Here is a 115,343-nt window from a genome sequence, read left to right on the forward strand (position 1 = left end):
GCAGAGGTAATAGCCTTAATGTGCCTTGCTCGAAGTGCATTAGATGGACAACTAGAAGACCTCCCCCAATTTAGTTAAACAAGTGGTAAAGCTTATACCTCAAAATTATGCAACAAGTTATATTATCGAAAAATCCCTTTTAGCAAGATATCTGCGATCCGGGCTTCAAAAACTAAATATTTCGACTTGTGCTTCATCCTGAAAAACCGTCAGGACATCAGGCTGACATTCCTTAACTAATGCAATGATGTCTCTGGCTCCTTCCTGATATAAGTCTTCGACGTAGCCAGTTCTAGAAAGTTGTGCCTCTTTTTCACTATCAAAAGGGCCAAAGTAATAAGTACAGCGTGGAACAGCAGTGTTAATTTCTACCCACCAGGCAAACTGTGGCTGATCAGATTGAAATAAATTCATGACGGACACCAATGAGTAATTAAACTTAATTAAAGATAGTCTTTGTTTCTAGATTACTCTAGTTTTTTTGTTGGGTGATACATGTGAGTAAGACAATGATGCGATCGCCTCCGGCAGGCGGTTACGCCATCGGCAGCAATATTATCTAATATAACTGCATTAGCTAAGTAGGTTGGCGCTATTAAAGGCAACTATGTAAATTTTTACAAACATTATGAAAGATGAAAGGCCATTGAATTAAGCTTATTTCAGCCTTTACATACCTTTACATAATTGGATTTTTCCCCGCCAACCTATTTAGCATCATTGGATAAATTTATATGGCATCTCCTGATAGCAGTGGCTACAACGCCAGTAAACTACTCCCGAACTGATGTGACGGAGTAAAGCATTTGAACAGCAAAGACAAGTATATTTTCCCTTCATAGATTGACTGATTTCTGTAGATATATAATCTTGGCTGCGACCAGAAATCAAATTAGTTTGACTCGTTGATAAATGTTTCATATCATGTCCGCATAATCAGTTACGATTCCCACAGTCATTGCACCCCTTAATCCCCTCCCCGCAAGCTCTTAGGGGAGACAAAGCATAGCTTTGGCTCTTTGGGGTTCTTCGGGTTTAATAAGCAATCAAGCGGACATGATATCATTTTCAAACCCTAAATTGTTAAATTAAATTACATGATGTTGTTTTTGTTGAGTAGGCAACTTTGAAGATAAATGATGCAGCCCTATAAAGTATTTACTAAGTGAAACAACCTTAAAAAACCTAAAACAGACCTAACCTCCTACTTGCCGCAACAGGAAGAGGAGAGAGGTTTGATATTTAATTTGGTTGAGCTACTTAGGGGATATTTTAAAAGTACCTTCAGGTATAATTTTGCTATGTATTGAGATGCTTTGCTGTGCTAACTAACTATGAGAGCAAAAGACCCTTTTAAAACATCCTCTACTTAAAATATGTCTAGACAGTTGTCAGGTAGTGACCAGAAATAGTTTCTAACCCATAGATGTTATTCGCTATCTTTTACCGAGGAATCAATAATGATGTGGATGACACCGTTATCATCAGCATCGGGTGTTGAGGCAGTGGACTGTCATAATCTGCATTGCCACTATTGAAAGGGTCAATTTTCAAACTTGAACCTTCAATCGGCTTTATGGGCATCACCTTGCCGGAAACGATATGATACGTCAGGAGTTCTTGCAGCTTATTAACATTCTTAAGCAATGTCTCTACAGTCCCTGCTGGAAGCTTTGCAAAAGCTTGATCTGTGGTTGCAGAGGCGATAAACGAGTCAACACCTCTGAGAGTATCTATCAGGTTGGCAGCCTTGATTGCATCAACTAAGGTGCTAAAAGAACTAGCAGTAACGGCAGTATCAATCATATGAGCTATTTATTCTACTTGGTTGTGTGTAATTTGCTAATTGTTTTTAACATAACATCCTAATGTTAGAAATCATGTTTCAGCAAACGGTTGAGTAGCGTATAAGTTGTATAATCTAAGCTAAAAAAATCAAATAATTAAAATACAGCATAATTTAGGAGTTAGAAGTTAGAAGTAAATATTAACTGAGAGTGGGTTAGGCGCTCATATCATGTTTCTCATTACAAATCATATCGAAACATGCATCTAATACACCCTACACTATCTTCAATTATCGGAAATTAAAGGGTTTAATACAATACGCTTGGGTTAAAGCCAAAAACCAAAACCTGCGTAGGTTGGGTTGAGGAACGAAACCCAACATTTTTCGTGGTTTGTTGGGTAACACGAATGTTCAACCTAACCTACAACTATCCTTAACCCAAGGTATTGGGGTTTAATACCTCCACGTCTAAAGGTAGCTCGGAGGCAGAGTGGCTCAGACTCCGCTCAGTTACCCTGCGGGATCTTGCTACAATTGGGGTTTAAATACCCGTCTGTAAATGTCTTTAATACGTGAATGCGTGAATGCGTGAATTGTTAATTGTGCCTACCTAAATTATTAGCTCTGCAATTGATTACAAGGTTAATATAGTAGAGGTTTTATATCATATCCGCTTGATTGCTTATTAAACCCGAAGAACCCCACCCCGCCAAAGCTATGCTTTGTCTCCCCTCCCCGCTTGCGGGGAGGGGATTAAAGGATGGGGTGCAATGACTGTGGGAATCGTAACTAATTATGCGGACATGATATTAGTTACAGCGCTTCCGGCTGTTATGCAATACAGTTTTCCTTTTGCCCCTGTTTTATCATAGCTTTCAGCTTTGAGGATGTACCTCATAGCCGCCGGAAGTGCTGTATTTTACTTTTTCAAAACGACATGGAAGGAATTTAAATACCCAGTAATGGTTTTAGCTAATGTTTTCTGCTGTTTTTTTGTAGTTATTGCCATTACTTGATATAATCTTCCTTCTGCAACATACATTCTACTTTTAGTGATTTTCCCTCCAGAATTGATGTACTCAATTTCTTTGCCAGGATGATTATTGGAACTACGAATATTTCGTTGACTAATTAAATTACTTTTCGTAGTCTTTAAAGCCATATCGCGGGCATTATTAAGTACAGTTTGGGGATCAGCCATTTCACCGTAACTATAAGGAAAATCATTATAAGCAACTACATATGCTACTTGCTGTTTTGGTGGTTGAGCGACAAATATTTCTAAGGTAATTTCCCCCATGTAAGTTTTTTGGGATTGGGTATTTCTGTTGGGGCTTCCCGGCATCAAAATAGTAAAGCGCCCATCTGGAGCGGTGAATACCTTCCATTGTGGCTGCGCGGGTTGAGAAACAGTTGGTTTGGTAACAGCTGCCAGAGGTTTGGGTTGACGCGCTTCCACAAGAACAGATCCACCACAGACAAAGGTGGCGGCGATTAATGGCAACAGACTTTTAACTGTCATATTTTTTGCATTTCGAGATGCTAATATCACTGATGATGCTAGCTGTTATAACCCAGCAGCACATAAAGTAGCACCAATTAGCCCCACTTGCGGGTTGAGAATAATATACACGGGGATCTCTTCGAGTAGGGGGCGCATCCTACCTTTTTGGGTGAAATTTAATAAGAAAGCGCTGTTTTCGATTAAGGGCAGGATTTTGGGTGCAATTCCACCAGCGATGTATAAGCCACCATAAGGTAAGAGTTTAAGGGCAAGATTCCCGGCTTCTGCACCGTAAGCGTCTATAAATAATTGTAAAGTTTGTTCACAGAGGCGATCGCGTTTTTGTAGTGCAGCTGTACCAATGACAGCACCAGGATCAACGCTTTTCTCTTCCTGTCCCGCTTCTTGTTCCCAAGTTCTGATGATTTGGGCGATGTCTGGTGATTCGGTGGCAAATTTGCGATCGCGCAAAAATTGGTAAATTGCCACAATTCCCATTCCAGAAACCACTCGTTCCACAGAAACGCGCTGGATATCATGTTTATTCAGCAGGTATTTCAACAATTGAAATTCGATCTCGTTTCGGGGAGCAAAATCAGTGTGTCCACCTTCTGAGGGAAAGACTTGATAATAGTTTCCCTGCTTAATTAAAAATCCTTGCCCTAAGCCAGTACCAGCACCAATAATTCCAATGGGAGCCTCGGGTTGAGATTTGCCAACCTGCAACGTCAGCAAGTCTTGTTTTTGTAAACCTAAAATGCCATAGCCAACGGCGGTGAAGTCGTTAATTAAAGAAATTTGCGGGATACCCAATTCTTGTTGTAGACGTTCGGTATCCAAAAACCAGGCTAAATTGGTCAGCTTGGCAGTATTTTTCACAATGGGGCCTGCGATCGCAAAACAAGCCTTATGTGGTATTGGGGTGTTAGCTCTGACCAAAAACTCCTGCACTATCGGTACTAAATCGGGAAAATCGCCACTGTGGAAACTTTCCTGATGAATAGTATGTGAACTTGGTGAAGCTGATGTTTCAACCAATCGCAGAATAGTTTTCGTACCGCCGATGTCCCCTGCTAGTAAAAAAGTCATAGAACTTATTCGTGAATTAATTACTTTTTTTGTAGGATATACCCAAAATACCGAAATCCATGATTGAAAATCCCTATTAGAGATTTAAGCAAATCGAATAACTTCTTCTATGTGGGTTAAATGGGAAGTATCTCCCTTTAGTTCTAATAACCATTCTGGGTCTTGGCGTACCACTTTTACCAGCGAACATAAAGAAGCTTTAACTTCTGTTTTGGCAATATCCCCCACTAGCCCCATTGCTCCCCCCAACACCGATGCGCCATGTGCTACTAGCAGGATATCCTCTGGGAAGAACTCAGTAGCTAAACATCTCGCAGTTTGCCCAGAACGTTCTCGCACTTTTTCGTGAGTTTCAGGATATTTGGCGGCAATGCGCGAAGTGTAGCTGGTGTCAATCCTGGGGAATAACTCTGCTAATGCTGGAGTTGAGAGTCTTTCGGGTTCTTCTGTCATCCAAGCTGGATTTAGCCATTCACTCAAGCCTGTTTCCAATTTGATCGGCAAGTTAAGCACTTGTGCAACTGCGTTTGCCGTTTGTACGGTTCGCAGGAAAGGAGAAGCGAAAATATGGCCAATATTTTCTTTTTTCAATCGTTTAGCTAACTGCTGTGCCTGCACCATACCATCATTAGACAACGGTGGATCGTAGCGTCGTTCAGCGGTGAGAAACCAATCAGGGTTTACGAAGTCGATGCGGTTAGCGTGTCTTGCTATCCAGACTATTTGACTCATGAGTTTAATTATTCCGGTGAATAGAATTCGCCGCTAAACAAATATAGATATCTGCAAGGAGGGCTACAAATATTAATATATTATGACAAAAATCGTAATAGTATTTAATAATACTAATGATCAGGAAAAGTTATAAGTGCTGTCAATGTAGCTTTTACTAAAGCTTTTTTAGTCAACTATCTAAAGCAATATCGACTATAGTAATCTACTGGAATGTTTAAGATTGTAATAGTGAGACTTTGGCTACAGCCTTTTTCGCCATTTTTCTAAAGCTACCTCAACTAATCCATTTAAAGAATCATAGTGATCAAATTTATATGTATTAAGTTTTTCACCCCCCTGAACAATACAAAATTTATTTGCATCAATCTCTAGTAATTTTCTTTCTTCATATGTTAAAGGTTCAGAGTTATTAAATTTCCTAGATATTCTGTTTCTATCTTTAAAATATTGGTTCATATGTTTATATTTTTCTTGAAAAGTGGAAGTTTTATTTTCTGCTACTTCATTCATTATTTTTAATCTATTTGAAAGTGTTTTTTTGTATGAATTCATTTTTGCACCAATTCCACTTGGTACATATCCTTCTAACAAAGCATTACCTTGCCAATCAGTCCAAATCCTTGCTCTACTTATGCGATCGCTACTATTATTTTTTAAACCTAACCATAAAAATATAATTGGTACACCTTTACTATCAAAGTAAAATTCAGCGCATAATTTACTTGTTTTACTATTACCATTTCCATATCTAAAACTAATAGCAGAAGACATTTCTTCCATCCGTTTATCAAAGCTAAGAACCTTTTTACGAATTTTCAATATTCCTTCTTGTTGTTCAGAAGAGCATTTAGCTAGACGGTTCATCAGCCCTCTAGAAGGTAGGGGTATATCTTCATTACTCTCTCTGTACTGATGAGGAATTTCTATTTTTGAAAATTTACCATTATCTAAATTGTTTATCTGTAAATAATAGTTAAATCCATCTGCTAAAACGACAAATTCAAAGAATTCAATAGATAAATGATTATATTTTTTATCTGTAAAGTTATCTCTGTGAAAATTAGGCTTAATTGCTATTAAACTAATAGGTTGCTGATAGTCTATTTCGTCTTGTAAAGGTTTTACTTCCTGTAAAGCGTTATAATATCGAGTTAGCTGCTGAACAATATATCTATCTTCAGCATTTTTAAATTCCAACACCACTAGCTGTTTATTTTCCTTCAATGCTAAAATATCACAAATTTGACCTTTAACATAATATTGTCGCTTTAGCGGAATTAATCCAAAAAGTTCCTTTAAATTCGCCCATACGAAATCTTCTAAATCAGCTTCAGTCGCAAATTCCCAACTATCACCCGTTTTTCTTAAATTCACGAAATCCATTATCTAGCTCTGATTTTAGTAAATTACTACCTTTAATATTCCCAAAGCTAGAGATGAATCTATACAATTGCTTATAACTTCAACCATCCAAATAGTTGCCCTACAGTTAATTGAAAGCCGCTAACTAAATCGGGAACTGGTAATATTTCTTGTTCTTCTTGTAAAAGTTCTGGTTGCTGCTTTGGTGGATAAACTAAAACAGAACGATCGCCTGGATCAATTAACCAACCGAAACGACTACCATGTTTTAAACAATGCAAAATATTTCCGGTTACTTTAGTCTGGCTTTGATCTGGCGAAAGAATCTCAATTATCCAGTCTGGATGTGTCTTGAAGACATTCGCCACATCCCCACGTTCATCTATGGGAATCCGTTCCCAAGCAAATACCGCTACATCTGGCACAATTGAACGTCCGCCAAAAGTACACCGCAATTCTGGGAAAGCAAGGGCAATTTTTCGACTTTCAACTACTTCATTGATAGCTATAAGTAGCTCACCTCGTAATATGCTATGCTTTCCTTGAGGCATTGGCTTTTGAATAATTTTACCGTTGATGTATTCTGAGCTAGGCTTTGTTTCTGATAGTTTCAAAAACTCTTCTAAAGTTAGGGGTTTAGTTGGTAATTTTACCATGTGTTTGTACCTCCAAAATTTTCATTTAATTAATTATCCTAAATAAGCCTTTTTAACTCGCTCATCACTAATTAATTCTGATGCTGCGCCTGTTAAAGTTATAGAACCAGCTTCTAAAACATAACCGCGATCGGCAATTTGCAGCGCCAGATTAGCGTTTTGTTCAACTAACAGAATAGTCACTCCTGTAGCCCGGAGATTTTCAATAATTGAGAAGATTTCCCGAACGATCGCAGGTGCTAAACCTAAGCTAGGCTCATCTAAAAGTAACAGTTGTGGTTTACTCATTACAGCCCGCGCGATCGCTAACATTTGTTGTTCACCACCGCTGAGGGTTCCTGCTAGCTGATTGCGTCTTTGTGACAAGCGGGGAAATAGCTCAAATTGGCGCTGAATATCTGCTTTTATCTCTGCTTGATTGGAGCGAATATAAGCACCCAAAAGTAAGTTATCAAACACTGTTTGCCGCGCTAATACTCTGCGTCCTTCAGGACAATGGGCGATACCAAGTTTTACAACCTCATGAGTTTGGCGACGGGTAATATTATGTCCATTATAGATAATTACGCCACTCTTAGGATTAACTATTTTAGATATGGCGCGGAGTGTAGTAGTTTTTCCAGCACCATTGGCACCAATTAGAGTAACTACCTCACCTTTTTGAATAATTAAATTAATCTTTTTCAGAGCTTGAATACCGCCATAATTAACATCAAGTTCCTGAAGTTCTAAAATTGTATAATTTGGTCTACTATCGGCTTTCATGCGCGGTTTACATCCATAAATCTTGAATGTTGATTCAAAATCTAACATACATCAATCATCCGTTTCCTAAAACAGTGCGACGCCAGATAGCCCGTCGTAGATATTGCTTCAACTTAAAAACCAACGCCAGAATACTGTAATCTTTGTGGTAGACCATTAATTACTGATAAAGATATCAAGCATCCTGTGGCAAAACCTGCTGATGTCAGCACCAAAAAATTAATCAGTCTCGCACCCGACAACTGGGTAAGATGGGTAACACAGATTCCTAATCTCGTTGCTGGGGAAATTCTCACCAGTGAATTTCAGTGGATTAGCCGAGAAAGTGATGTATTAATCAGTGTCACAAGTCCCCAACACGGAGAATTTCTGCTTCTCAACGAGTTGCAATTACGCTATCAATCCAAAATGCCACGTCGGATGCGTGCATACGCTGCACTTGCGGAAGAAAAATATAACTTACCAACATACCCCGTTCTCATCAACATTCTTAAAACTGGTAACAACGAAATACCCACAAGCTTTACATCAAATATTGCTGGATTACGGGCAATACAAGATTATCGGGTAATTAACCTGTGGGAAGTTGATGTGAATATTGCTTTTCAACAACCCTTACCATCCTTACTGCCGTTTGTACCCATTCTCAAAGGTGGTGAAAATGAATCTACTATTAGAGAAGCATTGCAAATTCTCCGTGCTAATGAACAACTGAACCAACTGGAAACGGTCTTAGCTTTTTTTGCTACGTTTGTTTTAGAGAGTGCGCTAATTCAAGAAATCATGAGGTGGGATATGACTGTATTACGTGAGTCGCCTTGGTATCAAGAAATTTTACGCGAAGGAGAAGCACGCAAAGAAGCACGCAAAGAAGCACGCGGGGAAGTACGCGGAGAAGCACGTGGAGAAGCACGCGGGGAACTGCGAGGAATACTTTCTAGTATTGAAATTAATTTAGAGTTAAAATTTGGCAACACTGGGTTACAGTTAATGCCACAAATCAACCAAATTAATGATATAGAGCGTTTGAAGATAATTTTACGGAACGTTGTAACAGCAAATAATATTGAGGAACTACAACAGGTTTTGTAATTTAAGCAGATAGTTAGATATCATTCATTTCCCAAATATGCTTCAATTACAGCCGGGTCATTTCTGACAACTGCTGGTTCACCCAATGCGATTAATTGTCCAAAATCTAACACCGCAATGCGATCGCACAAACCCATAACTAAGGGTACATGGTGTTCAATGAGGATGATCGTCAAATTGAAGCGATCGCGCAGGCTGCGAATAAATGCACTGAGTAGCTGCTTTTCGTTGGGGTTCATCCCCGCCGCCGGTTCGTCGAGAAGTAAGATTTGCGGTTCTAATGCTAAAGCGCGGGCAATTTCTAGCCGACGCTGATCACCGTAAGCAAAGTTTTTGGCTTTTTCGTCAGCGCGATCGCTCAATCCCACCAAATCTAATAAATCTAAAGCTTTTTGCTTAGTTTTCAATTCTTCACTAGGCGCTGGTGGTAATCCTAAAACTCCTGTAATCATATTACTTTTAGTGTGCAAATGTCGAGCAATGATCACATTTTCTAACGCCGATAATTCCCCAAACAAGCGGATATTTTGGAAGGTACGGGCGATACCTAAAGCAGCAATTTGATGAGGACGCAGCTGGAAAATTTCTGCACCTTGATAAATTAATTGGCCGCTAGAAGGTGGAATGAAGGCGGTAATCAAATTAAACAGTGTTGTTTTGCCAGCACCATTTGGGCCAATCAGTCCAAAAATCTCATGTTTATTTACACTAAAAGATACATTATTTACCGCCACTAGACCACCAAAACGGCGAGTTAATGCTCTTGCTTCTAAAACAATACTGCTGTTAGCTGCTGGAATACTGTATGACATCATGTCCGCCAAATTACCCATAATAAAAGAACCCCACCCCCAACCCCTCCCCGCTCTTCGGGAGGGGAGCTAAAGCGTAGCTTTGGCGGGGTGGGCTTGGGGGCATTATGCTTAATTGCTCGGATATCATCTGACATTTTTACATATTATTATGAATAGTTCACTTTGGGGTTTTGCGTCTTGGAAAAATATCTGGAGTAATTAGCCCTTGGGGGAAAAAGATTGTACCTATTACTATTAGTAAGCCAAAAATAATTAATCTCCCATCGCGCAAAAATTGTGCTAACCAATTAGGTAAACCACCAGTATCAGCTAGGCTTCGCAGAATCTCTGGTAAGGCTGTAAATACCATACCTCCGACTACCGGCCCTAAAAAAGTTCTTGAACCACCAATCAAAACAAAAGTTAAATATATAATACTGGCATCAAAAGTACCTTGACGAGCATTCCAAGTATTAAGGAAGTGGGCGCTAATTGCACCTACAACTCCTGCAAGTATAGCTCCTAGTGTAAACGCCAAAACTTTGTAATAAGTGGGATTAATTCCCATTGCACCCGCAGCTAATTCATCTTCGCGGATAGCGATAAAAGCCCTTCCGACGCGGATGCGTTCTAAACGATAAAGCAGCACCATACTAATTAATAGTAAGGGGAGAGCAATCCATAAATATTCAATTTGTGTTTGGAAAGGTTGAGGAATGCCAAAAATTCCGACAGCACCGCCTGTAATATCTAGATTGAGGGAGATGACGCGCAGAACTTCCACAAAAGCGATAGTAGCGATCGCTAAATAAATTCCTCGTAACCGTAACGCTGGAATTCCCACTATTACACCCAATAAACCAGAAATTGCACCAGCAATTAACATCTCCAATAACAACAAAGGAATCGGATATAAACTACTACTAGATGTCAAAATTTTTGTGGATAAAATTGCTGCAATATACCCACCTAAAGCATAAAATCCTGGACTAGCTAAAGACAGTTGTCCTGTCATTAGCGGTAAGTAAAGCGATAACCCTAGTAGCGCCCCTAATACCATAGAGACAATTAGAGAACCGTAAGTAGCAAAAAAATCAGCCATTTTAAAACATTTTATTTAAGCTTAATCAAACTATTGCTTTTATCAACTATTAAGCTGTTAATATTTGCTCTGCTGTCAGCGCCAGTTCCGGAAAAGTTTGTGACACAATCCGTTCTGAACCTCTAAACTGTGTGCGTTGATATTTTCCCTCAGCATCTAATAGAAAAACAAACACAGCCGGAACTTTTGGATTTCCTAAATACTCTCTTAGCCCGATTGCTAAATAATCTACAATCCAATATTCTGTAATAGCTAAACGTTGATATTCATCTAATTTATCAATGTAGTCATCTTCCCAATTAGTTGATGTTACCTCTATAGCTAACTGGATGGGTTCTTCAAGTGCAGAATAAGCAGAACGGTTTGAGCGCCATACATCTTTATCTATGACACTTACATCAGGCTTACGCCCTTGCTCTATGCCATCAGCAGTTATAGTTCTAAGGACTGCTGTGTTTTTTACTACGTAATTCAGATTTAGACGTTTAATTTCATCTTTGAAACTAAACAATATAAAGTCAGCGACATCATCATGATTTCTGGTTGCACGTACTTCTACAATTTCTCCATCGACAAGTTCATATAAACCTTCCTCTGGACACTGTTCCAAAAATTGCTCAAAAGTTAGTTTTTGTTTGGTGTATGTTTTCATAGCGCTACGTCTCTTTAAACTTTCTGAATAAACCGCCGCCCTAGCAAACCTTGAGGTCTAACTAATAGCATGATAAACAAAATTCCAAAGGCTACCGCGTCTTTATATCCAGAGTATTCGGCGGGTACAAATGCCTCTACTAATCCAATTACCAAGCCTCCCAGCACTGCACCGGGAATACTACCTAAACCACCTAAGACAATCACCGCTAAACCCCGCAATCCAAAAGCAATGCCAAAATATGGCCCTGCAATACTAACACTAGAGGCGACTAAAGTTCCTGCTAATCCTGCTAAAAAACTGCTGATGAAGAATGTTAAAATGATAAAGCGATCGCTATTAATTCCTAACAAACTCGCTGTAGTTGGATCTTCTGCGATCGCCTGCATTGCCTTACCATATTTAGTTCGATTGATAAAATAGGTAAGAATTGTCACAATCACAACAGATACAGTAAAAATTACCACCTGAACGCTACGAATCGGAATTGGGTTTTCTAGACTACCAAAGTTAATCGCAGGTGGCAAATTACCGTAAGTATTTGCGGGATATGTGTAACTTTCTGCGCCTACTAGATACTGAATTAAATTCACAATTACTACTGCTACCCCCAAGCTAGAAACAACAGTTAGTAAAGGATCAGATCCTTGACGCCGCAAAGGTTGAAAAGCAACCCGTTCCATTACTACCCCTACTAATCCCGCCAAGGTACTTCCTAAAATTAAGGCTATAGCAAAAGGTAATTTTATCGGCAAGGCTGCATTAGCTAGCAAGCCGTTAAATCCAAAGCTACCACCCATGAGTGCATAAGTGAAATATGCACCCAAGGTAAAAATCGCGCCATGAGCTAAATTAATGATGCCCAAAATAGAATAAACCAAGGTATATCCTAAGGCAAAAATTGCATAGACGCTGCCGATGGATAACCCATTTAATAACTGCTGCAAAAACAGATTGATATTCATGTAGCAACTATTTTAGAAATGTGAATTTACCCTGGCTTCCGTCTTTTGCCATCTTGATTTGGGCTACATAGAAATCTTTTTGAACAACTTCACCTATAGGAGTAAAACCAATTTCTCCCAGTGGTGTATTGTATGTTCCAATAAGTATCTGTTTATTTAATTCTGTCCGCAATTCTGGTAGCTGTAATTTGTTGACTTTGCTCTTTTTATCTAAAATTTGGAGTGCTTCGACATAAACCTGCACTGCTGCAAAAGCTTGGGCGCTAAACTGGGGTGGTTCTTTCTTGTATTCGTCAGTATACGCTTTCCGAAATGCCGCGTTAATTTCACCTGGATGTTCTGGACTATAAGCTTGAGCAATTAACACGCCATCGCAAAGTGCTTTACAAACTGGCAATATATTCGATGTATTTAGACCATTTCCACCGACAATTAAGCCTTTATAACCTAGTTCTCGCAATTGTCGGATTAAATTACCACCATCAGCAGCCAAACCAGAAATAATTACCAAATCTGGTTTGAGATTAATCGCATTGGTAGCTTGGCTTTGAAAATCTGTATCACTGGTTTGAAACTTTTGTAGTGTTACCAATTCCAGCCCTTGATCCTTAACTGTTTGCTGAAAAATTTCCGTTTCTGATTTGCTATATGAATCATTTTGAGCATAGAAAACGGCAACTTTTTTAAGTTGGGGGTTCAGCTTAAGTGCAGCTTTTACCGAATTAGGCGCAACGATGGAAACTGGTGCAGAAACACGAGCAACGTAATCACCTATTTCGGGAATGTTTTTAGCAGTATTTGATGGGCCAATAATTGATACTTTTGCACGATCGGCAATGGGGTCAGCACTAAAAGCTTGCTGTGACAAAGTTGGGCCCACAATTCCGATAACTTTATCTTTGTTAATTAAAGTTTGAAAAGCGTTAATTGCCCCGGCTTCATCACCGCTAGTATCTTGAAACACCAATTTAATTGGAGTCCCGTTGACACCACCTTTACTATTGAAATACTTCTCGGCAAGTTTGACTCCAGCGACTTGCTCTTGACCTAATAATGCCACGTTGCTAGTTTGAGCAACGGCAATGCCGATGGGAATAGCACCCGACGATGTACCCGTTGTCGCTGGGGTATCAGTTGCAGTGTTATTTGTGGTACTATTTGGACTATTATTTGCAGAAGTCACAGTCTTAGTGCCACCACCACAGCCTGTTAGTAGCAAAGCGCAAGTTGATAATAATACTGTTGTCTGAGCGATCGCGTTGTTCATCGTTGAATAATCATGTAGTTATTAGATATTCGGCAAAAGCTAATACTAAAGTTTATAATCTGCAAACAAAATGACGCAGATTTCCACTTTTGCACGAATTCTATTAAATCATTATTATTTCACCATGCAAAGACAAATATTCAAAGTGTTTGTAAATACAAATTATTATAATTAGTAATGATTTTATCATTCCCTGATTCTATTTGGGAATGTGCTGTGAAGCCGTTTTGTCAGTTCAGTTGAGTACTAAGTAAGGACTCTTAAACCCTTTTTTCACTACCAGCTAATCCTTTAGGTTCGTAGTGACGGCAACCGTTACATGGGCCGTCGGGATTCACAGCACAACGGATGTAGCCAGATCGGGCATTAAATTTGCAGCTGATATCGCCAATCAGATAACCCACCCCTTCTAAATAATAGCGATCGCTCTCAACAGGTCTAGCGTTTTGCCGTCCCTGCACTGCTGGAAAATTCATGGCTCCTTGCCTCATCCGTAAACGCGATCGCAAATGGGTTTTGCGAATTACCCACAAGGAAATCAGGGAGGGTAAAAAACCAACGGCAATCACTAAAAGTGTCTTTAACACCTTCTTTTTACCTCTTCTGTGCGCTGATTGATTGTCCCTGATGTTGCACTCTGGTTTTACGGAAGTGCAAATATTAGGGCAGCTTTGCCTAATTGCCACCAACCGTGGTGGCAATTAGCAATGGCAGTGTGCTACTTAGCAATTTTGAGTAAGAAGTTCCTTCTGCCGCTTCAATCAGCATAACTGTTACAACCTCAGGGGTGAGCTGCCGTTGAATGTTGATAATTTTAAGATTTGTTGACTAATACCTTTTTGAACAAGCATTTTGTGTGAGCCTCAGCCCCACTCTTGTTTTTTCTGTGTCGCTGCGATGCTAATCTTTTTTTGGTTTGCTGACGAAGTTGCTGTGCTAGCAGTGCTGCTTCCCTTTCGGCTCGGAATAAATCAACTCTTCGCGTTGTCAGAATAAATGATTCGTCAGGCTTTCGTTTCACCCAAGGGACGCTAACTGCCAAATACTGACAAATATTTTTGCATTTTAGAACTGAGTAACGTTTTTGAGTATTGAGTGTGTTAGCGATCGCTTTCAACTCTAGTATCGCTGCTTCTAACTCTCCTGCCATCTGATTGATGCGTTCGACTTGCGCTATCAAACGCTCCCGTTCACTGATGATTTTTTCCTCTTGGGGTTGTAGTGGCACTATAGCAGTATTTACAGATGTAGGCTGCAACAGCAAAATGGGCTTTTTGTCTATGTATTGGATTTTTTTCATACTACCTCAAGCAAGGCTAGCTGACTTTTAAGGCATTTTAGCAGTAATTAGTATATTTGTACTATAAAAATTATGTATATTAGGTTTAATTTGAGGAGGTCACTACTTCTGAACATGCTAAACGCAACGATAACTAATCTAGCCGATGCGGTAGAAGAGTCTGTATAGCGAGTGACAGGTGCAGCCGCAGACATCTATCGAAGCAGTTTTCGACTACCTGGATAAAGTTGCTCCCAAAGCCGCCCAGCGTGCCCGTTATCGCTACTCATGCTTTGAGCATTTGGGTAACAGATGCTCAGACTTATGGCTATGCTACCAGCTTTGGACTGACCAAATCCTGTGAACAAGGGATGCACTCGGAAGTTGAAGTAGTCCCGCCAGCGCTGATAATATTTCTAGTAGAGTTGAGTTATCTCATGTTCGCTTGATTGCTTATTAAACCCGAAGAACCCCACCCCGCCAAAGCTATGCTTTATTTCCCCTCCCGAAGAGCGGGGCTACGGTGTACACACAAGTCGAAAAAAGCTCGATTTCTCATTTCTCCTTGTTCTCTCGTTCCCATGCAAAGCTAGGAATGGTTGATTAGAGGCTGCTGCCTCCAGTCAGATATTGAGTCAGAGACTCAATGAATGCATTCCTCATGCAGAGCATGGGAACGAGTCATTGGTAGTATCAAATTTTTATCAATAACTGATTAATTTTAATTTGCAGTTTTTCTCGTAATTGTTGTGCCTGCCGATAAGCTACTGTCCGCCCTTTGTTTGAGTAGTTGTGCAATTCTGCTGGTTGTAAAGGCTGAATAAAGTAACGTAGGCGAGTTCTCATTGCCCAAATTCCCATTGAGGGAAACAGAATTAAGACAAGCATTAAAGGCGAGAAAGGCAAGAATGGTAATTTGACTAGTCGTTGCAATTTCTGGAAATTAACAGCCCAAGGATGTAAAGATTCACTACCGATGCAAACTACTGGAAGAATGGGAATTTGATAGCGATCGCTCAACTTAATAAAACTTACATCAAACTTTTCTAGTTGATAGCGCTTTTGCCAACCTTTTAGAGGGCCGCGGATACCTTCAGGTGCATATAAGAGAATTTTACCTTGGGCGAGCGCTGCTTCAAAATTGTCTAATTCGGCTCGCACACCACCTAAAACCTGCGACCAATTAGATGGTAGCCACCAAATCACCCAAGGATGCTCAAATAGTGCTGGACTTGCTACGGGTTGGATCACCCATCCTCTGGCTTCAGCTAATAAATAACCCAAGGTTAAAAAATCCCAAGGAAAACACATCCCTGCGTGATTCATTGCCACAATTAATGGCCCTGTTAGCGGCAAGTTTTCGACTTGTTGTAATTCTCCCCGAAAATAGTATTTAACGATGGGGCCGAGAACTTCTTCGCGAAAAGCTTGTTGATATTTGGGATCAAATTCACCAACTTCTTTTCGGGGTGAACGAAAACCAAGACGCAACCAACGACTCAGCAACGCCAGATAAAATCCGCCAGGAATTAAAAATAATCCATATTCCAGCCAATTCCAACCATCAGGATCGGTGTGATAGTGCTGCCAATGGCGGTTAAATAAAATTAGCCAACCTGGAGGATACCAAAGACAAAACCAATCAAACCAGCTAAATATATAGCCTTCACCTGGGGCATTTTCCAGTTGAGTGTTTAAGAGGTTTTCGGAGTGTTGATTAATCAAAACAGTGATCTGGATTAGGCAAAAATTTGATTCAAATCTTATCATAGCTTTACAGCTTTGCCATTGGCCTCTTACCTGAGAAGTAAAATTAACTACATATTTTGAGCAAAATTTCAGGTAGTGTTACCAAAATTAGCGATGATTTGGAAAAATTTATAAATGCAAAGTATCACATAAAACTTATGTATCCAGGGTATATATATAAAATATTAAGTAGGATAGGAAGCATAACAATGTAATGCACGTGCGTGATGCTTTAAAACTATCAAAGCGCTTAAAATTATACTATTTTGACATCACACACCCGATAAAATTTAATGTTTATTTTATAGATACCTTCTCCAGTTCTTTTGTCTCAACAAGTTTTTGTGGCATCACCTTAAAACAGTAAACAGTTATCTGAAGTATGGTGAGGGACTTAAATCAGTAAACAGTAACCAATGAAGACTGATAACTGATATCGGTATTGCGCCAAAAGATGAAATTGATAACAACTGATGACTGTTTAAATTCTTCCTCAAGCTGGAGACAAATGGCGAGACACCTGTCCTACTCTTCCTATTATGGAACTAGAAAAGCCACTAAAAATTTCTGATTTAATCCGTGAACTAAGGCAGCAACTCGATCTCTCTCAGGAAAAGTTTGCAGCCAAGTTGGGAGTTTCCCTACGAACAGTCAATCGCTGGGAGAACGGATCTACAGTGCCTTCACAGATGGCACTAAAGCTAATTGAAGAAATGTTACAAAAAATGGGCAAACCAGGCAAAAGATTACTGAACGAGTATCTCCCAAAAGCGGAGCAACGGGAGGACTTTTAAGATGATGGTGAAAGTACCCAATAAAATTTTGATGATGCGCTCTTGGTTACTAACCTATGGTGTGATGATTTTGGCAGTCATAGCGGCACTGCTGCTGACGAGACTGTTGTTGCCAGTCTTCGATCCGAGCGTATTTACATTATTTTATGCTGCCGTGGCAGTCAGCGCTTGGTATGGCGGCATGGGACTTGGAGTACTAGCGATCGCCCTGTCTGTTACAACTGCTTTCTATTTTTTGATCGAGCCAGTCTACTCGTTCGATTTCCTCAGCCCAAATGTCTGGGTAAGATTAACCACATTCTCACTAGTATCCTTTTTAATTACTGCACTCTCTTCAGAGTTGCGAACTGCTAGAAGCAAGGCAGAGACAAGCCTAAAATTGTTGCAAAATAGCGAAATGCGCTTTAGCCGACTGGCAGAATCTAACATCATTGGAGTGATCGTAACTGATATGAACAACGGCTCCATCATGGAAGCCAATGATGCTTTTCTGAAGATGGTCGGCTATACGCGAGAAGATTTGTCCGCTAACCAAATGAAATGGCGCGAGATCACCCCACCTGAGTATCTTCTATTGAGTGAGCGTTCAGTGGAAGAACTTAGAACGACCGGAGTATGTAAGCCCTTTGAAAAGGAATATATCCGCAAAGATGGCGATCGCATTCCCGTTCTGCTCGGTTCTGCCATTGTGGGAGATACGCAAGAAACAGTCATTGGCTTTGTTGTTGATTTGAGCGAACGCAAACAAGCAAAAGCGGCATTACAGCAAGCCAATGAGCGAAATACACGCACTCTGGAAAATATGAGTGATGCATTTATTACTTTAGATCGGGACTGGCGAATCATTTACCAAAATGCCGAAGCAGAGCGAATTAACGGCAAACTCAGGATAGAGGTGATCGGTAAGTCGCACTGGGAAGAGTGGTCTGCATCAGTAGGCACTAATGTAGAACGCCAGTACCGACGGGCGATGGCAGAACAGATTCCCGTCCACTTCGAGCATCACTACTACTTCCCGTCCAAGTATGACCTGTGGTTGGAGATTCACGTTTACCCTTGTGAGGATGGTCTTGACATTTTCTTCCGTGACATCAGCGAACGCAAACAAGTAGAACAAACTTTGCGGGAAAAAGAGGAACGCCTGAGGTTAGCTAACGAGCGTTTTGAGTTAGCATCTGCTGCGGTCAACTGTCTCATTTATGACTGGAATTTAGAGCAGGATAGCGTTGAAAGAACCGAGGGGTTAACCCGAATTTTGGGCTATTCCCTCGACATTGCCCAACCAACAGGTAATTGGTGGCGTGAGCTTGTCCATCCAGACGATTTACAGCGTGTACAAGAGGAGACGACGATCGCTTTGGCAAATGGCGATCGCTATTCTGCCGAGTATCGCATTTGCAACCACGTTCATCAGTATATCTACGTACTGGATCAGGGGATAGTCGTGCAGCGGGATGCAGATGGAAGACCAGTGCGCTTAGTTGGCAGCATTACAGATATCAGCGAACGCAAGCAGGCACAGAAGGCAGTTCAAGCAAGTGAGGAACGCCTCAGGAGTTTTGTGAAAGCGAATATAGTTGGCATTCTCTTTGGTGATGTGAATGGTGGTATCACTGAAGCCAATGACGAGTTCTTGCGAATTGTGGGCTATACCCAGGAAGATATCCAAGCAGGCAGACTCCGCTGGACTGATATCACGCCCCCTGAGTACCAATATTTAGATGAACTGGCTATTGCCGAGGCAACAGCGAAGGGAACCTGTACACCTTATGAGAAAGAATGTATTCGCAAGGATGGTTCCAGTGTCCCAGTTGTAGTTGGCTACTCCCTTTTAGGAGAATCTCGGCAGAAATCAGTCGCATTCATTCTGGATATTAGTGATCTCCAGCAAGCTAAAAAAGCGCTGAGTCAGAGTCAAGAGCAATTTCAAGCTTTTATGGACAATATTCCAGCCGCAGCATGGATTACGAATGCAAACGGGCGTGTACTTTACCTCAGTCCAACTTATCTGAGTACATTCGATTTAGCAATAGATAAGGCGATTAATAAAAACATTTTTGACCTATACCCAGCCCAAATCGCTCAACCCCTCCTCGATAACATTAGAATGGTTGCCGAGACGAATCGGGTTGTTGAAACGATCGAGTCTGCTCCACGTACAGATGGCACCTTGGGCGAATTTTTGGTATATAAGTTTCCCATCGCCGATGCATCTGGGCAACGCCTAGTAGGAGGGGTTGCAGTTGATATTACCGAACGCGAACGCGCCCTTCGTGAACGCCAGCTTGCTGAACTTGCCTTACAAGAGCGCAGTGAACGACTCAAGTTGCTCTCTGAAACAACCAGCGATTTGCTTTCAACCGAGCGCCCCTTGGATTTAATGAACAGCCTGTTCAGCAAACTCTCGGCGCAGATGGATTTGCATTTTTACTTCCACTATCTAATTGAGACGCACGAAAATAAGCAAAAACTTCGATTAGTAGGTTGGAACGGCATCACTGATGAAGTATTTCAAGCAATTGAATATCTAGAATTTAATCAAGGGATGTGCGGGCTCATAGCGCAAGAACGCCATCAAATTGTCGTCAATGATGTGCTGCACTCCACCCATCCAAATGCCCACATCCTCCGTGCTTTGGGAATCACAGCCTATGCCGGTCAACCGTTAATTGCTCAGGGAAAGCTGCTTGGTGTTCTCTCCTTTGCCAGTCGCACTCGTATCCACTTTACTTCTGGGGAAATTGCTCTATTACAAGCAACCTCCGATCAGGTGGCGGTTGCTCTGGAACGCGCTCAGTTGATGGCTTCTTTACAGCAGCAAAAAGAGCAATTAGTCCAAGCTAACCGGATCAAAGATGAATTTTTGGCGGTTCTTTCCCACGAACTTCGCACGCCGCTAAACCCGATCTTGGGATGGTCGAAGTTACTGCAAACTAAAAAGTATGATCAAGCAACCACCACTCGCGCCCTCGAAACCATTGAGCGTAATGCCAAGCTTCAGACGCAACTAATTGAAGATTTGCTGGATGTCTCTCGCATTTTGCAAGGTAAGCTCAGTCTGAATATTGCTCCTATAAATCTGGAAATTGCGATCGCCGCAGCAATAGAAACTGTACATCTAGCGGCTGAAGCCAAATCGATTCAGATTAACACTGTCCTTGAACCAAACATCGGCCAAGTAACCGGTGATTCCGGTCGCTTGCAGCAAGTCATCTGGAATCTACTTTCCAATGCTCTTAAGTTTACACCCCAAGGTGGACAGGTAGAAATAAGTTTAGAATCTGTTGGTTCTCAGGCTCAACTTCGAGTCAGTGATACAGGTAAGGGAATTAGCCCAGATTTTTTACCCTATGTCTTTGACTACTTCCGCCAAGCTGATGGTGCAATTACCAGAAAATTCGGCGGACTGGGATTAGGATTAGCTATTGTTCGTCACATTGTAGAGCTACATGGCGGCACAGTTAAGGCAGAAAGTTTGGGGGAAGAACAGGGAGCAACCTTTACAGTCATGCTACCACTGATAAAGATTAATCTAAATAGCCACCAGATTGTCTATCAACCTGATGATTTGCCTGATCTAAATGGGGTAAGGGTTCTGCTGGTGGATGATGAGCGTGATACGCGAGAGTTGATTGCTTTCATTCTGGAGCAGTCTGGCGCAGTAGTAATCCAGGCTGCATCTGCTCTGGAAGCACTACGAGTTATGCCTCAGTTCCAGCCAAATCTGCTATTAAGCGATATTGGAATGCCGGAAGTAGACGGCTATATGCTGATGCGTCAAATCAGAGCTATGTTACCAGAACTTGGAGGGACAATTCCAGCGATCGCTCTCACAGCTTATGCAGCTGAAGTTGATTACCAACAGGCAATTGCCGCCGGATTTGGGCAGCATATCACCAAGCCTGTGGAGCCAGCTAAATTAGTTCGAGCGATCGCTAACCTGATTTGTAGTTGTAGCAATCTGCAAACTAACTTACAACCATTTTAGGTTTAGTGCAGCGTAGTTTTAGACTTCATCAGATTCCTGATTTTCACCTAATGTTTGTTGCGCGGCGTGCCGAATGTGCAGAATGCGAACTGTGGACACTTCACTATTCTCAACAATAGTGAAAAGAATGCGGTATGAATTACGACTTTGACCATACAGAAGTTGGCGCATCTCTTTGCTGAAATACTCATTTTCCCTTGCTAGAGGACAACGTTTAGGCATTTCTGACAAAGACTCGATTGCTAAAAGCAATCCTTCATACCATTATTTTGCTCTCTCTGGAGATATCAATTGCGACAGTCGAAGGAATGCACTATCTGCTTCTGCCTCCGCCACACTGGAAATTTCAACGCGATAAGTCATGAATCGACTGATAAATCGTACTTGCGGCGTTGGTCTTTAGCAAACTCCTCAAGCGAACGAGAACGTCCTGCCTCAAAATCATCCAAACCACGCTGGATACCTGCGACAGCTTCTTCCAAGTCTTGCAACTCCCAGTCTAGAATGCGAGTTAGCAGTTCAGCCGCAACAATACTCACATCTTGCCCTTGTTGTGCAGCTTTTTTGCAAAGTTGTGCTTCTAGTTCTGGACTAAGAGAAATGACGATAGACATAGACTCGGTTTTCCTGTTAGCAAGCCTCTGCGCGTCATTCTAGCAAACCCTAAGAAATTAAGCATAAGCTTGGTTGAAGTAAGCGGCAGTAGTGGTCTGTCCCATTAATTTTGCAAGGTTTGTTCTGAAACTGTTATCGTAAATAAAAGGGTTTAAGACCCCAACCATAAAGGTAGCTTGGAGTCGGAGATACTCCGCCTCCGCTCAGTTTCAGTCGGGGTTTAAATCCCCCGGAGTTGCTCCTCTTCTCCCAAAGGGAGACGCTAAAAGCGATGGGGATACCCCAAGACCGCACTCCTCTTCTCTGCGATCCGCTACGCGAACGTCTGAAATTGTCTAAAATGTTTGAATGCGTGAATTTTGAATTTTGAATTGTTAACCTGTCTTGGTGAAAACCTAATTTCTGGAGATGTCTATTGGTTATTCCAAACCAGAGGATGTGAGGCTTGCTATCTCTGCACGTTTGACTTGAACTTGGGAAACATATTTTTCGTGAAAATTTGGTTTGGGTTTGTTGAGCCAAGGACGGCATATCCATAACAAGACAACGAGTAGAATATAGAAAATTAGTCCTGTCGAGCCGATGATGAATACTCCTGGTAGCCTATCTTTTATCGTTTCAGACTTTAAGTTCTTCCACCAATCTTCATCCATTCCCTTATCCCAGTATCTAACAGTAAGCTAGTCCTAAAAATGTTGCTCCATTAAGTTTAGCCTCATTTAACGGATGTAACTTGGAGTAGGCGAGTCACCCGTTCCCTGATTTCATCGCGCACACGAGCAAAAATTTCCGGTTGCTCTGCCGGATCATCTAATTGCCAGTCTTCAAACACTTCCCGCACAACCCACTCAGGTGGCAAATTCACGCCACAGCCACACAGAGAAATCACTACATCAAAGTCTTCTGGTTTAAAATCACTGAGGGGTTTGGAGTGTTGATCGGTAATATCGATGCCAACTTATTTCATGGCAGCGTAGGCGTAGCCCGCCGCAGGCATCGCTTCTGATCTGACAAGACTTGCTTCTAACCCAGAACTAATCACTTCAATCTTTCCTTTACCAAGAGTTTTGGCAAAACCTTCCGCCATTTGGGAACGAGCAGAATTCTTTTTGCAGACAAACATCACACGTTTCATGGTTCAACTTCTCCGAATAATTTGACTAAATTTATCAGCTTCTCGATTCAGATGGCAAAAAATAACGTTTTTCAAACCAGAAAGCAACATTAACAAGACCAATCAACACAGGCACTTCCACCAGGGGCCCGACAACGGCAGCAAAAGCAACACCCGAATTAATGCCAAACACGGCAATTGCCACTGCGATCGCTAGTTCAAAATTATTTCCGGCTGATGTAAACGCTACACTTGCAGCTCTAGAATAGTCTGTCTTAATCCGCCAAGCCATGTAAAAGCTGACCAGAAACATGATCACGAAGTAGAGGATCATTGGAATTGCAATTTTCACCACATCTAAGGGAATTTGAACAATTAAATTGCCTTTTAAGCTGAACATAACCACGATTGTAAATAACAGAGCAATCAGCGTGATCGGGCTGATTTTAGGCACAAATTCCTCGTGATACCACTGCTTACTTTTCACCTTTACTAAGAAGAAACGAGTCAAAAATCCAGCTAAAAAGGGAATACCAAGATAGATAAACACACTTTCAGAAATATCGGCAATGCTGACATTAACAACACTGCCTTGTAACCCAAACAGTGGCGGCAGTACAGTGATGAAAAACCACGCATAAGGACTATAAAAGATGACTTGAAATATACTATTGAAGGCAACCAATCCAGCCGTATACTCTGTATTGCCTCGTGCCAAGTCACTCCACACAACTACCATTGCAATACACCGGGCTAATCCAATCAGAATCAATCCCGTCATGTATTCTGGATAACCGTGTAAGAAGATAGTCGCCAGAGCAAACATCAAAATTGGCCCAATGATCCAATTCTGAAGTAGTGACACACCAAGAATTTTTCCGTTGCGAAATACATCCCCTAATTCTTCGTATCGCACCTTAGCTAAGGGTGGGTACATCATCAGAATTAAGCCGATTGCGATCGGTATATTGGTTGTTCCTACTTGGAACTGGTTGATAAACGCTTCTACTCTAGGAAAGAAATAGCCCAGTCCAACACCGATAGCCATTGCTAAAAAAATCCACAGAGTCAAAAAGCGGTCAATAAAGGAGAGGCGTTTTGAAGTCTTTTTGTTCATTACAGAGTTCATACATCTCACATTATTTAAAGTTTCATAATGAACAAGTTGGTTGGTTTGGATGATTGTCCATGCCTAAAACGGGCATCAAAAGCAATGGGAAACTCCATATACGCCACACCATTTGTCTTGCAAGCTTCCATTTCCGCATTCAAAATCGGCCGGGAAGCATTGCTAATATCTGTTTCTCCAGTACAGAAGTTTTCAAACCCGCCAGTAGTACCAGATATGTTAACTGCAACCTGTGCCTTATTCTTGAGGTCGCCTTGAAACTCTTTAGCGATCGCCTGCGTAATCGGATAGACTGTGCTTGAACCATCAATCTTAATGGTTGTCGCCTTGGCCAAATCATTGACTTGTGTCACCTTTGGCGACTGCTGAGTTTGAATAGATGAATTCGATGTGGCCGTGCAACTAGTCGCAAAAGCCAACATTCCAAGTGCGATCGTATTGCGTTCATTGACCTCACCCTTATTGGTAATTTTGAATGTATATGTATGTCATTTCAAAAAAACTTGATGTGTCAATAGAAAGCATAGCACCATATATAAAAATTCATCAAAAAAACTTGATGGATGGCGATTTTGCTTTGTGGGCAATAGTTTTTAGGGGCGCACAGATGTCATAGGTGTCAACTTAAGCGCAAACCCCTTTAAAACCTCGTTTCCAGCCTCTGGCTGGAAATGCTCTTCAATTGCGGCTCTGCCGCAAGTCTTGAGGCGGCAGCCCCCCATAGGCATTCCCAGTCTCCGACTGGGAACGAGACACGAGACATCTCTAAAAGCTTGTTCTAAGAAGGCTTTTACCTTAAGTTCACACCAATGCACAGATGTGCGCTCTACTGTATTCCACTAAGTTAAAAACATCTATATTTATCCGTCAACCAGTTAGACGGTTGCCTAAAGATTGATAAATAAACTTATCCCTAATCGCAGCAGGAACGGGCAGATAAAATGACGCGATTGTGGCTAAAATCTGCCAGATATGCCTCTAAAACGCTAAATTGGGGCAAATTCAAACTATAATAAATCCAGCGTCCTTCCTGACGGGAGTGAACTAAGCCAGCTTCCTTGAGGGTTTTCAGGTGAAAAGATAGTTTCGACTGACTTACCCCCAAGGCTTCGCACAAATCACATACACATAATTCTCGCTGTCGTAACAATTCCAGCACACTAATCCTGAGTGGATCAGAAAGGGCGTGAAAGCCAGCAGCAATTAAATGAGGAATAGTAGGTGAGGAGGTGAGCATCAATTACAGTTTGATAAGGGTATGCTAACTCTATTGTGAACTAGAAACTATAGCTTAGGTGCGATGCGCTTGAACAGGACTATTTTTTACTAAGATGCCCATTATATCAATCTCTAATTTACCCATTCATCAAATACAGTATCTGACAGCAGCTTCTGGTGGTATTGGTGTTGTTGAGAAATGTTTACCAGTTTTATTAGCAGAAGTTGATTATTTACCTAATAATTTAGAGGCAATTACTATTACAAGTGATTTACAAGGAATTGACCCTAAAAATCAACAACTTCTCGGTCATCTTGTCATAGAAGAATTAGAAAAATTGGCAGAGATCGGAAAAATTCCCTCCCTAAAAAATACAGGCATTATATTAGCAGGTGATTTCTATGCAGAAGTCAATAGGCGTAGTGGAGTAGTGGGCGATATCCGAGAAATTTGGCAAGCTTTTAATCAACGATTTTGTTGGGTAGCTGGTGTTGCTGGAAATCACGATAGTTTGGGAAATACACAAGAAGAAATTCAGATTTTTAAACAAAATCGGAGTATTTACTATCTTGATGGTGAGATCAGAAGAAATGGTGAGCTTAATCTTGCCGGAATTTCTGGTATTATTGGTAAAAAGAGCAAACCTTTCAGACGCTCTGAGAAAGAATTTATTAAAGCAATTAGGGAACTTATAAAGCAGTCACCAGATATTTTAATTCTACATGAAGGGCCGGATTACCCACAATTTAATTTGGTTGGTAAAGAATCTATCCGCAAGGAGTTAGAAAAAATCAATCTAACTAATAATTTATTAGTTATCTGTGGTCATTCTTATTGGAAAATTCCGATGATCACTTTAAAAAATGATATCCAAGTCATTAAAACAGATAGTCGTGTTATCGTACTTCAAGCGAAGACATAATATCAAGACCCTATAAGATTGGGCGATCGCACTGAATTTTCAGGAGGCATACGGGTTCATTAATATGGCAAAAATATGACTTATTTAGGATTACAGAAAAATTCTGAATGACTGGAAATAAAATAGATTTTTATTTCCAGTCATTCACTACTGAGATTGGCTTTCAGCTTTCATTCACTGGGGATATTGCCTCACCGAATTTTAGATTTTAAATTTTGGATAATGGAAAAGAAGATTCAAAATCCAAAATTTAAAAAGGTTTGAGAGCAAGCGAATTTAAACGCGAGAATAAATCTAAAATCCAAAATTAAATGATTTGCCCGTGACCCTTCCCTTACGGGTTCGGTAGTTTCTAATGGGGGAAACCCCCAAGACCGAACTACCTCACTTAATTGCTGGGGTCAATCTAAAATCTAAAATCCAAAATCCAAAATTGCTTGACGCTGGGGAGGGGTCAACCTTGAATCATTGTGATTCCACCAAACCCAAATATGAGTATCAAGAATGATCACAAATCATTCACTTCCAAATTCTGATTTATTTCCCAATCATCAGGAGAAATAACGGGTTCATTAGGATCTGCCAAATAAGTATAGGGTTGCATTTTTACAAGAGGATTAATGGCAAATTTGCCTTTATTCTCGGAAGAATAGCTAATTTGCCTAAACTTTTCTTGAATACTTTGCTTCAAAATAGAAGAAGCTAGTTCTTCAACAGACATTTATTTTAAAGCAGCAGCTTTAATTAGAGATTATTGAGTTTCTTGACTGATGTAAATATTAGTACCAATCATTTTTAACTCTATCTACTTTTTTACATGATATCAAACATCATCAGCAAAAATTTGAGTCATGTAATGTTGGGTTTCCTGACTCTATTCAACTAACGAGATCGGCGATCGCTTCTCATGTAGAAAGTGCGGTTTCAGGTTGATAGCGGATGCCAGCTTGCTTGAAGCGATGTAAAGCTTCACCTAAGCGATCGCAGTCTGCAATCAAACTAATCCGTACATACCCTTCACCGGCTACCCCAAAGGCATTACCTGGGGTAAGAACAACACCAGTTTGTTGCAACACGTTCAGGGCAAAATCTGTGGAACCAACGCCAACGGGACACTTCATCCAAAGATACATCGTCGCCTTGGTTTTGGGGATATCCCAACCCAACTCTCCTAATCCTTGAATGAGGAAATCGCGGCGGGTACGGTAGCGTTGTTGTACCTCGTGCAAATACACATCTGGCAGTTGCAAAGCTGTTTCGGCTGCTGTTTGCAAGGCGGCAAAAATACCGTAATCTAAGTTAGTTTTCAGCGTCCGTAAACCTTGAATTACATGGCGATTCCCCACGACAAACCCAACGCGCCAACCAGCCATATTATAGGTTTTAGATAAGGTGTGAAATTCCACACCAATATCTTTCGCACCAGGAATTTCTAGCAAGCTAGTCGGTTGATAACCATCAAAAGCTAACTCGGCATAACACAAATCATGCACCAGCAAAATTTCATATTTGCGGGCGAAGGCGACGATTTCTTCAAAAAATTCGCGGGGGGCGGTGGCAGCGGTGGGATTGCTGGGATAGTTGAAATAGAGAATTTTAGCTTGTTTTGCAACCTCGTCTGGAATCGCAGCTAAATCGATTAACCAGTCATTTTCTGGTTTAAGAATCAAACTGTGGATTTTGCCGCCAGCGATCGCTGGGCCCCGAAAATGGGCGGGATAAGCTGGGGAAGGAACCAGAACTAAATCGCCAGGGTTAACGTAGGCGAGCGCTAGATGGGTTAATCCTTCTTTCGAACCCAGTAGCGGTAAGGTTTCGCTATCGGGATCGAGAACCACACCATAACGGCGATGATACCAGTTGGTGATGGCACGGCGGAAACTAGCAGTTCCCTCAAAAGGAGGATAACCGTGATTAGCGGGATCTTTTAAAGCGGCGATCGCAGCTTCTACCACTGGTGCTGGCGTTGCCCCATCGGGGTTTCCCATACCCAAATCAATCAAATCTAACCCTTGTTCCCGTGCTTTTGCTTTCAGTTCATCTAAACGGGCAAATACATAAGGTGGCAGTTTTTGTATGCGTTCTGCTGGGACAATCCAATTTAAACTCATAAAACCTCGTCACTGATTCCCTTGGGCGAAACTCGATTTATAGTATCTCTACTATCTATAGGTGCAGTGGTAGAAACCATTGCCGCCATCAACTGTTCTGGCGCGACTTTGAACGGTAGTCGATGGATGTCAGAATTAGGAACTAGGGCAATTTCAACAGCTGTTTGCAACTCGCCTAATGTGATATTGCCCAATCCCAAATCGCTCAATTTTTGGGGTAGTTCAATTTCTGCGTAGAACTTTAACAACTGTTGTCGTGCCGATGCTGCTAGTTGATTACCTTGTAGCATTTCTTCTAAACGCAGTTGTACCAAAATTCCAAAAGCAACCTTTTCGCCATGAATACTGCCATGTCCCGAAATATGAGTTAAACCATTATGCACGGCATGGGCAGCAACTGTGCGACACTGCGCCCCTCCTAGTCCCCCAACTACCCCGGCGAGTAACACAGTAGCGTCTACCACTTCTCGCCAAACTTCACTACCTGGTTCTTTCAGGGCGGCGGCTGACTTTTGCAACAAGATATCTCGCAAAACTCGTGCTTGTTGCACTGCGGCAATGATTAAAGTATCTTGCAAATGTCCACTGCTAACTGAGGCTTCATACCACTTAGCGATCGCATCACCAATTCCAGCTACTAAAGTCCGTTGTGGTGCAGTTTTAATCAACTCATAATCAAGTATCAGTAAATCGGGACAACGAGACAGCCCCACATCGTAGAGAAACGCCCCGTCTTCCGAATAAACATTCGACAAGGCACTCCAAGCTGCACACGTAGCCCCTGAAGTAGGAATTGTTACCACTGGCAACTGTAACTGCTGCGCGACTAATTTAGCTGTATCTAGGGCTTTGCCGCCACCGACACCGATAATCACATCAGCTTTATGTTCTTTTGCCGTTTTCTGTAAAGATTTCAGGCTAGCTTCGCAGCAATCTACACCATAGGTAGCTTGGGCAGTATGTAACTGTTGCGTTTCTAAAACTGGTTGCAAATTTTTTCGGCTGATGGCGAGAGTAGACTTACCTGCCACAATTAAGGGACGACTTCCCAAACAGGCGATCTCTGTTGCAGCTGTTTCCAACACCCCAGAACCACGGATTACTTTTGCTGGGGCAACTGTGAGCGTAAATAACGAACTAGAGGTTTGAGTAGACAAAGAAGGTTGAGTAGAAAAATTATTGGGCATATAGTCTAGTTTGCCAAAATCTTTGATATTTCTTAATCTAATAGACTTGCAGTCAGGAATACTTGTTGCCACGCTGGTTTCAGGATGGCTACAAACAAAGCATCTGGCTCAACTAGGTTTTAACCGATCTAATGAAAAAGACAAAGCTCATCGCCGACTGGTTAAGCAATTTAACGACGTTGCTTGAATCTGTGATGTCCATTAGCCTGAAATTCCGAACTATCAAAGTTTTGAATAACCGTATAATAAATTAACATTACCACTCTCAGATTCTCAGGAAAAGTAATTGAGAACTGAATAATGTGTCGATGGTCATTCCAGCTATGGATAGGTGCATAGGAGCAGCGTACATCTATCTGTACGCCCCCACAGCCGATTGATTTGGTGCAAAGACTTGTGAAAATGGCAACAGTGGTAATTAGGATAACAACTGACAAATCACAACTCTCAGTACCCATTACCTGCACGCTGATTGACCTTTTCTGACAGTGGAAGCACTAAAGTGTGAATATCTTAATCTAAAAATAACTATTAATGTATCAGTAAATACAAAATAAATTTTGTCATCCTGATAACAGGTAAATTATTTTTGTTCTCTAGGAGGATGAGGGGAAAGAGGATCAGGGCTGAAGAAAAAATTGTCCAATAATTTCCCCCTGCTCCCCTGCCCTTCTGCTCCTCTTAAGCAGTAGGTTTTGACAATTGGGCGAATTTGTCTGTGTAAATTTTGACTGTGACAGGGGAATTTTGATGAGAAACGAGCGATCGCTTGACCTCACCCAAGTAAACTGGTACAGAAATCCCTGGTTCCGGGTGGACAATGGTACGGGCGCGAACTGTTAATTTGTCGTCTTCCCGTGTACCTGAGCGACCATAAGAAAACAGATTACTAGCTGCTTGACGTAAAGTTGCTTCTAATTGTGTGGGTGTAATTTGGGGTGATGTGGCAATCACCGCTTGTGTTGACCCATTGTCATAAACTAGAGTGTACCGGGCTGCTCCTGGAATCACAGTCCGACTCAAGGGGACTATCGAGAGTGCAAATAAACCACCCGTCAGCACCAGCATAAAGCCAGTTGTACCCACCAGCCGAAAGCGGATGCCCCATTTGAAAATAAAAGCCAAAACTGTTAAGGCAGCAAATACCAAGGTAGCTATGCCTGACCATTGGGTGTACTGAAGAAAGTTAGCTGTTGTGAGCATAAAGTTGGTTATGGAGGCGTCTTTTTTTCGTTACCGACACACCCATTTTACAGAGAGCTTACACCATAAGGGTTATCGTAGTCATCGCTTGATGCAAGTGGATTGAAAAAAGTTAGGACTTACGCAGAAGAGATCCCCCAACCCCCTTAAAAAGTTGGCTCTTTCAGATCCCCCCCTTTTTAAGGCTACGGTGTACACACAAGTCCTAAAAACCTAGCTTGATGAGGCTTAACTCGTTCCCAGGCTCCGCCTCGGAACCCATTCATTGAGGCTCCGACTCAATTTTGACTGGAGGCAGCAGCCCCTAATCAGCCATTTTTAGCTTTGCATGGGAACGAGAAATGGTTAATCGAGCTTTTTTCGACTTGTGTGTACACCGTAGCCTTTTTAAAGGGAGTCAGCGCGGTCTTCTTCCTACAGCCCTTCGGGCATCCTACGGCGGGCGCTAGCCTCTCCCTTTGGAAGAAGGGGAGACGCTAAAAGCGATAGCGCAGCGTTAGCGAGTCCGCGTTCGCGCAGCGTCTCGTAGAGAGCGTCTGGGGTCTCCCCAAGTGGAGCGACTGGCGTGGGTTAGGGGGGATCGAGGTTTGAGGTTGTCAGTGCGTAAGTCCTAAAAGTGAGAAATATTTTTGAATAAGAATTCAGAATTCAGCAATCTTTTAGTGGGGGATTCAGACTTGCCACTCTCTTACAAAGTTAAGATACTACCGCTTCTCTACGAGACGCTTTGCGAACATTATCGAGCGTCATTATTAATTACGAATTATTTTGATAGTGTTAGTATTGGCGACAAGTAAGAGATTGATTTGCCTCATCTGAAGTTGAAACATATATCCTATATTCTGCCGGACATGTTTCAACTGAATTACCTGTTCTAATTTGGGTGTCATTCGCAAGCTGACAACTTTGGAACTGTCCTTTTTCGCCGAAAGATATATATTTTCTTCTTTGGCAGGGAAAATTAGATGTCCCTGAACGATAACTGGAAACTTGCACGGTAATATTTTGAGCAAGTATACAAGTTAATAGCGAACCATTGGGATAATAAATCATATCGCCTGCTTCACACTCAATTGCAGCTTGAGCAGGTAGAGGAAAAGCAAAATTTATTGTAAATAACCCTAATGAATAAGTTAAAAATGCAAAGCTTTGCAAAGATAATTTCATGAATAAATTCCAGTTTTTTATTAATCTAAATATGTTTTTAATTGTGTTTAACTGAGGAAAATAATAAATATACAAAAGGGCATCTACAAGAGATGCCCGTCATGCAGGAAAACCCTTTAGGGTTGTTCCTACACCTTCCCAACAATCAGCAACAGTAACTAATTAGGTATTAGTCACACTCACAGACGTGAATATAGTCATCTTATAAACTTAAAACTCTAAATGTCCCCAGTGCATACACTGAAAACCAACTAATGGCTATTCTCGACAGCCTAACTGACTAATTTGACGTGAATTAGACGGCTAATATAGTGTCCGCCTCAATACGGTTCGGTTAACGTTTGAATATTTTGAAGATCCCTCCAGCGCCTCTTAAAAAGGCTTGCTTATAACCCTCATTTGCCCCCTTTTTAAGGGGGTCGCCGTAGGCGGGGGATCTTAACCGAACCGTATTGGTGTCCGCCTAATTAGCTGAATCAAAAGACCTCTAAGAGGTTTTACTACCCAAAACGTCCCTTTTCCTGGCTTGAACTAAAGTTCAAGCCAGGGAGAGCTTCGTCAAACTCACTTTAATTTGGATGAAATATCAAGCCTATTTTGTTGGTTATAACGATGCACTACTCCACAAATGGCAGCCAGAATCAACCATGAAAGCGCATTCAAACGAATATCGAAGAGGGTTACATCTACTGTATTTAATAAAATCCACCCAACAAAGGCCAGAAGATAACTGAAAAATATCAATCTGTCTTCTGTATTTATATATATTGACTTTCGCAGTAATTGCACGCCTGTAATCAAAATCCAAGCGAGTAAGCCACAAAATAAAAAAGTACTGGGAAAACCAGTTTCAGCAGATAACATCAAAAAAAAGTTATGGGGATGACCCAAGGGAATCTGCATCTGCGCTTTGTAGAGTCTACTAAAACTGCGTAACCCCCAGCCAGTCCAAGGATGTTCCTGAGCTAAAGACCAGGCAAACTCCCACTGAGTTTTTCGCATTAAAGCGACTGGTCTATCTGGATACATATCGTCATTTAACCTTGCCCAAAAGAAGGCAGGAACGTACTGACGAAAAAATTGAGCGACTGGCGAGGGAGCAAAAGCTGCCAAAAGCACACTAGAGACGATCGCAGCGACGCTACCTACAAGAATGCGCCAACCTTGGTAGAGTGCATAAGCTAAACAGGCAAAAATAGCGATCGCCCACCCATTGCGCGAACTGGTGAAAATCAAAGCAATGAAATTTGTAATTATCGCCACGGTTAGGAAGAGAAAGGGGACTGAATTCTTGCCAATACTCAATCCTCGATACCTAATCCCCAATCGCCATTGTTCGAGCCACAACCCTAAGCCCAAGATGAAAACTATCACTAGATAAGCAGCGAAGGTGTTAGCGTGCAAGAAGAGTGAGGCTATGCGACCTGGTGGATTTCCTCCTGGTCTGATCGTCCAAGCTAAGACAATCCACAAAATCTCGAACTTCAAACTCCAGCCTAAAAATAACTGTCCCAAGCCGATAGTTACCACTGGCATGGAACCGATCACCAAAATCCAAGCCATTTGCCGCAATTGGGCAAATGTTTGAATCAGAGTGCTATGAGCAGCTAAAACTAAAAAGAATGGTAATAAATTAAATAAGCCGACGAAAGCTGTTGTCTTGTCTTGGGCAAACCCAGCACTTATGATCAGCAACACACTCAAAAGGGCAAATCCCCAGTTGAGGGGGCGACGACTAATTTTGCGGTATTGTTTAACCCAAGTTATTAATGATACAACACCTATAGTCACAGCCCCCAATAAAGGACTCAATGGGAAGATTAACATTGCCCATAGAGAGTAGTTCCAAGAAGATTGCCAATGAGACTTGAAATAGTAAAAAAGCTTGTTCAAGCTGGCTCCCAACATTCCTCACGAGTAAGGCGAATTTGAGCTAGGGCAAAGATGGTAGGGATGATCCGACCATAGTTAGTGGCGATCGCTCTCCACCCTAAGTCCGCAAAAAACCAAGTCCACATTATCGGCCCAATCACTGCAAACATACTGCGGGTTGCCCCATAACGGGCTGCACTCACAGTCATACCCCGTCGAGCCATTTGCATAGCTACATAGCTTTGGAATTGCGTTGTAGCTGCTTCTGAACCTGTAATCGCCGCTTGTTTGGCTACTTCATAGGTGGCAAAGTGGATGGCAAATTGACGGGCAATTTGCTTAAGTACAAATGGCTGGAGAAGAGAAGTAACAGCGATCGCACTACCGCCTTTGAAAAGTAACCCCAAAGGGTCACGTTGCAATAATAGTGGTAGCGGTTGTTTTAGTTCTGATTTGATCAGGTGACGCTGCACTCGGAGAGTCAATTTTTGTTTTTCCTGTTCAGGCAATTTTTTCCACACCTGTCCTAGCAGATGCAAAAATACTTCTGCTTCTAAATCAATGGTTGTCAGCTGATTAGAATAGGGAATTTTTAGATACTTACATACTTGAACTAAGGCTTGTCGGTAAGTTACCTGCCCTGTGCGTCCCCGCAATACCGTCATCCCATCTGCCGCTAAAAAACGAAAGCGACCTTCTAGTGAGTCTAACCAAGCTTTGCGGTCTTGGCTTTGTACTTCGATGGGTTCGGGTGTGCGTACATAGTCTAGGGGATTGAACTTACGACTAAATAGAATTGCCGTTAAATCTTGCAATTCTTCTTCGGTCGCTAACTCTAGCGCCGCCCTCATCTCATCCAATTTCCCTTCCTCCCTTCCGTGCAGCTTTGTGTACCTTATTCTACTATTAGCTTTCAGCAGTTATTAGTAGTAATTTTGTCCTTTGATAATAACCAATAACTAATGACCAAGGACTATTGACTCATGACTGATATTGCTGTGATTGGTGCCGGAATAGCCGGTTTAGTCTGCGCCCAGCAGTTAATTCAAGCTGGATATTCGGTGCTAGTGCTAGAAAAGTCGCGTGGTTTGGGAGGAAGACTGGCTACACGTCGCTTGCATGGAACTTGGGCGGATCATGGGGCTTGTTACCTGAAACCAAAGGGTGAATTGTTCGGACGTTTTGTGGAGATATTGCGATGTCTAACGACAAGCCGCTCCGCGTCTACGCGCCATATCCTCGAAGTTTGGACAGAGGAAGTTTACGAACTCACAGCAGGCGCTCCTTTATCTGAACCCACAAACCGCAGTCCGCGTTATGTTGCACCTGGGGGAATGAGTGCGATCGCTAAATCCCTCGCCCCTGGTTTAGAAATATTACTGAATCAGCGTGTCGTTGCTATTACCCCAACTCATGAAAATAGTTGGTGTCTGACTCTCGAATCTAGTAACGAAGAATTATTTGTAAAAGCTATAGTCGTCGCTATTCCTGCACCCCAAGCTGTGATGTTGTTGGCACCTTTGGGCGAAACTGTATTGGATGCAGTTTTTCTAGACAACTTGCGTTCTGTAGAATTTTATCCTTCGATTAGTGCGTAGACGCAGAGCGGCTTGTCGTCAGACATCGCTGGATATTCTCCCACATCCCAACCCTTCCCTCAGTGGAAAGCTCTAAGTTTTGTGGATGATGACGATTTAGCATGGATTGGTTTGGATAGTAGCAAGCGTCCTAACTCTCAACAACCACATTTTGTGGTGCAAAGTAGCGCTGATTTTGCTCAACGTCATCTAGAATCACAGGATTTACAACCTGCCGGACAGTATATGTTGCAACGAGCAGCTGAATGTCTGTCCCTTCCTTGGCTGAATACTCCCGAATGGATGCAAGTACATCGTTGGCGTTATGCCTTTCCTAGCCGTCCTTGGCACGAAGCATTTTTGTCTGCCGGAACTCCTCTACCTTTAATTTGTTGTGGTGATTGGTGTGGCGGCAATCTTGTGGAAGGTGCGATGCTTTCTGGATTAGCTGCGGCTGATAAAATTAATAATCAATTGCATCATCTACCTTTAGATAATCTGAAATTTTTAAATGTTTTTATCTGATTCTTTCATCTGTCGTTAGACTGATTTTGCACTATAGAGAGTCGCTATTTTTATGACTTACTAAACAAACGTGCAACAAATAAGTTTTTTAGAGACAATAGCAAATTTTGCAGCTAACCTAAAAGTGATGTAAATTGCCAAAAAAGCTTAACCTCATTAAAAACTTGTTCCTAATTCAAGTTATTTTATTGCCGTTAATCTTGATCCCCTAGCCTTGATGCTGCGTTTTATGTAGATTTCTGCCAAAAAAGCAGAAATATTAAATAATTAGGATTATAAATATAAAATGTCGGTAAATTACCAGCTTATTGGAGGCTATTTTAATAAGTCATGCTGTGAAGCAGTATAAACCTTAACTAAAATAAGCAAAGCCAAATGTCTGATATTCTACCAAGATAAAAGGCTAGTTTCAGGGTCTATTGCATATATCAGTTGAATCACTTCTAACTGATTGACATGACAACGTTGGCATCTAAAAAAGTTGTTTTCTTTACCAACCATTGACTGGATTAAAAAAGGAGTTTAAAAATCATGAAACCGGTAGTCAATTTAACACAGCAATCAGTAGTAGGAGAGATTGAAAGCGTTTTGGATACATATCCATCCCATCCATATCAACAAGCCTTTGCGATTCCTGACTTACGCCAAGAGCTAATTGCTTTCGTCCTCAACCGTATTCCCTCCTTTTACAGCGTGATGTCTGACGGACAAATTCCGCTAGCACAGGCTGAAGAAGGAAGCTTGGCTTATTACGAGTTGCCTCGTAAACCTTTTGAGCAGCAACTACATTTACAAAATTTGATTCACCAAGGCATTTGTTTAATAGTTCAAGAAAAGTCAGATTGGATTAGCAATCATCTTTGTGAAACAGTTGAACCAGCTTGTGAACCTTCTCACTGGTTTGGTTAATAGTTATAACAAGATTTGCTTTTGTGCTGATCTGACTTTTCACGTTGTATGCAAAGGCCCACGAAAAACCTAACCCTCTAAGGGGGAAAATTCAAAGTCTCTCTCCTTCTAGGAAAGAGATTTAGAGAGAGGTTTTCCAGATACCGTGAAAAGTCAGATCAGAGATCCCCCTTTTTTTAGTGGGGTTAGGGGGGATTGCGCTACGCAAACGAGATTTCAGGTTTTGAGTGCGTAAGCCCTGAATTATTTGGATGAAGGATTCAGTATATTGCTCTTGAGGTGTAAACTTTGACAATTACTAAGTTCAAAGGACATTCCCAGGACATGAGAAAAATAACTGCTTTAATGCTAAGTATTTCCGTGACTGTCGGCGTGGGAGCGTTAACACCCAAAGTCGCTAATGCCCAGTTATTTTACCCACCAGCAAGCGATCGCCATTCATTAATGGTAATCGGTCAAGGGGTAGTGAGAGTGCCAGCAGATACAGCGGATATTGAGTTGGTATTCAGTAGCGGAGGTAGCAATGATGAGTTAGAAACGCAACCATCATCTTTACGGTCAGTCCATCGCATATCCTTACCAACTCTACTTTTAAATTACAAAACAGCAGCAGAATCTTTACCAAGCAAAAAATCCCTAACTAAAGCAACTCTCCAGCCTGTAGTTAATAGCCTAGTTGCCAAAGGGATTAATGCTGATAAAATTCAAGTGCAAATTAACACTAATTCCAGTGAAAATAACGCCAAGATATTGGTGAGATTAGAAAAACCAACGCGCGATCGCGTCCAGGAAATTGTTGGTACAGCGAACAAGTCCACGAGCCAACTTGAAAATCTTTCCGTCAAGAGTGTGGGCGTTGAGTACGCAGTCAATGACTGTCAAGCTTTGCAGAGTTCAGTTTATCAATCAGCTATGAAAGACGCTCAAAGCCGCGCTCAGGCTTTAGCAACTGCTATGGGTGTTAAACTTGGTACTCCTTCTGTAGCCGAGCCATTTTATACATTATTTTATCCCTCATGTAGTTCTAAAACTGGAGTTACTTTACCGTCTTTTGCAGGTTTTTTATTATCACCGACTTATAATCCAGACGCTGCGGCTGAAGTAGAGATGAAAAAGGATATTTTTGTGACATACACAACAAAATAAGTATTTATATTAAATACGTAGACGCGCAGCGCCTTGTCGTCAGACATCGCACTTTGATTTAGTCAAGATTAGGAGTGCGATCGCTTTTTATATTTATCCTAGCGTCAATACTCCTGCTGCAAAATTTACAGCCAGTGGCAACATTTTTAACCATTGTAAACCCAGCAGAGGTTCGCGAATTCCTAAACATGCCACAACAGGAATTATGTACTCTTGTTGATCCAGTACAAGTATTCCCTGATAGATGTCAAATAATTCCTCACCTCGTGTCATCTGCATCGTGCGATTACGTTCAATCAAAGCCCATCCTAAACTTTCAGCATCTTGGGTATCAAGTACCAACAAGCCTGTAGTAAACCCTGTATCTAATAAAACATCTAAAGAAAATTTTCCTCCATCAGTTGCAATAAGCTCTATTTCAAAAATTAGCTCACCAATTTCACCGAACCTACCTGAAATCATATCCTGTCGCAGACTCCTGTCTCGTTGAGACGAAAAGTTACAAGCCAGCCGCTAGGATACTTTTGATGTGCTTTGTCTTCAGCAACTTCTATATCTCGGTCAATAAAATAATCACCACTATTTGGCTCAATAGTAATGAACCAATTGTAGTGTTTATCTATCAATTGGGGACAAATTTGCTCAAAATAACTACGAGCTTTTTTACCACGAGCATCTTTTTCAGCTTTTCGTCTGGCCAGCTCTTCTGGTGGTATTGTGTATTCTGGGAATAGCCTACCTCCACCACGCGATCGCACTGGTTTTGTTTCAGTCATACTTTGCTTTACTTATTCTGTTTTTTCATTCTATCAATCTATAGAAAAGTAAAATATTCACTGGAGTCTAGACTAGATGGGTAATTGGTAATTTTAAATTCTAGTAATTAAAAAACTCCAGAAATGTTTGTGGCAAATCTGGAGTCAGGAAAGATACGCATTTACCTATATCAAATTTTCACCCTGAGATAATCCTACGTCATCAGGGTATACACTCAAATGCAGATAAAGGTGTCTGAGGAGCAACTGCTGTGTTTCTCGTTTACACACCTTCTCTGTTGCAAGTACACAAAACAGCCCCAGTTCATCTGAGGCTGTTTTGCGAGAGTTGTTTGGTAGGAGGGGTACATCAACAGTGATGCCCCGTGTTAGATATAGATAATTCAGTATGCATCCGTATTCAGCCGTGTTCTGGCATATCCGGATGATTTGAAAAATTTCCATCGCTTTTTCCAAAAAGAAACTCCAGATGCGCTTAAGGCATCTGGAGTATTAACAGGTTTCTAACATCAATCAATTTTTACCTATGCGATCGCTAGATGTCGTTGGGGTATATACTCAAATGTATTTATTTTATGTCTGATCATCCGCCAATTGAACAGCAGATAACTTTCTTTTATACTCATGATCTCGATGCGTCCACAGAATTCTACCAACAAAAGCTGGGCTTGGAGTTGTGGCTTGACCAAGGAACCTGTCGAATTTATACTGTTAGTGGCTCTGGATACTTGGGATTGTGTCAAGCAACCAAAACATCAGCTCCTCCAGCCAACAAGCAATCAAGTGTCATTTTTACCTTGGTAACACAGCAGGTGGATGAGTGGTTTGAATATCTTAAAGAACGTGGCGTCAAATTTGAAAAGCCACCTACACTAAATGAAAAGTACAACATTTACCACTGTTTTTTACGTGATCCCAGTGGTTATTTGATTGAAATTCAACGTTTTGAGACTAACCAGAAAAAAGACATAACTAAATAAGTTATGTCTAAACATTCAATTTACAGGGCAGGATTTGTACAGATTAGAACTTTTTGATTTACTGGGATACATGATAGCGACTAATGTTGTATAACCATCTATCGATAGCCATGTACCTTTTGTTCTATCGATTTATCGGGGTGAGCCACGGGATTTATGCAGCCACCGAAAAGTCTTTACATTTCTTTACAATTTCTGCGTAGGCGTAGGCATCGCTTTTGACTTTTATCTAATAAGCCTTCTCTCTTTCCCCGCCTCCCCTGCTCCCCCTTCCTACCTCAGCGGATTGTCACAGAAGGTAGGATACAGTCATTACCGCGAGTATATCCTGTGATCTTCCCAACACTACTTATTACAGTATCCTCTTTCCCAATTGTGCTATTTCTATAGTTATTATTTTTAAAGTATCGATATTTAATCTATCGATTCACTAAATATTCTCTTAGGGTGACTGTATGACAGCCGAAAAAATCACATGGCTACGCACAACATTACAATTTAAAGGTTCGGTGATGAAAGCAATTTACAAACATATTTTATTGTGCGGAGCTTTCGGATTTTTAATTTCTATACTTTACCATTTTGAGATGCCTGTATCTCAACCTATTTTAGGAAGTGTTATTCCTAGTATTGTTTTAGGTTTGTTACTTGTCTTTCGCACCAACACTGCTTATGAGCGATTTTGGGAAGGGAGAAAATGCTGGGGTTCTCTAGTAAATAACATCCGAAATCTGGCCCGGCAAATTTGGGTATCAATTGATGAAATCTCTCCAGAAGATAAAGACAATAAAATTACAGCATTAAATTTATTGGTAGCTTTTGCTGTGACAACTAAATTACATTTACGAGATGAAGCAGTCAATAGCGAGTTAGAAGATTTAATGCCATCTAGTAAGTATATAAAACTGAAGATTATGAATAATCCCCCCATAGAGGTTGCTTTTTGGATAGGAGATTATTTACAGCAGCAGTATCATCGCAATTGCCTTAATAGCTACCAGTTAACATCTATGCAAGAATTATTGAATAATCTTGTGGATAATTTAGGCGCTTGCGAACGGATTTTAAAAACACCTATGCCATTAGCTTATGCCATTCATCTTAAGCAATTATTGTTACTATATTGTTTTCTGCTACCCTTTCAAATAGTGGAGACTCTGGGTTGGTGGACAGGTTTAATTGCTGGTTTAGTTGGTTTTACAGTATTTGGCATTGAAGCCATTGGTTTGGAGATAGAAAACCCCTTTGGTTATGACCCTAACGACTTACCTCTAGATGCGATTTGCGCCACAATGAAACGCAATATTGACGATTTAATTACTCTGACTCCAAATGCGCGATCGCATCCAAGTAATTTGACCTATGAGAAAAGTTGAGATTGGGAAGAATTTACCAGGCTTGGTTGTAGCTGTCAAGTCCCATCTTCCCCTGCTCTCAATCTTCTTTCGCAGTACTATATAAACGCGAAACTATCTCTTCACTGGTGGATGTGCAATGATGCCTGTACGTCAAACTTTATCAAAGCCTGATATCCAACTTTCTTACTTAGAGTGGAACCAAGGTCAAGAACCTTTACTGCTGTTACACGGTTTAGGCGATCATGCTCTAGTGTGGTCTAGTTTAGGAGATTACTTAGCGGCAGACTACCACATAGTTGCACCAGATATGCGCGGACATGGGCAAAGTAGTAAGCCTGAGAGAGATTATAGCTTTGAAAGTGCGATCGCAGACCTCGAAGCACTTATGGATCATCTCGGATGGACATCTGTCGATATTGTAAGTCATTCGTGGACAGGCAAATTAGCCGCCATCTGGGCAAGGCAAAACCCAAAGCGTTTGCGGAGTATAATTCTAGTCGATCCGATTTTCATCTGGAAAATGCCCAGCCTTTTCAGGGTAACTTTTCCGATGTTGTATCGCTTCTTGCCTTTTCTCAAAAGCATGGGTCCCTTTGCCAGTCATGAACAAGCCGAACAACAAGCACGGCAGTTAAAGCAATATCAAGGATGGAGTTCCTTACAGCAGAAGGTTTTCCAAGCCGGAATAGAACAAAAACTCGATGGTAGTTGGGGCAGCAAATTTACTATAGCCGCCCGCGACGGGATTTTTGAGGAAGTCATGCAAGTACCTGGTTTTACAATCCCCCTTGATACCCATGCCCTCTTTGTCCAACCAGAACAAGGTCTAAATCGCCAAGATTGGCAAATCCAACCCTATAAAACCTATCTCAAAAACTTACGCATCTGCCAAGTTCCTGGCAATCATTGGCCGTTTTTGACACAACCAGAGGCATTTAACCAAACTGTAGCAGCTTTCTTGGCAGAACAGAGATAGAAAATCTCATTATTATTGGACGGGATTATCATCCGGCAACAGAAGAATTAATAGGAGCGATGTCTAGCGATATAGCGTTTCCTAATCAGATGAGGTACATCATAGTCTCCTCCTCGCTTGCTCTTAGGGGGTTGGGGGTGGGGTTCTTGCACCTCACTCAACCGAGAACCGCTATAAGTGGCTACGCATCTGCGCTCCCCTTAAATCAGTTATTAGTTATCAGTCATCAGCGTTCACTGGTTACTGATAACTAATTAGGACTTACGAAAAACTACACGCTGTAGTGGCAGTTCATGAATTGCCCCTACCTGAAAATCAGGGTTTTGGCTATTGTTTGCGTAAGTCCTACTAATAACTGATAACTGTTAAAGTACGGATAAGCCAGTCATGAGCCTTTGTATCAATCCCGTTTGCCCTAAACCAAATCACCCGAATAATCATCAAAACCGCTTTTGTCAAAGTTGTGGTTCTCATCTGGAAGTGCTAGGGCGTTATCGGGTGACGTGCCTGTTGAGTGACAAAACAGGGTTTAGTAGAGTTTATGAGGCATACGAACAAGATACCCCCAAAATCCTCAAGATACTCAAAGAGGATCTATCAGGTGACGCTAAAGCTGTAGAACTATTTCAGCAAGAAGTAACCATATTGAGACAACTCAAGCATCCCGGCATTCCCAACGAAGATAGTTACTTTCAGTATCAAACCCGAAATGCTTTAGTGTTGCATTGCATAGCAATGGAAAAAATCGATGGGTACAACTTAGAACAGTGGCTAAAGCAGCAGCAGAATTACCCTATTTCGCAGGAACAAGCTGTAGCCTGGTTAAAACAATTGGTAGAAATTTTGGATTTATTGCATGGTAAACAGTACCTGCATCGAGATATTAAGCCATCTAATATCATGATTAGATCCCCCATTGGGAAGGGTTGGGGGGATTTGGTACTGATTGATTTTGGCACCGCCACTGAAATTGACAGAACCTACCCTGATAAACTCAGCAACGGCGACGGGATGACAGCACTTATGTCATCTGGCTACAGCGCCCCAGAACAAATGAATGCTCAAGCAGTACCGCAATCAGATTTTTTTGCCTTGGGACGCACATTTGTATTTTTACTCACGGGATATCATCCCTTAGATATGTATGATATGCAGCACAATTTTTTGCACTGGCAAAATCATGCCATCCATATCTCACCCTTACTATTGAATTTAATTGATTGGCTAACACTACTGGATATAGAAAAGCGTCCTGCCAATACTCAGGAAATTTTGCAGCGCCTAGAAGAAATTGAAACCCAACTAACAGAAACTACTTCTACAAATATTAATTTAGTAAGCAATCTTAACATTGAGCAGTTGTCCCCGCCAATTACTAAAACTTTGTCGCCTCCACATAAACAGCCAGAAGAAGTACGACTACTGGCATTTTTTGCAGTCATGCTAGTAATATTAGGATTACTTAGTATAGTGGCTTTAGCAACGCGGACATCAAAATTTACTTTGATGCCAAATTCCGAACAATCTCCAGATAAAAAAGGTAAGATTGATTATTTTCCTTATAAAGAAGGTAGGGATAGTCATGGAAAGGTAGCCGAATTTAATATAGCTGTTTTATCACTAGAATATAAATGGCTTTTAGGTAGTAATTTTCAAATTAAATATAATAATGAAATTATTAGTCTCAACCTTTTAAAGTTGAACCTAGAACAAGAAGGTATACAGAATATAATGGAAGACCCCAGTGAGATTATCTCTGTAGGTACAGTTTCTTGCAAGGGTGATACAGCAGTTCAAGAACGTATGGCTCTAGAACGTTCCAAACAAATACAATTTTTAGTTAAAAATTTATTTATTAATACACCAAGCGTCAAAGGTTATCGGATATTAAATTTGGGACAATTTGAACGGAGTGATTGTCAGGTAAATCAGGATTTAACTAAATATCAGAGAAGTATTATAATCATTGGGGTAAAAAAACAATCAGCAGGTTTAATTCTGGATGAGGCATTACGGGATAGGTTGGAAAAGAAACCTTTTGCTGATTTTAAGTTAGAAGATTATTCTTTGGGGACGGCAGAAAAGTTTAAGACGATACCGAGTAATTTATAAAATCTCTAGCAAAGTACATCAGTGCATAAGCGTAGCCCATCGAAGCGATCGCCACTTTAGCCATAAACTACAACTATGGTCATCTACATCCCCTATGGCTAAAGCAGCAGATATTAGCACCAAGCGATTAATCAGCCTCGCACCCGAAAATTGGGTAAAATGGGTAACGAAAATTCCCGATATTGTCTGCGGAGAAATTCTCAACTCCGAATTCCAGTGGATTAGCCGTGAAAGTGATGTATTAGTCCGCGCCACCAGTCCCCAATATGGCGAATTTCTCGTACTCAACGAGTTACAATTACGCTACAAACCTGAAATGCCCAAACGGATGCGGGCATACGCAGCATTGGCAGAAGAAAAGTACAATTTGCCTACCTATCCGGTACTAGTTAATATCCTCAAAGAGAGTGATGTTGAAATTCCCACTAGCTATGAATCGCAATTTGCAGGTTTAGAGGCGCGTCAAGACTACCGTGTTATCAACCTTTGGGAAGTCGATGTAGAAATAGCTTTGACTCAACCTGTTCCATCTTTGCTTCCCTTTGTACCAATTCTCAAGGGCGGTGCAGAAGAATCAATAATGCAACGGGCATTGCAAATTCTCCGCGCCGATGAGCAATTGAGCCAGTTAGAAACTGTTATGGCTTTTTTTGCTACCTTCGTATTAGACAGCGCTTTAGTCCAGCAAATTATGAGGTGGGATATGGCAATATTACGCGAATCTCCCTGGTATCAGCAAATTTTGAGAGAAGGGGAAGAACGAGGACGGCGAGAAGGACGGCAAGAAGGATGGCAAGAAGGACGGCAAGAAGGACGGTTAGAAGGGATACTGTCAGGTATTGAGCTCGCTTTAGAGATAAAATTTGGCAACGAGGGATTGCAACTGATGTCAGAAATCTCTCAAATTGCTGATTTAGATAGATTAAAGGCAATTCAGCAGGGAATTAAGAGTGTGAATACTCTAGATGAATTGCGGCAAATCATTTGAAGTAATGGAACTTCCTTGAGTTTGGCAAATCGTGAGGTGGGATATGTCAGTGTTCGAGAAATCTTTTTTTTATCAGGAAATTGTTCAACAGGCACGGGAAAAAGCGATACGAGAGGAGGGGCTATTGAGCATTATACGAGAGGAGAGGCTATTGAGCATTGAACTGCTTTTGGAGATAAAATTTGGTATTCAGGGATTAGAATTAATGCCAGAAATCTCTCAAATTTTTGATTTAGAGTAATTAGAGGCAATTAAGCGAAGATTTTTGACGCTAAATACTCTAGACGAATTGCGTGGATTCATTAGCAGTATTCAAATTTCTTCAACTTAGTAGATGATTTTATAAATTCGCAGGGAAAAAAATTGCCCCGGTTTAAACTTTTCCGACCTTTTGCGTTTCAATTTCAACCTTCAATTCTGCATTGGGTTTTGGTTCGCTCCACCCAACCTCCGAGAAATTGCGATTTCACTGTTTAGAGCTTAACCGAACTCTATTGGGAGATCGGAGATCGTGCTAAATATCAAAACTTTTTGTAAGATGAGCTTTTAACTGCTCTCGATAATCATCTAAGCTTTTGGATTGACATGACATAGGATGAACCTGTATCATCCCTCTCCAATACTTTATTTCTTGGTCGTCCAGTAACATCTGAGGTTTGGGCAAAAATGCCTCAAAAATGTCTAAGATTCCAAGTTCTCTTGCAGTATTCTTCGCATACTCTAATCCACCCGAACTCCAGCAATAGAGTTTAGCCCCCTGTTTCTTAAGTTCTTTGACATGTTCTATCGTTGCAGTAATTGGTATTCTTTTAGCACCATAACTTCGGACTAATGTGTCATCTATATCAACATAGATATAAAATTCTTGTGGTGAGTTGGTACTTTGCATGGCTTTTTTTCCTACCTTCGTATTAGACAGCGCTTTAGTTGAGCAAATCGTGAGGTAGGATATGTCAGTGTAGATAAATCTTTATTTGCTCAAGAAAGTTTTAAATTACCTCAATTTAGCCAAATTCTGGGGTGGTAAACATCCTAATTATAAATTATGAGTTATTTAAGCTCCCATCCCAGAATACCGCTTCAAACCCGCACGCCACAGCAAGCGATTCGCACCCAAAAACACTAATATCCAACCGAACATTGACCCAAATCCTCGCCCTATATCCACGGGTAGCCCTACCAAAAGACTCGCAGGAAAATCAATCAAATAGGGAAAAGGCGTAAACATCACTATTTGCCGTACAGGTTCTGGAAAAACCTCTAAAGGTGCTATCAAACCAGATAAAAATAGATAAAACAACAACCAAAAATTCTCTAAAGCAGTAGCCCGTTCTGTCCAAAAGGCGAACATGGCAAAAGTGTACTGAATCGTAAACCGCAAAGCAAAAGCTAGCACCACAGCCAATGTAAACAGCAAAAATCTACTCAAACTTGGTACCCAAAAAGCTTGGGGATAAAGAATAAAAAATAATGCCACTAATAAAAAAGCAACCATTAGCCGAGCAAATCTTTCAGAAATATGTCCGGTAACATGATGCCATACTGGGTCGAGTGGTTGTAGCAACTTGGGCGAAAGCTTGCCTTCCACTACCTCTCTTTCAAAGTCCCAAATTACCCAAACAACTGTTAATTGCCTAACAACGAAAACTGTGATAAAGTAACGAGCAAAATCCACAGGTGATAGCCCAAACTGTCCGCCTTGTGCTGCCTGTATCCAAATACCCATAAGGATAATCGGCAAAGACCCAGCCAAAACCCATAAGATTAGTTCTGCTCGATACTCAACCTTATAGGCGTAGTATACTAACAGCAAAGTTAGAGCTTTTCTAATAAATTTTTTCATCTATGGTGCATTTTCCTCTCGGCAACTCTATTCCTCGCGGCACTCACTACAGAACACCTGCCTGAAAAACTCGTCCAATCACTTCTTCTACAGGCGGTTCGGTGACAGTTAAATCAATTACCTCCAAATCCGTCAAAATCTTAGATACCGTGCGCGTGAGCGCCTCTCTAGATACCATAAAATGCACCGATCGCCCTTCTAAGAGTTGCACATCCCCATAGATCATAAGTTTTTCTATCGGTAGAGGTTGGGCTAACTCTATATAGACTTCCCGGTATGGGGCAAAACGTTCTAGCAGTCCATCTAAGTTACCGTCATACATCAGCCTTCCCTCGTGAATCAACAGCACTCGTTGACACAAAGCTGTGATGTCAGCCATGTAATGACTCGTCAACAGCACTGTAGCCTGATAACGCTGATTGTAGTCGCGCAAAAAATCGCGTACCGCCACCTGAGCATTTACATCTAGTCCCAGAGTCGGTTCATCTAGGAACAATACGTGGGGACGGTGCAAAAGTGCTGCTAGCAATTCCGCCTTCATTCGCTCACCCAAAGATAGCTTTCGTACTGGTTGGGTAAGTTTGCCTTCTAGGGAAAGCATCTCTGTTAATTCTCCCACCCGCCGTTGGAACTCTTTATCAGAGATGTCGTATATAGCAGCGTTAATTTTCAAAGAATCCAGCGCTGGCAAGTCCCAAATTAGCTGCTGCTTTTGCCCCATTACCAAGGTAATTTTTTGCAAAAATGCTTCTTTACGATGAAACGGAACTTGTCCAGCTACTTTGACTGTACCGCTAGAGGGATGAATTAGCCCTGTGAGCATTTTGAGTGTGGTGGTTTTACCAGCACCATTTGGCCCTAAAAATCCCACTATTTCACCAGGGGCAATTTCAAAGGAAACATCCTGAACTGCTTTAATTGTGCGGTAGGTGCGGCGGAAAAGATGGGTGATTGTACCCTTAATACCCGGACTTTTAACTGCCACTGGATAAGATTTACTCAGATTTTCAACAACGATGATTGACATATTTTTTATATTAGAACCACAGATGTAAGTAATATCATGTCCGCTTGATTACTCATAAAAAAAGAACCCCAACCCCTCCCCGCCTGCGGCGAGGGGAGCTAAAACGCAGCTTTGGCGGGGTGGGCTTGGGGGTATTATGCTTAATTGCGCGGACATCATATAAGTAGACAATAATCAAACTATGTTACGTAATACAAGTTTAATTAAATTGGCTATTAGTAAGGGCTGAAACCCTTACTAAAAACCTTTAATTATTTATGCCCATTTACATAGGTAAACACACATAAATCATTGATGTTTAGCGCTGTTTACAGCAAGAGTCATTGAATTTTAGATTTTAGATTTTAGATTTTTCCTTCAATCTAAAATTCAAAATCGAAAATTGGCAGAGTCACAAGTAAAACTCCTGTATGTATCTGTGGTTCCAAATACGAAAGCAGGAATTTTCGCCAGTGACATATGATGATTTCCTGTGGTGGGCATTATGCACAACACATAGACTTTACCGTAAACGTCCCGATCGCAATGTACTAATAATTAACCACAAACCCAATAAACTAGCGACTGCAAAGAGGATGGTGCTTAAAAAAGATAGCTGAGTTGTCTGCGCTCTGGTGGAAATAATTGCTGCACCCATAATCAGCGAACCCACTAAAATACTAAAAGATAGTCGGTTAGCCGCATCGTCCATAGTGCGGCGCACGCCATCTAAACCCCGCAGCGATAGATTCCACTGTAAGGTTTCCGAGGTAACTCGGTCTAATAACAGTTCGATTTGGCGGGGAGATTGGAGAGACAGACTTTTAATATCTAAGGCTGTCCGTAATAGCGATCGCACTGGATTATCGCCTATTAACTGACGGCGAAACAAGTCTGTGATTAATGGCTTGACTTCATCAAAAAAATTAAGCTCTGGGTTAAATGTCCGCGCCACACCCTCTAAATTCGCTAGGGTTTTGGCATACAAACCCATATTGCTAGGCAACCTAATTTTATTGTTGCGGGCAACTTGTAAAACTTCATAAATTATCTGACTGAAGTTTATTTGGGTGAGGCTGACGTTATGATATTTTCGCAACATGCGATCGTAATCATTTTCTAACCGCGACAAAATTACTGGTTGAGCAGAGTCTGATAGCTGCAAAGTTAACTGAGCGCATCTTTGAGCATCTAAATCAACGATCGCTAACAACATTTCTGTTAATATCTGCTGTGTACGGGGGTCAAGTCTTCCCACCATGCCACAGTCTAAGAGGGCAACACGACCATCTTTGAGATAAAACAAGTTTCCTGGATGGGGATCAGCATGAAAAAAGCCATCAATATATAGTTGCTGAAAAAATACCCGAAACAACAAAGTAGTTATTTCTTTACGCTCTACAGCAGGGTCTTTCCCATTATTGTTACTGTCCAAATCCGCCGCCAGGAACGGCACCCCATCCAGCCATTCCATCACCAGTAATTTTTCTGTGGTCAATTCCCAGTTAATTTCCGCAACCACGATTTGTGTAGGATCAAACCAGCGACTTTTAGATAAATTGCGCCGCAGTTGGTCTGTAAAACCAGCTTCCCGTGTAAAATCCAACTCGGCTTCTAAGGCTTTGGTAAATTCTTCGGCGATGGATTTGATTTCGTAGGTTTGCCCAAACTCAGTCCGCGCTACTAAATCGGCAATCCCTTGAATTAAAGCAATATCTTGGGCAATAGTCAGATCAATTCCCGGACGTTGCACTTTCAGAGCGACTTCTCGACCGTCTGCTAATGTGGCGCGATGTGTCTGGGCAATTGATCCTGCCGCTACGGGGATCGGGTTAACTGTGCTGAAGGTTTCTGCTAGTGGACGTTTTAATTCTTTACGAAGGATTATTTCTATCTCTGACCAAGGAACTGCCGGTACCTCGTCTTGTAAAGTTGATAGTTCCTCAATGTAGGCAGCGTTCAGTAAATCTGGACGCGTAGACATTAGCTGTCCAAGTTTAACGTAAACTGGCCCCAAGTCTACCAGGATATTTTTTAAAACCGCAGGTGTAGGTAACTGGGGTTCATCAGCTTTGCCACCAGTGAGTAACCTTCGCATATAGTCCCAGCCATTGCGAAGGAATACTTCAAGAATTTCTCGTTGACGGGGAACAGTTTGGGTGAGGAACATTTTTATAAAGAACTGCAAAGACGCAGAGGAGTTAAAGAGGTAAGCAGCAGGGGATAACAATACAACGAAAGTCGGCTCTAGCTTTGGTATTGGTTAAAGTTTTGCTAGCTGCGCCACAGTCTTGAAATCTTTTTATGGATGATTGTACGGCTTGGTGGAGCTTCTGTTCACTCAGCATTTGTTTGACGTAATTAGAGCAGGAATCCCCGCCGTGTAATAGGCGATGGGAGAAACTAAATCCTTTGGACGGAGAAATATATTTTTGATAGACCGTAATAGACTCAATTGCCATTGTCTTGGCGAGAGGCTCAAAGCTAATAATGTCCATAACTGTCAGATAAAATAACAGACAGTCAAGTTATAATGGCAAAATAGACTTTTTCGCCTCTGCCAAGGGTTTTAACTTTTATAGCAGGTCGGTAAATCGGGAATCGCTTTGAAGAATTTTAAGGATCTGCTTGATTTCCTGGGTACGTTCTTTTTTAACAATGAGGGTGACATTGCGATCGCGCACAATCACCACATCCTCTAAACCAATAGTAACAACTACATCTTCTGGATTTGAGGCATAAATGATCGCCCCCTGCGTATCCAACCCTATGTGAGTAGCGAGTTCCACGTTGGGAGTCTTTTCTGTCTTCAGTAAGCGTTCGATCGCATTCCAATCTCCTAAATCATCCCAACCAAAATCAACTGGCAAAACGTATGCTAGAGTTGTCTTTTCCATTAGCGCATAGTCTATACTCTTCTTAGGCAACTGGGGATAGATATCAGGACCATGTTGTTCTAAAGGTTCGATAATTTCTGGAGCATGGGTATGTAGTTCCTTGAGAACAACCCCTGCCCGAAAAACGAACATGCCACTATTCCAGCTAAAGCGTCCCGTAGATAAAAAGGTTTCTGCTGTTTCACGGTTGGGCTTTTCAGTAAAACGGTTGACGTGATAAGCTGGCAACTCATTAAAGCTACCTATTTTTTCGCCTTGTTCAATGTAGCCGTAACCGGTTGATGGAAAAGTAGGCTTGATCCCCAGTGTAACGATCGCTGCTGTGCTTGCTGCCAGTTGCGTAGCCGCACTTAATGTGTGTGCAAACGCCTTTTGGTCAGCAATCCAGTGGTCAGCAGGGAAAAAACCAATAATAGCGTCTTCTCCATAGCGCTGTTTGATTTCTAAACTTGTCCAAGCAACCGCTGCGGCAGTGTCTCTACCTTCCGACTCAATCAGTAAGTTTTCAACTGGTAGATCAGGTAATTGTTGTCGTACCCCTTCAGCTATCTGACTAGAAGTTATGACCCACAAGGAATCCCACCCCGTTCGGGTTCGCCAGTCGCTCATGGGGGAAACCCCCAAGACCGCGCTGGACTCACCGCCACCGAGTTCTATTAATCGATCGGCGGTTGCTTGTAATAAGCTTCTAGAGCTACCATCAAGACTTAAAAATTGTTTGGGTCGGTCTTTGCGACTCAGAGGCCAAAAACGTTCACCTTTACCACCAGCAAGGATTACAGGGAACAATAAAGTATTCATGTTGTCATACACGCTTACCGAAGAACATTACAAGTTTACAGTGAGCTTTTCCACTGGCAATATTTGTAGCTTCGATTAACATAACTTTTAGGGAGTGGTTGAGTGGGGAAATAATTGTGATAAAACAAATCGAATGGTCGGAAAATCCGATGACATCTCAGCAAGTAGTAGAATTTGAAACTGAGGTGCGATCGCAGCAACTTCAACGGACGGAAAATCAAGTAACGCCTGCACCAGTGGCAGACTCAGAGGAGGAGGAGGTAGAACTAAACCCGCCAACGAATCCCAATCGTAGCGTTGTCGAATCTGTGGGTGCAATTCCCAATCAGCTTTACGAGAGATTGGGCTTGACCATGCCTCGATGGCTGTTGTGGATCATGACGGTTGTCATCGGCATCATCTTATCTGGGTTGCTGGTATCAACGTTAGCGCTGTGGACTCCTTTGTGGAGCAATCTAGATCGAACAGATGAAGATTTAGGAACTGCAAGTAAAGACGAGATAAAAATACCACTACCAGGGGAGTTATGGAGCAAACTCTCCCAGTACCAGCTTTCACGACCGATGAATATTTTAATTATGGGGATTGAACCAGTCAGGGGTACTGTTGACGGTTCACCAGAAAGCTTCGCTGGCAAAAGCGACACCATGTTGCTGGTACGGCTCAACCCTAGTGAAAAATCTGTACGGGTGCTTTCCATTCCCAGAGATACGATGATTGCCATCCCCGAAAAGGGAGAAAAGGGATTAACTAAGGTATCTGATGCCAATGCCCAAGGCGGCCCAGTCTTGGCAGCACGGGTAGTTAGCCGTACCTTAAACAACGCCCCAATCGATCGCTACATCCGTATTTCTACCAGCGGCTTACGGCAGTTAGTCGATCAGTTAGGCGGAGTAGAGGTCTTTGTTCCCAAATCAATGGAATATAAAGACTCCAGCAGTCGGCTGTCGATTAATTTAGTCAGTGGCTGGCAAACTCTCAACGGCGAACAAGCAGAACAGTTTGCCCGGTTCTCAGAACCAGGTTTGGGAGATTTGCCGAGAGTGCAGCGTCAGCAAGCACTAACAGCAGCATTGCTGCAACGCCTTAATAGTCCCACCGTCTTACCGAGGTTGCCTCAATTAACTCGCTTGATGCGAAAATATTTTGATACCAACCTGAAGATGGAAGAAATGATGGCGTTGGTGAACTTCGGCCTCAACCTAGATCGGGATAATTTCCAAATGACGGTGTTGCCTGGTACCTTTAGCCGTTTTAGCAAAGACCCTGATAGCTATTGGCTAAATATGACTGGACAACAAAGCCTGTTGAATGATTATGTTGGGGTAAATGTACCTGGTCTTAAGCCAGATATGCGCCGGGTTCCTAACCTCAAAATTGCTATTCAAAATGCCTCCAATCAACCTCAGCTAACTGAAAAAGTTATTGCTTATCTCAAACAGAAAGGCTTTACTAATATTTACAAAGTGCCTGATTGGCCAGATACCCAACGTCAAACTCAGATTATTGTCGAAAAAGGCAACCGACGAGTTGGAGTTGATTTGCAAAAAGTCTTAGGCTTGGGTCAAATCGAGGTGTCGGCGATTGGTGATTTAGAATCTGACCTCACAATTCGGATTGGTAAAGATTGGAAATAGTCATTGGTCATTAGTCATTAGTCATTAGTCATTGCTCAAATGACAAAGCGCAAAGTCTGAGCGGAGGTTTCCTCCGATCAGAACTTTGTAAGAGAGGACTAATGACAAAGGACTACTGAAAAATAATAAAGTTATGAAAAAGATTTTACTGCGCTTTTTTGGTTTGATTGTGATTTTGATACTAGCATTTTTGTGGATAATACTTAATCCAAAACCGGCTTTTGCTCAACTCAACACAATCAACTACAACAATATAAATTTAGAAAATCGTGACTTTTCTAATGCTGATTTGGCAGGTGTGACTTTTGTAGCAGCAGAAATGCGAGGCGCGAATTTCCAAGGAGCGAATTTAAGCAATGCAATTCTGACTAAGGGAGTTTTATTAAAGGCAAATTTGGAAGGGGCGAACCTGAGCGGCGCTTTAGTCGATCGCGTGACTATGGATAGTGCTAACCTAAAAAATGCCATTTTTACAGAAGCAACTTTGACGAGCAGTCGTTTTTATGATGCCGAAATTACAGGCGCTGATTTTACAGACGCTTTGATTGACCGCTATCAAGTATCGCTATTGTGTGAAAGAGCCGATGGGGTAAATCCGGTTACTAGTGTGTCAACGCGAGATAGTTTGGGTTGTAAGTGAAGAATCTCGGCGTTTAGCCTAAAAACAGAGACATTTTTGCGAAAAATTGAAAATCAAACTTCTTTATTAAATTATGTATTATTAGTTACCAATTTACTTTTATTTTGGTATTTGTCCCGAGGTAAAAATCTAAAAATTCATGAGCAAACACAAAATAAACTTAATTTCACTATTCAGCCCAAGTTACTTCGGTTTATTGGGTTTTTTACTGGACAAGTAGGGATAATTTTCTTATATGGTGTTTTTCTGATTATACCTGTCACCCAACTTGATTGTGATCGTGTTCCGCAAAATTTAAAAGCTTCAAGTATTGAGCAAAAGTCATCAACAATATAGAAAAAGAACTCGCCAGTCAAAGAGGTGGGCTACAGACTACAGACTAAAGAATAATGAAAATAACTTATAAAGCATAATGCAATGGCAGTTGTGATGTTTTCAGGGAACAGAGAAAAACTCTGTTTATCTTCGCTCCCCTACTTAATACTAAGTGAGAATTATCAAAGACCAGTTGCATCTAATTACTGCTAGGAATTTCAATTAAAAACTCTGTTCCTTCTCCTGGTTTAGAGGAACATTTAATTTGTCCATGATGTTTTTCAACTACTATTTGATGGCTGATAGACAATCCTAAGCCCGTACCTTTACCTGGTGCTTTGGTGGTGAAGAAGGGGTCAAACATGTGCGATCGCACTTCTTCTGGAATCCCAAGACCATTATCAGCTATTCTAATTACAATCTGGTTATTAACGGCTTGGGTACTAATCCAGATAGTCATAGGTATCACAGGACATATTTTGGATAACTTCAAATACCTTTGCTGTATAATTTTAAACTTTTCCTCTAATGCATCAATACTGTTACTCAAAAGATTCATAAACACTTGATTTAATTGGGCGGGATAGCATTCGAGTAAAGCTAAAGTAGCATATTCTTTAATAATTTCAATAGCTGGGCGTTCATTATTGTTTTTTAGCCGATGCCCTAAAATCAGCAAAGTACTATCCAATCCTTCATGAATGTCTACTGCCTTCAATTCAGCCTGATCTGTACGAGAAAAGTTACGCAGTGATAGCACAATCTCACAAATCCGCTCTGTTCCTACTTTCATCGATTCAAGGGTTTTGGGTAAATCTTCGATGAGAAAGTCCAAATCAGCCTTGTCAATTTGCTCTTGGACAGTTGGCAATAGGGAGGAGTTTTGCCGGTAAAGTTTCACTACATTTAGCAGTTCTTGAGCATATTCATTTAAATGGATGAGATTGCCAAAAATAAAACTGACAGGATTGTTGATTTCATGAGCGACTCCAGCAAGTAGTTGTCCTAAACCTGCCATTTTTTCACCCTGAATTAACCGAGTCTGAGTTTGTTTTAATTCTTGCAGGGCTTGAGTCAGTTCTGAGGTTTGACGTTTAGTTTGTTCGAGTAATTCCGCTTGCTGAATCGCAATTCCCAATTGCACCCCGACTTGAGCCAGTAAATTGATTTCTTCCTCTTTCCAACAACGCGGTTGCGAATTTTGATAAGCAACTAATAATCCCCATAATTTTTCACCTTCCTGAATCGGAACAAAGGTTTCGTTACGCGGAAGTTCGTTATCGTCGTCTGTGTCCTCAAAAGTTTCTATAATCATTGGTTGGGTATGTGCAACAGCTTTCCATCCATCTTTAAAGGAATCTGCCACAAATTTACCGCTCCAATCTGGGTTGAAGCGGTAGATTGCAACTCGCTCGACTTCGAGCAACTCTCGCACAGCTTGAGTAGTGGTTCTAAAAATAGTTTTAATATCGAGTGACTGGCGGATTTTATCAATGGTTGCAGCCAGCAGTTCTTGCCGTTCCATTGATTTCTCGCGTTCGGTGGCTTGTGCTAACTGGACAACCTGCATTTGAACTTGCTTTAAATAAGAATCCTGTTTTAATGCGACTCCCAATTGCTGGGCTATTTGACTAGCAAATTCAATTTCAGAGGGTTGCCAGTAACGAGGAGCGGTGCATTGGTGAATACACAGCAATCCCCAAAGTTCACCTTTTTTCAATAGAGGTGCGACCATATTTGCCCGCACTTGAAATTTTTCTAGGATTTGGACGTAGCAACCTGGAAACTTTTCTTGATAAATATCAGCGATCGCAGTTACTCGACCTTGGGCGTAAAGGGGTGCAAAGTTTTCACCAAAACAATAGTCATAAACTTTTTCTGCTATTACCGAGTTACATTCAGGTACAACATCCTCAGAAATAAATTCTCCTTCCCAATCTTTTTGAGGGTCAAAACGAAAGACTGCCACTCGGTCTGCTTGCAGCATTTGCCGGGCCTCGGTGACAGTAGTTTGGAAGATTGTATCTAAATCTAAAGACTCCCGAATTCGAGTAATCACGCTAGTTAATGTCTTTTGTTGCTCTGCTTGGTACTGAGCGTGTGCCAGCAACTTATGGTGTCGTAAGGCCACACCAATTTGTGTGCCGATTTTGGTCAGTGATTCGACTTCATAAGATTGCCACTGTCTGGGTGAGGCATTTTGGTAAGCAGCAATGACTCCCCAAAGTTGATCTCCTTGGAGAATGGGGGCAGTTGCAAAGGCTTTTGCCTGGAATTGCTCCAACAGGGTTACATGGCAGTCTGTTAATCCGGCTTGATAAATGTCATTGACTGTAAATGTCTGGTTGTCAAGGTAACGTCCGCCTTGCGTCTGTTGTAAATAAGTATCAGCGATTGTAGGCTGAACACCAACTAAGGGAGTCCAGCCTTGAGTAAATGATTCAGCAACAAAGTTACCACTCCAATCGGCATTGAAGCTAAAGATGGCAACTCGGTCAGCTTGCAGCAGCTTACGTATTTCTTGAGTTGTGGTTTTAAAGATAGTTTCAATATCAAGGGGTGAGCGAATTTCATCAACAATTTTAGCTATTACTTGGTCGCGCTGAACTGCTTGAGCTAATTTTACAGCTTGCAATTGGACTTCATGGAGATGCTTTACTTGTTGAATCGCAACAACAAGATGGTCAGCAATTTGACGAATAAACTCAATTTCCGATTCTTTCCAGTCACGAGCCTGACTGCACTGATGAATGCAAAGCAATCCCCACAGTTCTTTCTTCCGCGCTAGAGGGACAACAAGATTAGCCTGTACCTGAAATTTACTCAAAATTTCCAGATGACAATCACTCAGTCCCGCCTTGTAAATATCTGCTACTGCTTGCACTTGACCTTGTTGATAACTAGCAAATTGTTCTCCAAAGCAGTGGTCGTCAACTTTTACTGCCATTGCTGAGTCCCAGCCAAGTGCAACATCTTCAGAAACAAATTCTCCCTCCCAGTTTTGTTCACGATCGAACTGGAAGACTGCTACTCGGTCGGCATTTAGCAACTGACGCACTTGTGTAACAGTCGTTTGAAAAATTGTTTCTAAGTCAAGAGACTCCCGAATTCGGACAATTACACTCGCCAAAGCCTTTTGTTGCTCTAGTTGCTCTTGAAGTTGAGCGCTTGACAAGAGAAGTTGATTTTCCGTGAAATTTGAATTGGGTTCCATTGCTCTGGATTATGTCGTTTTTATATAATGATTCCTCATCCCAAACTTCATGGAGTCAAAGGGCGTCAAAAATATGACAAACTGCAACTTTTTGCAGTGTTCAACTATTTCCCAGAAGATGGTTATTGTTATAGTTCCCCTTTCTTGAACTATCCTCGTAATGGGTTAAAAAATAATCTTGGCTTGTACAGAACAGAAGACATGACTAAGGTAGTGTTGCCGAGACTAATCAGAAAAGCGATCTGACCCCTTTTGATATCATGTCCGCTAAATTACCCATAATAAAAGAACCCCACCCCCAACCCCTCCCCGCCTGCGGGGAACTCGGGGCCCCCTCTGGGGATTAGGGGCAGGGAGCTAAAGCGCAGCTTTGGCGGGGTGGGGTTCCAGGTATTATGCTTAATTGCCCGGACATCATATGAGTCGTTGTGACTGCCTGGGAATCAATAAACCCGTGATTTAGGGTAATGTTTATCGTGTTCTCTTTGTGCAAGAGTTCCTCTCTTTACCTGAAAATGAGAGCTAAAATGCGTACTATTAGAGCAATCTCAGGAATTTCATTTTGAGCGTAGGCGTAGCCCAACCTAGGCATCGCACTTAAAATGATTGCCATGAGACTATAAACTAATAACTAATTTGTCAAAATTTGCCTGACAGACTGCGGGATTTCAGGTTAAATGTTTTAAAATATGCACTCTGCAAGAGTTGTCGGGTATTATTCGTGACACAACAAGACCAAAAACCCTCTCGTTCTTTCGCTGGAATTGCTGGCATTGTTGCCGCAGCCACATTAATTAGTAAAATCTTCGGTTTAGTGCGGCAGCAAGCGATCGCTGCCGCTTTTGGTGTTGGTGCTGCTGCCACTGCCTATAGTTATGCCTATATTATCCCTGGCTTTTTATTAATATTACTCGGTGGTGTAAATGGGCCATTACACAGTGCGATCGTCAGTGTTTTAGCCAAGCGGCGGCGAGAAGAAGCGGCTCCCCTAGTGGAAACCGTGACAACTCTGGTGGCTGGAGTGCTGTTATTGGTGACAGTTGCTCAGATTTTGTTTGCGGATGCGATCGTTGATTTAGTCGGTCATGGTTTGGAAGACACAACCAGAGCGATCGCCATTCAACAACTCCGCATTATGGCTCCTATGGCTTTATTTTCGGGACTAATTGGCATCGGCTTTGGTACTCTCAATACAGCCAATCAATATTGGTTACTCTCCATTAGTCCTTTATTATCTAGTATTACCGTTGTTGCCGGTCTTGGTATCTTGGCGATGCAATTGGGTAAGGATATTATTAAGCCGGAGTACGCTTTAATCGGGGGAATGGTTTTAGCTTGGGGAACTTTGGCAGGGGCAATTCTCCAGTGGTTAGTGCAGCTAATTGTCCAGTGGCGATTAGGACTAGGCACATTACGCCTGCGGTTTGAGTTTAAATCCCCAGGCGTCCAAGAAGTCATTAAAATCATGACTCCGGCAACAGTTTCCTCTGGAATGATGCCAATTAATGTTGCCACTGACCTTTATTTTGCTAGTCCTATCCCTGGTGCTGCCGCAGGATTTAACTATGCGAATCTATTAGTTCAAACTCCCTTAGGGATTATTTCTAATATCATTTTACTGCCCCTGTTACCGATATTTGCCAAACTAGCCGGCCCCGAAAATTGGCCAGAGCTAAAATTACGCATTCGCCAAGGAATGCTACTCACTGCCTTCACTATGCTACCGCTAGGGGCGCTGATGGTGTCGTTATCTGTACCTATTGTGCAGGTGGTATATGAACGCGGTGCTTTCAAGCCAGAAGCCACACAGCTCGTTTCATCATTGTTAGTCGCTTATGGAATTGGGATGTTTGTCTATTTGGGGCGTGATGTTTTAGTGCGGGTGTTCTATGCTTTAGGCGATGGACAGACACCTTTTCGCATCAGTATTTTTAACATCTTGCTCAACATCTTATTAGATTGGTTTTTCGTTAAACCTTTTGGCGCTCCCGGTTTGGTGTTGGCAACAGTGGGTGTAAATTGTAGCTCAATGTTAATGCTGTTGTGGTTGCTCGATCGCAAACTCAATGGTTTACCTTGGCGTGAGTGGAGTTTGCCGATTTTGGGTTTGATTGCTGGTAGCATTGTCGCTGGGGTAGCAAGCTATGGGACTTTGGTTGGTTCTCAGCATTTCTTAGGTAAAACTGGTTTACTGATTCTGGTGTTGCAGTTGTGTGTATCTGGCTTCGTGGGGATTGCGGTGTTTGCTGCGATCGCTTCCTCGATGAAAATAGCAGAGGTGAATATTTTTATATTTCGTCTCCGTCAGCGCTTTTTGAAGAAATAACTGTTATTTAAATATTTCAGTTGGTACACCCAAGTGGGTGAGAAATAATTCAGCCACTTGGGTGAGCCAGGTGTGCGAGGTTACATTTTGTAAAAAAAGAGATTCTAGTACTAGAGAACATTGATTTTACCTAACTCTGGTGAGAAGAATTCTATGAAACTTACAAAATTAGCTACCTCTTTCCTTGCTGTTGCTTCCATAGTCCTCTCGGCGGGAATTGCTTCTGCTCAAACTGCGGGTACAAACGGCAATTACATCGGTGCTGGTGTTGCAGTTGGTGCGACCAGTGGCGGACAAGGAAACGATGAAGCACAAGTTGGTGGTAATATTCAAGGACGGTACGCCGTTCCCAAAACACCTGTTTCACTGCGGGGTTCTGTACTGTATGGTGGTGATGCTGCCGCAATTATGCCTATAGTGACTTACGATGCGCCCATCGCCCAAAATACTAACGTTTACTTCGGTGGTGGTTATTCTTTTGTCACTGACGAAGGTCAAAAAACCCCATTGGGCAATCAGAATGCACCTGTAGTCACCCTTGGTATTGAATCAGAAGTTAGCAAAAATGTCATTGCCTATGGCGATACTAAATGGGGCATTGACGCCTACAGAAATAGTGATGCTGATGCCGTCAGCTTCCAAGCCGGATTAGGCTATCGCTTCTAGTGATTACGAGCTAGAAAACAGCTTATTCGCAAGCTAAAGCAATGATGTTTGCCAGCCGTAATAGTAATTCCTTCTGTCATATCTGAGTATAGATACTCAGATATGACCAATTTTTTTAATCAATTTCATTTATGATTTTGATAAACAATTATATTGGCTATTATCAATAGTTTCTTTTAAAGTTAAATAACCAATTTGGAATATGCGTAAAAAATATTACTCATGGAAAAGATTAATCCCATTCCAGAAATACTTGGTGAAACAACTGACGTGGAATCTTGGCTGATTCGAGCGGGGCTAAGATTTTCAGACTTAGGTAACGATGCTGCAAGTATTGCAATCCGCAAGCAATGGCGAGAGTACCAAGCCGCAGTTCAGAGATGCTGTGCAACTCTACACCAACCACCGTCACGTGTTCAACTAAGCGGCGACTATGCCAACCTGAGAATACCTGGTGGTGCATCAACCAATTCTGCGATCGGCTCTCCAGTCGTGCCCAGTCTAAAAACTGGGCAAAAGATAGAAAATCTGTAAATAGAAAGTATCCATTGCGATTAGAGAATCAAGTGTCGGGTAGGCAAACTGATAACTGTTTGACCGTGCCGATTCTAGATTTCAGATTTTAGATTGAAGAATTAAAAATTATTTCGGTTCATGCCCCGCCCCGTTCATTTTGAATTTTGGATTTTAAATTGAAGAATTGTCCAAATAAAAACACGGCGGACTCTAAGTATTTTCTTCCAATCTAAAATCTAAAATCTAAAATCTAAAATTGATTGCCCCAAACCAAAAAGTGGTCGGGGTCAATCCAAAATCCAAAATTTAAAATCCAAAATCGATTGACTAATAATCCTGTTGCACACCGCCTACTACTGGCTTAACTTCCGAAAATGGATCAGTGCCGCCACCCCAGTTAAAATCACTAATTCGGATGCTAAAGCCGCCTAACTCCAGCACCGGATTGTAACGCAAGGTGATGCCATAGGTGCGACGGCTATATTCCAAAATGTAGTCGGTGCTAGTTTCTTTACCAGTATCCAAGTTAACAGATGTTTGAAAGCCTAAGCGAAAAGGGCCGTATATTTGCTGTGATATCCCAGCACTCAACACTTTGTTATCAACGGAGCGATCAAACAAAAAGGGTGATAATCCGTTGTTTAAGCCTTGAGAGTAACTAATATTAAAGGCGGTATAGTCGAAAAAAGGTCGAGAAAAATGACCAATTTGCCCTAATAAGCCAATTGTACCAGTTAGGGTGCTTTGGTTATCGCCATTGGTGTAATAACTGGTAGTGCCCGTAAGTCCAGCGATCGCTTGCAAGTAAGGAACTACAGGGTTAGCCGTGTATCGTAATCCCTCAGTGGCAGTTGGTGGTAATGGTTTTCCCTGCCACAACAACAGCCCTTTACTGAGGGAAGCACTGGCTTGTAAACGACCTAGTGAGATGCGATCGTTTTCCCGTTGCGGTTGTAGTAAGTCTTGGCGATCAGTGTTGGCATTGATATATCGAGCGCTTGCCTGATAGGTGAGGTTAATGCCACTCTTGCCTAAAGGAATTACAGGAGAGGTAACAATGCCGCCAAGACTGCTCTGGACGGTTTGAAAGCCGAGGGTACCGTTGTAAAGACGCTCGCGGTAGATATACTCCAGATTCAATATGTGGGGAAGGGAAGTCCCTAATGTCTGGCGCAATCCCAACCTCACCCGCAAATTGTCTTCCACCTTGTTTAAGTCAAAACTGGTTAACTCCCCAGTCCCCTCAACTACTGCCCGTGGACTCAAAACAGAATTTATCTTTGTCTTTATACCAAACAGTGCGCCTAAGTCACCTGTGCCTTCTTGCACAGCTCTCTGTACTAATAACTGGGGCGTGATCGTCCAGCTAGTCTGATCTGTAGTGATCACTGGAAAGCCACGCTCAATATACAAACCACCGCGATCATCTCCATCAAAGCCGGGGGAGACTATTGCAGGTGTAACGTCCCGCTCCCGGCGGTCAATAGTCCGCTCATTTATCGGAATTGGTAAGGAGAGTGTTTGATCCAATACCAAACGCTGCTTCTGTGTCCTGATGCGGTCTACCAAGGGTGATTCTCGCGTCAGAGTTACTTTATCTGCGCGTAATTCTAGTTCTGGGGGCGAAAAAGGATCATTGGTGATGCGGACATCCCTTGCTTGCCAGCCTTGCGGATAAAAGTCAATGTGTTCAGCTTCAAACCTGAGCCGATTGACTACACCCCCTGTTTTTGGTGACGGGATGTTACTAGCATCTGACTGACCACCAAATGCCACATCAATTCCTCCAGGGCTGCTCACACCGGAAACGGGCTGATTGGCTCTAATGCGATCGCTGGGCGGACGTTTCGGGACTCCACCTGCACTTACACCCGTGGGTAAGAAAGCAAAATCTGTTTGGGCTGAGGGTACGTAAATTTCTCCTCTACCATTTTCCAATTCCCCACTATCTTGAACAAAGTTATAGGTAAAGCGTTGTCCACGCAGTATCTGATCGCCCCGTGTTAAAGTTACGTTACCTTCTCCCGCAGCGATCAAGTTGTCCAAATTGACTTGCAGGCGATCGGCATCCACCACCGCCCCATCAAATCGCACAACTACATTCCCAACAGCTGTAATAATTCGCCGTTGCTCGTCATACTCTTGCCGATCTGAAGTGACTTCCACAATTCTCGGCCCGGCTGGTGGGGTGCTAGCTGGCGCAGTTGTACCAGATGGTTTTCCTTGTGACTGATTAGTCGTATCTACCTGTGGAGTACGCGTTGGTGCTTGAGTTTGTTGTTGGACTTCGGACTTGAATTCTACAGTGATGGGCGTTGAGAGTTGGTTTGTCGGGCTGCGAGACTTGAATTTTATAAAATTTTGTACTGATTGAGAACTCGGTGCAAGATCAGCAGCAGATAGAGAGATATTGTCTCTTCCTAGAGACTGTGGTTCAGTAATATCACTGTGCTGTTTTTGCTGGGTTAACTTCTCAGCTAAAATTTTCGCCTTGGACTCGACTAACTTGTTGCTGATTGTGACACTTGGAGCAATTTGAAGAGGACGCGGAGATTGGGCGATCAGGGGACTTGGCGAAACTCTATAGGTAAAGCTAGGAGAGTCCAAAAAGGTTTGTTTTTCTCCACCACTAGAGTTTGGATCTGGCGATCGCTCACCGAGTTTTTGAGAAGGTTCACGTTTTGCGTCTGGGTAGGAAGTGGCTTCTCTTTGTGTCTCCCGTTTACGCAGCGCCGACCTTAGGAGAAGTTCCGAGCGCCGGATACCGCCGCTCGGACTTGCCTGTGCGTCTTCTTTATCTTGGCGATTAGAGGTTTTAACTTCCTGCGTGGGATAACCAACGACCAGCGGCTGCCCCAAAAGTGCAGCACTTCCAGAGCCGGTGAAGGGGGAAATTTCTGGTGGTAAGGTTTCTGGTGAATGAGGTACAGAGGGAGTTTCGGCAACTACCAAGTTATTCAAAGTTGAGTTAATCGGAGTTGGCAATGGCGGATCTATCTTGGTGTTTCCCACAATTGCAAACTGAGCCAAATCCTTGATCTGCTTGGATTTGTCTGTCTTTTCCTGTATTTTAGTCTCTACACCTGAAAGAAACTTTGTATGACTAGCAGATGAGGCGGGATTTACAACAGGTTGTAAAGATTTGAGGATAGGAGGCGGATCGGGCGGCAGAACTGGATGAAGCATATTTGAGCAAAATCGGGCTAACAAACAGCCAAATGACGGACGGAAGGATAAATATACATTTTGCCTTCCGACTGTCGCCTTCTGCTACCGGCAGTAAGCCACTTGCAGGAGGAAACTTACTAGGCGAAAGTTTAGTAAGTTTCCGTGGTGTTTAGTATCTTCCGCCTTCCAAAGTCGCGGATGATTTATCGCCCTTTTACTCTGAGTCCCGACGGCCGGGGTTACGAGCTGGATCGTTCGACAAAAATCCGAAGACGAAGATAGTCACGAAGAAGGCAACAACAATATAAACAGCGATTTTTAAAGTCAGCATAGAAATATCTCCAACGGGTAAGACAAAGAGAGCTTTTCTTTCAGGATCTGCCATGCAGAAAAGATAGCTCCTTTATATTACCCAAATCTCGTCCCTTTTTTAGAGGACTCTGGGGACTGAGGACTGGGGATTGGGGACTGGGGATTGGGGATTGGGGACTGGGGATTGGGGACTGGGGATCGGTAGTGCCTATTCTACGGTTATTGATAATGGTGCAAGATGTCAGTTGTCTGACTTTTAGATGCCCTTAAAAAATAACTCAGAGACTGGTTACTCCAGTTTGTGACGTTAACTGACGGCAAAAGTTTCTTCAAAAAGGCAACAGGTTACAGGAAATAGTTACTATGCCCGATGCCCAATGCCCCATGCCCTATTTCTCAGTTTGAAGTAATGCTTAAGTCTTTGCCAATTCGGTTTTTGATTACTCGTGCAGGTATGCCTACAGCAACGGAGAAAGGAGGAATATCTCTATTGACAACTGCTCCCGCACCAATAACACTGCCTTTGCCGATAGTAACGCCATCTAATACTGTTACTCCATGTCCTAACCAACAATCATCCTCAATCACAATTCCCTTGCGAGTAACACCTTGGTATTTAATCGGCTCCATCTGATTGGCAAAATTATGATTATTAGCATATATTCCTGAGTGGGCAGCAATCAAGCAATGTTTACCAATTTTAATGTCTCCTGGCCCCTCAATAGACACGTTGGGACCAATGAAGGTGTCTTCATCAATATAGATACATGTATCTTCCAAAGAACCTATATCAACGTTACGCTCAATAGCGACTCTATTTCCTAGATGAATTGTATTATTTTTGTGTCCTCTAGCATCCATCCGCACACCCTTGAAAATATAGACTCCACTGCCTATTTCAATACAAGAAGTACCGTTAAATTCAACACCATTTTGAATATACATTGGGCTGCCTATCTGGGCAAAAATACTACGATATCCCAAATTACGCAACTTTGGCCCCAGAAGAAGTGTCGGAATATCTCCTAACACCGTAGTTACTAAAAGTTCTTGCACGCGCTGCAATTTTGAAAAATACTGCTCGTTATGCATGGCTACATATCTCTTCAATCAATTTTTGTTGACAGTGTTGAAAGTTGTTTTGGCTGTATCCTAATCTTCTGCCAATACTAATAAGCTCTGGATGTATTAATACATGACAAAAGCTGGCAGGATAACCGAAATTTCCCAAGATTTTAGATGGTTTTCCAATATGTGAAAAACCAGAGTCTGGCTTTGACTATGTGAGCAATTCTTTAACTTAAGTTTGGTAGAATAACTCAATTGATATGCACAATTGCGTTAAGTCGCTAGAAACTTTTGTACCAATCAAGGCACATAAAAATTTGGCTTCTTTTTCACCAGCTAAATTAACAAAACAATTTCAGTGCATTGCAGGGTCAAACCTCAGACTATTAAGTTTCTGATGGGAAAATTTGCTGGTTTAGATAGGCTACTGTTTTAGTTATCCGGCAAATTTGCAAAGCTTGTTACGCAACTAGGGATAGAGTTGTTTGGCTTGAGGCTACTTCTTCTCAAGCGGTTTTAGTCTTTTGAAACAACTCAGTTCCACAAGCTATTTTGCAACAAAAAATACATTTAACTAGACTATTTCAAAGATTTAGAGAAAATTTCTGCCTAGCATGACAATGTAATTATTGTTGGATTTTTCTGGGTATTTTTGCCCAAATAAAACCCAATTAGGGTGGATTATCTCCCACATCAGCCATCACATTGAAGTTAACCATCGGTGCAAACAAGTAAGCGCTTCCCCGACTGCTATGACGGCTTTCTTGCAACGAATTTCTAGAGTATGCTGCTCCAATCATGTTGCACACGGATGATTTATAGACTAACCAATTCACGTTTGTAATTACATGAATGGCTTTTAATAACAATTGTTTTTAACGATAACACATTTTATTTTTAGTGGAACACTCTCAGTAAATAAGTTGATTTTCAGATTGCTTGTTGATGAGAATGGTGGAAATCAGCTAACTTTTTTACTGGAGCGATCGCTACTCTGAAATAATTTTATACACTTAGATAAAATCCATTGATGAGGGGGGTTGAAAAATGCTGTTAGCAGTTACTTGGCATTTTTGTCCATATTTCTACCGTTGCTTATCTAAGTAATTTTATGATTAGGCGTTAAACTCAGAATATATCTACTATACTTGTGACAGCCTCTTCGTTAAAAAGCCAAAGAGCTAAAAATATTTCTCTTCACCATTACTTATATCTAAAAATTTGTAAATCACCCATTCGGGTGAGCCAAGCGGGTGATGCGTGCTTGGCACTACTTATTATAAATTTTATTGAAAGAAAGCTAAAACGTAGCTTTCTTTCCAGGAGAAGTTCACAACATAACATCAAATTGCTCAAATTGAGGTATCGGTTTTAACTCACACACTTGGTTCAAATTATGGCTTTAATTAAAGAAATTGTGCAACAAGCTCTAACTAGTGGCTATCTGAGTGTTGTAGCTGAAGATCAACTGCGATCGCAACTTCAAAGTAATTATGACTCAGAAGACTTAGATGCCTGGATCATTTTACAGCGAGCTATTGTGGCAGGTGATGTAAAACTTGAGTCGCGCCGAAAAAAAGCTTCCCTCTCTCCTAAAGCCAAGGACGCTTCATCGAGTATTAAACTTGCTTATCAAATGGCAGCGGAGATTGCTTATGCAGCCGCTATAGCTTTGTCAATGACAAAAAATACCAAAGATCAGCCTTCACTAGGCGCATAAAATAACACGCTAAGAAGTTATTTTCCTGATTTAGTATCAAAACTTTATGCCAAGTAGTTAGCGTCGGCGTAGCCCAACCCAGGCATCGCTTTTCCTGGTTAACTACTTGGTACGGTTTTCACAGGAGCCAATTTTAGGCGATGTCTGTCTTGAAAAGTGACGCTGCGCCTAGCTTGCTTCCCCGTTCGCGGAGCGTCCCGTAGGGAAGGGGTACGCTATCGGTAACGCATCACCTTAAGCTAATCTTAACCGAATGAATAATCTAAGTTTTTCCCTCACACTGCTTCTTTGCCAGCGCAATTTTATTAAAAAATAATTAAAAATTTAACTTTCCTGGACACAGCAATGAGGAATTTTCACCCTCAGCCAAGACCCTAGAAATGATCCCCGCAATCAATTATAAAATAAATATAAATAATTTATTCAAAACTAAATTTTTTTTAAGTGATACATGGCAGTAAATGATTAAATTTTAATATACCAAGTACATGGCTGAGGGGAACGCATAGAATTAGAAACACCTTGGTGTAAACTTTAGCAACGAGGTTAAAAAAGATTCTCAATGCTTAACAAAGTCATCGCTTTTTCACAAACTACAGTATAAAGAATTGGCAACATTGGTAAAGAGAGTAAACAATAACCATAGCTAAACTTGGAGTTTTGCCAACCTATGCAGCCAATTCGCACATTTAACGTATCCCCGTCACTACCGCCGCGACTCGAACCACTGCGGCGGCTAGCACAGAACTTGCACTGGGATTGGAACGTTGACACTAAAGATTTATTTCGTCGCTTAGACTCCGATCTGTGGGAGTCTAGCCATCATAACCCGGTGTTAATGTTGGGTACGATCTCTCAATCGCGGCTTCTGGAAGTTGTCGAAGATGAAGGCTTTCTAGCGCAAATGGATCGAGCTGACCGTCAGTTAGACGATTATTTGCAAGAGCGCACTTGGTATCAAAAACAACGGGAAGATAAACCAAAAGAATGCTACGCCTATTTTTCGGCTGAATTTGGACTTGTCGATTGTTTGCCCGTCTATTCTGGCGGCTTGGGCGTTCTGGCGGGGGATCACCTCAAATCTGCCAGTGATCTGGGGCTACCGCTTGTAGGTGTAGGTTTGCTGTATCAGCAAGGCTACTTTGCCCAGTATCTCAATGCCGATGGCTGGCAGCAAGAACGCTACCTGCTCAACGATTTCTATAATATGCCCTTGCATCTAGAGCGCAATGCCGATGGTTCAGAACTGCGGATTGCGGTAGATTATCCAGGACGCAAGGTATATGCCAGGGTTTGGCGGGTACAGGTAGGAATGGTTCCCTTATATCTACTGGACACCAACATTGAACCCAACAACACTTACGACCACGACATCACAGATCAGCTGTACGGTGGCGACATCGATATGCGTATCCACCAGGAAATCATGCTGGGGATCGGTGGTGTGCAAATGCTCAAAGCTTTGGGGTTGAAAGTCACCGCCTACCACATGAATGAAGGTCACGCCGCCTTCTCTGCCCTAGAGCGCATCCGCTTGCTGATTCAGGAAGAGGGACTGAATTATGCCCAAGCTAAACAAGTGGTGGCTTCCAGTAATATCTTTACTACCCACACACCAGTACCAGCAGGGATTGACTTGTTCGCTCCCGACAAAATGTTGTACTACCTGGGGTACTATGCAGAGATATTTGGGTTGCCCAAAGAGCAATTTTTAGGACTGGGACGCGAGAATACAGGCGATTTATCTGGGCCTTTCAGTATGGCGGTGCTGGCGTTGAAGATGGCAACATTTTCTAACGGTGTAGCACAACTGCATGGTGTGGTGTCGCGGCAAATGTTCCAGGGCTTGTGGAAGTCCCTACCAGTAGAAGAAGTGCCGATCGCCGCAATTACTAACGGTGTCCATGCCCGGAGTTGTGTTGCGAAATCGACTCAAGAATTGTACGATCGCTACTTGGGGCCAAACTGGTCATCTGCACCACCAGATAGCCCACTGTGGGAACGGATGGAGGCGATTCCTGATGAGGAGTTGTGGCGCAATCACGAACGCTGCCGCTTGGATATGATTTTGTATGTGCGAGAGCATTTGGTCAAACATTTGCGCGATCGCGGCGCTTCCGCCTCCGAAATTGTCCAAGCCCAAGAAGTTTTAGATCCTTACGCTTTCACCATTGGCTTTGCCCGTCGCTTTGCCACCTACAAACGCGCCACCCTCTGGATGCGTGATTTAGAACGCATTAAGCGGCTTTTGCTGGCTAACAAAGACCGAAAAGTGCAATTTGTGATTGCTGGTAAGGCGCATCCCAAGGATATTCCTGGTAAAGAACTCATCCGCGATATCAATCACTTTATCCGCGAACAACATTTAGAAAAACAGGTAGTGTTTGTTCCCAATTACGACATTTACATATCCCGGTTGATGGTTGCGGGTTGCGATATCTGGTTAAACACACCGCGTCGCCCACGGGAAGCCTCTGGTACCAGTGGGATGAAAGCAGCAATGAATGGATTGCCGAATTTAAGTGTACTAGATGGCTGGTGGGATGAAGCTGATTATGTCCGCACGGGCTGGGCTATTGGACATGGAGAGAATTACGACGATCCTAACTACCAAGATGAAGTAGAAGCAAATGCTCTCTATGAATTGTTAGAAAAGGAAGTTGTGCCGCTATTTTATGAATATCGGGATAGTGATGGCTTGCCCCGTCCGTGGGTTGCCAAAATGAAGGATGCAATTCGGTTGAATTGTCCGTTCTTTAATACAGCGCGGATGGTAGGAGAATATGCACAAAGAGCTTATTTCCCAGCTAGCGATCGCTATCATACCCTGACTGTTGATAACTATGCCCCAGCTAAAGAACTAGCTGCTTGGAAAGAAAAACTAAGCGAACACTGGTTCAACATCAAAATCAAAGATATAGACGTATCGGCAGCTACGGACATTGAGGTTAACCAAACCGTTGCTGTCAAAGCCAAGGTTGACTTGGCAACTTTGAGGAATGATGATGTGCAGGTGGAGCTATACCAAGGTGCGATCGATGCCAATGGTGAGATTGTCGACGCTGTGCCAGTGGTGATGGATTACCAAGGTGAGGATGCACAGCAATTGAGCATTTACACGGGTAATATCACCTATACCGCTTCTGGTTTGCAAGGCTTGTCTTTGCGTGTATTGCCGAAAAATCAAAATCTGGCTAATCCCTATGAACCAAGGTTAATTGCTTGGGCAGAATAAGAGGGCTGAGTAGTTATTGAATACTCAAGACTAGGCGTTGCTGATTTAAGTTTAGCAACGCCTTTTATGTTACAATTTTTCAGGTAGATAATTAATATCTAGTAGCTGTTCTAAGGTGTAAGTAGAAGATTGAGGCAAGTTATCTAGCTTACCCTCACTTTTATCAATTATATATCCTAAAGCATCATCATAAATTGATGCTAATTCATTTTCTAAATATTGATACAAATTTGTAGTTAAGTGACGTTTTAATTGATTCCTAAAACTTCTAATTTCTGCTTTCCAATTTCCATAATTATATTGAGATTCTTCTGTCCAATATTGCAGCAATAAAAGATGTCTCACAATTTGTTCTAATAAACTAGCAACCTTGGCTTTGTCTCTCCGACCCAAATTTTCTAGCTCCTCAATTAAATTTTCTAAATCTAATTCTTCTAAATGGTTAGCTTTTAATAGCTTGATTGTTTCCTCTAACCAGAGATGATCATCAATTTCATAAAGCTCTTTTAAACTCAAGTTAGAACTAACTCCTTGCATAAAACTTCCTCGACTTAAATCTTACGAGATTACAAAGATATGAAATTTGATTTTAGCTAAATGGCTCGTCAACTGTAACAGTCCTAACGTTAAAATCTGTTGCTTTCCTTATAACATGGCAAAAGAAGAGTTACCAATACGGTTCAGTTAAGGATTTTTAATCCTGATTTTTGACCTATAGAGACGCGAAAGCCCGTAGCGGGGAAAAGCTCAGTCCAATTTCGCTTCTCTAAGAAGAATTTGGGGCTTAACTGAGCGGTATTGGAGTTAGACAAGATTTATCCAAGGTTTTTCCTTGTTGTCCATCCCAATAGACATCTGATGAAATTAAATATGCGTTATCCAGAAGCCTTGTAGGGAAGGGGCTGTTCTTGTTAGGTCTGTATTGGACTTAACCGAGAAGCGCTATATTGCTAGAATTACGAGAAGTTATTTGGCAAAAAATGCGATTTGACTGGGATAATCACAAAAGTCAGCTTCTTAAGCAAAATAGGGGATATTCCTTAGAAGAAGTTGCTACTATTTTGGCAGGCGACTATGTAGAACGAATAAAACGAGATGATCCAGAACAATTTATTGCTATTGGATATCTGCAAAACACCATTTTATCGGTCATTTACGAAGTTCGTTATGATGATGAAGGGGAATATATTTGGTTAATTACTTATTGGAAAAGTACGAGACGGGAGAGAGAAATCTATGAACAATATTTCTATTGAAGAACTTGAGGAAAAAATTGATGCAGGAGAGGAAGTCGTTGATCGTTATTTTGACTCCACGACAACAAAAGTCGGAACGCCTCGTCAAATGACCTCACGAAGACGACAGGATATAGTGACAACAAACCTTGAAATTCCTAGTCCGATGCTCAACGAACTTGACAACATGGCAACTGAACTCAATATTAGCCGTCAAGCTGTAATTAAGATGATGCTAAGACGCGCTCTTGATGAACACTATTTGGCTAACAAACAGATTAAATCAGAAATTTGATGGCGTAGCTTGCCTCCGTATGCATCGCTTCTTGCGTGTGCAGTAATCTAAATTCCTCTAAAGCAGTATATACAAAACCTTTACTCAAATTCTTTGGGGAATGATAATGTAGCCAGTGGTGCGTAGGCGTAGCCCGTCGTAGACATCGCCTAATACGAGATTACGTTCTACTCCCCAATACCACCAGTATGCAGCAACGTAAGCACAAACTAGGCTATCTAATTTATCTTCAACTGCTTTGAGGGCTGCGCCTGTGGTGGGGATTTCGGAAGGAAACGTAGACGCACCAGCGGCTTGCCGTAGGCTACCGCAGAGGCAAGAGAGACACAGAGGAGGAGAAAGAGAGGGGAGGATATCGAGAAGATAATTTTGGAGTTTGATTAGTTCTAGGCGGCGATCGCTGAGTCGTCCTTTTTTGTATTTGAGAATGCGTTCTAAGTTGAATAGGTTAACGATCGCTGGGTGGGGAAAGACTTCTATTTGATATCTGCCAAGTTTTTGCGGTTCAATCGTGGGTGCGTGTGCAAAACCGCGTGATTCTAATTCTAAGCCAAAGTTGATGGTGCGCTCTGCAAAAGGTAGGTTTTGATTAGCTGGGTAGCATCCCGCATGATATTTACCAAAGTACTTGTGGCTGAGTTTGTCGGCGAGGCGACTCCCAGTAGCGTTGGGTATGAGAGTAGGTGCATCTACGGCGATGATGGCTGGTTCATCTGGTTTGACGGTCTGATCGAGCCAGGTGAGGATGTCTGCAATGGCTTCTTTGCGGTCTAGATTAAGTAGTTGCAGCTGTCCATCTATCCATTCTAAGCAGCATAGTCCACTTGGTTGCGATCGCCAGCCGAAATCAATGCCAATAAATTTCATCGTCTTAACACGAATTTGCGATCATTTTCGCATTTTCGGGCAACCATTTACCTAAATTTACTTGCTAAAAATCGTGATAAATAATCTTATAATCTTAAGCAGCTTGTCTTAATTTATTTTATCAGGCAATAAGTTAATCAAGATTATTCCAATGAAAATTTTATTTTTACACCCCAATTTTCCCTCGCAATTTCGCAATCTGGCGACAGTTTTAGGTAAGGATGCTAATTACAAAGTCGTCTTTGGGACAAATCGTCGTGAAGGGGAAATACCTGGCGTTTATAAAGCTATTTACACTCCTTCTCGTGAAGCTGCCCCCCAAACCCACCACTATGTTCGCAACCTGGAAAATGCTGTTCTCACCGCGCAGGCTGTCTATCGCGTGGCAGAAAAATTAAAAGCTGAGGGTTTCGTTCCAGATATAGTTTATGGTCATTCTGGTTGGGGACCAACTTTATTTATGAAAGATGTTTTCCCCAAAGCCGAATTATTGTGTTATTTCGAGTGGTTTTACCATGCTCACGGTTCTGATGCAGATTTTGATCCCAATGAACCAATGAATGCTGATGATGAATGCCGTATCCGCGTGAAAAACGCGCCGATTCTGACTGATTTATATAGTTGCGATCGCGGTCTTTCTCCGACCAATTGGCAACGGCAGCAGTTTCCTAAAGAATATCATAGCAAACTCACTGTACTTCATGATGGTATTGATACCAAATATTTTACTCCCAAACCAGGCGCAAAGTTAGTTTTACCAAGAATAAATCTTGACCTTTCCCATGTGGAAGAGTTGGTAACTTATGTGGGACGGGGAATGGAACCTTATAGAGGTTTTCCGCAGTTTATGGAAACGGTGGCGCTAATTCAGCAGCGAAGACCGAAGTGCCATGTGGTAGTTGTGGGAGAAGATCGAGTTGCTTATGGGAAGAATCTCCCCGATGGTCAGACTTATAAACAATTAATGTTAGAAAAATTATCTTTGGATTTATCGAGGCTGCACTTTACAGATAGGCTTCCTTATAATGAGTACCTTCAGGTTTTGCAAGCTTCTTCTGCTCATGTTTATTTAACTCGTCCTTTTGTTTTATCTTGGTCAATGTTAGAAGTAATGGCAGCAGGGTGTTTATTAGTAGCTTCTAAAACTCCGCCAGTATTGGAGGTGATACAGGATGGGGTGAATGGACTGCTGGTAGATTTCTTTTCTCCCCAGAATATTGCTAATCGCGTTGAAGAGGCGCTGAATTATCCCCAGGAGATGAAAGCAATTCGTGCGAATGCGCGAGAGACAATTCTGAAGCGTTATGATTTGGCGAAACTGTTACCACAGCATTTGCAATGGATGTTTGCTGGTAAAAGTTCTGATAACTTGAAAAAACGCCCACCTTCTAAAGGATTTAGCAGAAATTAGATAAGTAATTGGGGTTGATTTTCCCGAAGTTTAATTGGGTAAACTGAACTTTTTTGATTAGGAAAAAATAATAAAACAAGGATATTTACAAACAATAAATCTATAGCCTCAATGCGAATTATTTTTACCATTGTCCATTTTTTCAAACCTAGCAGTGAGGGTCGTCATGCTTCCCAACGCAAAGACCCGCAACCCCGCTTGCAGGCGTTAACTAAAAGCCTTACCGCCTTACACCAATTATTTGGTAAATCACAAAGTATCATCAACATTGCTCAACGACTAGCTTTTCCTGCCAACCAGCCGCAGTCTCACGAACTAGATATTGTTATTTGTACAACCAAAGATGATCATCTTCTGAATCAGCTTCCCCTACCATCCCATTTATATAGGCATCATTCTACTAATGTAGAACCTCTACTATTAGGGTTTGAGTGCCAAGCAGTTCTGCAAAGTTGTCTCGGTCAGTATGATTACTACTGCTTCCTTGAAGATGACTTAATTATCTATGACCCGTGGTTTTTTATAAAATTAAACTGGTTTACCCAACAAGCTGGTGACTTAAATTTGTTCCAGCCACATCGTTATGAAGTTTCCCCCCACGGTTTGGTTCACAAAGCTTACATTGATGGAGATTTAGCTTTACGAGTAACGGCTCCCTTTCAAAATGTGCAGGAGCAACAGGAACTCAATGGTACAATTCTGAATGCACCAATTACCTTTCGTCGTGCCCTTAACCCTCATGCAGGCTGCTACTTTTTGAATGCAAATCAGATGGCTCAATGGGCTAATCAATCTTATTTTCTTGACCGGGATATTAGCTTTGTTGGCCCTCTAGAAAGTGCTGCAACTTTAGGAATTATGAAGACATTCCGAATTTACAAAACCTCACCAGAGCAAGCAAGTTTTTTGGAGATTCAGCACTTTGGAACAGGGTTTCTGGGGCTAATTGGAGGACAGGTGGGTTTAGCAGAGAGGTAAATCCAATTTAAAAGTTTGGTTTTCGTGAAAAAATTAATCCATTGGGATTTTCCGTAACCCACCAGTGCTAGTAAGTAATCATACAATCAATGCAGTTTCTGGAGAGCGATGTCTACGACGGGCTATTCGGCTCGCTGCTAATCTTACTCCATTAAGCATGAACCATTAAGTACTGACCGTTACCATTGTATTCACCATTGCAACTAGCGAAATTCCGAACAAACCATATTAAATAAAACCTCCATATCCGGCGAAACTTGGTATAATCCATCCCATAATCCAAGTTTTTGACTGTTACCTGATTTTCGTCAAAATTATTTAGCCATTGGGCAAATGTTTGAGAGTAATTGGAACCGTTGAGATACCATCTTTCAATTGTTTTGAGGTCTTTATTCCGGCTAGGAACTGCATCGTAGTTCCAATACCTACCGTGGGGAAAAATGTATTTGTGCGTGAAGGCGCTGGATATATTATTAGGGGTACGAACTGTAATAATATGAATAAAAACCTTGCCATTATCTTTCAGCAAACTCGCTAATTTTTGAAAAGAGTTAGTTAAATTACCAACATGACAAAAAACACCAATCGAAAGGATTTTATCAAATTTCGTCTCAAATGTTGTATCATTTAAATCTCCTTCGTACAGCGTGAATCGACCTGAACTGAGGTTGCTTTCAGGATCTTGCATCTTCTGACGCATATATTCACATTGCTCGTGGCTCAAATTCAGACCGACAACTTTGACATTGGGGAATTTGGAAAGAATGTAATTTGGCACACATCCCCAACCACAACCAAAATCTAAGATATTGTCTCCATCTTTAATGTCTAACTTCTGAATCACATCATCGATCATATGTATCTGAGATTGCTCAAGGTTTAATGCTCCTTTTTCCCACAATCCCATGCTGTACTTAGGATAAATGAGTTTCCCGTCGCCCAACATCTTATTCAGCATTGCTTGAGGCAAATCATACTGAATTTTCATCAGATCCCGTGGGCCTTCAGCAAGATGATCAGTTTCTTTTAATACCCATTCATAAGGTGCTAAAAGAGCAGGGAAGTACTTAAAAAAGATAGGCATACAAGTATTAAAAAGAGATTCTAATACTGGGTCAGGAACTTCTAACCCGTTGATATAAGCCTCGGCTACCGCCATTTGTATTGTGTTGACTACCTCTACCGCCCCACGCGTTGCTGTATATGCTAGTGGGGTTTTAATATTCATATCTCCTACTAAAGGTATATATTTTTCTAGAGACTGTAGTGTATGTAGAGAAACCATGTTTAAACTCCTAATTCACTTTCAGTATTCAGTTATACTACCAATAGGAATAGCAAAATTAGGGTAAAAATTACGTTAATTTTTGAAACTGTTTATTGTTAAGATAACTTAAATAAAATAAAGTTCAATAATATTTATGGAAGTTTGTAACGCCCAAAAGTTAATTCGCCAAGCAGAGTATGCAAAAAAATTGCGTCCCCTACTCCCTGCGGAAGTATTTCTCCCCGATCCAAGTAAATTAGCAATTCTATTAATTAATTGGGCAATTTTGATTCTAGGCTGGGCGATCGCATCTTATCTAGATCGTTGGAATTTATATCTTTTATGGCTTTATTTGCCTTTAGCTATAGTGATGGGCAATAGTATTATCGTCTTGCTATTTAGCTCCCATGATCTGATGCACGGTAGCGTAATTAGAAACTCCCGTATACTCAGAATTATTAGCTTGCTAGGGCTAGCGATGTTGTGGATGCCACCGACATTGTGGAAAGCAGTACATAATCGAGAACATCATAATAAAACTAATTCTTTAGCAGATCCTGATCGCAATTACTTATACAAGCAGCCGAAAACTTGGGGTAAATGGATTCAAAATGTATGCGTACCTTCTGCGGAGGTTAATCCCATTAGTTTAATAGTGGGAATGGCAACCGCATGGGGAACACATAATCTTCGCAATTTAGCCTCTGTGCTATTGTTTAATCGTGAATCTGTGAGTTTTGTTCCTGCTGCCTTTACAGTCAAAACTAAAGAACGTTGGTTAATCGCAGGTGAACTTTTTGTAATTGTCATGATTCATTTGAGTATCTTGGTATATTTACAATTTAATTTCTTAAAAATCGTGTTGAGCTACTTTCTGCCTATTGGGATTGGTTACGCTGGAGCAATATTTTACGTCTATACAAATCACATGCTTTGTCGGATGACAAGCGTCAACGATCCACTCATTAATAGTATGTCCCTGCGTGTTCCTCAAATATTTGACAAATTGCATTTAAATTTTTCTTATCATACAGAACATCATATTTTTCCAGGAATAAACTCTGACTATTATCCCCTAGTGCAAGAATTATTAAAGATCCACTATCCTGAACGTTTAAATTTATTAGATGTCAAAGATGCTTGGCACTTGCTTATGCAAACGCCAAGGCATTACAAAAATGAAGATACCTTTACCGATTGGTCGGGAGAAAAGTCTGTTCCTTGCGCTATCATCGAGAATTACAAAATTATGTAAATTGATGTTTGCTATCATCTTGGAAGCACTACTTACCAAGAGGTTGCTCAAAAATAGGTTTGATTCTCCCTGTAGCTAAAGCAACGGTAAGAGTCAACTCCAATATTTCAACGGCGAGTTGCGCTGGAAAATGTCAAAATTAAATGAGTTTTGCGTAGATGCAAACCGATTTGTCGCCAGACATCGCCATTTGACATAGCGCGGATTTGAGATAACTAAGTTGAAATTTATGGGCAAGCAACGTGTTCTTTCTGGAGTTCAACCAACCGGCAATTACCATCTAGGTAACTACTTGGGAGCCATTCGCAACTGGGTAGAAGGTCAGAGCGAATACGAAAATTACCTTTTTGTGGCTGATTTGCACGCGATTACAGTGCCACACGACCCAACACAGTTAGCAGCTGATACTTACACTCTTGCTGCTCTCTATCTAGCTTGTGGTCTTGATTTAAATCACTCCACTATTTTTGTACAATCCCACGTTTCGGCCCACAGTGAACTCACCTGGTTGCTCAACTGCATTACACCTCTAAACTGGCTGCAAGATATGATCCAGTTCAAAGAAAAGGCTGTGAAGCAGGGAGAAAATGTGAGTGCAGGCTTGTTAGATTACCCTGTGCTAATGGCGGCTGATATTTTGCTTTACCAAGCGGATAAAGTGCCAGTGGGTGAAGACCAAAAGCAACACTTGGAATTGACACGGGATATTGCAGCTCGGTTAAATCACCAATTTGGTAAACCAGATCAACCAGTTCTGAAGTTACCAGACCCTTTGATTCGTAAGGAAGGGGCAAGGGTGATGAGTTTGGCGGACGGTACACGCAAAATGTCGAAGTCTGATCCTTCGGAGTTAAGCCGGATTAGTTTGCTAGATTCACCACAACAGATTCAATACAAGATTAAGCGTTGTAAAACCGATCCGATTCGTGGGCTGACTTTTGATGATCCAGCGCGTCCAGAGTGTAATAACTTGTTAACGCTCTATACATTGCTTTCTGGGAAGAGAAAGGAAGATGTCGCAGTTGAGTGTCAGGATATGGGCTGGGGACAATTTAAGCCATTGTTGACGGACACGATAATTGAGTCCTTAAAACCAATCCAAGAAAAATATCAGGCGATAACGGCAGATAAAGCCTATTTAGAGTCTGTGTTGCGGGATGGAGGGGAAAAAGCTAGAGCGATCGCCAACCAAACTTTATCACAAGTAAAAACTGCTTTAGGCTACTCTCTCCCTCTATAAGTTGTCCCTTTTAGGTGTGATTTGCTATACCATTTAAGAAATGGAAATTCTTAATTTTATGCATCACACCCATAGCCCGACAGCCTTCAAGAGAGCTGTACAAGCAGGTGAATTTCTAGTTACCGCCGAGGTAGCACCGCCGAAAGGAGGAGATCCAGCGCACATGATTCAAATGGCGGCGACTCTTAAGGGAAGGGTTCATGCTGTCAATGTTACTGATGGTAGCCGCGCAGTGTTACGGATGTCTTCGTTAATGGCGTCGGTGATTTTGTTACAAAACGGCATAGAGCCAATTTGTCAAATTGCTTGCCGCGATCGCAATCGCATTGGTTTACAAGCTGATTTGATGGGCGCTCATGCCTTGGGCATCCATAACATTTTAGCTTTGACTGGCGACTCAGTAAAAGCAGGCGATCATCCAGATGCCAAAGCTGTGTTTGATTTGGAAGCTGTGCGACTGCTGCAACTGATTCGGAAGATGAATCAAGGCGTTGATTGCAACGAGAAACCCCTGACTGATGGAGCGCTAGATTTATTTGTTGGTGCAGCAGTAGATCCACAATGTAAAAGTTGGTCGGGTTTGCAAAGTCGATTTGAACGCAAAATCGAAGCAGGAGCGCAGTTTTTTCAAAGTCAGTTGATTACCGATTTTGACCTGCTTGAAAAGTTTATGGACACCATTGCCGCTGGCTATAAAAAACCGATTTTGGCAGGAATTTTTCTGTTGAAGTCGGCAAAAAATGCCCAGTTTATTAATAGATGTGTTCCGGGTGTAAATATTCCCCAACATATTATTGATAGATTGGCAAAAGCCAAAGATCCTTTTGAGGAAGGGATAAAAATCGCCGCCGAGCAAGTGCAAATAGCGCGGCAATTATGTCAGGGTGTGCATATGATGGCGGTGAAACGGGAAGATGCGATCGCGTCAATTTTGGATTTGGCTGGGGTTGCTCCAGTTAATCAGTTGGTATCCAAGTAAATGAGATAACGAATCTTTTATGAAAGCAGATGGGAACAAACATCTGCTTTTTTTAATGCTGAATCAGACGCAAATATTGCTCCGAAATGAACCCGATTGAATTGGAGTGGCAACACCTGAAAAAAGACGAACTATGTGGTCAAGTATTTAATGATGAATTAGACCTTGCTTATGCCGTAATTGATGGTGTTCAAGCCAGAGGAGAAAGAGGCAACTACAGTACGCAGCGTCTAAAATTTAACTCTAATTCTTCTGCTTAACTTTTCGTTACATAATTAGAAATTTTCTGCCCACTTACTTATGCTGAAATGTCCCGTTGGCTTTGCAAAAGCTTGGGAAGCTAGTAAAGATGCTAACGAGTCAGGGAAGGTTAGAGAGTTAGGGAAAATTGGGAGAGATTAGGAGGCTAATGTCTAATGACTGATGTCCAATAATTTATAAAACCCCGCTATCGGTCAACGCAGTGTTGAAATAGCAGGGTTTACGTAGGGTTGTCGGGGGCGGAGGTGACTTTGATTTTTTGATTGCTAGTTTAAATTACTTGCTTTCTCAACTGCTTCCTTTAACTCTTCAAAGGTAATACTACCGTCTTTGTCTGAATCATACTGTACTAGTAACTCCTGGGGACTATTGGTGTTTGTTTCTGATGAGATAATTGCACTTAAGCCAGGACTTAAAAAAAGATCATTAATGGAGATTTTACCGTCTTTATCGCTATCTAAGGTATTAAAAAGAGATTGAAGCTCTTGCTCGGTTGTCATAAGTTTCTATCTGAATTGATTTTTCAATTTAATATCTCAAAATCTTGACAAAAACGCAAGGACAGTTAAGACAGTTAAGGTGTATTCTGTGATACAGGGTCTACAGTCTGACAATGAAAATCAATCGGCAGGATCGAGCCAAGATTCTCACACAGCAAGAGATACAGCTAATTTTCAGTGATGGCTTAGACAACGACCGCGATCGCGATGCCTGTACCTTGTTGACTGAAGACATTTACACACCCAAAGGTATTGTTAGACACCGGCTGATTATTAGGAAGGGAAACACCAAAGGGAAGCTGGCCACTAGGTCAATCTCAGTGATTGAAGATTTGCGGCGGTTATTGGGTGAATACTACCCACTGGCAGGAGATGTTTCTCTGTTTCCCGGTCGCAATGATGGGCATATCAGCGAAGATTCAGCCGCTAGGATTTTTAGAGGAGCTTGTAAACAAGCTGGGATAATTGGCGTGAGTACCCACAGCTTTAGGCGTACCGCGCTAACCCAGATGAGCAATGCTGGTATTCCACTGCGGGTAATTCAGGAAATTTCAGGGCATCGGAATTTAGCCCAAAATCAGTCTGGCTGATAGTAGCCGCTGCTTGAGTATGTACCTTGCGAGGGTGTTATATAAATTCGTAATTCGTAATTCGTAATGACGCTCTCTTAGGAGACGCTGCGCGTAGCTCGCTTCCCCGTTCGCGGAGCGAGGGGTACGCGGACTCGCTACCGCTACGCTAACGTAATTCGTAATTAATAGCCGTTACTCTATAGATGCATCAGGAGATAGGACGGATAAGGGAGAAAATTCTACCTCATCTCCCTACTCCCCACTCTCCATTCCCCATTTTCATCAGAATTTATCCAAGCGGTTGATTCTCATCACATTGACGTGAATACTGTAATTCCAACTCATTTTGCCGTTCCCTACCACCTCTCGCAACCGGACAAAACTTAGTGTTAGCGCTCATACAATCCATGTGTGGCGTCTTAGCACAGACCACAAGTAGCCCACCCAAAACAAACAACAAACCACAAATAGCCAGCGTATTAACCCAATAAATTTCCAGCGCTCCCTGAACTACTACTTCTCGCAGTAGAGATACAATTGTTACCTCAACTGCTACCCCCACAGAGATACTATGTTCTTGCAAGTAGACCATTAACAGTCGAAATAACTCGACTAAAATCAACACAAATAGGATTTTTGCAGTCACATGTTTATAATCCAGTTGCTGCGTAATGGCGATAAATAACCCCCACAATTGCATCAGCATGACGGCAAACAAACCAAAACACAAGACAATCACAATTAAGTCTTGGAAGGCTTCCATGTTGCGAACAATTGAGTGTCGATCAAGCCAGCGATCGCTAAATAAAAATCGACTCTTCAGGCGCTTTTGCATGTACGTTTCATTCCAATCGGGACAAGTTAAGACAACACCAGCGAGTCAACCCAATAGTTTTATGTTATGCAATATTAAGCTTTTGCGCCTCAGCGAGGTTGGTAATTTAAATTTTGTACTTGTTGCAACAATTGTTCGGCATTTTTTGCCCACTGGGGATTACCCTGAGCTTTGTATAAATCTCTAGCAAATTTGAATACTTGTACTGCATCTCCATATTGCTGTAACTGCATAAAAACTAACCCTGCACCATAATAAGCATTGGGATAGTTAGAGTTAGCTTCGGCTGATTTTCTAAAAGCCTCTAAGGCTTCTTGGAATTTGCGTTGTTGAAACCAAATTGAACCGAGATTGTAGTAAGCTTCTGGATATTTGGGATTAATTTTTACTGCCTGATTAAAGGCATTTTTTGCTTGATCGATTTTGCCTTCTTGGAGATAACACATCCCCATATGATAAGGAGGCTCTGGTGCATTTTTGCTATATTCTATGGCTTTTTTAAAAGATGCGATCGCTCGCTGGCAATCTCGTTGCTGTTCTCGTACCAACCCCAAGTTATAGTGGGCAAATCCTAGTTTGGGATCAAGTTCTAACGCGCGTTGCAAATAATCGTTAGCTAACTGTAAATTATTACCTTCTAACAACGCACCACCTAAATTAGCAAAAGCTGGAGCAAATTTGGGATCAGCTTGTGTCGCTCGATAAAATGCGTCCGCAGAGGGTTGTAATTTTCCCGTTTGTCGGAATGCTAGCCCTAGATTATAGTGCGCTGGTGCCAATGTCGGATCTAACTTGGCTGCTTGTTTAAAGGCTGCGATCGCATCTTGTACCTTTCCCGCCTGAATTGCCTGTAAACCTTGATTTAACGAGTCTAGGGCAGTTTTACTATTAGATTGTGCCAGCTTTGAGGCCACAGGAGGAGATAGAGAAAGAGAGGGCGAGGAAATACTCACAACCAACAAAGTCAAACTTACTAACCCTGCTATGCGATATTTAGAGAATGATAATCCCATTGATTTTCTGACTCGCAACACTTTCAGTTAAACAGGACTTATGCAAAAAAGTTCTGAAGTAGCGGTAATTCATGAATTACCGCTACGACAAATCAGGTTTTTGAGACACTTTTGCGTAAGTCCTATTAAATTTACTTCATAAAGACTTTTTTACAAAAATTTTTTATTCTGCATGAAAGTTTGTGATCCTTAACTTTTCTTAAGCTAAATCTTACGACAGACTACAATTTTTTTAACTTTCGATTAAAGGGAGGATAATAACAAATTAAAGAAGGGGTAATTTTGACTCCAGAGAACCATTTTTTATCCCTGATAAATACAGCAGAATAATGCGGTTAGGAAAAACTTACCGCAAGGGAGGTTTTATGAACGAAAAAGTAAAATCGGGTTCGCGCAATGTTGCAATTGTCGGGCCTTATTTAAGTGGAAAAACCACTTTACTAGAAAGCTTGTTATTTGTCACAGGGGCAATTTCCCGCAAAGGGAGTGTTAAAGACAGCAATACAGTGGGAGATAGTGCTGCTGAGTCGCGCGATCGCCAGATGAGTGTAGAAGTCAGCGCCGCTAGCACTGAGTATGACAGCATTCGCTTCACTTTTATTGACTGTCCGGGAAGTGTAGAATTTGCCCAAGAAACGTACAATGCTTTAATCGGAGTAGATGCGGCAATCGTAGTTTGCGAACCTATACGCGAGCGAGTCCTTACCCTCGCCCCTCTATTTAAATTCCTAGACGATTGGGAAATTCCCCACCTCATTTTTGTCAACAAAATGGATCGGGCAAATATTCACGTTTTGGAAACGTTGCACGCCCTGAAAGCAGTATCTAGCCGTCCTTTGGTAGCGCATCAATATCCGATCATGAACGGGGAACAACTCACCGGCTTTATTGATATGGTGAGCGAACAGGCATATCAATATCATCCAGGCGCACCTGCTGACCCCATTCCTTTCCCCGAAAGTTTAAAAGCAGAAGAACATACAGCACGGGCAGAAATGCTCGAAGCCCTAGCAAATTTTGACGACCATTTACTTGAAGAACTTTTAGAAGACATTGAGCCACCCCAAGAGGAAATCCTCAAAGATTTAAAAATGGAATTAGGGGCAGATTTGGTAGTGCCCGTTTTCTTTGGTGTGGCAGAACAAGATTATGGTGTTAGACCTCTATTAGAAGCCTTGTTACGGGAAGCCCCCGAACCAGAAACCACAGCAGAACGTCGCTTAAAAAACTTAAAAGGTGATACACCTCTAGCGCAGGTATTAAAAACTTATTACACTCCCCAAGGTGGCAAACTCTCTCTCGTGCGTGTTTGGCGGGGCAAATTAACTGATGGTATTGTCCTCAATGGCATTCGCACTGGGGGAATTTACCGCCTCATGGGACAACAACAGCAGTTTGTTAACCAAGTTAGTGCTGGTGAAATTGTCGCATTGAGCCGTTTAGAAGGAGTCAAAACAGGCGATACAATCTCTATAGAACAGCAGTCGGCGATGGAATTACCCAAAGCTGCACAGTTGGAACCAGTTTATGCTCTGGCCATTACACCAGAAAAGCGTAACGATGAAGTTAAACTCAGCAGTGCCATCACCAAGTTGTTAGAAGAAGACTCCTCACTTGCTTGGGAACAACACGGCGATACTCACGAAGTTATCCTGTGGGGTCAAGGCGAAATTCATTTGCAAGTCACCCTAGACAGACTGCGCCGCAAATATAACTTGCCAATGACAACGCACTTGCCGCAAGTGGCTTATAAAGAAACCATCCGCAAAACGGTGGCTTCAGTTCATGGGCGCTACAAGCACCAAAGCGGTGGTCACGGACAGTTTGGTGATGTTTTTCTCGAAATTAAGCCTTTACCACGCGGTACAGGCTTTAACTTTAATGAAACTATTGTCGGGGGCGTGATTCCCAAACAGTACATTCCTGGCGTGGAAATGGGCGTGCGGGAATTTCTCACACATGGGCCTTTGGGTTTCCCAATAGTGGATTTGGCGGTAACTCTGACTAATGGTTCCTATCACAACGTTGACAGTTCCGAACAAGCCTTTAAGCAAGCTGCCCGATTGGCAATGCAAACGGGGATACCCCAAGGGGAACCTACGCTGTTAGAGCCGATTTTGCGGGTGGATGTTACCACACCTAGCGAATTTACCTCCAAGGTGCTGCAACTGGTGAGTGGTAGACGCGGGCAAATTTTAGGCTATGAGGGTAAAAATGATTGGCAAGGCTGGGATAATGTCTCTGCATACTTGCCACAAGCAGAGATGCAAAACTTTATTGTAGAGCTGCGATCGCTCACTCTTGGCGTTGGTTCTTTCCACTGGGAATATGACCATCTCCAGGAAGTGCCGGAAAAGCTTGCCGAACGTGTCATTCAAAATAATGGTAATGCTGGTAACGGCAAGTAGTTTGGGATTTGTTGGGAATCCATTGAGTTTATATTTAAGGACACCCACAAGAGGTGTCCTTGATTTTATGCAGATTTTTCTTCTTTTGTAGCGTTTGCGATTCATAAGCAGGGATTAATATCATGTCCGCTGAATCACCTATCAAAAAAACTCCCCGCATTCCTGCGTCGAGGCGAATATTAGCGATCGCTCAAAGATAGGTTTTGTTTGCTAGGCTAAAGCGGAAGATTTAAAATTTAGGTAGATAATCAAGGCTAAATAGTCTCTATGGGTCACTTCACTATGTGAACTAGTTATCCTTACTGTGTATTGGCCTTAGATCAAACTAGACTTTATTGCTAAATAATAGCGAATTAAATTAATCAAGTAGAAATTATTGAATTATTGAGATTGTAGCGAAACAATGATGCATTTTAAGTTTTCACCTAAAATTCTGCAAAGGCTGGGAGAAGAACTCATTCCAAATCCAGACCAAGGAATCATCGAATTGGTTAAGAACTCTTATGATGCTGATGCTACTGAATGCACAGTAGAACTTATCAAAACTAGCACCATAGGTGGCTCGCTTATTATTTCAGATAACGGTGTTGGTATGGATAAAGATGCCATTAGCGAGGGATGGCTGGTGCTAGGCCGCTCGAAAAAAGCTATCCGTGAAGTTACTCAATTAGGTCGCTTACCTGTAGGTAATAAAGGATTAGGTAGGTTAGCGGCTCTACAGATGGGTTCTCAAGTATTCTTAAAAACTAGACCTAAACATGAACCAGGAGTTGAATATTCTTTAACGATTAATTGGGATGATTTTCAGGAAGCTGATGTAGTAGAAGATGTTGCTTTTGATGTTCAAAAAAGTATCACAGATAAAGGGTATGGAACTCATATTATCGTCAGCAATCTTAAAAATATATTTAATAAACGTGATATCCAAAGACTAGCTAGGGAACTTTTACTGCTAGCAGATCCATTTGACAATCATGTAGGTTTTAGCCTTAAACTTATTGCCCCAGAATTTTCTGAAATTGAAAAACAAGTAAACAATGCTTACTTTGATGATGCCGAATATCATTTGCAAGCTAGTATAAATGAACTTGGGATTGCTGAAGCAAGTTTGCTGGACTGGCAGAAGAACGTAATTTTTCAGGCAAAACATAGTGATATTTCTCAAGAGCTTTACAAAACACCTGCAACTAAATTTGAACTGTGGGTATTCTTTCTAAATCCTCAAACTTTTTCAGCTAGAAAGGCTTCTGTTTCTTTCACACAAGTTAGAGAATGGCTTGCTAAAGTAGGGAATGTTCGTCTCTACCATCGAGGTTTACGGGTAAAACCCTATGGAGATTCGGACGATGATTGGTTGAACTTAAATTATGCACGAGCAAGAAATCCAGAAGTTCGTCCTTCAACTAAAACAGTTATTGGTAGAGTCATTGTTAAAGACTATGACGATATGTTACTTCAAAAAACTGATCGGCTTGGTTTTATTGAAAATGAAGCTTTTTTAGAGTTAAAACGCTTCGCAATTGATGTGTTGGAATGGATGGCGAAAGAAAGGCTGAAAGTTACTGAAACGCAAAGACAAAGGGTTAAGAAACAAGTTCCTCGTGATCTTACAGAAGCTAAAGCCAGAATTGAAGAAGTTATTGAAGCAGAAGTTCCTCAAGAATCTCGTCCTAAAGTCTTAGAAGCTGTTCAGCAATACGAAACTGTAACAGAACGTGAAACCAAGGTATTACGTGAAGACCTTCAGTTGTATCGCAGTCTAGCTACAGCGGGAACAACCGCAGCAGTTTTCGCTCATGAATCTGCTAAACCAGTGACTTCAATTGCAAAAATAGCTAACAGAATAGAAAAAAAGGGTAAAGAAATTCTGGGAGAAAAGTATGAACAATATTTCGGAGAACCAGTTAGAAAGCTTTATCAAGTAAGTAAGTCATTACTACGCTTTTCTGATTTTCCTCTGCATCTGTTGAAACGAGAAAAACGTCGTGCAGGTGTTGTAGATGTCCATAGTGTTATTGATGAGATTGTCGCACTTTTTCAAAGTTTTTTTGATGAAGGTGAAATTCAAGTTATCAAAGAAAAAATTGATACTAAACCTTGCATTTATGGAAGCGAGGCTTTGCTAGAAGCAATTATTACAAATCTTTTAACAAATGCTATAAATGCTTTTAATGTTGAAGGTGGACGTATAGAAGAACGTAAATTAATTATCAGAACTGAAATTGAAGGAAGGAGTTTAAAAATAAAATTTTTAGACAATGGTTCAGGAATTCATAATATCAAAATAGACGAAATTTGGCTACCTGGTAAAACCACTAGGGAAGGTGGTACAGGTTTAGGATTGACAATTGTGAGAGATTCTGTAACTGATATGGGAGGCTCGGTAGATGCAATTGCAAAGGGTGAATTAGGTGGAGCAGAATTTATTGTAGAATTAACACTTATTAGAGAGTAAGTTTTATGAATATGACAAAAGTTTTGAATAATATAAAAATAGCTATAATTGATGATGATAAAAACCTAGCTGAGGTAACAGCTTGGGAAGTAGAAGAAGCAGGCTACCAACCATTTTTATTAGACAATAGACATTTTCGCAATGTTAGTGACTTGGTATCACTTATTAGAGAAAATTCTCAAGGTGCTGTGTGCGATCACCGATTGAGTAATTCTGGATTTGCTAACTTTTATGGTGCAGAATTAGTTGCAAATCTTTACGATTGTAAATTTCCATCATTGTTAATAACTCAGTATACAGAAATGGATACATCTTTTTCGATTAGGAAATGGAGACATAAAATACCTGTACTACTGAGTCGAGAAGAAGCCGATGCTTCAAGCATTGCTAAGGGAATAGAAGATTGTATCTTAGAACTTTCTGGTAAAATACCGAGTACTAGAAAACCTCGTAGAACGATAGTTAGGATTACTAATATTGATGAAGAATCTGGTGAAGGTGTTGTAGATGCATTTGTTCCAGGTTGGAATCCCCATAAGGCTGTTCGTTTTCCAGCTTCTCTGATTTCAGAAAATATTAGAGTTGCATTAAAACCAGATATCCGTTTATTTGCTCACGTAAATACAGGAGCAGAAAAATCTGATGACCTATATTTTGAAAAATTTGAATTAGCACCTAAACCCGATGAAGATGATGGACTCGCCTGAACTGATTATTTTAGATGTTGGACATGGAAATTGTGCGTTAATCAGAGATGCAAATGATGCGATGGTTATTGACTGTCCACCTGGGGGGTACTTTGGCAGAAACTCTTGAGCATCTATCTATTAAAGAAATTTTACATATCCTCATTTCTCATTCTGATGCAGATCATATTGGAGGTATGATTGACTTACTCTTAAATGAAGATATCAAAATCCACAACGTACATATAAACCCTGACTCAATCAAAAAAAGTGAAATTTGGTTAGATTTACGTAGTGCTTTAAAAGATGCACGCCAACGTTTTGGAACTAACGTTTCATCAGAGTTGACAACAACAAAAACGGGAAGTTTGAATATTGGTTCAGTTAATATAGAAATCCTTGCGCCAACACCTGAATTGATTTTAGGTGGTGCTGGAGGAACAGACTTACATGGAAGGCGATTAACTTCTAACTCAATATCAGCCGTTATCGGTATAGTTCACGATTCTCACAGAGTGGCTATACTAGCAGCAGATATTGATAATGTAGGCTTTGACAATTTGATTCAAGATCAAAAGAGTTTGAGTGCTGACATACTTGTTTTTCCTCATCATGGTGGAAAACCAGGGAGTGCAGATACTAGAAGATTTGCCCAGCAATTTTGTACTTTTATTCAACCAAAGTTAATAATATTCTCAATTGATCGTAATCGTTTTAATAATCCCCGCACAGAAATAGTAGAGGGTATTATTTCTTCAGTTCCAGATGCTCATATTTTATGCACTCAATTATCCCAACAATGTGCTGCTGCTCTTCCTAGTTCAAAGCCTACACATTTAACTAAACTTCCTGCCAGAGGGCTTAATAGTAATAGCTGTTGTGGAGGAACTATTACTCTTAAAATAGATGGTAGCAGGACAACTTATGATGAGATGGCTTTACATAAAGAATTTATTGTTAGTCAAGTAGCTAGTCCAATATGTCGAAAGTTTTTATCTATCGTCAAACCAGATAAGTAGGTCGGCGCAAATAAAGCTAACTGGTGAAGGGTTTATTCCCCACGAGATACTTGCATTACATTATACATCAAATAGTTATCAAGTGCGATCGCTCCAGCGTTGCTTCCTTCCACTGGAAATAGAATAGTATCTCTTTCGGCTTCCCACCTTGCTGCTAGCTGAATGATACAGTATGAGCGTTACTAGAAACTGATGACTATGAGCGGCGAGATTGTCGAAAAACTGAAGGAAGCTAGTGCTGGCTTGTTAATGATGAGCGAGTCAGATTACCCTTTCGAGGTTGTTCAGTGGAAAGGTGCTGCACCTGCAACCCAGGAGAAGATATTACAGCTAACAGGTTCTCAAGACCTGCCAGTAGAAGTAGTAGACTTGAACTATCTCTTTCGTAATTGTGCATTTGAGCAAGAGTGGCACAATGAATTACAGAAAAAAGATGTTAAAAGATTTCAAACACTTGTCCAGACGCTTAAAGATAATCTTAGCGACATCAGCGTTTATCGTGTTGGACGAATAAATATTGACGCTTACATCATAGGACAAACTAAAGATGGTGACTTAGCTGGAGTAGTAACAAAACTGGTTGAAACCTAGTAAGCAGGTTGGAAATTTCTCTAAATCAAAGCTTAGGTATCTGTGTGGCTAGGCTTTCTCATTTTTGAAATTATCCAAACTTATAAATTGTCAACTTGCGCTTCTATTACAGACTGAATAGATGTTGAAATTTCTGAGAGAAAATTGTATCCAGTTAGGGATTCTAATAAGTCAACGCTAACCCGATAGTTTCTCCAATTCGCTGTTCGTACCCCTTGGGTGTTGGGAATATTGACACTAATTACTCTCGTGCTGGTTGTCACGCCAGCAACGCCTGAACCTGGAGTATTCAGTACAACAATAATTTTCCAAGTTCTATTAGGGACTTGAACCCGTCCATTAGCTATTGTATAGAACCTTCCGTTAGATCCAGTACCGCCCATCCCATATCCACCAGATATGATGTAGAGTTCTTTACCCTGTGCTACTAGAGTTCGGGCATAATCCTCCAGGTTTGCCCAAATTCCCTGATTGTTATCTGGGGCTTGAGCAATCATGTTGCTCATCAAAAAGGTGGCAGAATTATTGGTAACACTACTAGTTCTATCAGCACTAGGTGTCATGTGACCACGATCAAAGCCACTTCCGCTAAAATCGGTAGATTCAACTTGATAGCACCCAAAAGGAAGTGTTGTATCAGCCCGAAAAGTATCTTGCCTTGGTGTGCTACCTAACCAACTACTATTCAACTGCCAAGACACCCAATTTGGTCTACCTATTCCGCAGTTGTAAGCAATTACATACTGTGGTTTTACCAGCAAGTAGTTATTTAGGCTGGAAGTTCCAGCGTTGCTGGGGTTGCCAAGGCTTAGGTGAACACTTACTGATGACTGGGCTGGTACGATCTGTGCTAACCCAATGATGAATAAAACTACCGCCACCAATGGCAGTAGAAACTTGAAAATATTGATTTTTTTCACGTTTTTGTACTTTTGATTACAAAACAGTGTCCGAGTTCTTCACTTCAATATCAAGCATTCAGTGATACAAAAATAAAGATTTTTGTAATAGTAAATATGTAGTGACACCATAGCCGGAAATCTTTGTTCGGCAAAAGTTAACAATCAATAAATCACTACTTTGGTGAGGAACGATGTCTACGACGGGCTACGCCTACGCTCGAAATTTCGCATCTCTACACTAAGATTTATACATCTAATCAGCAACGCCAATCTTTTTTCTTAGAGGAAATTTAATTAATGGGATAAATGAGAGCGATGTCTACGGCAGCAAGCTACGCATTGGATCGTCTTTTCCTCTGATATCATGTCCGCTTGATTGCTTATTAAACCCGAAGAACCCCAAAGAGCCAAAGCTATGCTTTGTCTCCCCTCCCGAAGAGCGGGGAGGGGATTAAGGGGAGCCAGTGCAGTCTTCTCCCTACAGCCCTTCTCCTAAAGGAGACGCTCTTGCGTTCGGGCATCCTACGGCGGGCGCTAGCCTCTCCCAATGTGAGAAGGGGAGAGGCCAAGGGCGGTAGCGAGTCAGACGCTCCTACGTCGCTAACGCAATGTTTACGAGCGTCTGGGGTCTCCCCAAGTGGAGCATCTGGCGTGTGGGGTGCAATGACTATGGGAATGGTAACTAATTATGCGGACATGATATGAGACATTCGCACAGCACCACATAGAAACTTGAACGCCAGCAGTTAATAGACCTCTTGCAAAAGTCAAAAAATCAGGAATGTCATGTTGAGCGGAACGCAGTGGAGAGAAGAATCTCACCAGATGTTTCGCTCCGCTCAACATGACAATTTAAGCATTTATGCAAGAGGTCTAATGATGAAGGTGAGCATAGCTATTGCCTTAATATCTTATTTTCTGGTTGCAGCGGCGGCTATTAAATTTTCTTAAAATTCTCAATTGTGAGATATTTTTCTTCATCAGCTATCTGACTGTTGTAATCGATATCAATTTGGGTTGGATAGCCGAATCTAGCACTGTACCGGACATTGAGGCTGAAGGCTTTACGGTTGATAGCATCTTGAATCACATCAAATAGCTTAGGAATTGTTTTGTAGTTTTGAAAGAATTCTGGATTAACTGGTTTACCTGTGGCTACAGAAGTGATGGAAGTTGTTTGACCATTACGGACTTTAATGATTACTGGCCCTCTAGCATCGGGTGTACAAAAGCAACTATTACTCAATGTATAGTCATAGTTGGAAATATTTTGCTGATTCCAGAAACGGCGATTAAATTCTAATCGCTTTTCCAATCGCTTTAAATTCAAGTTATTACTCGCTGGCGATTCTGCTATCTCTATGGGAGATTTGGACATTACTGGTAGGTTCAGACCAAAAGATAGCAATAATCCGGCACTGATAATGATAGGTAAACGCATATCAATCCATTGAATTATAAAAATATTATATATATTAATTCATCTACTTTTTTAAATACACTTTATCTTTTGATTAAAATTCATCAGTGGGTAGCCAAGGACAAGTAGTCTATAGCCAAATCAGATCCGGCGCGTTGGCGCAACCCGCCGTAGGCATCGGATACATGCGAAAATCTTTTCTTTATGCCGTAAAATTCTTACTGTAAAAACAAAGGTTTTATTTTAAGCATGAACGATTCACAAACTTGGTATATTGTCAAGCATTCTGTTGGTAATTGCGAAATTGTCCCCAGCGACAAAGTTGGAGACGATAATCTAGAGATTATAGAACAGTGGGGGCCTTTTAGTTCGCAAGAAGAAGCGATCGCTCGGCGTGTCGGACTTATTAGGGCTGGAAAGTGCCAACCAGTTTAAATTTAAGTTAGGAGTTAGAAGTTATAAGTTGACAATGATGGTTTTTATTCCTAACTCCTCACTATTCACTCCTAACTTCATTCCTAACTCTTCATTTTTCTGCTGAAGCTGTGCCCTTAGCAGCAATTTGTTTACCAATGACTTCCACTGCTTTAGCGAATTGGGGGTCTGCTAGGGTAGCAAGTTTGTCACGTTGATGAAGCCACAAGTCCTCCATCTGCGCTTTGGTCAAATCTACCTTCACATCTGGAGCAATACCTTTATGATTAATATCTGTACCGTTGGGGGTATAGTAATGAGCAATTGTTACCGCCAATCCTGAGCCATCTTCCAAGGGACGCACCGATTGCACTAGTCCCTTACCAAAGGTTTGAGTACCAACCAAAGTGGCACGCTTATTATCCTGCAAAGCCCCTGAGAGGATTTCACTTGCACTGGCTGAACCTTTATCTACCAGCACCACCAACGGTTTATTCGTCAAGGCGCGTCCGTTGGCCTCTTCTTTTTCTGCCTCTCCTTGACGTTCAACGGTGGAGACAATCTTACCTTTATCTATCCACATCCGGGCAATGTCTACACTTGAGAAGAGTAAGCCACCGGGATTACCACGCAAATCCAGAATATATCCAGCTACCCGTTTGGTTTCTAAATCCTTGATCGCTATTTGCATTTCTTTACCAGCATTGGCGCTGAACTGGTTCAGGCGAATGTAACCAAGATTACCTGCTGGAGTTTTCTTTTGGGAAAACTTAACTGGATGGATTTCAATCCGCGCCCGTTTGATGTCAAATTCTTTTGTCTGATCATCGCGCCCAATTGTCAAGCTGACTTGTGTTCCTGCTTCACCCCTAATCAAGGATACTGCCTGATTGGTATCCATCCCCTTGGTGTTTTTGCCATTGATTTTGAGGATAATATCTTTCGCCAAAATACCAGCTTTAAAAGCTGGTGTATCTTCGATTGGCGCAATTACAACCAGTTGCTTCGTTTTTTCATCCTGACTAATCGTGATTCCAATGCCTGTGAGTTCTCCAGATGTATCCACTTGCATACTCTTAAATTCCTCTGGGTCCATAAACCGGGTGTATGGGTCTTGTAGCTTTTTGAGCATTTCCCGAATGGATTTATACGCTTCCTGTGGATTAGTGTAGGACTTGCTCAAGTATTCCTTACGAACAGCCTGCCAATCTACCTGATTAAAAGTACCGTCTACATATTGGCGTTGAACAATTTGCCAAACTTCATCTACTAATTCTTTGGGACTTGCTTTAAATAAAGCCTGACCTCGCGAGTGAATGCCAAGGCTAGTAACAGCGATCGTGGAGAGTGTCACTGCCGTAGCACCCAAAACAAGCCTACTTTTTGTAATCACCATAATGACAGCTGCGTCAGAGGGAAAATATATAGTCAGTATGCTCAATCTAACACAGGCTACCACTGTACAGACCAAGTATGTATCCCTAATTTAAACAAAATACTTGACAATCCGGCGAACTTGGGGAGTGGGGAATGGGGAATGGGGAATGGGGCATTGGGCATTGGTTATTCTCCTTGTCTCCCTCTCCCTGATCTTCCCCTGCTCCCCCTACTCCCTGCTCCCTACTCCCCACTCCCTACTCGCCTAGCCCCTTTAAGGTTCTACCCAGCGTTCATCCCCTTTAATGAGGTTAATTAATTCCTCTACACCTTTGTCTTCTGGGACTTTTTTAATTTCTTCTCGACCACGATACAAAGAAATGTAACCAGGGGTTTTGCCAACATAACCATAGTCGGCATCTGCCATTTCTCCGGGGCCATTGACAATGCAACCCATAACTGCAATGTCTAGCCCAGTTAAGTGTTTAGTGGCTTCCCGAACTTTGTGTAGCACTTCCTCTAGGTTAAACAAAGTACGTCCACAGGAAGGACAAGCGACGTATTCCACCATCGTTTTTCGCAATCCCAAAGCTTGGAGAATGCTGTAACAGACGGGAATTTCTTTTTCTGGTGCTTCTGTTAGTGAGACGCGAATTGTATCACCAATGCCATCAGCAAGTAAGGTAGCAATACCAGCCGTGGATTTAATTCGCCCGTATTCACCATCACCGGCTTCCGTAACGCCTAAATGTAACGGGTAATCCATACCCAGGTCATCCATGCGCTTGGCAATGAGGCGATAGGCGGCTAACATCACTGGGACTCGTGAGGCTTTCATGGAAATAACCAAATTGTGGAAATCCAAAGATTCACAGATACGAATGAATTCTATGGCAGATTCCACCATGCCTTCAGGGGTGTCACCGTAGGTAAATAGCATCCTTTCAGCGAGGGAACCGTGATTTACCCCAATTCGCATCGATTTACCTTGATCTCGCAAAGAAACTACCAGAGGTTCTAGGGTTTCGCGGATTTTTTCGCCAATTTCGTCAAATTCGGTTTTAGTATACTCAGTTCGATTGACGTTTGGCTTTTCAAACACATACAAGCCCGGATTAATCCGCACTTTTTCTATGTGCTTGGCGACTTCCACAGCGATTTTTAGCCCATTGTGATGGACATCAGCCACAATTGGCACGTCTTGGTAAGTTTTTATTAATTTTTGTTTAATTTCTGCTAAAGCTTTAGCATGAGCCATACTCGGCACTGTGACACGGACAATTTCGCAGCCAATTTCGTGCAGACGACGAATACCAGCCACGGAACCATCAATATCAAGAGTGTCTTCGTTAATCATTGACTGCACTACAACGGGGTAGCCACCGCCAATGGTGACATTTCCCACCTTTACGGGACGGGTTTTACGCCGCTTGATAGCTGTATCAAAAGTAGGTTGACTTGATGTAGTATTTGAAGTATCTATTATGGGCAGAGTTTGCATAACCTGATTAGGTAAATTTGCTGTAGCTAAAAATATCAGATTTGATAAATCTCTGTTTCCCAGATTGCCACAGGTAGTGGCTCTTTTGGACGATTAGGTAGAAAAAACATGGAGAATGAGACAGCACGACAGATAAAGAGCGATCGCTGAGTTTTGCTCATTTCTCAAGATATGCCGCCTTATAAGTTTTTTAGATTAATGAAGTGAGTAGCGATCGCTAAATCTATGTTTTAGTAATACAAATATACTATTAAGGAAAGAGGATGAGGAGCGATCGCACCTATCACCAGCTAAATTAGACTTATCACCAAATTCTTTGACGCCCATGCTAGAAAAAACATCTACATTCCAGAAAGCTATAGAGGCGGTAGAAGCATTAGATCCAGAAGCTCAGGCTATTCTTGTGGATATTATCCAAAAGCGCCTCAAACAACAGCGACGGGATGACCTATTAAAAGAAATCGCGCAAGCAGAGAGTGATTATGCTCAAGGTAATGTCCGGCGTGGTTCAGTTGCAGATTTGATGGCGGAGTTGGACGAGTGAAAAATTTGCTTTGGAGTCCGACTTTTGTTCGTGCTTTTAAGCGTGTAGTCAAGAAAAATCCTGAATTACGTAGTCACAACCTAAAAGGTGATTCATCGGATAGATACTCATGTTCAATTGATTATCGTAATCGGATTTTATTTAAATTTGTTATAAATCCTGAATCAGGAGAGGAAGAAATTTTGTTGCTAACTTTAGGTTCCCACGATGACGTTTACTAAATTTAGCATTATTTTGAACTAAGGTAAGCCTAATAATTAGAAAATAAGTACAGATTTTAGATGAATACCCAAACAACAACCCAACTATCCATTCCTCCGCATTTTAACCCCAATAAGGTAGGCGAAGTCTGGCGTGTACCTTACCAAGAACGTGCCGCCGAAGCTGAAATCTGGGCAAAACAACACGATATCAAACCTGCATCTTTAGATAAAACCAGCATTTGCTTACTATTAATTGATGTCCAAAACACTTTCTGCATTCCTGGATTTGAATTATTTGTAGGTGGAAAATCTGGAAGTGGAGCAGTGGATGATAACGTGAGATTATGTGAATTTATTTATCGCAACTTGGGAGTAATTACAAAAATTGTACCTACTTTAGATACCCACAAAGCAACGCAAATTTTCCATCCGATATTTTGGGTGAACGCCGCCGGAGAACATCCCACTCCAGCAGCGACTAGCATCACTGCTGAAGATATTGAACAAGGTATCTGGAAAGTTAACCCAGCAGTTGCTGACAGTATTACTAACGGGAATTACGAACTATTAGAAAAACACGCTTATCATTACGTTAAGCAACTAAGTCAAGACGGTAAATATCCCCTCACTGTTTGGCCTTATCATTCTATGTTGGGTGGTATTGGTCATGCTTTAGTTCCAGCGGTGGAAGAAGCGATATTTTTCCACTGCATTGCTCGTCAGAGTCAGACGCAATTTGAAATAAAAGGTGAAAATCCCTTAACAGAAAACTATTCCATCTTACGTCCAGAAGTGTTGGAAGATTTTGAGCAACGTCCACTTGCTCAAAAGAATACACGCTTGATTAAACAACTTTTAGAATTTGATGTTGTCATTATCGGTGGTCAAGCTAAAAGTCACTGTCTCGCCTGGACAATCGACGATTTATTAACAGAAATTAAACAGGTAGATGCTACCCTTGCTAAAAAAATCTATCTGCTAGAAGATTGCACTTCCCCTGTTGTTGTTCCCGGTGTTGTAGACTACACAGAACAGGCAGATGCGGCATTTGCAAGGTTTGCAGAGGCAGGAATGCACATCGTAAAATCTAGCAAATTTGGGAATTGGGCATAGGGCAATTCAATTTTGGATTTTGGATTTTAAATTTTGGATTAAATTTCAATCTAAAATCCAAAATCTAAAATTTAAAATTCTTGCTCCCCTATTCCCGACTTCCTCATTTTTTCAAATAACCCTTTGGATCTTCCGCTACCCAACCCAGAGATGAGCTAGAACGCATTTCAAAATGGAGATGGGGTTGACTGGAACTTGGTTTTCCACTAGTGCCTACCGTTCCCAGTAAGTCTCCTTTTTTCACTTGCTGACCGACAGTAACTTTGATATTGTCAAGTTGAGCATAACGGCTTTGGAGTCCGCCACTGTGGTTGATAATGACCAACTTGCCATAAGAACCTTGGTCGTTGGCAAAGGCTACGGTTCCAGGCGCGATCGCTAGCACATTAGTACCCACTGCTGCTAATAAATCAACACCACTATGAAAGAAAACTTCACCTGTAGCAGGATTAATTTGCCAGCCGTAAGCTAATGCTACAGTTGCTACTTGTGCCAAGGGATATCCCGACAGGGATGCACGGTTTTGCCTACCTGCATCAGTAGGTAAAGGGGACTTAGTTACAACACCATTGGGCGACCAATTTACCCCCGGAACAAACACGATTCTGGGGTCTTGTTGGCAGCCATTCACCTCAAAAAGGCTATCAGCACGAACTTTGTATTTTGCCGCTACTTGTCGCCAAGTTTCACCGCGAGGCACTTCGACTACAACCCCATTGTAGGGAGGAATCTGAAGTACACTACCAACGGCAGCGTAGGTGGAACCCGCCGTAGGCATCGCACCGTTTTGCAAAGCTGGATTCATGCCGATAATAGTTGTGGGAATGAGATTATAGCGCTGCGCTATGCTCTCCAAAGTTTCGCCACGAACAACTTTATGGCGTTGGAAGCGAGACAAGGCTGGAGTTGGGCAACCATCGACAGCAGCGTTGGCGTTATTGGAGTTTGGCAGTATGGATACTAAGCCCAAGGCGCTAACTAAGCTACAGAGAAACAGTTGACGAAAAAGTGAAGTCATGTATACACGTCAAGAGCGCATTAACTTTAGATTTTAGATGGGAAGACTGGGGAGTGGGGGAGCAAGAATTTTAGATTTTAGATTTTGGATTTTAGATTGAAATTTAATCCAAAATTTAAAATCCAAAATCCAAAATTGAATTGCCCAATACCCAATGCCCAATTTCTAGTAAATTGATCTGTCCACTTGCCGTTAGCTTGACTACACTTAGAAATTAGCAACTGCATTGCTGTCCTTGAGCAAAACGATTATGAAGTTATCTTTAAAGCAACTGGGCGTTTATGTGTTCTTACTGGTGTTCGGCTGTGGTGCAGGTTTGTTTGGCAGTCGCTATCTCCTGCTACAAAATCCCTCGTTCCAACAGTTAAGAAATGTTACAATGGCTTTGCCTCCAGAATCCATAGCTCCGAATTCTCCTAATGGATCGGTTGGGGCTACTGGGGGTGACAATGTAAATTTTATTGCGATGGCAGTGCAAAAAGTTGGCCCGGCTGTGGTGCGAATTAATGCCACTCGCAAAGTCGCCAATCCCATCTCTGACGCATTAAAAAATCCCCTCTTGCGGCGATTCTTTGGAGAGGATGAGCAACCAATTCCTCAAGAACGGATTGAGCGCGGTACAGGATCGGGATTTATTTTGAGCGAAGATGGAGAATTACTCACCAACGCTCATGTGGTAGCAGATACAGATACAGTACAAGTCACCCTCAAGGATGGTCGGAGTCTAGAGGGGAAGGTGGTAGGAGTTGATACTGTGACAGATGTGGCAGTGGTGAAAATAAAAGCGAATCATTTACCGACTGTGAAACTGGGTAATTCGCAAAACTTAATACCAGGAGAATGGGCGATCGCTATTGGCAATCCTCTGGGTTTAGATAATACTGTCACTATCGGCATCGTCAGCGCTACGGATCGCACCAGCGCTCAAGTTGGTGTCCCAGATAAGCGAGTCACCTTTATCCAAACTGATGCCGCAATTAACCCTGGTAATTCTGGTGGCCCCTTGTTAAACGCCCAAGGTGAAGTGATTGGTATTAACACTGCCATTCGCGCTGATGCTCAAGGACTCGGTTTCGCCATCCCCATTGAAACCGCCGCCCGCATCGCCAATGAACTTTTTACCAAAGGGCATGTGGAACATCCCTTTTTGGGTATTGAGATGGCAGACCTTTCTCCCATCAGAAAACAGCAGATTAATCAAGAAAATCAACTGAACATTCAGCAGGATGCTGGAATTGTGATTAGAGGAGTCACAGACGATTCCCCAGCCAAGCGTGGAGGACTGCTTCCTGGAGACGTGATTCAAAAATTTAACGGTAAACCAGTCAAAACCTCAGCCCAAGTTCAGAGGCTGGTAGAGTCCAGCAAAGTTGGGGACATTTTAGCAATCGAAGTCAACCGTAGCGGTAAAATTCAGACGTTCAAAGTACAATCAGGAGCTTATCCTGAAAGGAAGTAGTCAGACAATTTTGGATTTTAGATTTTGGATTTTGAATTGACCTCACGGATAAATCCGCTTGCTCTGTACCATCAAGGAATCATTGGTCAAAATAATTCGTAATTGATAATGACGCTCTCTAAAAGGCGCTGCGCTAGCGTCTCTAAGAGTTGCTATGCCAAGGGCTTGACGCTGAACTAACGTAATTCGTAGTCGTAATCAGTGCTGTGCTGTGTACTCTCCACTACCTTGTTAACCACCAGATCAAAGATTTTGGCGGTAACTCTGTACCCTCTTAATTACGAATTACGAATTACGAATTATTTGGTCAATAGTCCTAGAATGTTTGACTACTGACTATTGATTATTGACCATTAGACAAATGCTCTAACTGCATTCTTTGTTCCATCTGGCGCAGAAAATACCCCGTCATCATGGCCGACGCTAGAAGCCCAGCTAAGTTCTCCCGATCTGTTGTAATTTGCACGTTAAAATTTTCTGCCGGGAGCATTCCTACTAGCCCTTGGACATTTTGCGAAATGATTTGTTTAATTTCGGGACTGGCGGACTGAGCAATCCTCGCTAAAACATCAGGAGACTGATGCTGTAGATATTTGAGTAACTGATTGGGGTATTGCTCAGAGTGGTCTGAAAGAAGTTGATTAGGGTGTTCCTCAGAGTTGTCATTCAAAAAGTCAGGATTAAACACCATTGGCAGTTTTATTTAGCTTAATTGCTAACTCTACTCTAAACCATAGTACAAGGGTAGCGCATTCACCACAGGTATAAGTCATTGGGCATGGGCCAAACAGGGCAATTCAATTTTGGATTTTGGATTTTAAATTTTGGATTAAATTTCAATCTAAAATTCAAAATCTAAAATTCTTGCTCCCCCACTCCCTATTCCCCACTCGCTACTCCCTTCAGTTCTAGTTCTAGTTCTAGTTGTTCTTCCTTTTGGCTGGTGGAAAGTATTTGCGGGAGTTGTTCGATTTGGAAATACTGATGAAATTTCGGCGTTACTTGGAGTGAATAGGAGCGAGAATCACTGTCTCGGCGCTTTCGGATGAAACCAAGTTCAACGAGTTCTGGAACGTGCTGATATACCCCTGAACCGCGCAGGTTAATCAAGTCGCTCTGGAGTATGGGACTATTGAGGGCGATCGCTGCCAAAGTCCTTAATGCACCTAATCCCAACTCTACTGGGATCATAGTTTGCACTAAGTCATGAAAGTCAGACCGTAGTTGCAAACTGTAACCATCTGGAGTTTCTATTACCTCTAGGGCGCTATCTCGGTGGGCATAGTTGTCCATTAGTTCAATTATGCCTTCTTTGACAGTGGCGCGATCGCACGCGGCATACTCGGCGATTTCGCCGAGCGACAAGGGTTTACCCTTTAAATAGAGAATTGCTTCTATCTTCGTCGCTGTGGCTGTAATCATTTAGTCATTGGGCATTGGGCATTGGGCATTGATACATGAGAACTAACAATCAACAAGTGTGTGGGATTATATCCTAAATTGTCAAAATATTGTTTGAAACTCTCAAATTTGGGATTGGGCATTGGGCATTGGTTATTTACCCTATTCCCCACTCCCTATTCCCCACTCCCCATTCCCCACCCCCTCAAAAGCCTCTACTTGTGAGAATAAATTCTGCGATCGCTAAATCTTGTGGAGTCGTCACTTTTAAATTTGTCTCTTCTCCCTCGACAATTCGGACTTCAATACCGCACTTTTCAAATAAAGCGGCATCGTCAGTTACTTCCCAACCTTGACGGACACCTTCAGCATGGCACTGTTTCAACAACTTGACATCAAATCCTTGGGGAGTTTGTGCCGCCCATAATTGTCGTCTGTCGGGTGTTTCTTGAATTATGCCTTGTTCATCGACAACTTTGATGGTGTCTTTGACGGGTACACCAGCAATTAAACCGGGACAGTGGCGAATCGCATTGGCACAAGAGTTAAATAAATCTGGTGTGGCCAGGCATCTGGCCCCATCATGAATCAATACTTGTTCTGCGGCTACTGGCAGGGACTGCAAGCCATTGTAAACAGATTCTTGGCGGGTGGAGCCACCTTGAATCAATTCCACTGGTTTAGTCAGCTTGAGATCGGCGAGAATTGCGTTGAAGTCTGGCCAATCGGTTGGTTGAGAAATAATCCCGATCCAACTGATTGTAGTGGCGGCTTCTGCGGCTAATAGAGTCCAAGCAATAATTGGTTGCGATCGCACTTTCAGCAGGAGTTTATTGCGGTTACTCCCCATTCTTTTTCCGATTCCCGCAGCTGGAATTAGTAAATACACAGAATTCCTCAATCTTTAAGCTATATATTTTCCCCTAAAATAGGGAGCGAGTAAGCGTCAATAAATATTATGCGAGTAGTAGCCCTTGTACCTGGCGGAATTGGCGACCAAATTCTCTTCTTTCCGACTCTAGATGACCTAAAGCGCAATTACCCTAACGCTCAGATAGATGTCGTTGTTGAACCCCGGTCAAAGGCTGCCTACCGAGTGAGCAAGTCAGTTCACGAGGTACTGACCTTTGATTTTAAAGACCGTAACAGTCTGGCAGATTGGGGTAACTTGGTGGGCACAATTCGCGATCGCGAATACGATGTTGCCATTGCTGTGAAGCAAAATTGGTTGGTGGGTCTTTTACTCTGGTTGACAGGAATTCCTATACGCATTGGCTACCAAGGCAAAGGATCGGTTTTTCTGACCCATGCTGTGCCATTCAAACCATCTCAGTATGGGGCGGAAGTATATCACGATTTGCTGCAACCATTAAGCATAAAAACCCCTGTCCCAGAGTTAGCAGTAAATGTGCCAAAGTCAGATATTGACTGGGCAGAAAAGGAACAAAAACGCTTAGGGGTAAATGAAACAGGCTATATCTTGATTCATGGCGGTTCTGGCCAGTTAGCCCAGGCTAAAGAACTGGATAAAATCTACCCTGTCGAGAAGTGGCACCAAATTATTCAAGCCTTCCAAGATAAGCAACCGGATCTGCCTGTGGTGGTCATTAAGGGCCTTGACGATGAGCAGTTTGTGCGATCGCTTCTGGACTCCTCTCCAGATATCAAGGTGACTGCCCCAGATGATATTGGCAAGTTAACTGCCATAATTGCTGGGGCAAATTTGATGTTGTCTACTGATAGTGCCGCACTACAACTGAGTGTTGCAGTCCAAACCTATACCATCGCCCTGTTTGGGCCCACTAATCCAGCTAAGTTGTTGCCGAAAAACGATAAATTCCTGGCCATTGAATCCCCCACGGGAAAAACGGCGGATGTTTCACCAAACGCAGTTTTGGAGAAAATTTGGGGTGGCTAAACCAGCAGTTCGTCCCAATCAATTTCTGCAATCACTCTATTGGATATCCAATGTAATTATGTGTTTGTTGAATGACCGCAAAACCTGGACGTGACAGCTAGATTTTGCGGTTATATCATGTCCAGATAATTTAGTCATGATTCCCATAGTCATTGCACCCCACCCCGCCAAAGCTACGCTTTGTCTCCCCTCCCGAAGAGTGGGGAGGGGATTAAGGGGAGCCAGTGCAGTCTTCTCCCTACAGCCCTTCTCCTAAAGGAGACGCTCTTGCGAACGGGCATCCTACGGCGGGCGCTAGCCTCTCCCAATGTGAGAAGGGGAGACGATGCCGCGCATAGCGCAGCGTTAGCGAGTCCGCGTTCGCGCAGCGTCTCGTAGAGAGCGTCTGGGGTCTCCCCAAGTGGAGCATCTGGCGTGTGGGGTTCTTCGGGTGTTTATTCAGGATTAAAATATGTCAAAAAAAGCATCATCTAATTCATAACCCAGCATTTGGGCCATGGACTTCAGCCGCGAGAGGCTGGGGATGTCCTGCTGTTTGAGCCAATCACCTAAAATAAAGATTTTGTGCATCAAAAATATTTCTAAGGCTTCAGGATTGTACTGAATGCCTTCTTGAGAACTGAACTGGTGTGGTACAAGCATGGCGGCATAACGAGCAAACTCTCCAGCTTTCCAATCTAGTAAAAATGCTAACCAGGGGTATTTGGCATCTAGGCGCACAAACCACAGCCGCACCTCTGGAATTTCTGAGAGTTCCCGTGGATCACCAAGTTCGAGATCGTAATTGATATCAAAGCGTAGCTGCTGTTCATGGGATGCGGCCCCATCTTGCAGCAGTTGTTCAATCACCGTTGACGCAGGCGACAGATCCAGATTGTTAATGAAGTCATTATTGAGTGCGATCGCGATTGTCATTGATTCAGCAGCCACTTTCTTGATGCTCAACTGTAGGATCGACAATCTACAGTAGCAGCTTTCAGGGATTGACGCTAGCTAGATGGACTTTCAGTAGCACAAAATCTTCTTGACGAATCAATTAGACACTACTTTACGCGGCGTAAGGAAGGCAAGGACAATTACCACCAATAACAATACCGGAACATCACCAAAGAGGTGTCCACGTTCAGCAGGATCAATTACTGCTTGTACCGCCATAATTAGCCCGTGGACTAAACTTGACCAAACAGTGAACCAGATTAAACTAAGGTTCGCTTCTGGTTGTCGAGAAGCCAATAGCAAAAAGACACCAAGCGTCGCATAAACACCAATGATCATTTGTTCATATTCGGACTGACCAGGTTGCCATAACCAGCCTGATGCCCATATCTTCGTCAGCGGATAAATAAGTAAAAAGGCAATTCCGACAATAATGAGAGTGATTTGTAAGTAACGATGACGCTCATCCATTGCTCTAACCTCTGCTATTTTCCGGTGCAGTCTCTATCAAAAAAATTGCTTAGTTTGTAATATTATCCTCACTAGTGACACTTCAGTTTTGAAGTGTTAGAAATTTTAATGCTTTATTCATTACTTTAGCAAAGAACTCTAGCTCTATTAGGCGGTGTTGCATAATAGAGATACCCGTTTACGTCATTATCTCGCAGGACTACAGACGCTCCTAACGTCGCTACCGCTTCGCTATCGAAAAAAATTATGCTATTCCAAAGCACTAGACATGCTTAAATACTCAATTTAATTGTTACTTAACTATTTGCAATACAAGTAAATACCCGTATTTAACTGATTCATCCCGCATTTATGCAACGCCAACAATTACTACACGATTAACATGGTATGCCATTAGAATCAGCCTACTTGGGAAAGGCAACGCCTGCCCCAAGGTGGACATTTACAGCAATTTTAAGTTAAAGTTGTAATGAGTTTGTTTTAGATTAAGGTCTGACAAAGTAGCCATCAACAAGGAAAAAAATAAATCATTATCGCCACCTGTTACTTCCGCAGCATCAAAAGCCAAAACATAAGTACAGGTAGAACAATGATGTGCAATATTATTGCATATATTAAATAAACAATAAACATTGAAATGGGAAAATTCCCTTAACAGTTAACAAGCTGTAATATGCAAAAACAAACAATTTCTACAAAACCAATTCGTTCTCTAGAAGACGCGCTTGAGCGGTGTCAAATCCTGGGTATGCGCGTCAGTCGTCAGCGTCGCTTTATTCTGGAATTACTTTGGCAAGCAAATGAACATCTTTCTGCTAGAGAGATTTACGATCGCTTGAACCAACAAGGTAAAGAGATCGGTCATACCTCTGTTTATCAAAATTTAGAAGCATTATCTAGTCAGTGCATCATTGAGTGTATTGAACGCTGTGATGGCCGTTTGTACGGCAATATCAGTGACTCTCACAGTCATGTCAACTGTATAGATACAAATCAAATTCTTGATGTTCATGTGGAACTGCCAGAAGATTTTCTTCGCAAAATTGAAGAACAAACAGGAGTGCGGATTACTGAGTACAGTATTAACTTTTTTGGCTACCGCAACTCACAAGAAAGCTGATAATAGTTAGGAGTTGGGAGTTAGGAGTCTGGATTCTAGCTTCACTAGGCAATAAAACCTAATAACCATTACTATCATCAATGGAGTTATTGCCAAAAACTGTCTCATCATCGGCATCATCATATAAATCTACTGGTAAAATCGTGCCTTCGCAGCTTTCAATTAGTCCGATCGCAGAAGTTTTGTTCCAATTAACATCTGTGTTTGCCGTAATTATTACGGTGTTTAAGAAGCGTTGCTGCGATGCCTGCGGCGGTAAACTACGCAAATGTTTCTGTCTTTGAAACGACTCTCTGGAGAACAAAGCACCATTATCAGCGGCCAATTTTTTATCAGCCTCAGCGAGAATGGCATCAAATAAGCAGGCGTTGGTGAGATTAGCTGAATTAATATTTGTCGCCATAAGGTTAGCCTGTTGCAGGTTTGCGCCTGTGAGGTTAGCCTGTTGGAGGTTTGCACCTCTGAGGTTTGCTTGTTGCAAATTTGCGCCTGCGAGGTTCGCCTGTTGCAAATTGGCTCCAGCTAAATTCGCCCCGATTAACTCCGCATTGGATAAGTTTGTCTGTTCAAGATTTACCCCCGTTAACATCACTTGTAATAAAGAGGCTCCCGATAAGTTGAGTCCAGCCAGAGACTTGATTCGGGTTGCGAAGGCACTTTTGTGCAAAACCGTTGTCTTAGCAATCAACGCACTTAGCGCCTCTGGATTGAATTCTGCTAAATTGACTGGATTACCGCAAGGCCAAAAAGGAACTTTTGTTTCTCGGTAGCAAGCACAAAGCAATAAAAACACATTCAGTCCCACCGCAGCATTCACCTGTTCAACATTCACCGGGTTTTGCAGTGCGTGAAAATGAGTCAAAGCTTTGTGGGCTATGCCTTCATCTAACCAACAGCCTTGACAGTAAGCACGCCAGAAAGACAAAAGACGTTGAAACAAAACTTCAAACGAAAATTTGTGCTTTTGCTGCCGGCGCAATCCAGCGATCGCCAATTCTTCAATTTCCTGGCTAAGTATCCCGTAACCTAGTAAATTGTAAATATGCTGGGCTAGTCCACTGGGAGAATCAAGCACAAAAGTGAGCGTACCATAAGCGTCATCTTGGCACTGAGTCAGAAATTTCAACTCAGCAGTCACAGCCTCAGCACAAAGAAATTCTCCTAACTTAATATGCGAAAACTCAATTAAACTACTTTTCGCTGCACTTTCTAAATGCCCAATTTTAAAATAAAGCCCTGGTAGACAATTAAATTCACCAGCCAAATTAATTTGATGACGTTGCGAGTGTAAAATTTTGAGAGCGATCGCTTGCATCTGCTTAAGTAAATCTTGGGGATGACGGACAGCGAGTAAATTAGCGATCGCTTCGGGAGTTCGGTGGATATGAGCCGAACCTGAGCGCAGTAGCATCGTCTTGATCCCACCAATTAGCGGATAGCCCAACAACCATCGACTCAAGCGATGATAAATTTCCCATAACAGAGAAGAATTTTGGATATTAGTAGCTAACTGCAATAGTTCATCATCTAGCAGTCCGTCGCGGTGCAAAATGCCCAACAAATGCAGCATTAGAGGTTGGCGGATCAGGGCAGATAATTCTCTTAACTTTGATTGGCTGGCAAATAAGTCTGCCTGTTTTAAGAATGTAAATAAATTTTGAGCCATAGGCAACGATTGCACTTTTGCCCACTGCTGAAACCATTGTTTGAGTTCGTCCCCATCCAATGGCTGAATAATAATTCGCCTCAACAATAGCGGTAGTTCAGAGACGATTTCCGGTAACGTCGTTGACCGACTTGTTAACACAATTTTGTGTCGGTGCTGAGATTGAAAGTTCAGCAGCTGCTGAATAAAAATTGCTTGTGCCCTTATACCCTGAGCAGAAGGGGGCAGTTCATCCAGACCATCCAGCAGCAACAGACAAGGGAGATTTTCTTGCTCTAACCAAGCTGAAAGATTAACAGGAAAGGCAGAATTTAGGGTTTCGATTAAAGTTTTACCATATTTTACATCTCGTAACCTAATTACTATCGGCATCCAAGTAGGGTAAAATTCCTGTGCTACCTGTGCTGCCCAAAGTTGGCAAAAACTAGTTTTTCCATAACCAGGTTCCGACTCAATGACAGCGATCGTTTCTAAATCAGTTAGCTGTTGCTGCGCCCATGTCTTTAAATCAACTGGTTTAACAGCTTTTTTTTCCTGCTCAGAAATACTTTCCTCTATTGGTAAGCCTTTTTGTGGCACATAGATATCCTTGAGGGCAAAGGATTCCATGAGCAACGGCATACTCAGGTTTTGAATCAAACTTGCACGATAATGTTCTCGGTGCAAATCTATTTTTTCATCGACCGTAGAACCAACTTCTGGGGTGATTAAACTGGGAGAGAATGAAATCCCCAAACGGAAAAATTTTTGCAGTTGGGCTAAAGGTGCAGCATTCTTGGTAACGACTACCAGTATGTCACCAGGAAGTGAGTTGCCTAAACGCTGTGTTAGGAGTTTAGCTTCAGGTTCCTCTGCACCATTGGCAACAAACCAAGCTATCGCAGCGTTATTTATTTGTTGCACCAGTAATGAATCTGTAACCAAAGACAGTGCTTGTTCAGCTTGAGTGTCAGTCAATTTACCTGGGCTGAGAGTTTTCAGCAATCCTTGCAGTTGCGGATCTTGAAGGGTGAGTTTACGCACTTCCTCTTTAAGTATGTGTGATTGGATGGGTATACTTGCCCGATCTAGCCACGGTCTTTGCAGGCTTGCTTCCTGCTCTAGAATTGCTTGCAAAGCCTGGAGATAGGCAATTTGAAACGCTAGCCATGTGCCTTCGTTACGTTTTAATGGTTTTTTTTGGCTGAGGCTACGCAACAGGTTTTCTGTCAACTGGGAAATCACACTGATTTCTTCCCAAACAATCCCTAAAGGCAGTTCTAAAACCTCTACCAAGGTACAGATATCAAAAGGCATGAGGCTTTTGACTTCCATATCCTGAACAATCCGGTAGGCAATACCTGCCAATTGCCCAGCTGAAAATCCTCTAATTTGATTGATTGCGATATAGCGTTCCGCCAACCAGTGCCGAATACTCAGGTTCATTTAATTACACAGTGAAGGCTGCCTATGGCAATTATGATCGATTTATCAGTTTGCGAAAACAGGTAACAATGGGGAAGACAAAGTTTTGTATCAAAGCTGTTTTCTGATTGGTAAAAAACAGTGCTTGTGTAATTGAGCAGACTATGAGCGATCGCCCGATAAAATTATTGTTAATCGACCAAGACCCGATTTTTCGTCTGGGATTACGGGTAGGTCTGGAAGCAATTCCTAACTTGCAAGCGATCGCAGTGGTAGAAACTGACACTGTTGCCTTGCAGATTTTAGCAGAAATTGCCCAAGAAGACCCAAATCAGGTAAATTTGGTGGTTTTGGAATTCGGGAATGGTCGCTCTCCCACCAGTCAACAGCTAGGTTTACAATTCTGTCGGCAACTCAGAGCCTTATATCCCAATCTGCCAATTTTGCTCCTCAGTTCTGTGCAAGAACAAGGACTGCTATTGGCTGCGAAATCTATTGGTGTAAATGGCTACTGTCCCAAAGGTACACCACTTCCTGAGTTAGTCGCCGCTATGCAAGAAGTTGCAGATGGTGGTTCCTATTGGTTTCGAGACACGGAAGTAATAATAACTCCTAACTCTTGTACAGACGCGATTAATCGCGTCTCCTCCCCACTGCCTTTCTTTAGACTGCGAAATAATTTGCGTTTGTCAGGAATTGCTCACATTGACGCTACCCTAGCCGCAGTAACAGCACAATTACAAGTTCCTGGATTACCAATACTAGATCGAGCAATTCTAGCTGGACGGCGGCGAGAACTGCTAGCGGCTCGTTGGTTGCTAAATCGGTTGCTGGTTTCATCAGAAGAAAGGCAAGAGGAACATATCCCCATTGCTGATCAGCCGCCTTTGATTCCTTCATTGAGTAGTGCCATTCAACTGTCACCTTTACTTAGTCCAGGAGCGCTACAATCTGCCTTGTTTGCATCTTGCGTTACCAAACTACAATTTCCTTTACGAAATGTCACAGATGTCCCTTTAGAAATTGACATCTTTCGTGAAGATAAAAAACGAGAATTACTTTATCTGATCCTGCAAAAATTGGCTGAACAGTTGGATGAACTGCGTGCTTCTCAAATAGAGATAAATCAATTATATGAAGTAAAAAATACCTTGATCCGCGACTTATGGCAAGTAGCAATCACAGATTTTTTTGGGAAGTTTTCTCAAATACAAATAGGGAATCAAAATATAATAATTGTTAATTTATTGCTGCAAAATGCAGAAGTTGTGCAAAGAGATATTCTCAATAAAATTCCGCTATTTTGTGAGTTGTATTCTTATCTAATATTTCAAACAGAATTGAACATTGATAATACCTCCTATCCAGTAGTGAGCGCCGAAGCTAAGTCCCAAGCATTAATGATTTTAGAGAATTTGTTGATTCAGGTAGCGAATGGGGTCGTGCAACCACTGCTAAATTCTTTAGCAGATGTAGAAGCGATTAAGCAAAATTTTTATGGCCGCCAATTGATTTCCACAAGAGAGATTGAACGGTTTAGAAATGATTTGTCGTGGAAATATCGATTAACTAATTATATAAATGAGCCAAAAGCCGTTTTTGAAAGTCGCTATGAGCTATTTGTAATTGCGCCTCGTGGTATTGCCAAGACTTCAGTTTATGCTCCTCGAAATCAGGAGTTAGAAAAACTTTCTAATATTCCTTTATTAGTGACATTGCTCCTAGAATTTAGTGATGCGATCGCACCGCGTTTAAAATCACTATTAGCATTTGTAGGTAGCGGTATAGTCTTCATTCTCACCCAAATAGTTGGTCGGGGTTTAGGTTTAATCGGTCGTGGTATTCTTCAAGGTATTGGCAGTGTTTCGTTAGTAGAAAAGAACCTGAGACGAAATAGCGATCGACCTAAATGAAAAAGAGGACGCGGGGACGCGGAGAATGACAAATGATTTTATTGGGCTAGCAATTTCTTATATTTACGCGACTAGTCTGCTCGTTATTGGCGAAGGACTGCGTAGGCTGTTTGCTGTGAAGCCAGATTTGACCCGCAAAGTGATCCATATTGGTGCAGGGATGTGGGTTTTCGGTGTCCTGCTGCTGTTTAACAACTGGGAAATCGGAATTATACCTTTTGCTACCTTTATCGGACTCAACTACTTGTTCTACCGCTACCGGCTCATTGGCGCAATGGATACCCAGGATAGCTCACCTGGTACAGTTTATTTTGCTATCTCAGTGACGCTGCTTTTCGGGCTACTATGGCGACCAGACGGGCCAGTAGATAGCGCCCCAATCGCCGTAGCTGGGATAATGGCGATGACCTGGGGTGATGCACTAGCAGCATTAATCGGCAAGCGCTTCGGGCAGCATAAATACCAAGTGGGAAATTCTGTGCGTTCCTGGGAGGGTTCGGCAGCAATGTTCGTAGCGAGTACAGTGGTGATTTTCTTGGTGCTATTGTTGCTACCAGGTTCATCGCTGAGTCCCCTGGCAAAACCTTTTAGTTTAGGATGGGCCTTGTTCACTACGGCAATAACCGCTACTTTCGCCACCCTAGCAGAGGCAGTCTCACCCCACGGCACAGATAACCTCAGCGTGCCTCTAGTAGCGGCTGGGGTAGTGTGGGTAGTAATGCAGGGGTTTTAAACCAAAATTTGTGGAAGATTACCTCGTTCCCAGTCTCCGACTGGGAATGCCTACCAGGAGGCTCCGCCTCCTTGATTAGCGGCAGAGCCGCAATGAAGTCCATTTCCAGGTAGAACCTGGAGACGAGATTTTAACTTTTAACTCCTGTACAGACGCGATTAATCGCGTCTGTACTCCTAACTCCTAACTCCCCACTCCTCACTCATAAATTCCAATTGCGGCGGAAATGGAAGAAACCTTCTAAAAACTCTTGCAAAGCAATGTTGCTATTTAACTTTTGCTTACTCCACTCTCTTGCAGTTTGTTCCAGAATTTCTGAGAAGCTAGGATAGACGGGAGATAAATTTGCTAAATCTTTGACTTTAATTTTTTGTGACATTGCCAAAGCAATCAAATTAATCAACTCTCCAGCTTCTGCCCCCAATATCGAAGCTCCCAAAATTTCCCCGTTGCGTAGCACAATTAATTTACACATACCAGTGGTTTCGTCCCGAAGTTGGGCTGCTGCCACTGTTTTAAAATACTGTCGCAAAACTAAAACTTCATCTCGACCAAATTGACGTTTTGCCTGCGCCTCTGTCAAACCCACTTGCGCCAGCATCGGCACAGAAAACATCGCCCAAGGAATAGAGTAATAATTTACTCGTAACTTGGGGAAAAAAAGTGCATTGTTCAGGGCAATTTTTGCTTCATAATTAGCGATATTGGCAAAGTCGTAACCACCAATTACATCACCACAAGCGTAAATACGGTGGTTAGTGGTTTGCAGTTTGTCATTCACCACTAAGCTACGCCGATGCCATTTTACACCTACTGTTGCCAAATTTAGAGATTCAAGATTCGGCTGTTGTCCAGTCGCCACTAAAATTTCATCAGTTTCAATAGCCTTATCTCCTGCTTGAATCCACTTTTTATCCTCAATTAGCCTCACCTGAGTCACGGGTTTATCGGTGAGGACGCGCACACCTTCGACTTCCAACTGCGCCTGAAGCAATATGGCTATCTCAGGGTCAAGATGGGGTAGAACATAAAGATGCTTGACTACAAGCGTCACACTGCAACCAAACCGCGCTAAAGTTTGAGCAATTTCAATGCTTTGGGGAATTCCGCCGATAATTACCCAATTTTTGGGTAATGTCGCTCCCTGTAAGGATTGCCAAATATTAGAAAGGGTTAGATAGCCAGTGGCTTGCAATCCTTCAATCTCCGGCATTTCTGGACGCGAACCACTGGCCAGCAAATAGGTACGGGCGCGTAGTAGACGATTGTTAACAACAAAAGCCAGTTGGGGTGAGGATTTAAATTGCCCATTGCCAACTATGACATCGACTCCCTGTGCAGCTAGGATGGCTGGAGAATGCTGTTCTTTAAGATTTGAGGCGACGCATTGAGCATACAGCATCGCTTCTTGCCATGCCATAGATATGTGGCATTCTTCTGAAGTATCAGTGTGTGTGGCATGAATACCAAAACTAGCGGCATCATTCAACTTCTGCGCCAGTTTAGCAATTTCGGTAAGAGCATGGTGATGAGTAAACCCATAGTCTACTTTCGGTTCCACCAGGGCAACTGTAGCACGTAGTTGGGTTGCAGCAAGGGCAGCGTAGTATGCAGCAAGACTGCCGCCAATAATTACGATATCGTAGTCAACGGTCACGCGAATTTAAAGTTAGGAGTTAGGAGAGACGCGATTAATCGCGTCTGTACAGGAATTAGGAGTTAGGAATTAGGAGTTAGGAGTTAAGAATTAAAACCCTTCTTCAACTTATAACTTATAACTCCTAACTTATAACTCCTAACTCTCTTTTAGCGCTGTTAGTAAGCGTTGGTTATCGGATTGGGAACGTACAGCAACACGGAAAAAGCGATCGCCTAGTTCTTTAAAGCTAAGGCAATCGCGGATTAAAATCTGGTGATGCTTGAGTAATTTTTGCTGTAACTGCGAAGTAGACTCTTGGGACTCAACCAGTAAAAAGTTAGCAGCACTTGCTTGGGGTTGCAATCCTGGGATTTCAGCTAAACCTTGAAACAGTTGGTTTCGTGCAGGTGGTAGCCATGCCCAGGTTTGCTGCTGAAACTCTGTATCCTGGAGGGCCGCAATTGCTGCCGCCGCCGCTAGCGTGTTTACGGGCCAGGGGTCACGCCATAGCTGCCATTTCGCTAGGCAGTCGGGGTGTGCGATCGCATATCCCAATCGCAGTCCTGGGAGGCTGTAAAATTTGGTCAGCGATCGCAATACTACTAAATTCGGATGTTCCTGCACCACCGGAATCAGGCTTTGTTCCTCATTAGGCGGCACAAAATCCATAAATGCTTCATCCACCACAACCAAAGCAAATTGCTCCAGGTAGGGCAAAATAGAGTCCCGTGAAAATAGCTTTCCGGTGGGGTTGTGGGGGTTATTCAGCAATAGTCCTTTGTCCTTTGTCTTTTGTCCTTTGTCAATGACCAATACTTCTCTACGAGAGGCTGCGCCAACGGCTTCGCTCAGTACAAGTGACCAATGATCAATACTTCGGCTTCGCTCAGTACAAGTGACCAATGACAAAGGACACTCCAGCACTTTAGCGTTATACCCTGCCAAGGTTCGGTAGTAGTCGCCAAAGGCTGGAGTTATTAAAGTTGTCGCGGCTAATTGAGATAATTCCCTACCTATTAAAGTGAGTAATTCTGCGGAGCCGTTACCCGGCAGAATCAACTCAGGCGGCAATTGATGGAAGTGACTGAGAGCTAGTCTCAGTTCACTATAATTTGGGTCTGGATAGTGCTTAAGATTACCAATTTGGGACTGAATAGCAGCGATCGCGCTGTTTGGAGGCCCCAACGGGCTGATGCTAGCAGAAAAATCCAGAATAGCATCAGGGGGACAGCCAGCCAGTGCTGCTGCCCAGGCTAAATTTCCCCCGTGTGCAGGTTGCCGCATTAAATAAAGGGTTCCCGAAGACAGAACCTATGCTTTTGGGGGTGCTACCTTTTCTCTAAACAGTTTTCCTGCTGAGAAAGCAGGAACCCTTGTCGCTGGGATTTCCATCTTTTCATTTGTTTTCGGGTTGCGACCTTCGCGGGCTTTACGTTCCCGTGATTCAAATGAGCCAAATCCTACCAACGTTACCTTATCACCAGAGGAAACT

General features: G+C 42.0%; 107 protein-coding genes and 5 pseudogenes (2 of these 112 cut by a window edge). 47 read left to right on the forward strand and 65 right to left on the reverse strand.

Annotated features, from left to right (window positions below; all coding sequences use genetic code 11):
* On the forward strand, positions 1-78 hold the 3' portion of the coding sequence (locus V7K30_RS04575; RefSeq protein WP_334997555.1) for a hypothetical protein. Its footprint begins 204 nt before the window's first position; 78 of the gene's 282 nt are visible here — the last part of the coding sequence; its start codon lies beyond the left edge, outside the window; it ends in the stop codon at positions 76-78.
* Positions 79-82: 4 nt separating this feature from the next.
* Complete coding sequence (locus V7K30_RS34180) at positions 83-202, forward strand: hypothetical protein (RefSeq protein ID WP_442941044.1); 120 nt, start codon at positions 83-85, stop codon at positions 200-202.
* On the opposite strand, the gene V7K30_RS04580 is transcribed toward V7K30_RS34180, so the two are convergent.
* The 8 genes and pseudogenes from V7K30_RS04580 to V7K30_RS04615 all read right to left on the reverse strand — a co-directional run bounded on the left by V7K30_RS04580 (position 166) and on the right by V7K30_RS04615 (position 7,900).
* Entirely contained in the window at positions 166-414 is a 249-nt protein-coding gene (locus V7K30_RS04580) for a DUF1816 domain-containing protein (RefSeq protein ID WP_334997557.1), read from the reverse strand. The two genes, V7K30_RS34180 and V7K30_RS04580, sit on opposite strands and share 37 nt — an antisense overlap.
* 1,015 nt (positions 415-1,429) lie before the next feature.
* Positions 1,430-1,815, reverse strand: a pseudogene (locus V7K30_RS04585) (fasciclin domain-containing protein).
* Between the two features lie 893 nt (positions 1,816-2,708).
* Complete coding sequence (locus tag V7K30_RS04590; protein WP_334997562.1) at positions 2,709-3,311, reverse strand: hypothetical protein; 603 nt, start codon at positions 3,309-3,311, stop codon at positions 2,709-2,711.
* A gap of 45 nt (positions 3,312-3,356) precedes the next feature.
* Positions 3,357-4,382, reverse strand: coding sequence for a glucokinase (locus V7K30_RS04595; RefSeq protein ID WP_334997564.1), 1,026 nt, complete (start codon positions 4,380-4,382; stop codon positions 3,357-3,359).
* 84 nt (positions 4,383-4,466) lie between these two features.
* Positions 4,467-5,114 (reverse strand): histidine phosphatase family protein, encoded by a 648-nt coding sequence (locus V7K30_RS04600; protein ID WP_334997566.1) that lies wholly within the window; start codon positions 5,112-5,114, stop codon positions 4,467-4,469.
* A gap of 243 nt (positions 5,115-5,357) precedes the next feature.
* The gene (locus V7K30_RS04605; RefSeq protein WP_334997567.1) at positions 5,358-6,500 is read right to left on the reverse strand and encodes an endonuclease NucS domain-containing protein; all 1,143 of its coding nucleotides are present in this window, start codon (positions 6,498-6,500) and stop codon (positions 5,358-5,360) included.
* Positions 6,501-6,571: 71 nt separating this feature from the next.
* Positions 6,572-7,135 (reverse strand): Uma2 family endonuclease, encoded by a 564-nt coding sequence (locus V7K30_RS04610; protein ID WP_334997569.1) that lies wholly within the window; start codon positions 7,133-7,135, stop codon positions 6,572-6,574.
* A 33-nt stretch (positions 7,136-7,168) separates the two neighbouring features.
* Positions 7,169-7,900 carry an ABC transporter ATP-binding protein gene (locus V7K30_RS04615; protein WP_334998138.1) on the reverse strand — a complete coding sequence of 244 codons (732 nt, stop codon included), beginning with the start codon at positions 7,898-7,900 and terminating at the stop codon, positions 7,169-7,171.
* A gap of 186 nt (positions 7,901-8,086) precedes the next feature.
* Between V7K30_RS04615 and V7K30_RS04620 the strand changes: the two genes are divergently transcribed.
* Positions 8,087-8,992 carry an Rpn family recombination-promoting nuclease/putative transposase gene (locus V7K30_RS04620; protein ID WP_334997571.1) on the forward strand — a complete coding sequence of 302 codons (906 nt, stop codon included), beginning with the start codon at positions 8,087-8,089 and terminating at the stop codon, positions 8,990-8,992.
* Positions 8,993-9,012: 20 nt separating this feature from the next.
* Here the strand turns inward: V7K30_RS04620 and V7K30_RS04625 are convergent, their stop codons facing one another.
* The 7 genes from V7K30_RS04625 to V7K30_RS04655 all read right to left on the reverse strand — a co-directional run bounded on the left by V7K30_RS04625 (position 9,013) and on the right by V7K30_RS04655 (position 15,072).
* Positions 9,013-9,825 (reverse strand): ABC transporter ATP-binding protein, encoded by an 813-nt coding sequence (locus V7K30_RS04625; RefSeq protein ID WP_442941045.1) that lies wholly within the window; start codon positions 9,823-9,825, stop codon positions 9,013-9,015.
* 139 nt (positions 9,826-9,964) lie between these two features.
* On the reverse strand, positions 9,965-10,888 hold the full coding sequence (locus tag V7K30_RS04630) for a branched-chain amino acid ABC transporter permease (protein WP_334997573.1): 924 nt from the start codon (positions 10,886-10,888) through the stop codon (positions 9,965-9,967).
* A gap of 49 nt (positions 10,889-10,937) precedes the next feature.
* A complete protein-coding gene (locus V7K30_RS04635; RefSeq protein ID WP_334997575.1) occupies positions 10,938-11,540 on the reverse strand; it encodes a Uma2 family endonuclease in 603 nt (200 codons plus the stop codon).
* A 14-nt stretch (positions 11,541-11,554) separates the two neighbouring features.
* Positions 11,555-12,505, reverse strand: a complete 951-nt coding sequence (locus tag V7K30_RS04640) for a branched-chain amino acid ABC transporter permease (protein WP_334997577.1) — start codon at positions 12,503-12,505, stop codon at positions 11,555-11,557.
* Positions 12,506-12,512: 7 nt separating this feature from the next.
* On the reverse strand, positions 12,513-13,772 hold the full coding sequence (locus V7K30_RS04645; protein ID WP_334997579.1) for an ABC transporter substrate-binding protein: 1,260 nt from the start codon (positions 13,770-13,772) through the stop codon (positions 12,513-12,515).
* A gap of 260 nt (positions 13,773-14,032) precedes the next feature.
* On the reverse strand, positions 14,033-14,359 hold the full coding sequence (locus tag V7K30_RS04650; RefSeq protein WP_334997581.1) for a DUF6464 family protein: 327 nt from the start codon (positions 14,357-14,359) through the stop codon (positions 14,033-14,035).
* A 227-nt stretch (positions 14,360-14,586) separates the two neighbouring features.
* Positions 14,587-15,072 carry a hypothetical protein gene (locus V7K30_RS04655; RefSeq protein ID WP_334997583.1) on the reverse strand — a complete coding sequence of 162 codons (486 nt, stop codon included), beginning with the start codon at positions 15,070-15,072 and terminating at the stop codon, positions 14,587-14,589.
* 178 nt (positions 15,073-15,250) lie between these two features.
* On the opposite strand from V7K30_RS04655, the pseudogene V7K30_RS04660 reads away from it, so the two are divergent.
* Both V7K30_RS04660 and V7K30_RS04665 read left to right on the forward strand, forming a co-directional pair.
* Positions 15,251-15,310 (forward strand): annotated as a pseudogene (locus tag V7K30_RS04660) (hypothetical protein); the annotation flags it as partial.
* 10 nt (positions 15,311-15,320) lie between these two features.
* Positions 15,321-15,500: a hypothetical protein gene (locus V7K30_RS04665; RefSeq protein ID WP_334998179.1), complete on the forward strand. Its 180-nt coding sequence runs from the start codon at positions 15,321-15,323 to the stop codon at positions 15,498-15,500.
* Between the two features lie 244 nt (positions 15,501-15,744).
* Here the strand turns inward: V7K30_RS04665 and V7K30_RS04670 are convergent, their stop codons facing one another.
* Positions 15,745-16,776, reverse strand: a complete 1,032-nt coding sequence (locus V7K30_RS04670) for a 1-acyl-sn-glycerol-3-phosphate acyltransferase (protein WP_334997585.1) — start codon at positions 16,774-16,776, stop codon at positions 15,745-15,747.
* 563 nt (positions 16,777-17,339) lie between these two features.
* Between V7K30_RS04670 and V7K30_RS04675 the strand changes: the two genes are divergently transcribed.
* On the forward strand, positions 17,340-17,594 hold the full coding sequence (locus V7K30_RS04675) for a helix-turn-helix domain-containing protein (protein ID WP_334997587.1): 255 nt from the start codon (positions 17,340-17,342) through the stop codon (positions 17,592-17,594).
* A 1-nt stretch (position 17,595) separates the two neighbouring features.
* The gene (locus V7K30_RS04680; RefSeq protein ID WP_334997588.1) at positions 17,596-21,582 is read left to right on the forward strand and encodes a PAS domain S-box protein; all 3,987 of its coding nucleotides are present in this window, start codon (positions 17,596-17,598) and stop codon (positions 21,580-21,582) included.
* Between the two features lie 18 nt (positions 21,583-21,600).
* Here V7K30_RS04680 and V7K30_RS04685 read toward each other — a convergent pair whose 3' ends face one another.
* The 7 genes and pseudogenes from V7K30_RS04685 to V7K30_RS04715 all read right to left on the reverse strand — a co-directional run bounded on the left by V7K30_RS04685 (position 21,601) and on the right by V7K30_RS04715 (position 25,677).
* Positions 21,601-21,834: a type II toxin-antitoxin system RelE/ParE family toxin gene (locus V7K30_RS04685; protein WP_334997589.1), complete on the reverse strand. Its 234-nt coding sequence runs from the start codon at positions 21,832-21,834 to the stop codon at positions 21,601-21,603.
* A gap of 107 nt (positions 21,835-21,941) precedes the next feature.
* On the reverse strand, positions 21,942-22,196 hold the full coding sequence (locus V7K30_RS04690; RefSeq protein WP_334997591.1) for a hypothetical protein: 255 nt from the start codon (positions 22,194-22,196) through the stop codon (positions 21,942-21,944).
* 420 nt (positions 22,197-22,616) lie between these two features.
* Positions 22,617-22,850 carry a hypothetical protein gene (locus tag V7K30_RS04695; protein ID WP_334997592.1) on the reverse strand — a complete coding sequence of 78 codons (234 nt, stop codon included), beginning with the start codon at positions 22,848-22,850 and terminating at the stop codon, positions 22,617-22,619.
* Between the two features lie 62 nt (positions 22,851-22,912).
* Positions 22,913-23,332: pseudogene (gene arsC, locus V7K30_RS04700) on the reverse strand (arsenate reductase, glutathione/glutaredoxin type).
* A gap of 34 nt (positions 23,333-23,366) precedes the next feature.
* Complete coding sequence (arsB, locus tag V7K30_RS04705; protein WP_334997594.1) at positions 23,367-24,428, reverse strand: ACR3 family arsenite efflux transporter; 1,062 nt, start codon at positions 24,426-24,428, stop codon at positions 23,367-23,369.
* Positions 24,429-24,511: 83 nt separating this feature from the next.
* Positions 24,512-24,862 (reverse strand): annotated as a pseudogene (locus V7K30_RS04710) (substrate-binding domain-containing protein); the annotation flags it as partial.
* 491 nt (positions 24,863-25,353) lie between these two features.
* Positions 25,354-25,677 (reverse strand): ArsR/SmtB family transcription factor, encoded by a 324-nt coding sequence (locus V7K30_RS04715; RefSeq protein WP_334997596.1) that lies wholly within the window; start codon positions 25,675-25,677, stop codon positions 25,354-25,356.
* A gap of 94 nt (positions 25,678-25,771) precedes the next feature.
* On the opposite strand from V7K30_RS04715, the gene V7K30_RS04720 reads away from it, so the two are divergent.
* Positions 25,772-26,581, forward strand: a complete 810-nt coding sequence (locus tag V7K30_RS04720) for a metallophosphoesterase family protein (RefSeq protein ID WP_334997598.1) — start codon at positions 25,772-25,774, stop codon at positions 26,579-26,581.
* Between the two features lie 508 nt (positions 26,582-27,089).
* Here V7K30_RS04720 and V7K30_RS04725 read toward each other — a convergent pair.
* The 7 genes from V7K30_RS04725 to V7K30_RS04755 form a co-directional block, all read right to left on the reverse strand.
* The gene (locus V7K30_RS04725; protein ID WP_334997599.1) at positions 27,090-27,302 is read right to left on the reverse strand and encodes a hypothetical protein; all 213 of its coding nucleotides are present in this window, start codon (positions 27,300-27,302) and stop codon (positions 27,090-27,092) included.
* A 184-nt stretch (positions 27,303-27,486) separates the two neighbouring features.
* Positions 27,487-28,692: an aspartate aminotransferase gene (locus V7K30_RS04730; protein ID WP_334997601.1), complete on the reverse strand. Its 1,206-nt coding sequence runs from the start codon at positions 28,690-28,692 to the stop codon at positions 27,487-27,489.
* On the reverse strand, positions 28,689-29,879 hold the full coding sequence (locus V7K30_RS04735) for an iron-containing alcohol dehydrogenase family protein (RefSeq protein WP_334998142.1): 1,191 nt from the start codon (positions 29,877-29,879) through the stop codon (positions 28,689-28,691). The genes V7K30_RS04730 and V7K30_RS04735 overlap by 4 nt, the downstream gene beginning before the upstream one ends.
* A gap of 681 nt (positions 29,880-30,560) precedes the next feature.
* Positions 30,561-31,082: a Ycf51 family protein gene (locus tag V7K30_RS04740; RefSeq protein ID WP_334997603.1), complete on the reverse strand. Its 522-nt coding sequence runs from the start codon at positions 31,080-31,082 to the stop codon at positions 30,561-30,563.
* A gap of 777 nt (positions 31,083-31,859) precedes the next feature.
* Positions 31,860-32,249 carry a hypothetical protein gene (locus tag V7K30_RS04745; protein WP_334997605.1) on the reverse strand — a complete coding sequence of 130 codons (390 nt, stop codon included), beginning with the start codon at positions 32,247-32,249 and terminating at the stop codon, positions 31,860-31,862.
* A 564-nt stretch (positions 32,250-32,813) separates the two neighbouring features.
* Positions 32,814-34,157: an O-antigen ligase family protein gene (locus V7K30_RS04750; RefSeq protein WP_334997607.1), complete on the reverse strand. Its 1,344-nt coding sequence runs from the start codon at positions 34,155-34,157 to the stop codon at positions 32,814-32,816.
* Positions 34,139-34,981 carry a hypothetical protein gene (locus V7K30_RS04755; RefSeq protein ID WP_334997609.1) on the reverse strand — a complete coding sequence of 281 codons (843 nt, stop codon included), beginning with the start codon at positions 34,979-34,981 and terminating at the stop codon, positions 34,139-34,141. Before V7K30_RS04755 ends, V7K30_RS04750 begins: the two co-directional genes overlap by 19 nt.
* A gap of 123 nt (positions 34,982-35,104) precedes the next feature.
* Here V7K30_RS04755 and V7K30_RS04760 point away from each other — a divergent pair.
* The 3 genes and pseudogenes from V7K30_RS04760 (at position 35,105) to V7K30_RS04770 (ending at position 38,278) form a co-directional block, all read left to right on the forward strand.
* Positions 35,105-36,223: pseudogene (locus V7K30_RS04760) on the forward strand (NAD(P)/FAD-dependent oxidoreductase).
* A 531-nt stretch (positions 36,224-36,754) separates the two neighbouring features.
* On the forward strand, positions 36,755-37,132 hold the full coding sequence (locus V7K30_RS04765; RefSeq protein ID WP_334997611.1) for a hypothetical protein: 378 nt from the start codon (positions 36,755-36,757) through the stop codon (positions 37,130-37,132).
* Positions 37,133-37,420: 288 nt separating this feature from the next.
* Complete coding sequence (locus V7K30_RS04770; protein ID WP_334997613.1) at positions 37,421-38,278, forward strand: SIMPL domain-containing protein; 858 nt, start codon at positions 37,421-37,423, stop codon at positions 38,276-38,278.
* A gap of 93 nt (positions 38,279-38,371) precedes the next feature.
* Here the strand turns inward: V7K30_RS04770 and V7K30_RS04775 are convergent, their stop codons facing one another.
* From V7K30_RS04775 to V7K30_RS04785, 3 genes are all read right to left on the reverse strand, one after another.
* Positions 38,372-38,740: an aspartyl protease gene (locus tag V7K30_RS04775; RefSeq protein WP_334997615.1), complete on the reverse strand. Its 369-nt coding sequence runs from the start codon at positions 38,738-38,740 to the stop codon at positions 38,372-38,374.
* The gene (locus tag V7K30_RS04780; RefSeq protein WP_334997617.1) at positions 38,737-39,054 is read right to left on the reverse strand and encodes a hypothetical protein; all 318 of its coding nucleotides are present in this window, start codon (positions 39,052-39,054) and stop codon (positions 38,737-38,739) included. Before V7K30_RS04780 ends, V7K30_RS04775 begins: the two co-directional genes overlap by 4 nt.
* 165 nt (positions 39,055-39,219) lie before the next feature.
* Entirely contained in the window at positions 39,220-39,498 is a 279-nt protein-coding gene (locus V7K30_RS04785; protein WP_334997619.1) for a hypothetical protein, read from the reverse strand.
* Positions 39,499-39,629: 131 nt separating this feature from the next.
* Here V7K30_RS04785 and V7K30_RS04790 point away from each other — a divergent pair, with 131 nt between their 5' ends.
* The 6 genes from V7K30_RS04790 to V7K30_RS04815 all read left to right on the forward strand — a co-directional run bounded on the left by V7K30_RS04790 (position 39,630) and on the right by V7K30_RS04815 (position 45,709).
* Entirely contained in the window at positions 39,630-40,034 is a 405-nt protein-coding gene (locus V7K30_RS04790; protein ID WP_334997621.1) for a VOC family protein, read from the forward strand.
* Positions 40,035-40,489: 455 nt separating this feature from the next.
* On the forward strand, positions 40,490-41,410 hold the full coding sequence (locus V7K30_RS04795) for a bestrophin family protein (RefSeq protein WP_334997623.1): 921 nt from the start codon (positions 40,490-40,492) through the stop codon (positions 41,408-41,410).
* 121 nt (positions 41,411-41,531) lie between these two features.
* A complete protein-coding gene (locus tag V7K30_RS04800) occupies positions 41,532-42,368 on the forward strand; it encodes an alpha/beta fold hydrolase (RefSeq protein ID WP_334998144.1) in 837 nt (278 codons plus the stop codon).
* Positions 42,369-42,755: 387 nt separating this feature from the next.
* Positions 42,756-44,480, forward strand: a complete 1,725-nt coding sequence (locus V7K30_RS04805) for a serine/threonine-protein kinase (protein ID WP_334997625.1) — start codon at positions 42,756-42,758, stop codon at positions 44,478-44,480.
* A gap of 94 nt (positions 44,481-44,574) precedes the next feature.
* Positions 44,575-45,468 (forward strand): Rpn family recombination-promoting nuclease/putative transposase, encoded by an 894-nt coding sequence (locus V7K30_RS04810; RefSeq protein ID WP_334997627.1) that lies wholly within the window; start codon positions 44,575-44,577, stop codon positions 45,466-45,468.
* Between the two features lie 43 nt (positions 45,469-45,511).
* Positions 45,512-45,709 carry a hypothetical protein gene (locus V7K30_RS04815; protein WP_334997629.1) on the forward strand — a complete coding sequence of 66 codons (198 nt, stop codon included), beginning with the start codon at positions 45,512-45,514 and terminating at the stop codon, positions 45,707-45,709.
* 273 nt (positions 45,710-45,982) lie between these two features.
* Here the strand turns inward: V7K30_RS04815 and V7K30_RS04820 are convergent, their stop codons facing one another.
* The 6 genes from V7K30_RS04820 to V7K30_RS04845 form a co-directional block, all read right to left on the reverse strand.
* Positions 45,983-46,357: a hypothetical protein gene (locus V7K30_RS04820; protein WP_334997631.1), complete on the reverse strand. Its 375-nt coding sequence runs from the start codon at positions 46,355-46,357 to the stop codon at positions 45,983-45,985.
* A 165-nt stretch (positions 46,358-46,522) separates the two neighbouring features.
* Positions 46,523-47,311 (reverse strand): ABC transporter permease, encoded by a 789-nt coding sequence (locus tag V7K30_RS04825; protein ID WP_334997633.1) that lies wholly within the window; start codon positions 47,309-47,311, stop codon positions 46,523-46,525.
* A 46-nt stretch (positions 47,312-47,357) separates the two neighbouring features.
* Complete coding sequence (locus tag V7K30_RS04830; RefSeq protein WP_334997635.1) at positions 47,358-48,338, reverse strand: ABC transporter ATP-binding protein; 981 nt, start codon at positions 48,336-48,338, stop codon at positions 47,358-47,360.
* Positions 48,339-48,840: 502 nt separating this feature from the next.
* On the reverse strand, positions 48,841-50,487 hold the full coding sequence (locus V7K30_RS04835) for an ABC1 kinase family protein (protein ID WP_334997637.1): 1,647 nt from the start codon (positions 50,485-50,487) through the stop codon (positions 48,841-48,843).
* A gap of 31 nt (positions 50,488-50,518) precedes the next feature.
* Positions 50,519-50,815 (reverse strand): membrane protein insertion efficiency factor YidD, encoded by a 297-nt coding sequence (gene yidD, locus V7K30_RS04840; RefSeq protein ID WP_334997639.1) that lies wholly within the window; start codon positions 50,813-50,815, stop codon positions 50,519-50,521.
* 78 nt (positions 50,816-50,893) lie between these two features.
* Positions 50,894-52,015 (reverse strand): mannose-1-phosphate guanylyltransferase, encoded by a 1,122-nt coding sequence (locus V7K30_RS04845; RefSeq protein WP_334997641.1) that lies wholly within the window; start codon positions 52,013-52,015, stop codon positions 50,894-50,896.
* A gap of 116 nt (positions 52,016-52,131) precedes the next feature.
* Between V7K30_RS04845 and V7K30_RS04850 the strand changes: the two genes are divergently transcribed.
* From V7K30_RS04850 to V7K30_RS04860, 3 genes are all read left to right on the forward strand, one after another.
* On the forward strand, positions 52,132-53,652 hold the full coding sequence (locus tag V7K30_RS04850) for an LCP family protein (protein ID WP_334997643.1): 1,521 nt from the start codon (positions 52,132-52,134) through the stop codon (positions 53,650-53,652).
* 133 nt (positions 53,653-53,785) lie between these two features.
* Positions 53,786-54,292, forward strand: coding sequence for a pentapeptide repeat-containing protein (locus tag V7K30_RS04855; RefSeq protein ID WP_334997645.1), 507 nt, complete (start codon positions 53,786-53,788; stop codon positions 54,290-54,292).
* Between the two features lie 36 nt (positions 54,293-54,328).
* Positions 54,329-54,628: a hypothetical protein gene (locus V7K30_RS04860; protein ID WP_334997647.1), complete on the forward strand. Its 300-nt coding sequence runs from the start codon at positions 54,329-54,331 to the stop codon at positions 54,626-54,628.
* A gap of 178 nt (positions 54,629-54,806) precedes the next feature.
* Here the strand turns inward: V7K30_RS04860 and V7K30_RS04865 are convergent, their stop codons facing one another.
* A complete protein-coding gene (locus tag V7K30_RS04865) occupies positions 54,807-57,821 on the reverse strand; it encodes a GAF domain-containing sensor histidine kinase (RefSeq protein WP_334997649.1) in 3,015 nt (1,004 codons plus the stop codon).
* Between the two features lie 721 nt (positions 57,822-58,542).
* Between V7K30_RS04865 and murJ the strand changes: the two genes are divergently transcribed.
* The 3 genes from murJ to V7K30_RS04880 all read left to right on the forward strand — a co-directional run bounded on the left by murJ (position 58,543) and on the right by V7K30_RS04880 (position 61,347).
* Complete coding sequence (murJ, locus tag V7K30_RS04870; RefSeq protein WP_334997651.1) at positions 58,543-60,147, forward strand: murein biosynthesis integral membrane protein MurJ; 1,605 nt, start codon at positions 58,543-58,545, stop codon at positions 60,145-60,147.
* Between the two features lie 153 nt (positions 60,148-60,300).
* Positions 60,301-60,813 (forward strand): outer membrane beta-barrel protein, encoded by a 513-nt coding sequence (locus V7K30_RS04875; RefSeq protein WP_334997653.1) that lies wholly within the window; start codon positions 60,301-60,303, stop codon positions 60,811-60,813.
* 222 nt (positions 60,814-61,035) lie between these two features.
* On the forward strand, positions 61,036-61,347 hold the full coding sequence (locus tag V7K30_RS04880; RefSeq protein WP_334997655.1) for a hypothetical protein: 312 nt from the start codon (positions 61,036-61,038) through the stop codon (positions 61,345-61,347).
* A gap of 309 nt (positions 61,348-61,656) precedes the next feature.
* Here the strand turns inward: V7K30_RS04880 and V7K30_RS04885 are convergent, their stop codons facing one another.
* The 4 genes from V7K30_RS04885 to V7K30_RS04900 all read right to left on the reverse strand — a co-directional run bounded on the left by V7K30_RS04885 (position 61,657) and on the right by V7K30_RS04900 (position 66,713).
* Positions 61,657-64,515, reverse strand: a complete 2,859-nt coding sequence (locus V7K30_RS04885; RefSeq protein ID WP_334997657.1) for a DUF3769 domain-containing protein — start codon at positions 64,513-64,515, stop codon at positions 61,657-61,659.
* A gap of 196 nt (positions 64,516-64,711) precedes the next feature.
* On the reverse strand, positions 64,712-64,828 hold the full coding sequence (locus V7K30_RS04890) for a photosystem II reaction center protein I (protein WP_334998146.1): 117 nt from the start codon (positions 64,826-64,828) through the stop codon (positions 64,712-64,714).
* 377 nt (positions 64,829-65,205) lie between these two features.
* Positions 65,206-65,901, reverse strand: a complete 696-nt coding sequence (locus V7K30_RS04895; RefSeq protein WP_334997659.1) for an acyltransferase — start codon at positions 65,899-65,901, stop codon at positions 65,206-65,208.
* Between the two features lie 647 nt (positions 65,902-66,548).
* Positions 66,549-66,713, reverse strand: a complete 165-nt coding sequence (locus tag V7K30_RS04900; protein WP_157816823.1) for a hypothetical protein — start codon at positions 66,711-66,713, stop codon at positions 66,549-66,551.
* 560 nt (positions 66,714-67,273) lie between these two features.
* Between V7K30_RS04900 and V7K30_RS04905 the strand changes: the two genes are divergently transcribed.
* Together V7K30_RS04905 and glgP are read left to right on the forward strand one after the other, a co-directional pair.
* A complete protein-coding gene (locus V7K30_RS04905) occupies positions 67,274-67,597 on the forward strand; it encodes a hypothetical protein (protein WP_334997661.1) in 324 nt (107 codons plus the stop codon).
* Positions 67,598-68,267: 670 nt separating this feature from the next.
* The gene (glgP, locus tag V7K30_RS04910) at positions 68,268-70,832 is read left to right on the forward strand and encodes an alpha-glucan family phosphorylase (RefSeq protein WP_334997664.1); all 2,565 of its coding nucleotides are present in this window, start codon (positions 68,268-68,270) and stop codon (positions 70,830-70,832) included.
* Positions 70,833-70,901: 69 nt separating this feature from the next.
* Here the strand turns inward: glgP and V7K30_RS04915 are convergent, their stop codons facing one another.
* Positions 70,902-71,369: a DUF29 domain-containing protein gene (locus V7K30_RS04915; RefSeq protein WP_334997666.1), complete on the reverse strand. Its 468-nt coding sequence runs from the start codon at positions 71,367-71,369 to the stop codon at positions 70,902-70,904.
* A gap of 410 nt (positions 71,370-71,779) precedes the next feature.
* On the opposite strand from V7K30_RS04915, the gene V7K30_RS04920 reads away from it, so the two are divergent.
* Both V7K30_RS04920 and brnA read left to right on the forward strand, forming a co-directional pair.
* Positions 71,780-72,088 (forward strand): BrnT family toxin, encoded by a 309-nt coding sequence (locus tag V7K30_RS04920; RefSeq protein ID WP_334997668.1) that lies wholly within the window; start codon positions 71,780-71,782, stop codon positions 72,086-72,088.
* A complete protein-coding gene (gene brnA / locus V7K30_RS04925) occupies positions 72,069-72,362 on the forward strand; it encodes a type II toxin-antitoxin system BrnA family antitoxin (protein WP_334997670.1) in 294 nt (97 codons plus the stop codon). The genes V7K30_RS04920 and brnA overlap by 20 nt, the downstream gene beginning before the upstream one ends.
* Positions 72,363-72,446: 84 nt before the next feature.
* On the opposite strand, the gene V7K30_RS04930 is transcribed toward brnA, so the two are convergent.
* A complete protein-coding gene (locus V7K30_RS04930; RefSeq protein ID WP_334997672.1) occupies positions 72,447-73,229 on the reverse strand; it encodes a DUF429 domain-containing protein in 783 nt (260 codons plus the stop codon).
* Positions 73,230-73,380: 151 nt separating this feature from the next.
* Between V7K30_RS04930 and V7K30_RS04935 the strand changes: the two genes are divergently transcribed.
* Positions 73,381-74,640: a glycosyltransferase family 4 protein gene (locus tag V7K30_RS04935; RefSeq protein WP_334997674.1), complete on the forward strand. Its 1,260-nt coding sequence runs from the start codon at positions 73,381-73,383 to the stop codon at positions 74,638-74,640.
* A 111-nt stretch (positions 74,641-74,751) separates the two neighbouring features.
* Complete coding sequence (locus V7K30_RS04940) at positions 74,752-75,618, forward strand: calcium-binding protein (RefSeq protein ID WP_334997676.1); 867 nt, start codon at positions 74,752-74,754, stop codon at positions 75,616-75,618.
* 151 nt (positions 75,619-75,769) lie between these two features.
* On the opposite strand, the gene V7K30_RS04945 is transcribed toward V7K30_RS04940, so the two are convergent.
* Positions 75,770-76,903, reverse strand: coding sequence for an SAM-dependent methyltransferase (locus V7K30_RS04945; protein ID WP_334997678.1), 1,134 nt, complete (start codon positions 76,901-76,903; stop codon positions 75,770-75,772).
* A 136-nt stretch (positions 76,904-77,039) separates the two neighbouring features.
* Between V7K30_RS04945 and V7K30_RS04950 the strand changes: the two genes are divergently transcribed.
* The 4 genes from V7K30_RS04950 to V7K30_RS04965 all read left to right on the forward strand — a co-directional run bounded on the left by V7K30_RS04950 (position 77,040) and on the right by V7K30_RS04965 (position 80,619).
* On the forward strand, positions 77,040-78,140 hold the full coding sequence (locus V7K30_RS04950) for a fatty acid desaturase family protein (protein ID WP_334997680.1): 1,101 nt from the start codon (positions 77,040-77,042) through the stop codon (positions 78,138-78,140).
* 229 nt (positions 78,141-78,369) lie between these two features.
* Entirely contained in the window at positions 78,370-79,380 is a 1,011-nt protein-coding gene (gene trpS, locus V7K30_RS04955; RefSeq protein WP_334997682.1) for a tryptophan--tRNA ligase, read from the forward strand.
* 58 nt (positions 79,381-79,438) lie between these two features.
* Positions 79,439-80,359 carry a methylenetetrahydrofolate reductase gene (locus V7K30_RS04960; protein WP_334998148.1) on the forward strand — a complete coding sequence of 307 codons (921 nt, stop codon included), beginning with the start codon at positions 79,439-79,441 and terminating at the stop codon, positions 80,357-80,359.
* An 86-nt stretch (positions 80,360-80,445) separates the two neighbouring features.
* Positions 80,446-80,619 carry a hypothetical protein gene (locus V7K30_RS04965; protein WP_334997684.1) on the forward strand — a complete coding sequence of 58 codons (174 nt, stop codon included), beginning with the start codon at positions 80,446-80,448 and terminating at the stop codon, positions 80,617-80,619.
* A 267-nt stretch (positions 80,620-80,886) separates the two neighbouring features.
* Here V7K30_RS04965 and V7K30_RS04970 read toward each other — a convergent pair whose 3' ends face one another.
* On the reverse strand, positions 80,887-81,120 hold the full coding sequence (locus tag V7K30_RS04970; RefSeq protein WP_334997686.1) for an EF-hand domain-containing protein: 234 nt from the start codon (positions 81,118-81,120) through the stop codon (positions 80,887-80,889).
* Between the two features lie 113 nt (positions 81,121-81,233).
* Between V7K30_RS04970 and V7K30_RS04975 the strand changes: the two genes are divergently transcribed.
* Positions 81,234-81,710 carry a tyrosine-type recombinase/integrase gene (locus V7K30_RS04975; protein WP_334997688.1) on the forward strand — a complete coding sequence of 159 codons (477 nt, stop codon included), beginning with the start codon at positions 81,234-81,236 and terminating at the stop codon, positions 81,708-81,710.
* 271 nt (positions 81,711-81,981) lie between these two features.
* Here the strand turns inward: V7K30_RS04975 and V7K30_RS04980 are convergent, their stop codons facing one another.
* Both V7K30_RS04980 and V7K30_RS04985 read right to left on the reverse strand, forming a co-directional pair.
* Positions 81,982-82,527 (reverse strand): phosphate-starvation-inducible PsiE family protein, encoded by a 546-nt coding sequence (locus V7K30_RS04980; protein WP_334997690.1) that lies wholly within the window; start codon positions 82,525-82,527, stop codon positions 81,982-81,984.
* An 89-nt stretch (positions 82,528-82,616) separates the two neighbouring features.
* On the reverse strand, positions 82,617-83,540 hold the full coding sequence (locus V7K30_RS04985; RefSeq protein WP_334997692.1) for a tetratricopeptide repeat protein: 924 nt from the start codon (positions 83,538-83,540) through the stop codon (positions 82,617-82,619).
* Positions 83,541-83,905: 365 nt separating this feature from the next.
* Here V7K30_RS04985 and V7K30_RS04990 point away from each other — a divergent pair, with 365 nt between their 5' ends.
* The 5 genes from V7K30_RS04990 to V7K30_RS05010 all read left to right on the forward strand — a co-directional run bounded on the left by V7K30_RS04990 (position 83,906) and on the right by V7K30_RS05010 (position 90,699).
* Positions 83,906-85,948, forward strand: coding sequence for an elongation factor G (locus V7K30_RS04990; RefSeq protein ID WP_334997694.1), 2,043 nt, complete (start codon positions 83,906-83,908; stop codon positions 85,946-85,948).
* A gap of 403 nt (positions 85,949-86,351) precedes the next feature.
* Positions 86,352-88,403, forward strand: coding sequence for an ATP-binding protein (locus V7K30_RS04995; RefSeq protein WP_334997696.1), 2,052 nt, complete (start codon positions 86,352-86,354; stop codon positions 88,401-88,403).
* 5 nt (positions 88,404-88,408) lie between these two features.
* A complete protein-coding gene (locus tag V7K30_RS05000; protein ID WP_334997698.1) occupies positions 88,409-89,110 on the forward strand; it encodes a hypothetical protein in 702 nt (233 codons plus the stop codon).
* 92 nt (positions 89,111-89,202) lie between these two features.
* Positions 89,203-90,108 (forward strand): ComEC/Rec2 family competence protein, encoded by a 906-nt coding sequence (locus V7K30_RS05005; RefSeq protein ID WP_334997700.1) that lies wholly within the window; start codon positions 89,203-89,205, stop codon positions 90,106-90,108.
* A 198-nt stretch (positions 90,109-90,306) separates the two neighbouring features.
* Entirely contained in the window at positions 90,307-90,699 is a 393-nt protein-coding gene (locus V7K30_RS05010; RefSeq protein ID WP_334998151.1) for a nuclease A inhibitor family protein, read from the forward strand.
* Positions 90,700-90,779: 80 nt separating this feature from the next.
* Here the strand turns inward: V7K30_RS05010 and V7K30_RS05015 are convergent, their stop codons facing one another.
* Positions 90,780-91,619: a DNA/RNA non-specific endonuclease gene (locus V7K30_RS05015; protein WP_334997702.1), complete on the reverse strand. Its 840-nt coding sequence runs from the start codon at positions 91,617-91,619 to the stop codon at positions 90,780-90,782.
* A 919-nt stretch (positions 91,620-92,538) separates the two neighbouring features.
* Positions 92,539-93,042 carry a DUF6174 domain-containing protein gene (locus V7K30_RS05020; RefSeq protein ID WP_334997704.1) on the reverse strand — a complete coding sequence of 168 codons (504 nt, stop codon included), beginning with the start codon at positions 93,040-93,042 and terminating at the stop codon, positions 92,539-92,541.
* Positions 93,043-93,270: 228 nt separating this feature from the next.
* Here V7K30_RS05020 and V7K30_RS05025 point away from each other — a divergent pair, with 228 nt between their 5' ends.
* On the forward strand, positions 93,271-93,456 hold the full coding sequence (locus tag V7K30_RS05025) for a DDE transposase family protein (protein ID WP_334997706.1): 186 nt from the start codon (positions 93,271-93,273) through the stop codon (positions 93,454-93,456).
* Positions 93,457-93,547: 91 nt separating this feature from the next.
* Here V7K30_RS05025 and ctpC read toward each other — a convergent pair whose 3' ends face one another.
* The 3 genes from ctpC to V7K30_RS05040 form a co-directional block, all read right to left on the reverse strand.
* Positions 93,548-94,831, reverse strand: a complete 1,284-nt coding sequence (gene ctpC, locus V7K30_RS05030; protein WP_334997708.1) for a carboxyl-terminal processing protease CtpC — start codon at positions 94,829-94,831, stop codon at positions 93,548-93,550.
* A gap of 255 nt (positions 94,832-95,086) precedes the next feature.
* Complete coding sequence (ispG, locus tag V7K30_RS05035; protein ID WP_334997710.1) at positions 95,087-96,313, reverse strand: (E)-4-hydroxy-3-methylbut-2-enyl-diphosphate synthase; 1,227 nt, start codon at positions 96,311-96,313, stop codon at positions 95,087-95,089.
* A gap of 35 nt (positions 96,314-96,348) precedes the next feature.
* Positions 96,349-96,474 carry a hypothetical protein gene (locus tag V7K30_RS05040; protein WP_334997712.1) on the reverse strand — a complete coding sequence of 42 codons (126 nt, stop codon included), beginning with the start codon at positions 96,472-96,474 and terminating at the stop codon, positions 96,349-96,351.
* 164 nt (positions 96,475-96,638) lie between these two features.
* Between V7K30_RS05040 and V7K30_RS05045 the strand changes: the two genes are divergently transcribed.
* Both V7K30_RS05045 and V7K30_RS05050 read left to right on the forward strand, forming a co-directional pair.
* Positions 96,639-96,857, forward strand: a complete 219-nt coding sequence (locus V7K30_RS05045; protein ID WP_118163017.1) for a hypothetical protein — start codon at positions 96,639-96,641, stop codon at positions 96,855-96,857.
* 281 nt (positions 96,858-97,138) lie between these two features.
* The gene (locus V7K30_RS05050) at positions 97,139-98,173 is read left to right on the forward strand and encodes an isochorismatase (RefSeq protein WP_334997714.1); all 1,035 of its coding nucleotides are present in this window, start codon (positions 97,139-97,141) and stop codon (positions 98,171-98,173) included.
* A gap of 103 nt (positions 98,174-98,276) precedes the next feature.
* Here V7K30_RS05050 and V7K30_RS05055 read toward each other — a convergent pair whose 3' ends face one another.
* Positions 98,277-99,191, reverse strand: coding sequence for a LysM peptidoglycan-binding domain-containing M23 family metallopeptidase (locus V7K30_RS05055; protein WP_334997716.1), 915 nt, complete (start codon positions 99,189-99,191; stop codon positions 98,277-98,279).
* A gap of 250 nt (positions 99,192-99,441) precedes the next feature.
* Here V7K30_RS05055 and V7K30_RS05060 point away from each other — a divergent pair, with 250 nt between their 5' ends.
* Positions 99,442-100,650 carry an HhoA/HhoB/HtrA family serine endopeptidase gene (locus tag V7K30_RS05060; RefSeq protein WP_334997718.1) on the forward strand — a complete coding sequence of 403 codons (1,209 nt, stop codon included), beginning with the start codon at positions 99,442-99,444 and terminating at the stop codon, positions 100,648-100,650.
* Between the two features lie 343 nt (positions 100,651-100,993).
* Here the strand turns inward: V7K30_RS05060 and V7K30_RS05065 are convergent, their stop codons facing one another.
* The 3 genes from V7K30_RS05065 to ispD all read right to left on the reverse strand — a co-directional run bounded on the left by V7K30_RS05065 (position 100,994) and on the right by ispD (position 102,940).
* Positions 100,994-101,341, reverse strand: a complete 348-nt coding sequence (locus tag V7K30_RS05065; RefSeq protein ID WP_292873506.1) for a DUF760 domain-containing protein — start codon at positions 101,339-101,341, stop codon at positions 100,994-100,996.
* A 188-nt stretch (positions 101,342-101,529) separates the two neighbouring features.
* A complete protein-coding gene (gene scpB, locus V7K30_RS05070) occupies positions 101,530-102,072 on the reverse strand; it encodes an SMC-Scp complex subunit ScpB (protein WP_334997721.1) in 543 nt (180 codons plus the stop codon).
* Positions 102,073-102,256: 184 nt separating this feature from the next.
* Positions 102,257-102,940, reverse strand: coding sequence for a 2-C-methyl-D-erythritol 4-phosphate cytidylyltransferase (gene ispD / locus V7K30_RS05075; RefSeq protein WP_334997723.1), 684 nt, complete (start codon positions 102,938-102,940; stop codon positions 102,257-102,259).
* Positions 102,941-103,009: 69 nt separating this feature from the next.
* Between ispD and V7K30_RS05080 the strand changes: the two genes are divergently transcribed.
* Positions 103,010-103,969, forward strand: a complete 960-nt coding sequence (locus V7K30_RS05080) for a glycosyltransferase family 9 protein (RefSeq protein WP_334997725.1) — start codon at positions 103,010-103,012, stop codon at positions 103,967-103,969.
* Between the two features lie 444 nt (positions 103,970-104,413).
* Here the strand turns inward: V7K30_RS05080 and V7K30_RS05085 are convergent, their stop codons facing one another.
* Together V7K30_RS05085 and V7K30_RS05090 are read right to left on the reverse strand one after the other, a co-directional pair.
* Entirely contained in the window at positions 104,414-104,884 is a 471-nt protein-coding gene (locus tag V7K30_RS05085; RefSeq protein WP_334998153.1) for a CRR6 family NdhI maturation factor, read from the reverse strand.
* A gap of 117 nt (positions 104,885-105,001) precedes the next feature.
* Positions 105,002-105,376: a DUF6632 domain-containing protein gene (locus V7K30_RS05090; RefSeq protein WP_334997727.1), complete on the reverse strand. Its 375-nt coding sequence runs from the start codon at positions 105,374-105,376 to the stop codon at positions 105,002-105,004.
* A gap of 673 nt (positions 105,377-106,049) precedes the next feature.
* Between V7K30_RS05090 and V7K30_RS05095 the strand changes: the two genes are divergently transcribed.
* Positions 106,050-106,496, forward strand: a complete 447-nt coding sequence (locus tag V7K30_RS05095) for a Fur family transcriptional regulator (protein WP_334997729.1) — start codon at positions 106,050-106,052, stop codon at positions 106,494-106,496.
* Between the two features lie 58 nt (positions 106,497-106,554).
* Here V7K30_RS05095 and V7K30_RS05100 read toward each other — a convergent pair whose 3' ends face one another.
* On the reverse strand, positions 106,555-109,587 hold the full coding sequence (locus tag V7K30_RS05100; protein WP_334997731.1) for a pentapeptide repeat-containing protein: 3,033 nt from the start codon (positions 109,585-109,587) through the stop codon (positions 106,555-106,557).
* Between the two features lie 143 nt (positions 109,588-109,730).
* On the opposite strand from V7K30_RS05100, the gene V7K30_RS05105 reads away from it, so the two are divergent.
* Positions 109,731-111,479: a DUF3685 domain-containing protein gene (locus V7K30_RS05105; protein WP_334998155.1), complete on the forward strand. Its 1,749-nt coding sequence runs from the start codon at positions 109,731-109,733 to the stop codon at positions 111,477-111,479.
* A gap of 25 nt (positions 111,480-111,504) precedes the next feature.
* Positions 111,505-112,212 (forward strand): diacylglycerol/polyprenol kinase family protein, encoded by a 708-nt coding sequence (locus V7K30_RS05110; protein ID WP_334997733.1) that lies wholly within the window; start codon positions 111,505-111,507, stop codon positions 112,210-112,212.
* Between the two features lie 202 nt (positions 112,213-112,414).
* Here V7K30_RS05110 and V7K30_RS05115 read toward each other — a convergent pair whose 3' ends face one another.
* The 3 genes from V7K30_RS05115 to V7K30_RS05125 all read right to left on the reverse strand — a co-directional run.
* Entirely contained in the window at positions 112,415-113,869 is a 1,455-nt protein-coding gene (locus tag V7K30_RS05115) for a dihydrolipoyl dehydrogenase family protein (RefSeq protein ID WP_334997735.1), read from the reverse strand.
* Between the two features lie 138 nt (positions 113,870-114,007).
* A complete protein-coding gene (gene cobD, locus V7K30_RS05120) occupies positions 114,008-115,135 on the reverse strand; it encodes a threonine-phosphate decarboxylase CobD (protein ID WP_334997737.1) in 1,128 nt (375 codons plus the stop codon).
* A gap of 27 nt (positions 115,136-115,162) precedes the next feature.
* Positions 115,163-115,343: the 3' portion of an HU family DNA-binding protein gene (locus V7K30_RS05125; protein ID WP_292772118.1), read on the reverse strand. The gene runs 104 nt beyond the window's last position; only the last 181 of its 285 coding nucleotides appear in the window; its start codon lies off the right edge, out of view; its stop codon occupies positions 115,163-115,165.

Source organism: Nostoc sp. (assembly GCF_036917655.1).
In the GTDB taxonomy this organism is placed as follows: Bacteria; Cyanobacteriota; Cyanobacteriia; order Cyanobacteriales; family Nostocaceae; genus Nostoc.

Coding starts and splice junctions, on each gene's coding strand:
- V7K30_RS04580 (WP_334997557.1), bottom strand. CDS start 414: ATGAATTTATTTCAATCTGATCAGCCACAGTTTGCCTGGTGGGTAGAA.
- V7K30_RS04590 (WP_334997562.1), bottom strand. CDS start 3,311: ATGACAGTTAAAAGTCTGTTGCCATTAATCGCCGCCACCTTTGTCTGT.
- V7K30_RS04595 (WP_334997564.1), bottom strand. CDS start 4,382: ATGACTTTTTTACTAGCAGGGGACATCGGCGGTACGAAAACTATTCTG.
- V7K30_RS04600 (WP_334997566.1), bottom strand. CDS start 5,114: ATGAGTCAAATAGTCTGGATAGCAAGACACGCTAACCGCATCGACTTC.
- V7K30_RS04605 (WP_334997567.1), bottom strand. CDS start 6,500: ATGGATTTCGTGAATTTAAGAAAAACGGGTGATAGTTGGGAATTTGCG.
- V7K30_RS04610 (WP_334997569.1), bottom strand. CDS start 7,135: ATGGTAAAATTACCAACTAAACCCCTAACTTTAGAAGAGTTTTTGAAA.
- V7K30_RS04615 (WP_334998138.1), bottom strand. CDS start 7,900: ATGAAAGCCGATAGTAGACCAAATTATACAATTTTAGAACTTCAGGAA.
- V7K30_RS04625 (WP_442941045.1), bottom strand. CDS start 9,825: ATGGGTAATTTGGCGGACATGATGTCATACAGTATTCCAGCAGCTAAC.
- V7K30_RS04630 (WP_334997573.1), bottom strand. CDS start 10,888: ATGGCTGATTTTTTTGCTACTTACGGTTCTCTAATTGTCTCTATGGTA.
- V7K30_RS04635 (WP_334997575.1), bottom strand. CDS start 11,540: ATGAAAACATACACCAAACAAAAACTAACTTTTGAGCAATTTTTGGAA.
- V7K30_RS04640 (WP_334997577.1), bottom strand. CDS start 12,505: ATGAATATCAATCTGTTTTTGCAGCAGTTATTAAATGGGTTATCCATC.
- V7K30_RS04645 (WP_334997579.1), bottom strand. CDS start 13,772: ATGAACAACGCGATCGCTCAGACAACAGTATTATTATCAACTTGCGCT.
- V7K30_RS04655 (WP_334997583.1), bottom strand. CDS start 15,072: ATGAAAAAAATCCAATACATAGACAAAAAGCCCATTTTGCTGTTGCAG.
- V7K30_RS04675 (WP_334997587.1), top strand. CDS start 17,340: ATGGAACTAGAAAAGCCACTAAAAATTTCTGATTTAATCCGTGAACTA.
- V7K30_RS04680 (WP_334997588.1), top strand. CDS start 17,596: ATGATGGTGAAAGTACCCAATAAAATTTTGATGATGCGCTCTTGGTTA.
- V7K30_RS04690 (WP_334997591.1), bottom strand. CDS start 22,196: ATGTCTATCGTCATTTCTCTTAGTCCAGAACTAGAAGCACAACTTTGC.
- V7K30_RS04695 (WP_334997592.1), bottom strand. CDS start 22,850: ATGGATGAAGATTGGTGGAAGAACTTAAAGTCTGAAACGATAAAAGAT.
- arsB (WP_334997594.1), bottom strand. CDS start 24,428: ATGAACAAAAAGACTTCAAAACGCCTCTCCTTTATTGACCGCTTTTTG.
- V7K30_RS04715 (WP_334997596.1), bottom strand. CDS start 25,677: ATGCTCACCTCCTCACCTACTATTCCTCATTTAATTGCTGCTGGCTTT.
- V7K30_RS04720 (WP_334997598.1), top strand. CDS start 25,772: ATGCCCATTATATCAATCTCTAATTTACCCATTCATCAAATACAGTAT.
- V7K30_RS04725 (WP_334997599.1), bottom strand. CDS start 27,302: ATGTCTGTTGAAGAACTAGCTTCTTCTATTTTGAAGCAAAGTATTCAA.
- V7K30_RS04730 (WP_334997601.1), bottom strand. CDS start 28,692: ATGAGTTTAAATTGGATTGTCCCAGCAGAACGCATACAAAAACTGCCA.
- V7K30_RS04735 (WP_334998142.1), bottom strand. CDS start 29,879: ATGCCCAATAATTTTTCTACTCAACCTTCTTTGTCTACTCAAACCTCT.
- V7K30_RS04740 (WP_334997603.1), bottom strand. CDS start 31,082: ATGCTCACAACAGCTAACTTTCTTCAGTACACCCAATGGTCAGGCATA.
- V7K30_RS04745 (WP_334997605.1), bottom strand. CDS start 32,249: ATGAAATTATCTTTGCAAAGCTTTGCATTTTTAACTTATTCATTAGGG.
- V7K30_RS04750 (WP_334997607.1), bottom strand. CDS start 34,157: ATGTTGGGAGCCAGCTTGAACAAGCTTTTTTACTATTTCAAGTCTCAT.
- V7K30_RS04765 (WP_334997611.1), top strand. CDS start 36,755: ATGAAACCGGTAGTCAATTTAACACAGCAATCAGTAGTAGGAGAGATT.
- V7K30_RS04775 (WP_334997615.1), bottom strand. CDS start 38,740: ATGATTTCAGGTAGGTTCGGTGAAATTGGTGAGCTAATTTTTGAAATA.
- V7K30_RS04780 (WP_334997617.1), bottom strand. CDS start 39,054: ATGACTGAAACAAAACCAGTGCGATCGCGTGGTGGAGGTAGGCTATTC.
- V7K30_RS04785 (WP_334997619.1), bottom strand. CDS start 39,498: ATGGAAATTTTTCAAATCATCCGGATATGCCAGAACACGGCTGAATAC.
- V7K30_RS04790 (WP_334997621.1), top strand. CDS start 39,630: ATGTCTGATCATCCGCCAATTGAACAGCAGATAACTTTCTTTTATACT.
- V7K30_RS04795 (WP_334997623.1), top strand. CDS start 40,490: ATGACAGCCGAAAAAATCACATGGCTACGCACAACATTACAATTTAAA.
- V7K30_RS04800 (WP_334998144.1), top strand. CDS start 41,532: ATGCCTGTACGTCAAACTTTATCAAAGCCTGATATCCAACTTTCTTAC.
- V7K30_RS04805 (WP_334997625.1), top strand. CDS start 42,756: ATGAGCCTTTGTATCAATCCCGTTTGCCCTAAACCAAATCACCCGAAT.
- V7K30_RS04810 (WP_334997627.1), top strand. CDS start 44,575: ATGGCTAAAGCAGCAGATATTAGCACCAAGCGATTAATCAGCCTCGCA.
- V7K30_RS04815 (WP_334997629.1), top strand. CDS start 45,512: ATGTCAGTGTTCGAGAAATCTTTTTTTTATCAGGAAATTGTTCAACAG.
- V7K30_RS04820 (WP_334997631.1), bottom strand. CDS start 46,357: ATGCAAAGTACCAACTCACCACAAGAATTTTATATCTATGTTGATATA.
- V7K30_RS04825 (WP_334997633.1), bottom strand. CDS start 47,311: ATGAAAAAATTTATTAGAAAAGCTCTAACTTTGCTGTTAGTATACTAC.
- V7K30_RS04830 (WP_334997635.1), bottom strand. CDS start 48,338: ATGTCAATCATCGTTGTTGAAAATCTGAGTAAATCTTATCCAGTGGCA.
- V7K30_RS04835 (WP_334997637.1), bottom strand. CDS start 50,487: ATGTTCCTCACCCAAACTGTTCCCCGTCAACGAGAAATTCTTGAAGTA.
- yidD (WP_334997639.1), bottom strand. CDS start 50,815: ATGGACATTATTAGCTTTGAGCCTCTCGCCAAGACAATGGCAATTGAG.
- V7K30_RS04845 (WP_334997641.1), bottom strand. CDS start 52,015: ATGAATACTTTATTGTTCCCTGTAATCCTTGCTGGTGGTAAAGGTGAA.
- V7K30_RS04855 (WP_334997645.1), top strand. CDS start 53,786: ATGAAAAAGATTTTACTGCGCTTTTTTGGTTTGATTGTGATTTTGATA.
- V7K30_RS04865 (WP_334997649.1), bottom strand. CDS start 57,821: ATGGAACCCAATTCAAATTTCACGGAAAATCAACTTCTCTTGTCAAGC.
- V7K30_RS04875 (WP_334997653.1), top strand. CDS start 60,301: ATGAAACTTACAAAATTAGCTACCTCTTTCCTTGCTGTTGCTTCCATA.
- V7K30_RS04880 (WP_334997655.1), top strand. CDS start 61,036: ATGGAAAAGATTAATCCCATTCCAGAAATACTTGGTGAAACAACTGAC.
- V7K30_RS04885 (WP_334997657.1), bottom strand. CDS start 64,515: ATGCTTCATCCAGTTCTGCCGCCCGATCCGCCTCCTATCCTCAAATCT.
- V7K30_RS04890 (WP_334998146.1), bottom strand. CDS start 64,828: ATGCTGACTTTAAAAATCGCTGTTTATATTGTTGTTGCCTTCTTCGTG.
- V7K30_RS04895 (WP_334997659.1), bottom strand. CDS start 65,901: ATGCATAACGAGCAGTATTTTTCAAAATTGCAGCGCGTGCAAGAACTT.
- V7K30_RS04905 (WP_334997661.1), top strand. CDS start 67,274: ATGGCTTTAATTAAAGAAATTGTGCAACAAGCTCTAACTAGTGGCTAT.
- glgP (WP_334997664.1), top strand. CDS start 68,268: ATGCAGCCAATTCGCACATTTAACGTATCCCCGTCACTACCGCCGCGA.
- V7K30_RS04915 (WP_334997666.1), bottom strand. CDS start 71,369: ATGCAAGGAGTTAGTTCTAACTTGAGTTTAAAAGAGCTTTATGAAATT.
- brnA (WP_334997670.1), top strand. CDS start 72,069: ATGAACAATATTTCTATTGAAGAACTTGAGGAAAAAATTGATGCAGGA.
- V7K30_RS04930 (WP_334997672.1), bottom strand. CDS start 73,229: ATGAAATTTATTGGCATTGATTTCGGCTGGCGATCGCAACCAAGTGGA.
- V7K30_RS04935 (WP_334997674.1), top strand. CDS start 73,381: ATGAAAATTTTATTTTTACACCCCAATTTTCCCTCGCAATTTCGCAAT.
- V7K30_RS04940 (WP_334997676.1), top strand. CDS start 74,752: ATGCGAATTATTTTTACCATTGTCCATTTTTTCAAACCTAGCAGTGAG.
- V7K30_RS04945 (WP_334997678.1), bottom strand. CDS start 76,903: ATGGTTTCTCTACATACACTACAGTCTCTAGAAAAATATATACCTTTA.
- V7K30_RS04950 (WP_334997680.1), top strand. CDS start 77,040: ATGGAAGTTTGTAACGCCCAAAAGTTAATTCGCCAAGCAGAGTATGCA.
- trpS (WP_334997682.1), top strand. CDS start 78,370: ATGGGCAAGCAACGTGTTCTTTCTGGAGTTCAACCAACCGGCAATTAC.
- V7K30_RS04960 (WP_334998148.1), top strand. CDS start 79,439: ATGCATCACACCCATAGCCCGACAGCCTTCAAGAGAGCTGTACAAGCA.
- V7K30_RS04965 (WP_334997684.1), top strand. CDS start 80,446: ATGAACCCGATTGAATTGGAGTGGCAACACCTGAAAAAAGACGAACTA.
- V7K30_RS04970 (WP_334997686.1), bottom strand. CDS start 81,120: ATGACAACCGAGCAAGAGCTTCAATCTCTTTTTAATACCTTAGATAGC.
- V7K30_RS04975 (WP_334997688.1), top strand. CDS start 81,234: ATGAAAATCAATCGGCAGGATCGAGCCAAGATTCTCACACAGCAAGAG.
- V7K30_RS04980 (WP_334997690.1), bottom strand. CDS start 82,527: ATGCAAAAGCGCCTGAAGAGTCGATTTTTATTTAGCGATCGCTGGCTT.
- V7K30_RS04985 (WP_334997692.1), bottom strand. CDS start 83,540: ATGGGATTATCATTCTCTAAATATCGCATAGCAGGGTTAGTAAGTTTG.
- V7K30_RS04990 (WP_334997694.1), top strand. CDS start 83,906: ATGAACGAAAAAGTAAAATCGGGTTCGCGCAATGTTGCAATTGTCGGG.
- V7K30_RS04995 (WP_334997696.1), top strand. CDS start 86,352: ATGATGCATTTTAAGTTTTCACCTAAAATTCTGCAAAGGCTGGGAGAA.
- V7K30_RS05000 (WP_334997698.1), top strand. CDS start 88,409: ATGAATATGACAAAAGTTTTGAATAATATAAAAATAGCTATAATTGAT.
- V7K30_RS05010 (WP_334998151.1), top strand. CDS start 90,307: ATGAGCGGCGAGATTGTCGAAAAACTGAAGGAAGCTAGTGCTGGCTTG.
- V7K30_RS05020 (WP_334997704.1), bottom strand. CDS start 93,042: ATGCGTTTACCTATCATTATCAGTGCCGGATTATTGCTATCTTTTGGT.
- V7K30_RS05025 (WP_334997706.1), top strand. CDS start 93,271: ATGAACGATTCACAAACTTGGTATATTGTCAAGCATTCTGTTGGTAAT.
- ctpC (WP_334997708.1), bottom strand. CDS start 94,831: ATGGTGATTACAAAAAGTAGGCTTGTTTTGGGTGCTACGGCAGTGACA.
- ispG (WP_334997710.1), bottom strand. CDS start 96,313: ATGCAAACTCTGCCCATAATAGATACTTCAAATACTACATCAAGTCAA.
- V7K30_RS05040 (WP_334997712.1), bottom strand. CDS start 96,474: ATGAGCAAAACTCAGCGATCGCTCTTTATCTGTCGTGCTGTCTCATTC.
- V7K30_RS05045 (WP_118163017.1), top strand. CDS start 96,639: ATGCTAGAAAAAACATCTACATTCCAGAAAGCTATAGAGGCGGTAGAA.
- V7K30_RS05050 (WP_334997714.1), top strand. CDS start 97,139: ATGAATACCCAAACAACAACCCAACTATCCATTCCTCCGCATTTTAAC.
- V7K30_RS05055 (WP_334997716.1), bottom strand. CDS start 99,191: ATGACTTCACTTTTTCGTCAACTGTTTCTCTGTAGCTTAGTTAGCGCC.
- V7K30_RS05060 (WP_334997718.1), top strand. CDS start 99,442: ATGAAGTTATCTTTAAAGCAACTGGGCGTTTATGTGTTCTTACTGGTG.
- V7K30_RS05065 (WP_292873506.1), bottom strand. CDS start 101,341: ATGGTGTTTAATCCTGACTTTTTGAATGACAACTCTGAGGAACACCCT.
- scpB (WP_334997721.1), bottom strand. CDS start 102,072: ATGATTACAGCCACAGCGACGAAGATAGAAGCAATTCTCTATTTAAAG.
- V7K30_RS05080 (WP_334997725.1), top strand. CDS start 103,010: ATGCGAGTAGTAGCCCTTGTACCTGGCGGAATTGGCGACCAAATTCTC.
- V7K30_RS05085 (WP_334998153.1), bottom strand. CDS start 104,884: ATGACAATCGCGATCGCACTCAATAATGACTTCATTAACAATCTGGAT.
- V7K30_RS05090 (WP_334997727.1), bottom strand. CDS start 105,376: ATGGATGAGCGTCATCGTTACTTACAAATCACTCTCATTATTGTCGGA.
- V7K30_RS05095 (WP_334997729.1), top strand. CDS start 106,050: ATGCAAAAACAAACAATTTCTACAAAACCAATTCGTTCTCTAGAAGAC.
- V7K30_RS05100 (WP_334997731.1), bottom strand. CDS start 109,587: ATGAACCTGAGTATTCGGCACTGGTTGGCGGAACGCTATATCGCAATC.
- V7K30_RS05105 (WP_334998155.1), top strand. CDS start 109,731: ATGAGCGATCGCCCGATAAAATTATTGTTAATCGACCAAGACCCGATT.
- V7K30_RS05110 (WP_334997733.1), top strand. CDS start 111,505: ATGACAAATGATTTTATTGGGCTAGCAATTTCTTATATTTACGCGACT.
- cobD (WP_334997737.1), bottom strand. CDS start 115,135: ATGCGGCAACCTGCACACGGGGGAAATTTAGCCTGGGCAGCAGCACTG.